The organism is Brevibacterium sp. BDJS002, assembly GCF_028201555.1.
GTDB lineage: Bacteria > Actinomycetota > Actinomycetes > Actinomycetales > Brevibacteriaceae > Brevibacterium > Brevibacterium aurantiacum.
Genome location: NZ_CP116392.1, coordinates 3446671 through 3560911 on the forward strand (window position 1 = coordinate 3446671; position 114241 = coordinate 3560911).

The window sequence follows — 114241 nt, forward strand, 5'->3', positions numbered from 1 at the left end:
AAGTTATCGAGGGTCGTGCGCACCCGCAGAAGCACCTTGATGGCGCGTGACCAGTCATTGAGGTTGCGGCGCGGGTTCAGTTTGGCCTTGGACAGGACCGGTTCGACAGACTTGACCAGGTCGGGAATGGTCCGACCGAGACGTTCGGCAACAGTGCGCGCAGCTTCGGCCTCTTCGACAGATTTGAGGTCGGCACCGAACCAGACGGTGTCCTCGACGTCGAGGGTGAAGGCACCCAGTGACGCCAGTTCGCTGAGCTTTCCGCGCAGCGCATCGCGACGGTCATCGCTGGCGCCGAGAAGGTCCTCACCGAACCGGACAGGAGTCTGAGGAGAATCCTCGCCGGAGGTCAGTTCCGCCAGATGCTGCATCGTCTCGTAGACCGACACGTCCCAGGGCTCACGACGACGATGCAGTGAGGACACGTGCTCGTTGAGCGTCTCGCGCTGTTCGTTGAGTTCGTTGAGCAGACCGGACAGGTCCGGGCGCTCGGCTCTCTCGGCCGAACCGATGAGGCCGACGAGCTGCTTCCTGATCGCACCGGTGCCCTGACGGGTGTCGACGGCGAATTCAGAGAGCCCGACCTCACCGAGGCGGGAGGAGAAGTCGTCGAGAGCATCGGCGGTCTGCGCCAGGAAGAGCACGCTCTTGCCGGTGTGGGCCAGGGTTGTGGCGACCGCGACGGCGACCTGTGTGGCACCGGTCCCGGGAGGGGTGTCAACGACGACGGACTGTCCGGAGACTGCGGCGTCGACGACGGCCTGCTGATCACCGTCGACGTCGATGACGAGGAACTCTTCCTGAGGTTTGCGATCAGGAAGTGGTGTGACGGGCTCCTTGAGTGCAGCCGGAACGACCTCGTCCTCGTCGGAGTCAGGTGTCTCTGTACCTGCGGCTGCGTCCTTGTCCAGGCCGGATGCAGTGGCAGCGACCGGCGGCTTGGTGCCTGATTTCTCGGCATCTGCAGTGTCGGCATCGACGGTCGGTTCGGACTTCGCAGTTCCGGTTTTGGCGACATCCTCACGTCCGGAAGCTGTAGGCCCGTGAGCGGTCGCGGAGGCAGCTTCTTTGCCCTGTGCTGCGGCAGACTCAGGTTTCTTGGCCGTGCCTTTGTTCTCGGCCGTGCTCTTGCTTGTGCCCAGGTCTGAGGGGGTGCCGGAATCGCTCTCAGCAGCCTTCGCCGAAGCCTGTTCGTTCGCAGTCTTCTCAGCAGTTGAGCTGGTGGAGGCCGACGGTGTTTTGTCGGATTCGCTGCGGCTCGCCTCGGAGCCGACGGCAGTCGACGTGTCATCGGCGATTGCCACAGTGTCGTCAGCAGGTGTGGCGCCAGCAGACGTGGTGTCGGCAGGTGTGGCGCTGGCAGATTTAGTGTCGCCCGAGGCAACGTCGTCAGCGGAGGTGGTGTCTTCCGGCTTAGCGTCGCCCGACTTGGTATCGACTGGCTGAGTGACGCCAGGCTTGGCGTCCTTCGGTGCCGCAGCCGCAGATGCGGAGGAGCCTGAAGTCTCACCCGCAGTCGCGGTTCCGGTTCGATCCGCTGCAGCCCCTGGCAGGGAGCCGTCCGTGATCGGAACCGTGGGTTGTGAGAACTCATCGTCGTCGGCAGTCGCCGGATCATGCTCAGATGAAGCCTGAGTGTTTCGACTACCCTGCTCGTCGGAGACGGCAGCGTCGCTCTGACGGGTGCCATGCTGGCGTGGGGTCGGTGAGTAGGACGGGCCGCCCAGTGCGCCGCGCACCTCTTCGTCCCCGGCGAGGGCGCGGAGGATCGGGTGCTGAGTGGGCAGATAGTCGGTGGTGAATGGGCTCGCAATGTTGGCGAACGTCGACACCACGAAGCGGTGGTTGATGCGCAGACCGGGCACGGACTGCGCAAGGTCACGGAGGCGATCAAGCGCAGGACCCGGATCGAAGCCGTGTGGTCCGCCCGTGGCATCGACCCATTCGTCAACGGGTACCTCGAGGTCGTAGACCTCAGACAGGTGCTGGACCAAGGCGGGGTTGATCATGATCCCGTCGCCGAGCACGATTTCGAAGTCCTCGACGCGGGAACCGCGGGGAACGAGCGTGACATGACGCATCACGATCGGTGCGTTGAACTTGTACGTGGAGTCCTTCTCCGTCCACGAGGCGAAGCCGATCGCCAGGTGTGCGGCCTGAATTCCGCGTTCGTTATCGAGCTGCTCGGCCTTCGATCGGATCGATTTCGCACGGCGGCGTGCGTCGGCGAGGACTTCGTGGTCACGAACCAGGCTGGAGAGTCGCGTGGCGCGACCGGCCAGGAGCTGGCTAGCCCAGAGGGATGTGCTCCGGAGAGATCGATGCTGCCATCACGCGAGTCCCGGAAATGGAGCATGGTGTCGCGACCGCCCAGATGGGCAGCCTGCTGTTTCCACTCGGCGTAGACATCGTCGAGTTCTGGGAACTGATCGTCAACAACGGAATCTGGCACACTTCGACCCTAACGAGAAACTACACATAATAGGTGCTGGCACACCGTGAAACATCCAGGTTTCTTCTACGCTACACTTGGTGGTCGTGGTTGAAGAAGGCCACATCGCCCCCGTAGCTCAGGGGATAGAGCACCGCTCTCCTAAAGCGGGTGCCGGCAGTTCGAATCTGCCCGGGGGCGCCATCACCACTGCGGATCAGGCCGATTCTCGGCCGCATACCCGCCTTCGATCGCCGCACATTGCGCACCTGCACTCAGGCCCATCGCATGGCATGGTCAATCTGCTTCATCGCATCGCATTCCCGGACCCGCCGCGGCAATCACCCTCACTCATCTGCGCCTGGTAATCGACGATACAGCGATGCCCGCGTGCGCCGTCGCATGTCCGAGTACACCCCTGAACTGCAACGACAATGGCCACCGGCACCCGAATGCCGAGAACATCGTCAACTCAACAAGACAATAATCCTTGCTGCGTCTATGCTATCCAGGTGGGAGCGAGCGACGGCAAACCGCCTTGTGCCAAACCACGCGGAGTCGAAGGCCGATACCACGTGGCGCACCCCAGGAAGGACCAGAACATGCGGCAACTCCGCAGACGACTCCCCGTAGTCGGCACAACGATTGCACTGATCGCCGGGAGCACTCTCCTTTCGTCTCCGGCAATGGCTGCGCCCGAACTCGGCCCCCAGCTCAGCGCATACGAGGGCGAACCAGACTTCACCGGCGTCACCACAAACCCTGAGACTGACAACCAGGGCGGCGTCGACAATGCCACCATGTACGGTGCCTACATTCCATCGTCGGGTGTCCTCTCCGGCAACCGTGTCTGGTGCATCGACCGGGGCCTGAACCAGCCCATGGGCAACGGCTACGACGAAAGTGGAAGATCATCGGTCGAAGCCCCCGAGCTGGCCTATATCCTCGCGAAGTGGGACGAGCCCCGCGACGACCAGGCCGATCAGATGGCTCATGACATGGCAATCGGCGAGCACGTACACAGCTCTGATGAAATAGACCACCGCGATATTCTCGAGGACCGCAGTCTGCAAGAGGTCACCGATGGCATCGGGTGGAACGAGGACTCTCAGAATCTCAAGGACATCGGCGCGGACGCGTTCTACGATGACGTACTTCCCGACGCATACGACCTCTCGGCACTCATGGGCGACGAAGCCGCGAAGTATGCCGGAGACGGCACCTATAAGGCCGACGTCACCATTGACGAGGACTCATCGGCTGCGGTTGTCTCGCTGGTCAACTCCGAGGGCGTCAGCGTTCCCGGATTCCACGGTGAGCTCACTGTCGACGGCGCCAAGCCTGAGACGACGGAAATCACATCCGACACATCGTCGGTCGAGGTGCCCCTCGATTTCACCGACGACGTTCCCGATGTCTCTGTATCAGTGACCTTCTCGGGAATGCCGACTGGTTCTGTCACCCAGTGGAACCCCAAGGACTTCGACGCTGATGGATATGATCGCGCGAGCCTGCAAGCTGTCGTTGAGGGGCAGGAGACAACGGTCCAGGCATCGGATTCCTACCAGGGCCTCTACACCCCGAAGGTATCTTCGCAGGTCTCGGTCGAAGAGATCACTGAGCTCCCGGCCAAGGTCACTGACAAGGTTCGCTTGGAGCACTGTGCACCGGGTGAAACCATCGAAGATGCCAAGGTCGAGGTGTATGCCGAAGACGGAACCATCTCTCAGTCCAAGACTCCTCCCGAGGATGCGGAGCTGATTGAAACCTTCACTCCCGATGTCACCTGCGAGGAAGACGGCACCGTCGACTTCAAGACCGACGAGCTCACACTCGATGCCGACTTCGTGAAGCCCGGCGAGGAGAAGTCTGTGACATTCGTGGCCTCGGCTCCTGCCTCCGAATCGAACGAAGCCTTCTCTCATGATTACGGTGTGCCCTCGGAGACCGTGGAAATCGCCATTCCCGAGGCCGATAAGCCAGACGACAACCCGGTAGTGAAAACCGGTGCGTACGTTGACTCGGCCGACGCCGGACCCAATTGGAACCTCCTCGGCGGCATCGGACTTCTGACCGTGGCCGGAGGACTCATCATCGGTGCACTTCGGCGTCGCATGACGGGCAACTGACGATTCAGTCATGACTCGGTGGCGGCCACTGCTTCGGTGGCCGCCACCGACATATGAAAGGAACCCATGACGGCACGAATATTTCGTGACTGGTGGTCCGTCCCCGCCGCAGTTGTCATCATTGCGCTCATCTGCTCAGGTGCATGGATGCTCACCCATGGCCTCACCGACGAACAGAGCACCGCCGGGAGTCAGGCCGATGTTCAGCTTGAAGAGCCCCCAAGCGAAACCGACGTCGAGGCGATGCAGATCGAAGCCCTCGACGGAGAATTCCAGATCCCTTCTGTCGGACTTGATACCGGGCTGGAGACAATGTCCGAGGTCAACGGTGCGATCAATCCCCCCGGGCTGCGCAATGGCTACGTTGTGCGTAATCACGGCACTCCCGACCACCCCGAACGCGGCACGACCTATGTCGCCATCCACTCCGTACAAGGAGCCGAGTTGCCCGGAAACACACTCATCGATGTCGATGCAGGAGAGCCGACTGTCGAAAAGGGTGAGTCGATCACTCTCCAGGACCGCGACTACACGGTGACCGACTCCTACACCGTTCCCAAGACGGACATCTCCGGTGATGATCGTGTGTGGGCCGATGAACCCGGCCGCCTCGTCATTCTCACGTGCCTGCAGCGCAGCTCCGGTCGATCAGCCGACAACGTCGTCATCGAGGCGATCGCTGACCGGCGATGACCAACCGAGCCGAAAGGCGAGGCAGCGGTCCCAGTATCACAGCCCCGGCTCGGGAACCTCGCCATCGTGTCGACGCTTGTTATGGTCGCGGGTGACGCGGACGACCATCGTCGGGCACTGCGAATACGGCAGAACCGACTGCGAGGTCGAACCTAGGAGCAGTCCCGCAAAGCCGCCACGTCCGCGAGAACCGATGACAAGCACCTCGGCGGTGTCTGAGGCCCGGACGAGCACCTCGGCGGGCTGACCGTCGAAGAGGGTCCAGGTGACGTCGAGGTCTGCGAACTCCTCCTGCAGGCGCTGCTTGGCTACGACGAGCTTGTCGGCTCCTTCATTGACCAGTCGCTCGAGGTCCGCTGTGCTGGGCAGCCATTCCGGGCCGATCACTGTCGTGGTGATGACAGCGACGATGTGCAGCGGCGATCCACGGCGCACAGCCAGTCGAGCAGCCTTCCACAGCGCGGGAGACTCAGCCCCTAGGGAATCGACTCCGACAACGACCTTGCCATCGAAACGCAGCCCCTCGATGGCGTCGACATTGGGGTCGGGCTCTTCGACGACGATGCCGTCCTGGCGGATGGGCCGGGAGGATGTGGGGTGAGCGGTCCTCTCGGCATCTGGCTGCCACGAGGCGGGAACGACCACGGTCGCGCAGGCGGAGTGGGCTGGCAGTGCGCTGGAGACGGTGCCGAGCAGGCGTCCGGCGAATCCGCCGCGTCCGCGTGAGCCGACGACGGCCAGGCTCCCCGATTTCGATTCGTCGATGAGGACACCGGCGGCGTCGCCGATCTCAATGACGGCTTCGACGGGCACACCGGCGGCCTTCACCTCGGCGGCGGCTTCTTTGAGTGTGTTGGTGACTGCCGCACGGATTGAGGTGTCATCGATCGGGACGTAGGAGACGTCGATCGCGGCCGCAGCCACGCTGGGGATCGTGTAGGCACCGACGAGGCGGATCGGCTTGTCCAGAGATTTCGCTTCGCGGATCGCCCATGCCAGTGCATTGCGGCTGGGTGGCGAACCGTCGATGCCGACGATGACGGCGTCGGATTCCCCTGGGGGCGTGGTTTCGGCGTTCTGGGGTCGGTCCTGCTCGTTCATAGCAAGCTCCTCATCTTGAAGCGAACTTCTCTCGCTTCCACCCTAAATCAGAATCGATCGCAGGCCTGGGCCTATGTCACATCGTTATCCGAATTGCGTCTCAGTGCGGACACCACGACGACCAGCTGGAACGATGCCTGTCTCAGGCGGCTTTGGAGAGCTCCAGGAACGGTCGCCACTGCTCGACCGGCTTGTCGATCCCGCGCATCCAGAATTGACCTGTTCGCGGCTCCTGGGGGTGGAAGCTGAGCTTCCACCCGATCTCCGCCAGTGACCTGTTGCCTTTGCGGTTGTTGCATTCGCGGCAGCAGGCGACGAGGTTCTCCCAGCTGTTGACCCCACCGCGGGAGCGGGGAACGACATGGTCGACGGTCGTCGCAGGCTTCGCGCAGTAGGCACAGCGGTGATTGTCGCGCCGGAGCACTCCCCGTCGGGAGAGTGAGACTCGACGGTCATGGGGCGGCCGCACATACCGTGTGAGCAGAATGACCGATGGCTGGTCGAGGTTCAGGTGCTCGGATCTCACTGGAACATCCTCGGCGGCCAGAACCGTCGCCTTGCCCGTCAGCACCAGGACTACGGCCCTGGTGAACGGAACGATCGACAGTGGTTCGTACCCGGCATTCAGCACAAGAGTCTTCATATCCCGCCCCTCATCTTCGTGTGAGTGTGGTTCCGGTCGATCGACACGGGCCCTGGGAACGCAAAAGGCGCTGTGCCGCAGCACAACGCCTTGAAAGAAGGGACAGACACAGATATGTACTCCGCGCCAGAAACTGGAGCGGCTATTCGTACTATTCGACTGTGGCCCATCTGATTCCCCATCACTTACGCCAAACTCAATCTTATTAAGACTAACGCCGACTCTCCCCTGTGACCGAATTCATACCGCTCGCGTCACTGATTCTTTCACTGTCGTTCACTTTTCAGGGCCGTGAGGACCGGTGTCGAGGCTGGCACCACAGGTGCGTTGCGGGAAGTTGATGCAATCGGGTACGCAAAAACTCCCCGTCTGGCTCGAGGACCGTCGAGCCGGGCGGGGAGTTTCTGTGTGTGAACTGGATCAGAGAACGCGGATGAAGGTGACGTTGCCCATCCAGCTGTAGCTGCGCTTCGAGGTGCCTGAACCTGGGGAACCGGCGTCATACATCTGTCCGTCACCGGCGTAGATGCCGATGTGACCTGGGCGCCAGATGAGGTCACCGGGCTTGGCCTCCGACTGGGAGACGACCTGGCCAGCGGCCTTCTGTGCGCCCGAGCTGCGAGGCAGGTTCACGCCGACCTTGCTGTAGACCCACGAGGTGTAACCGGAGCAGTCCCAGCCGCTCTGCGAAGTTCCACCGTAAACATATGGAGTGCCGACGCCCTTGGCAGCCCAGCCCATGACCTGCTCGGCCTTGGAGCCGTCGATCGAGCCGGCATCGTCGGACCCGGAGTCCTTGCTCTCGCTCTTGTCCTTGTCACCGGAATCCGAGGAACCGGCGGTCGGAGCATCAGCGGAGTCATCGTCTGAAGTGTCTTCAGCGGTCTCAACGGGCTTTGGTTCTGGTTTTGGTGCAGCTTTGGCGGTGACGGTCTGGACGTCGGCGCTGAAGGAGGAATCCTGCTTCTTGTCCTTGTCCTGGTCTTCGTCGCCAGCAGTGACGGTCGCCGTCTGGTTCTTGTACTCAACCTGGGTGTGAGCCTCTGACTCGGCGGAGACTGCGACGTTCTCGTCGGCTCCCTGTCCTGCTGCCGGAAGGACGGCTGCGGTGAGCAGTCCACCGCTGGCAGCAACGACGGCTGCACGGCGTCCGAAGACGGCGGAGTTGGCATTCAGGATATCGGTCAGTTCGGTCAATGGTGTCTTGACCTTGGCTTCAGCGGCGCGGCGGCCATGCTGCTTAGTTGCCACGTTTCCCTCTCGTCACCTATTGGAAAGATCCCAACCGCCACTCTCGGTCCTCAGAGATTTCACATCGAGCGTGGCGTGCGGCTCTCGATGCAAAGTCGCCACTTTCGTGAACGACCTCCACAACTGTAACTAATCAGTGACCGATTGTCACGTTTCTGTCACGAACCACGAGGGAAACACCTGAGGTTTTCCATAAAGGTGCAGGTCAGAGGCGTGATTTCCCGATAAATCTTCGTAACATTTGCTCGTTATACGACACGGCCCAGGGAGCGATCTGACGCTCTCTGGGCCGTGTTCGGCGATGCTTTGTAACAAACCGGCCCGAGTCGAGACCTTTGACCGTAACCGGCAACGTTTCGTGACCGTGACCGCGCAGTCTCGTGACCGTGACACCGCAATGCCTCGGCAGCCGGGCTCACATCTCGGCCGGGCTCACTCCCTGGCCAGGTTTACTTCTTATAGGCGAATACGTGCGAGGCGGTATCCAGCGGCAGATCGAGCACGTCCTGCGCACCGGGGACCTGAACAGTGATGTACTCACCGTTGCGTGAGATCTCGACATCACTCTCGGGCAGGACGCCTGCGACCTGGAACTGCTGCAGCAGATGGATGTCGACCTGGAGTGGTTCTGCCAACCAGGCGATCCGAAGCTCCTTCGCTCCGTCGCGAGCCACTGCGGTCGCCAGATCGACGACCTCCGTGCCGTTGTTCAGCTTTCCACCGATCACGTCGAGACCGGGGATCGGATTGCCATACGGGCCCGAGGCGATCTCGGGGAGCAGGGTGACGAGCTTACGTTCGACCTGCTCGCTCATCACGTGTTCCCACCGGCATGCCTCGTCGTGGACGAGTTCCCACTCGAGTCCGACGACGTCGGCGAGGAGTCGTTCTGCCAGCCTGTGCTTGCGCATCACCTCGGTGGCGATACGACGCCCCTCTGCCGTCAGTTCCAGGTGTCGGTCATTGCTCACATGCAGCAGACCGTCGCGTTCCATGCGCGCCACAGTCTGTGAAACGGTGGGACCGGAGTGATCCAAACGTTCAGCGATGCGAGCTCGCAACGGCACGATCGACTGCTCCTCAAGCTCGATGATCGACTTGAGGTACATCTCAGTTGTATCAATGAGGTCGTTCACTTCAGACCAGCCACTCCACTCTTCGTCTTCAGGCCCATTCGACCATTTCAGGCGTTCTCAGCCTCAATCCTATCCCGCGTACACATGATCACGTGCCTTCAAGCAGAGTTGAAGTCCACCGGCTCGTCTGATCCGAGGCCTTCATTCAATGCGTTGCCGCCGGCCTCGCCTGTCGTAGTCACCCTGTCTTCCGGATAACGCTGGCGGCACGACGAATATTTCAGCAAGACCCCGGTCAAGACCCCGCTCGAGACGGAGCCCGGATCAGGGGTAGAGGCGTACCGGACTCCACTCTTCCGCCCGGGAGAGATCTGCAGGTTCGTGGCTGCCGTCGGCACGGCGGAAGACCCACCTGTCATGGAACCGGTTCTTCTGCCCCTGCCAGAACTCGATCTCGAAGACACGGACCCTGAACCCGCCCCAGTGCTCTGGTCGGGGCACGTCCTTGTCCTCATACTCCGCCAGGGCGGCATCGTATTCTGCCTGCATCTGCTCCCGACCGCTGACCGGCCGGGACTGCTTCGAGACGGAGGCTGCGATCTGTGATCCGCGGGGGCGCACGGCGAAGTAGGCGTCGGAGTCCTCGGGGGCGGCCACCTCGGCGAGGCCCCTGATCCTGACCTGCCGTTCCATATCCTGCCAGGGGAAGTTCACGGCCACCCTGGGATCGGCGCGCAGCTGCCGGCCCTTGGCAGAGTCATAGTCGGTGAAGAACATGAAACCGGTTTCGTCGATGCCCTTGAGCAGGACGATCCGCGAGGAAGGACCCCACTCGTCGAGGGTCGAGACCGTCATCGCGTTCGGTTCCCGCACGTGGCCGGCGGCCTCGTCGTACCACTGTCTGAACAGCTCCAGCGGCGAGACCTGGGGATGGTCGAAGGTCGGTGACTCGTAGGACTTCCGCGTCTGCGGCAATCGGTCGACTGGCTCACTCATGCCTTCACTCTACGGCGACCCAGTGACACAACGCTCGCGCAGATACAGACATGGCGATGCCGACTCGCCGAGGCCGACATGACTCAAGATGACGGTGCCGGCCATCGGGCACAGGTAGGTGCGTCGTAGACTGTCGTGCGTGACTGCCACGAATATAGAGATCCCAGACGAACTCCTGCCCGCCGACGGACGCTTCGGCGCCGGTCCGGCCCGCATCCGCAAAGCCCAGATCGAGGCGCTGAATTCTGCCGCCGCCGATGTGCTGGGCACCAGCCACCGCCAGGCACCCGTGAAGAACCTGGTCGGGCGCATCCGCACCGGCCTGGCCGAACTCTTCAACCTGCCCTCCGGCTACGAGGTTGTCCTGGGCAACGGCGGCTCCACCGCCTTCTGGGACGTCGCCGCCTTCGGGCTGGTGCGCGAACGCGCCGCCCACGCGACCTTCGGCGAATTCGGTCAGAAGTTCGCCAAGGCCACTGACGAGGCCCCGCATCTGCAAGATTCCCTCATCCTCAAGGCCGAGCCCGGCACCTCCGCCGTCCCCTCCCCTGCTGCCCTCGCCGAGGCGACAGGCAATTCCGATGTCACGGCCGACGTCTATGCTTGGCCGCACAACGAGACCTCGACCGGTGTGGCCACCACGATCACGCGTCCCGAGGGCATCGACGAGGATTCGCTTGTCGTCATCGACGCCACCTCGGGTGCCGGCGGTCTGCCCGTCGACATCACCGCGACCGACGTCTACTACTTCGCGCCGCAGAAGAACATGGGCTCCGACGGCGGCCTGTGGGTGGCGATCATGTCGCCGAAGGCCATCGCCCGTGCCCAGGAGATCAAGGACTCGGGGCGGTGGATTCCCGCATCGCTGGATCTCGTGACCGCGATCGAGAACTCGCGCAAGGACCAGACCTACAACACTCCTGCTGTGACGACCCTGGTGCTCCTGGCTGAGCAGATCGATTGGATCAACGGCAACGGCGGCCTCGAGTGGGCCACCGCTCGCACCCGTGAGACCTCCGGTTTCGTCTACGACTGGGCCGATGCCGCCGAGGTGGCTCATCCCTTCGTGGAGAACCCTGAGGATCGCTCGTCGGTCGTGACAACCATCGACTTCGACGATTCGGTCGATGCGGCCCTCGTCGCCTCGGTGCTGCGCAACAACGGCATCGTCGACGTCGAGCCCTATCGCAAGCTGGGCCGCAACCAGCTGCGCATCGCGACCTTCGTCTCCGTCGATCCCGAGGACGTCAAGGCGCTGTTGGCCAGCATCGACTTCGTCATCGACGCCCTGGCCTGATACCTCGGGCGGCTTAGGCGCCAGCTAGGTGAGCACCAAGTGGTTCGGCGCCAGCTGCTTCGGCGCCCAATGGTTAGGTGCCGTTCCCGGCAATAGCTTTCAGCACCCCGCACCCGCAGTGTCTCAACACCCCGTTGCAACGAGGCGTTTTAGAGCTGCGAGGGCGGGGTGCTGAACTATCTGTAGGCGAAGCAGCTCACGGGAGGACGTGCGACGACCGGTGCGTGATGCGGTGGAAAGAACCCGCACGAGGCCCCCGTCCCCCGCTCCTCAGCCGAGGAAGTGGATGAGGTTTCCGATGCCGAAGGTGATGGCTGCCAGCAGCGCAAGCAGGAATTCGAGGGCGGTGCCGATGCCGATCGCCTTGAGTGATTCCCAGCTGGAGTCCCAGGCCTCTTTCGCCTCTTTGAGCCGCAGGTATTCGGCGAGGTAGAGCCCGGCGATGAAGCCGATCGGCAGACCGACGACGGGGATCACGAAGAATCCGATGATGCCGAGGAGACCTGCCAGCAGCACGGACTTGTTGGGGACCTTCATCGCCTTGAGTTTCCTGCCCGTGAGCACCAACGAGGCGCTCATACCGGCGGCGACGAAGACAGCGACGATGGCGAAGATGATCCAGGCCATCGGCCCACCGATGACGATGGCCCACACCAGCACGGCGATCGCGATGAGGATGGAACCCGGCAGCACGGGCAAGATGATGCCGAGGCAGCCGACGAGGATCGCCAATCCGACCAGCACCGAGGTGAGAATGTCCGCGTTCACTGTGTGTCCGATCTGTTGCTCATGGGGTTTTCATATTAAGGGACCAAGTTCTGCGCAGCACTCAGGATGGCAGACGCCTGCCGACCTGCCCCTCACGAGGGTCCGGCCCGACCTTCATGAGCGTCCGGCCCGACTCTCATGGCCGTCCGTGATAGCTCACGTGGAGACGGATGCGTGATTTGGGGTCGTAGTGCAGCCGCAGGTTCTTAGCCACAATCATCCACACCAGCCCGACGGCGAAGGCGATGATCCCCGAGGCGGCCCCGACGACCATCGCCATCCGCGGTCCGTACAGGTCGGCGACCCACCCGGCCAGCGGGGCACCGATAGGGGTGCCGCCCATGACGACAGCGGCATAGATCGCCATGACCCGACCGCGGTAGTGCGGTGGGGTCGTCGTCTGCACATAGGCGTTGGCCGAGGTCATCATCGTCAGCGATGCGAAGCCGACCAGCACAAGTGAGGCTGCGAAGACGTAGTAGTTGGGGATCAGGGACGCCGTCCCGACTGCGAGACCGAAACCGCCTGCCGCACCGAAGATGAAGCGCAGCCTCGGCTTCTCCCGCTTCGCCGAGGCCAGCGCCCCGGTCACCGATCCGATCGCCATGACGGAGTTGAGCAGACCGAAGCCGGAGGCGTCCTTGCCGAACTCGATCCGGGCCATCGTGGCGGTGTAGATGTTGAAGTTGAACCCGAAGGTCGCAACGATGAACAGCACCACAAGCACGATCGTCACATCGGGACGTTGGCGCAGGTATTTGAATCCGCCCAAGATCCCACCCGTGCCACGGCGACTCGATGGGTGAAGTCGGGACTGATCCAGCCGAATGAGCACCGTCAGAGTCGCGGCGAACCCGAGCCCGCTGATGAGGAACACCGGCCCGGCACCGATGACCGCGGTGAGGACACCGGCGACGGCGGGACCGATCATGCGGGCACCGTTGAATGATGCGGAGTTCAGACTCACCGCATTGGGGAGCAGCTTCTCACCGACGAGCTCGGAGACGAATGCCTGCCGGGCTGGGTTGTCGAGAGTGGCCAGGATGCCCAGGGCCAGAGCCGTCAGGTAGACGTGCCAGAGTTCGATGGCGTCGGTGATGACGAGCACGAACAGCAACAGGCCCACGGCCCCCAACAGTGTCTGGGTGACCATGAGCAGTCTGCGCTTGGAGAACCTGTCGGCGATCGCTCCCGCGAAGGGGAACATGATGAGCTGTGGGCCCATCTGCAGCGCCATCGTGATACCCAGGGCCGAGGCATTGTTGTTCGTCAGGTAGGTGAGGACGATCCAGTCCTGGGCCGTCCTCTGCATCCACGTTCCGGTGTTCGAGATCAGGGCACCGGCGAACCAATGTCGGTAGTTCGGTTCTGCCAGTGACCGGAACGTGTGGGCCATCGAGTGTGTCAGCCCTCCTGGAACTCGAGTTCGCCGACGGAGTAGTCATCGACGACGGCCTCGGCAGGCTCTGTGCTCTGCTTGCTGACGTCGGTCTCAGAATGGGCTCCGCACCCGAAGTCGAGTGCGACGACCTTGCCGTCGGCCGGGGACCAGCCGTTGGCACAGACGCCGAACTTCTGCCGCAGCGATCCCGCCAATGGCATCAGGTAACCGCAGCTGGAGCAGTGCGCCGAGGCTTTCGCCGCGAACTCGGACTCCGCGCCGGTCTCCGACTCGGCCCACCTGGTGGCCGCCGATGAGATGCCCTCGGTTGAGAGGACCCGACGACGGCCGAGCCCGAACTCAAAATTCGGAATCTCGTCCAGATTGCCGTCAGAGGTCTCTTCGACCTGCTCGAACCCCTGCTGGAGGTTCGGATCGTCTTCAACCTTCGGCAGGGTGTCCCGAGGAGTCAGATCGTCGGGTTCGAGCCGCTGTTCCCAGGGGACCCATTCCGGTGCGACGAGTGAGTCAGGACCGGGCAGCAGTGCGGTCTCGCAGACCGTGACCTTCTTGGCCCGGGGTGCGCGTGCGAGCACTGCGATCCAGCGCCAACCACGGTAGGTCGGGTCGGTGCATGCGAAGTAATGGGTGACCAGGCGAGTGCCCTCGGCCAATGTCCCCAGGTGGTCTCCGACCACGGAGCTGCCGGCCACCTCGGTGATGGCGGAACGAGCGGTATCGATCGCGGCGGCCAGCTGGGTGTCGAGGACGATCTTCTCCGACGTCGCCCGCGGGGCCTTGGCCGGCTTCACCGGCGCAGACGCCTCAGCCTGGGCCGTCGTTTCGGCAACCGACGTCGCCTCTGTGGGCGCAGGGTCGTTCGTCGGCTCGGCACTCTGGCCGGCCATCCAATCACTGAAGAGTGATGACATCAGGACTCCAAATCGTCGGCAATTGCCCGCAGCAGCGAGGCTACCTTGTTCCCGTGGGAAGGATCGGGGTAGCGGCCGTGCTGCAGTCCGTTGTTGAGGTCATCGAGTACTTTGATGACATCTTCAACCATAACCGCCATGTCTTCGGCCGGACGTCGGCGGACCTTCGCAACCTTGGTCGGCCGACAGCAGTCTGGCCTTAAGCACCTGGGCTCCGCGGCGGGAATCGACCACATCGTAGTCGAGGCGGGTGCCCTTGGTGACCTCGGCGTCCTCGGGCAGGACCGAGGAGTGGAGGAAGGCCTGGGAGCCGTCCTCGGCGATGACGAAGCCGAAGCCCTTGTCGACGTCGAACCATTTCACGCGTCCGGTTGGCATGGTGTCCTTTCCTGTTGCTGCTCGTCGTTGGTGTTGCTCGTCGGTGTTGCTGTTCGTACTGGTCAAGCTCGTATTCGGTGATGCTCAGTGGTGCGGCGGCCTCGCTCGACCGTGTCTGTGGCTAAGTCTGCGTCTGTGGCTAAGTCTGCGTCTGTGCCGACGCCTGTATCGGCGCCTGTACCAGTGACCGCGCCAAGACCTGCATCTGACCCAGAGTCCGCGTCGCCGTCTGCGACCGCTCCTGCACTGACGCGATCCGGCATCCGATCCGGGTCAAGCTCCGGAACCTGCTCCGCGCCCGTCCTCGTGCGTGCCATCTCAGTGGTTCAACGTCACGATACTGTGCGAGATTCCGGCCGTGGCCACTCGATTCGCCCGGGACACGAACGCTGACTGCGGCCAACCTCGGCGTGGGTGCCGTCATGGTGGGAAAGTGCCCGACGCTGACTCAACGGCCACCCCGTCTCAGGCGTTCGCCTCAGCGGATGTGCGTGTGCCGTCGGCTGCGCCCGCGGCCGAGTTTCAGCTCTGGCCCACCTCGGTCTGTCTGCGTCTCAGTGCCGCTCTGACCAGGGCCACAGCGACCAAGGCGAAGGCGATCGGGAGGAGGATCATCGGCAGGTATGTCAGCAGGTGCGAGGGGGCGTAGCCCATCCAGGCCTGCCCCAGTACGCCGAGCAGCGCGACCGCTCCGACAATGGCGGCGGCAACGGCCACGACGACGATGGTCGAGTCGACACGCTTGGCTGACAATGCTCGTCCTTTCCGAGATCTGCGAACCTGTTCTGCCCACCTATTGTACCCCTCACGCTAAACTGAACAGCGATGTCAATGACCTTCAGCCAGTGGCTGTCCCACAGTGCCGATACCGACTTCGAGTCCCTCGTCCGGACCCGTCGCGATCTCCTCCAACCAGAGTCCCCGACGATTCCCTCGCTGGCCGCGGCCGCGTCCTCGCGCATCGGCGTCTCCCGGGGCATCGAAGCCCTCAGCGCCACCGAGCTCGACGTCTTCATCGACCTGGCCAAGGCCGCACGCACCACCACGGACATCAACGTGGGTGAGAATCGTCATATCGACGATGCCCTCGCCGAGGTTGTCCTCCCCCGACTGCGCGACCTGGGCCTGGCCTGGCCCTCGGCCGCCCCCAGCGAGACGGCATCGTCGCCGAAGTCCACCTGGCGGATCCAGTCCGAGGCCATCACACTCCTGCCCACCTCGGCGGCCGAATCCGCTCGGGCACTTCCGTGGCAGGCGGGATCGGCCGAGCTCGATTCGAGCACCGAGACCATCCCCACGTCGCTCATCCACAACAGCGAACGAGCCGCCGTGGCAGAGGTCATCTCCTCCCTGCGCGGGCTCGTCGATGAGTTGGCCAGCTCCCCCATCTCCCGTCTGACCAGCGGCGGAATCTCCAAACGCGATGTCACGCGGATCGGGAAGACCATCGATCTGGGACTCGAACAGACGATCACCCTGCTGCTCGCGGCGAAATCGCTCAACCTCATCGGCGTCCTCGATGACCCGCTGGATCCGCAGTGGACGGCCAGCGATGACGCCGCCGATGTCCTCGAAGGAGACAGGGCGCAGCTGTGGGCAGCACTGGTGTCCTCCTGGCTGCGTGAACCTCTCGATGTCACCCAACTGGCGGCAGGGGCCAGCGCCAACGAACGCCTCACCGTCCTCGCCTCGCCGAAGAAGTCCCTGTTCAAGGGGTTCAGCCAGTCGCAGCCGACGATGCCGCTGCTGCGCTTCACCATCCTGGAGATACTCCACGACATCGGGCAGGGATCCTCGCGCTCGGCGCAGTGGATCCACGCGCAGGTCCTGGCCAGGCGACCGCTCATTCCCGCCCATGACTTCGCAATGACGGAGGCGATCCTGCACACCGCCGGCGCCTTCGGTCTGGCGACGACGCCGCTGCAGAACTCTGAGCATTTCGGCCCCAGCAGGTTCGGCGTCCTCCTCGCCGCAGGCCTGGCTTCGGCGATGCGTGCCCAGGCTGCGCAGGATCCTTCGATCGCCCCTGTGAACTTCAGCCTCGAGAGTCTCGAGGTGCCCGGCGATGTCGTCGACGAGGTTCGGGGCGGGCTCGTCGACGAGGTCGACACCGTCCTCATCCAGTCCGATCTCACCGCCGTGGCGACCGGGCCCATCGAACCCAGGGTCCACCATATTCTGCGTAAGTTCGCCGTCGTCGAGGCACGTGGGCAGGGCACCGTGTACCGCATCGACGCCGACACGATCGAGGCGAGCATGCAGACCGGCATCAATGCCGAGGATGCCCTGGCCCAACTCGCAGAGATCAGCGCCGAGGCTCTGCCCTCGACCCTGAACTTCCTCGTCGAGAACACGGCGTCGAAGCTGCGCCGGGTCCAGGTCGCAGGTGCCCGCGCCGTCCTCGTCGTCGATGACCCCGTCGACCTCGACGTCATCCTCTCCGACCAGGCCATGCTGCCGGCCGGTCTGGAACGATTGGCCCCGACCGTGGCGATCGGGCAGCTGGGCCCCGAACGCACCATGCATCTCTTAGAGTCCGCCGAGCACCACGCCATGCTGCACTCGCCCTCGGGTCCGGTGCGCAAACGCAGGGTCATCACGCAGGCCGAGCCGGAGGTGCATCTGCGCAAGCGTGCCCGGGTCACAGATAACCACCTCGACGACTACATCCGCATCCTCCGCTCCCCCGGGGCCCGCGCGGCCCCGGTGAGAAGCACCGACGAACCCCTGGGACACATGGATCGTCTCCGGGAAGCCGCCAGTGCGGGCCAGCAGGTCACGATCACGCTCGCCGACTCCCACGGGAAGGAACGCGTCATCGAGATGCTCCCTGCCACCGTCAACGGCGGCCGCGTGCGGGGCACGGTCAAGACCACCGGCGCCGAGGCGTCCCTGTCGATCGCGCGCATCGTCAGTGTCGATGTGGCCGGTGCTCAATCCGATGGTGCGGAGGAACAATCCTGAGGACACATGCGTTGTGCCCTCGGAAGTCACCTCGGCGTGGGAAGAAGCAGGAACACATATGAACGGTCCGTTGATCGTGCAGTCCGACCGGACTGTGCTGTTGGAGTCGGGGCATCCCCTGGCCGTCGAGGCGGCTGTGGCGATCGCACCCTTCGCGCAGCTGTCGCGGACCCCGGAATACATCCACACGTACACGATCACCCCGCTGGGGCTGTGGAACGCCCGGGCCAGCGGCCATGACGCGGAGTCCGTCGTCGACGTCCTCCTCGAGTTCGCGAAGTACCCGGTGCCTCATGAGCTGCTCGTCGACATCGTCGACATCATGGACCGCTTCGGCGTGCTCACCCTCGTCGACAATCCGATCCACGGACTGACCCTGACCTCGGCAGACACGGATCTGCTCGCCTCGCTCATCACCCAGCCGGACCTGGTGGGCAAGTTCGGCAAAACCCTCGACGCCGAATCCGTCCTCGTCCACCCGTCGGAGCGCGGAGAGCTCAAACATGCGCTGCTGCAGCTGGGCCATCCGGTCTCCGACCATGCCGGCTACGTCGACGGTGAGGCCCACGAGATCGCTTTGTCCGATGACGCCCATGGCGGGCAGTGGCACCTGCGTGACTATCAGAAGGAAGCGATCGACCATTCCCTCAGCGGCGAGTCCGGCGTCGTCGTTCTGCCCTGCGGTGCTGGCAAGACCATCGTCGGAGTGGCCACGATGTCGCGGGTGCAGACGACGACGCTGATCCTCGTGACGAACTCCGTGGCCGCTCGGCAGTGGAAGGACGAAATCCTCGCGCGCACCTCGCTGACCGAGGACGAGGTCGGTGAGTACTCGGGGTCGACGAAGGAGATCCGGCCGATCACCATCGCTACCTATCAGGTGCTGACCACGCGCCGCAAAGGCTCCTACCTGCATCTCGAGCTCCTTGATGCCAAGGATTGGGGTCTGGTCATCTATGACGAGGTCCACCTGCTGCCGGCACCGATCTTCCGTCTGACCGCGAGCCTGCAGGCCAGGCGGCGGCTCGGGCTTACGGCCACCCTGGTCCGTGAGGACGGACGTGAGGACGAGGTGTTCTCCCTCATCGGGCCCAAGCAGTACGAGGTGCCGTGGAAGGAACTCGAGCGCATGGGCTACATCGCCACCGCCTCCTGCCACGAAGTCCGGGTCCGCCTCGACGGAGGAACCCGCACCGCCTATGCCCGTGCCGATGGTGAGGATCGGTACCGGCTGGCTGCGACGTCGGATGCGAAGCTGCCGATCGTGCGTGAGCTCGTCGCCGACCACCCGAAGGCGCAGATCCTCGTCATCGGCCAGTACCTCGATCAGCTCGAAGAGGTCGGGCGCGAACTCGACGCTCCTGTGCTGACCGGTCAGACGCCGGAATCGCAGCGCCAGGAGCTCTTCCGCGACTTCCGGTCCGGCGCGATCCCGGTTCTCGTGGTGTCGAAGGTCGCGAACTTCTCCGTCGACCTGCCGGCGGCCTCCGTGGCGATCCAGGTCTCAGGTGCCTTCGGCTCCCGGCAGGAGGAGGCCCAGCGCCTGGGTCGGATTCTGCGGCCGAAGGAAGACTCCGGATCCGCGACGTTTTACACCGTCGTCGCCGCCGACACCGTCGACGAGCACTTCGCCGCCCAGCGTCGTCGCTTCCTCACCGAGCAGGGCTACAGCTACGACATCGAGGTCCGCTGAGTCAGCCTGCGCCACGTGGCTCAGCACCTGAGCGCCAGGTTGCTGCGGCTCAGACCGAGGCGAGCTCCTCGGACGTGACGACGACCTCGCGGGAAGCGACCCGGCGGGCCAGACGCGCCTCGCCCCATTTGATGAACCCGACGCCGGCGACGATGAAGACACCGCCGAAGAGCTGGATGGGTGCGGGCATCTCGAACAGGATCAGCCAGGCGACGATGACGGAGAAGGGCACCTCGATGAGGTTGACGAAGGAGCCGACCGTGGCACCGATGTAGCGCAGGCCGAGGATGCCGGTGATGTAGGCGCCGACGGTGAAGACGACGATCATCGCCATAGGCAGGATCCACGAAACTTTGTAGCCGCCGAAATCGACATCGGCAGCGACCGCACCGGCCGGCATGACTCCCGTGAAGACGATGAGCGACATCGCCAGGGCCCCGACGCCCATGCCCAACCCGGTCAGTGCAACCGGTGGGACGTTGATGGAGTCCTTCGCCGAGACGAGGAAGTAGCTGGCCAGGCAGACCGCAGCTGCAAGAGCCATGACGACACCGAAGATGCTGATATCGGAGTTACGGAGATTGAGGATGAGGACGAGCCCGATCATCGAGACCACCACACCGATGAAGGTCACCGTCGCCGGACGAGTCCGCGTCCGCGCCCAGATCCAGAAGACGATGAGCATCGGTGCGGTCATCTCGAGCAGCAGCGCCACCGCCACGGTGAGATGCTCGACGGCGACGAAGTAGAAGCCCTGGACACCGGCCATCGACACGAGGCCGTAGGTGAGCACAGTCTTCCAATGCCTGCGCACCTCGTCCCAGCGTCCGCGCAGGGCAATGATGCTGGGCACGAGCAGCAGAACGGCCGATCCGGCCAGTCGGATGAGCACGACCGAGCCCGGGGTCCACCCGATCTCATACATCGTCTTCGCGATCGGTCCCGAGACCGCGAAGAAGAATGCCGAGGCAAGCGTGAGGAGAAACCCCATGACGACGGTACGACTCATTCTTGACCTCCTGAAGTGCATGACTGCTGAAACGATGATGGACGCGCTGGTGGAAATGTGATCCGAGTGCGGTGGGAGTGGGGCACATGCCGGCACCCTCGCCGAGGTGGGGCCCAGTCCCGGAGGACTCTGACGTTGGTCTGCCGCCTGAATCCAGTATTGAACACGCCCGTGAAATGAGTCAAGTGCATTTTGGTCCTTACATCGCTGTGGCAGAATGTGCCCACCATGCCTTTTGCCTATGACATTCGCTCGAATCTCACGATGCTCGTCGACCTCCTCAATACCTCCGGAGCACTCGCCGAGGACGGAGACGAGCTGACGACAACCGCCGGACTCCGCGGATTCGCGGCCCGGCACGACTTCTCGGGCCCCATTCGGGCCACGAAATCCGATGTCGATGAGACGCGTCGCCTGCGGGAAAGATTCGCTCTTGCGCTCGACGCGAGCCTCGACGCTGTGACACCTGCCGAGGTCGCGGCGGGCGAAGAGAGCGTCGTCAATGAGGTCAATCTCACACTCCGCGAGGCCAATGCACTGCCCCTGCTCGTCAAGCACGGGGAATGGGACTGGCACCTGCACGGGGTGGGCGAGTCGGCGAGCCTGGCCGATCGCGTCGCCGCCGACGTCGCACTCGTCCTCATCGACCTCATCCGCAGCGGAGACCTCGACCGTCTCGGCCGCTGCGCCGCCGAGGACTGCGACGCCTACCTGGCCGACTTCAGCCGCAACCGCTCGAAGCGCTTCTGCGATACCGGCAACTGCGCGAACCGCACGCACGTGGCCGCATTCCGCGCCCGGCAGGCAGACTCCTGAGAGATCAGCCCCCTGGAACAACGACCGGAGTCCTAATACGACAGCCGGAGCCCCGCCTCGGCGATGGCCAGCGAGCACGCATCGACATTTCTGTGCAATAGACGTGCGCGAGCACATATAACCCTCAATTTGTGGTGGCGTTCCTGTGAACGCATGCGGCACTTCGGTCCCCACGGGACTTTTCTGAGAGTTTTCAGTGACTCACGTCACATTCGCATTCAGGGAACTGTCAAGCCACTCTCAGAATTGAGCTTCAGACTGGATGCATGACTACAGCAAACGATACCGACATCGAAGCCACACTCCTCGTTGTCGACGATGAGCCCAATATCCGCGAACTCCTCTCGACCAGCCTGCGCTTCGCAGGATTCGACGTCGTCTCGGCTGCCAACGGCGCCGAAGCTCTTCGTCTGGCCGAGCAGACCAACCCCGATCTCCTCGTCCTCGACGTGATGCTGCCGGACATGGACGGCTTCACCGTCACGCGTCGCCTCCGCCAGATCGGCATGAACGCTCCGGTCGTGTTCCTCACCGCCCGTGATGACACCTCGGACAAGATCACCGGCCTGACCGTCGGCGGCGATGACTACGTCACGAAGCCCTTCAGCCTCGAAGAGGTCGTCGCCCGCATCCGTGCCGTGCTGCGTCGGACCCGCAGCCTCGAGGACGAAGAGAACGCCGTCATCATGGCCGGCGATCTCGAACTCGATGACGACACCCACGAGGTGCGTCGCTCGGGAATCCTCATCGATCTCTCCCCCACCGAGTTCAAACTGCTGCGTTACCTCATGCTCAACACCAACCGTGTGCTCTCGAAGTCCCAGATCCTCGACCATGTCTGGGAATACGACTTCGGCGGCGACACCGGAATCGTCGAGTCCTACATCTCCTACCTGCGTCGCAAGATCGATGTCACACCGGAGACTGACGCCGCCGGACACCCTGTCGAGATGGAATGGACGCCGATGATCCAGACCAAGCGCGGTGTGGGTTATATGCTGCGCACACCGGAATCCAAGTAGTCGGACAAGCTCAGGCGCTAGATTACTTACGTGGCAAAAGAATCCCGTCCCACCCGACCCGGCTTCTGGGAAGAATGGTCGCTGACCACCAAGCTGCTGGCCATCATGATGCTGCTCATGCTGCTCGTTCTCTCCGGAACGAGCGCCTGGGTACTCGAGAACCTTCGAGACAGTCTCGTCGAACGCACGGATGAGAGACTCATCAATGCTTCGGAGACGCTTGCCAAGCAGGCCTACCAGGATGTGTTCCAGCCTGCCCAGCTGCAGTCGTCTTCGTCGTCGGACAAGAACGAGTCAGCGGACTCGGACGGCAGCGACGGGTCGGATTCCTCCACCGACACCATCGATTCGAGTTCCTGGGACGAGCTCAAGACTCTGATGCCTGGTGGCTTCTACGTCCAGTTCTATGACACGGACGGCAAGCCGCTCAGCGATCCTGTGGCTCCGGAGCCTGGTAACAGCCCGGTTCTGCCGAAGATCAACGAGTCGAAGGTCTATGCGCAGGGCGGAGAGCCATTCACCGTCCCCGGGACCACCTCGCAGTGGCGCGCTCGGGCGATGAAAGTTCAGAACACGGACGTGCTCGTTTCGATCGCTGTGCCCTTCGACCGCGAGATCGACAACATCAATGAGCGTGCTCGCAATACGATGATCGGCATCGGACTGCTGGCGCTGGCCATGGTGGCAGGAGTCGGATACTGGGCGATCAACAACACCTTCCGGCCGCTGCGCGACATCGAGACGACCGCCTCACGGATCGCCGCCGGTGACCTGAGTCAGAGGGTGCCGACATTCCCCCGCAACACCGAACTCGGTCGTCTGTCGGGCGCACTGAACACGATGTTGGGGCGAATCGAGGACTCCTTCGACGGACAGACGCGGTCGGAGAAGCGCATCCGCCAGTTCGTCTCCGATGCCTCGCACGAACTGCGCACACCACTGGTCACGATCCGCGGCTATGCCGAGCTCTACCGGCAGGGCGCGATCACGAAATCCGATGACATCGGAAATGCCATGGAGCGGATGGAGTCTGAGGCCAAACGTATGGGCGTCCTGGTCGACGACCTCGTAGTGCTGGCCCGTCTCGATGAGCAGCGACCCGCTGAGATCGGTCCAGTCGACCTCCACCGGATCGCCCGCGACGCCGCCGCCGACGCAGCCGCTCAGGCCCCCGACCGTGACATCAGCTTCATCGGACTCGATGGGGAAGACGCCCAGCCGGTGCCGATGATCAGGGGCTCGGAATCGAAGATCCGCCAGGTCGTCGTCAACCTCGCCGGCAACGCTGTCCGCCACACCCCCGAGCACACCGCCATCGAGTTCGCCGTCGGCGTCGTCGGCGGCCGCGCCGAGGCGAGCGCGGAGTCAGCAGAGGCGTCGAACGGTCAGGACACCGAGTCCAAGACCGGTGCCAACAAGACCGGGGCGAACAAGGCTGCGGCCAAGGACAAGTCCCGCGAGCGCGGATTCGTCACCGGCGGCGTACGCATCTTCCGCCGAGGCGACTCGAACGGCAACGATCAGAACGACGCCCAGGCGCCTGCAGGAATCGTGCCGGATATGACAGCGGCCGGGTCGATCACGGTCGACGATTCGCTGCGCGGATTCCCCAACGGACGAGTCAGGATCGAAGTTCGCGATCACGGCGATGGAATCGACCCCGAGGTTGTACCCCGGATCTTCGAGAGGTTCTACCGCCTCGACGTGTCCAGGACTCGCGATACCGGCGGGTCGGGTCTCGGGCTGTCCATCGTCAAGGCGATCGTAGAGAACCACCACGGTGCGATATCAGTGCACCAGACCCCGGGCGGCGGTGCAACGTTCCGCATCGATCTGCCCATCTCAGAAACTGAAGACAGCGCTCCGGACGCACGAAAGGACGAGCGATGAGCAGCAACGACCCTAACAATCAGGGCAACAACTCCGACTACAGGGGCCGGCACGGGGATCAGGATCACCGTACGTTCCCCACCGATGGCTCACGCGAATCCTCAGACAACCCCCGCAGCTCGGCAGCAGGATCCCAAAGCCCTGCAGACAAGTCCCGCCGTTCTGCCGAGGTCCCCCGTACCTTCCCGAACAACACGACTGGCTCGAGTGGTCCTGCGCGGGTCAGTCCTCCGGTCGCGCCATCGTCCCGTTCGAACAGTTCTGAGCAGGGCCAGACACCGTGGCAGGGTCAGGATCCCAGACAACGTCAGGCTCCGTGGCAAGGCCAGGACCCGAGGCGCAGCCAAGAGTCGGATCCCTCCCAGGTGCAGCCGACTCGTGCTCAACCCCCTGTGAACGCGTCGACCGACCACACCGCGCAATCCGGAATTCCCACCCAATCAGGGGCAGCTGGCTATCAAGGCCAACAGGGTTATCAGAATCCTCAGGGGCAGCCAGGCCAGCAGAGTCAGTCGGGACAGCAGGGCCAGCCTCCACAGGGTCCCGGCGCTGGTGCGAACCAGTCGTACGACGGCACCCAGCCCTATGGTGACACTCAGCGCTACGGCAGCACCCAGCGTTATGATCGCGGCCCAGACAACGGCGTCGGCGGTCACTCCGGCTATCCCTATCCCGGAACCGATACAACCCACGGCGCATCACAGGCTGACCCCAATTCCTCCACTGCCACGAATCCCTACGGCACGCCGTATGCGCAGGGAGCCGGGCAGCCCGGGACAGGGTCTGGCCCAGGCGCAGGTACAGCTGCGGTGGGAGCCGGTGCCGGAGCCGCAGCGGGTGCGGGTGCGGGTGCCGCGGGCGCAGCCGCCTACGGTCACATGGGCAGCCAGCAGAATCACGGCGGCTACCCCCAGACCGGTTCCGCAGGCTTCTACTCCGGCCCCGGCGGCCAAGGAGCCCCCGGCGACCCCAACGGACCCAACGGACCCGGTGGCCCCAATGGACCCGGTGGTCCAGGCGGTCCTTACGGTCCTTACGGTCCAGGACCGTACGGAGTCGAAGCACCACCTCGGCGAGAGAAGCGAGGACCGGGCTGGATCGCCACCATCGCGATCGCCGCGGTCGCAGCGCTTCTGGGCGGAGGTGCAGCCTTCGGCGGTAGCTACGCCGTCAACGCTCTCGGCGGCGAGGACTCACGCAAGGTCGCTGATCAGACCATCGAAACCCCGGATTGGACCGAGGTCGCCAAGGACACTTCCCAGAGTGTCGTCTCGATCCAGGTCGGCACAAGTGGACAGGTGCAGGGACTGGGCTCAGGCTCGATCTACGACGACCAGGGTCACGTCATCACGAACAACCACGTGGTGGCTCCTGCCGACACACCCTCCGGCGAGATCGCTGTGACGATGAAGAACGGGGGGACGGTGAAAGCAGAGATCGTCGGCCGCGATCCCTCGACGGATATCGCCGTCATCAAACTCGACCAAGTTCCCAAGGACGCAGGTCCACTCCCCGTCGGTGACTCGAAGAAGATGAAGGTCGGAGATCCGGTGATGGCACTGGGCAATCCGCTGGGTCTTGCGGATTCGGTCACCACCGGCATCGTCTCGGCCCTCGACCGGCCGGTCTCTACGGAGAACATCGGCGAGGACGCGACCTCGCAGGAGAAGGAGATGACGATCACGAACGCCATCCAGACGGATGCGGCGATCAACCCCGGCAACTCCGGCGGTCCGCTGGTCGACGGTGATGGCAACTTCATCGGTGTGAATTCCGCTGCGGCTTCGCTGAGCCAAGCCGGCGAAGGAGGCCAGTCAGGATCGATCGGCATCGGGTTCGCCATCCCCTCCTCGCAGGCCGTGATGATTGCCGACCAGCTCATCTCCAGCGGCAAGGCACTGCATCCGTTCCTCGGGATCACGCTGACGGACGGACAGATCAACAGCGGCGGAGCTACCCAGGGCAGCGCGAAAGTGCAGTCTGTGCAGTCCGGGTCACCGGCAGACAAGGCGGGTTTCAAGGACGGCGATGACATCGTGGCCGTGGGCGGAACCAAGGTCAACAATGCCATCGCTCTGCGTGCACTCGTCCGTGCGCAGCCGACGAACACCCCCGTCGACTTCACGGTCGTGCGCGGCGGTCAGGAACAGACGCTGAAGACGACATTGGTCCTGAAGTGATGACATTGATCCCGCAGTAGAGAATCCGTCGGACTTGAGTGCAGAACGCTGTGGATGACGATCTCACTCGGGTGCGTTGAGGGTGTGGACAGCCAAGCGCTATCCACACCCTCTTTCTCTGGGCTTCTGCCTGCGCAGGGCAACCGCGATGCTTAAGTGCCTATCCCGGCGCTTCGTCCCGAGCTCCGGTGTCCCATCGTTAGGAGAAGTCATGAGTTTCGAAGTCGATGCCGAGCGCGTATCGTCCGCTGCCACCGCCACAGCAGGCACCTCCCGCACCCTTGTCGCGGAATCAAACACGATGCTGAGGAATCTTTTGGCCTTGCAGGAGTGTTGGAAGGGTAGTGCGGCACAGAATTTTCAGACGGTCATCAATGAGTGGGAAGGCGCACAGAAGCAGCTGCTCGAATCGTTGACCTCGATCCACGGAGCCCTGAACACCGCAGCTGCGCAGTACTCGGAGGTGGAGGCAGCGAATTCTCGGCTCTTCGCTCCGTGAGCGTCGAGTCATCGACATCAGCCGGCGGCACAGGTCACCGGCACCCGTCGGCGGCTCGAGTCACAGGCACACTGTGACTGCCGAATCCCACCCGGATCGTCTGTTCGAGTTTTCTGTCCGCGTCTGGCAAATTGTCAGCCTTTGTTAGTAGGCTGATAGCGATAGTTCGCGGCGGTGCTGGACGGGTTTCTCCAGGTTCGGAGACGATCGGTCTGCAGCGTCGGGTCAAGACCAATGCAGGAGTCGACTACGGATGAGCATCTTCCAAAGGATCGCGGCGATCTTTGGCGCCAAGGCCAACAAGGCACTGGACAAAGCCGAGAACCCCAATGAAACCCTCGATTATTCATATCAGAAGCAGCTTGAGCTGCTGCAGAAGGTACGCCGCGGTGTTGCCGATGTCGCCACCAGCCGCAAGCGCCTCGAACTGCAGATGACCCAGCTCGAACAGCAGCAGACCAAGCTCAGCGGTCAGGCCCAGAAAGCCATGGAGGTCGGCCGCGAGGACCTCGCACGTGAGGCCCTGACCCGGAAGTCGGGCCTGGACCAGCAGATCACCGATCTGCAGGGACAGCACGAAGGGCTGCAGGGCGAAGAGCAGAAGCTGACTCTGGCATCACAGCGGCTGCAGGCCAAGGTCGATGCCTTCCGCACACGGAAGGAAACGATCAAGGCCACGTACAACGCGGCAGAGGCACAGTCGAAGATCGGCGAAGCCTTCTCGGGCATTTCCGAAGAACTCGGCGACGTCGGACTCGCCGTGCAGCGTGCCGAGGACAAGACCGCTTCGCTCCAGGCACGTGCCGGTGCCGTCGATGAACTGATCGCTTCGGGTGCCCTCGAAGATGTCACCGGTTCCTCGAAGGACGACATCAGCTCGCAGCTCGATGCGCTCTCGAGCGAGAACGACGTCGAGATGGAGCTCAACCGGATGCGTGAGTCCCTGCCGGCTTCGTCGAACAAGCAGCAGCAGTCGCTTGAAGGCGAGGACAAGCAATGATCATCCGCATCATGGGCGAGGGCCAGTACGACGTCGCAGACGTCGACCAGGACCTGTTGCAGAAGTATGACAACCAGGTCGAAGACGCCGTCAACGTCGGCAATGAAGAAGCCGCCAAGAACGCTCTGCAGTCCCTCCACGACTACGTCGTCGGTCACGGCAAGCCCGTCTCCGATGACTATTTGGGTTCGAGCGAGGCCGTCGTACCGTTCGTTGATGCGACCTTGCAGGAGATCACGGAGCTCCTCACCGGTGAAGGCTTCATCCCGGATCCGACCTGATCCGCACTGCTCGATCCACATAGTTTGATATCGCTGACTCCGGCCCGCTGCCTTCACCCGAGGTTGTGGGCCGGAGCTGACTTACCCAGAGAGGACCCACGATGAAGAATCGCTTCGTCAAGGACAACGGACTCACCATGCGCATGGGGTGGACGATATTCCTCAATGGACTCATCTATGTGATCCTCATCCTCGCCATCTGGTGGATGCTCGGCGGCAGCACCGGTGGCGTGATCATTGCGGTCCTCATCAGCGCCGGCGCGTTCTTCTTCCAGTGGTATTTCTCCGACAAGATCGCGATGAAGGCGATGGGTGCACGGGAGGTCTCCCCAGAGGAGGCCCCAGAGCTGCACACCATGGTCGACCGGCTCTGTCAGCTCGCCGATTCGACCAAACCGCGCGTCGCGGTGTCGAACTCAGCCATTCCCAATGCTTTCGCCACCGGCCGTTCGCCGGAGCGCTCGGTTGTGTGTGTGACACGCGGCCTGCTCGAAAAACTCGACCGTGATGAGGTCGAGGTCGTCCTCGCTCACGAACTCTCCCACGTCGCCCACCGCGATGTCACCGTCATGACCGTCGCGGGAGTCACCGGTGTCGTGGCCGCGCTGATGATGCGCGCCGGCTACTACATGAGCTTCGGTCGCTCGAACAACAACAACGGCGGCGTTCCCGTCCAGCTGCTGTTCGTCCTTGTCGGAGCCGTCGTCTACGGCCTCTCATTCCTCCTCATCCGCAGCCTCTCGCGTTACCGCGAACTGGCCGCAGACAGAGCAGCCGCGATCCTCACCGGTGCGCCCTCGACCTTGGCCTCTGCACTGACCAAGCTCAGCGGAGATATGAGCAAGATCCCCGAGAAGGATCTGCGGGCTTCCTCTTCCGCCAATCACTTGGCGCTCATTCCCGCTGCCAGCGGCAAGGCCGCCGTCACGCAGCTCTTCTCCACTCACCCTTCCCTCGACAAGCGCCTGGAACAGCTCGCAAAGATCTCCGGGCAGCTCTCACAGCAGCAGTGACGATCACTGTGCTGACCTCAACCGCACCGACCGACATCCACTAGGAGTTTCATGGGTTTCTTCGACGCGCTGTTGGGCCGTTCCAAACCGAAGCGGGCCAACCTCGACGACCTCTTCGCACTTCCTCCCGCCGCTCTGACGCTCGAAGCCGCGACCGGCTTCAAACCCACCGGCGTCGGGGCCGTGGCGTTCCGACAGGTCGAGGGTGCGGCATTTCAGACCGCTGAGTCCGAGAGCATCGCCCTCATCAGCTCCGACCCGGCCGCGAACGTGTCACAGCGCAACGACGGTTTCGGCTACACCTGGCAGGTCGTCTCCGACACCGACGCCGAGGTGGTCAACCTCGTGACCAATCTGCACGCCGTGAACTCGGCTCTGGTCAGCCAGGGCTTCGACACGATGCTGTTGTGCTCAACCGTCTACTTTGCCAACCCGGATGGGCGCCGCCTGGCGCTTGTCTACCAGTACAAGCGCGGCACGTTCTATCCGTTCGCGCAGTCGGGCCCCAAGCAGCGCGACAACCCTCTGGAGATTCAGATCCGCGGTGTGCTGGCCAACGAACTCCCGTTCGAAGAAGACACGTCGCGGTGGTCGGCGCTGTGGGACGCACCGGGCCTCAACGACTCACCTGAGTCGAACGCACAGCGCTGAGCCCCGAGCGCCCTCGAGATCAGCCAATAGGAATCAGACAAGGCAGAAGGGACGTCCCCGCGGGGACGTCCCTTCTGCCTTGTCAGTACCAGTTCAGAGACCGCTGAAACGCTGGTCCCTGTGTCCTAGTCGGTTGCAGTGACCTCTTCGGTTGAGACCTGGATGACTTCGCCCAGGGCTTCGACCGTGTCTCCGGGACGGATCGTGGCACCTCGGCGAGTTTCGACCTCACCGTTGACCACAACTTCACCGTCGGCGATCATGTCTTTGGCCATCGCGCCGTGTTCGGCGACACCGTGGAGTTTGAGCAGCTGACCGAGTTTGATCGAATCGCCGCGAATCTCGATCGTCTCCATCAGAAGATATCTCCCAGATCGAATCCGTCGCCGCCGAAGAGACCGCCGCCATCGCCGCCGTCGCCTCCACCGAAGAATCCGCCGCCGTCTCCGCCAGCATCGCCGCCTCCGGCGTCACCACCGGTCGCGTCACCGCCGACGTTGCCGTCCCAGCCACCGCCGCCCATGCCACCGAACATCATCGACCCCATGAGCACACCGGGCAGAAGTCCGGAGCCTGCATAGGAGTTGAAGTATCCACGGTTGTATTCGGCGTAGGCCGGGCCTGCTTCCCAATAGGCACGGCGAGTGTGTCCGTCACCGGTCACGACCTTGCGCACCGCAGGTTCGGCACCCACGGCCACGCGCTCGGCGTCGGCTGCACAGACGGGAACTGGTCGCAGCTGTCCACCGGCGGGTGCCCAGTCGATGTCCTCGACCGAGGGGCCGTGCTGCGGGTTGAAGAAGCATGGTGGGCGGCGTACGGGAAGCGGCTTTCCGTCAACGCGGGCCCGCAAGCACTTGGCGGCGTAGCGACCGTCTTCGAGAGCCTCGGTGACATGGCGGATGTCAGAGGGCTCGTCGACGTTGTCGAGCGTCTCCTTCGCCACATCGTAGGAATCCAGTGCCTGTTTGTAATCCTGCGAACCGCCGGTGTCGAGTTCGACTCCGGCAGTGAGGATATCGAGTTCGGCGACTTCCTCGCCGAAGGACGTGACGTCTTCTTCAGCGGTCTTCGTCACCTGACGGAGCTCAGCGTCGGCGAGCTCCTTCTTTCGGTGCTTTTCCTTGCGGTAGCTCACGAAGAAAATGGTGCCGAGCACCACGAGTATTATCAGGAATACTGCTCCCACGATCTATGCCTCCCAGCAAAACGAGTCACTCCACAGTATGCCGGACGAGTCTGACAAGCGACTGAACCGAACCCTTGTATCCGCTCAGTTGGCAGGCCCAAATCCTGGGTCCTTGACCGGCATCCCTCGCGGCGTCCATCTCACTCATGCCAGGTGGCTGAGACCTTTGACGAGGGTCGCAGTTCCACCGCCGAGGGCGAGGATGATCATAGCGATTCGCGCAGTCGAGGATTCGATCTTCTTCGACAGCCAGTCACCGCCGACCAGCCCGGCGACGAGCACCGCTGCGATCCCGATCCAGGTCGGTGCCGCCAACTGCGGCCAGGAGCCGTGATCGAACACGGCCTTGAAGATGACCGCCGAGGTGGTCCCCACGACGAGGAACGGCTGCAGAGTGGCGGCGAACTTCCGCTGTTCCCATCTCGTCAGCACAGCATAGGCACTGACGGCCGGCCCGCCTGCCCCGGCAGCGGCCGACATCGTTCCGGAGAGGAATCCGGTAGTGAATTTGGTGCCGAAGTTCGCCGGCATCGTCTTACCGATCCGGCCGATGATCATGGAGCTGATGAGGGAGACGATGATGAGCAGTCCGATGAGAATCTGCAGAGGTGGGGCCGGAAGAGCCGCAGCCAGGAGAGCGCCCGGGACCGTGCCGACCACGGCACCCAGCGACAGCTTCCAGAACGAGCCCCACTCAACCTCGCGGAAAGTGCGAACGAAGACGGTGCCGCTGGCGACGATGCCGCAGATGTTGACGAGCACGACACCGGAGAACGGGTCGAGCAGAAGCACGAGGAACGGCCCACTGACCAGGCCGAATCCCATACCCGTGACCCGCTGAGATACTGCCCCGAGGAACACCGCGAACAGGATGAGCACAATGACGGGTTCCATTTGCTCAATTCTAGTTCAAGGCTCATATCTGGGCGGGGTTACAGTAAGAGTCATGAATGCCTCGCCCCTGTGGTCCCGATTCAGCGCTGATCCCCGCGCTTACGGACAGGTGCGCGCTTCTGACGCTGATCGCGCTGTCGTGACCGATGTGCTGTCCGAGGCGTATGCGCTGGGTCAGATCGATGCGGAGGAATTCGATGAACGCAGTGAGGCAGCCAACCGTCTGAAGACTTTGGGAGAGGTGCCCGAGCTCGTGCAGGACCTCATCATCGCCGAGGCGGGCGAGGTCGAACCCGGAGAACTCGACGATTCCGCTCGCGCCCAGGCTCTGGCCCGGTTGGATGGCGATCGTGTCCCGATCACTCCTGAGCAGATCGATGCCGCCGCGCAGAAGTACTACCGGGACCGAGTCCGGAACGCACTGTTGGGCATGTTCGCCGGTCCTGCCGGCATCACTCTCGCAATCTGGGCCTTCACCTCATTTGCGTCGGGCGGGCTCATCTTCTTCTGGCCGATCTTCATCATCCTGCCGATGCTCTTCGGCGCGATCTCACAGATCTCCAACAAGGAGAGCCTCATCCGCAACCGGAAGCGCGAGCTGACGAAGCGGGCCAGAGCGCACCTCGGCGATGCTGAAGCCAAACGCGAGCTCGAAGAGCGCAGGAACGACGGTGACGATGACGAGGACCCCGAGGACACGTTCGGCCACGGGCTGCAGCCACCTCACCCTCTGGCTCCGCCCTTCTCACCGGGACGAGACTCACCACATGATGAGATGCGCCGACGACGCGAAGAGCGTCGCCGCAGACGCCGAAACCCCTGGGACTGAAGCACAAACAAACGTCCGCTGGCAGGGCAGCGCACCCGTCAGGACAGCACTCCCGTCAGGGCTGGAAGACCCGGATCTGAGCGAATTCCTCGGCCTTGTTGGTGCGGAACCAGAAGGTGTGTGAGAAGTGCAAGATGTCCTCACCATCGCTCGATTTCTCCCACTGCCCCCATGCCGCGGCGGCCTTGCCGTGGGTGATGGCGGCCTCGAGATGACCGGCCACGGGATTCGAGGCTGCCAGCCCCAGCAGAGCGGCGAGGACCTCATCACGACCAGTGCTGGTCGCGACTCCCCCGTTGCCGACGATCTGGAGGATGCAGTCCTCATCGACCACCTCGGCGAGGGCTTCCCTGTCACCGTTGAACAGGTTCTCCTCGAACCGGGCCACGAACATGTTCTTCGGACTGTTTCCACACGATTCTGTGCCAGTGAAGTTCATACCGGCCAGGCTACGGCACGTCTCTCGAACCGAAAAGAGCCGTGCCGGCACCCTTTCGGGTACCGGCACGGCTCTTCGAGCGAGAAGGGCTGATCAGAAGCCCATGCCGCCCATTCCGTCCATACCGGCAGCAGCTGCGTCAGCACCTGGTGCAGCCTTTTCAGGCTTGTCGGCGACAACCGACTCGGTGGTCAGGAACAGACCGGCGATCGAGGCGGCGTTCTGCAGAGCAGAGCGGGTCACCTTGACCGGGTCGTTGATGCCAGCGGCCAACAGGTCCTCGTACTCACCGGTTGCGGCGTTGAGGCCGAATCCGGGCTCGAGGTTGGCGACCTTATCGGCAACCACACCGGCTTCGAGGCCGGCGTTGGTGGCGATCTGCTTCAGCGGAGCTTCGATGGCAACCTTGACGATGTTGGCACCGGTTGCTTCGTCACCCTCGAGTGCGAGGTTGGCGAAGGCAGTCTTGCCCGCCTGGATGAGCGAGACGCCGCCACCGGCGACGATTCCCTCTTCCACAGCAGCCTTGGCGTTGCGCACTGCATCTTCGATGCGGTGCTTGGTTTCCTTGAGCTCGACCTCGGTCGCGGCTCCGGCCTTGATGACTGCAACGCCGCCGGCCAGCTTGGCCAGACGTTCCTGCAGCTTCTCGCGGTCGTAGTCCGAATCCGAGTTCTCGATCTCGGCACGGATCTGTGCGACCCGGCCTGCGATCTCCTCGGCGTCTCCGGCACCTTCGACGATGGTGGTCTCGTCCTTGGTGATGACAACCTTGCGGGCGGTGCCCAGCAGTTCGGTGGTCACGTTGTCGAGCTTGAGCCCGACTTCCTCGGACACGACCTGACCACCGGTGAGGATGGCGATGTCGGCCAACTGAGCCTTGCGGCGGTCTCCGAAGCCAGGAGCCTTGACGGCCACGGACTTGAAGGTGCCACGGATCTTGTTCAACACGAGAACCGCAAGAGCTTCGCCCTCGACGTCTTCAGCGATGATGAACAGCGGCTTGTTGGACTGCTGAACCTTCTCAAGGACGGGCAGCAGATCCTTCACGTTCGAGATCTTGGAGTTGACGATGAGGATGTAGGGATCCTCGAGGACAGCTTCCTGGCGATCTGTGTCGGTCACGAAGTAACCGGAGATGTAGCCCTTGTCGAAGCGCATACCCTCGGTCAGTTCGAGCTCGAGTCCGAATGTGTTGGACTCTTCGACGGTGACGACGCCTTCCTTGCCGACCTTGTCGATGGCCTCGGCGATCAGTTCACCGATAGCAGGATCTCCAGCGGAGATACCGGCGGTAGCGGCGATCTGTTCCTTGGTCTCGATGTCGATGGCGTTCTCAAGCAGCACACCGGTGACGGCTTCAACAGCCTTCTCGATGCCGCGCTTGAGGCTGAGTGGGTCAGCACCGGCTGCCACGTTGCGCAGGCCTTCGCGGACGAGAGCCTGAGCAAGAACTGTAGCTGTGGTGGTGCCGTCGCCTGCGACGTCGTCAGTCTTCTTGGCGACTTCCTTGACGAGCTCAGCGCCGATCTTCTCGTAGGGATCCTCGAGTTCGATCTCCTTGGCAATGGAGACACCATCGTTGGTGATGGTGGGAGCGCCCCACTGCTTTTCGAGCACGACATTGCGGCCACGGGGTCCAAGGGTTACCTTGACCGCGTCCGCAAGCTGGTTGAGACCTGCTTCGAGTCCCCGACGAGCTTCTTCGTCGAATGCAATCATCTTTGCCATAGTGGCTTAGATCCTCCCTGATGGAGTGGAGTGGGATTCCAGAGCAGTCGTCAACGCCCGCGACGGCAGAGAGTGGGTCCGCATGTTCCATTCCACATATGGACCACGCTCTCGAGACAACTGATGAGAAACCCAGTGGTTTTCACCAGTACTAGATTTAGCACTCTCCCCATGCGAGTGCAAATATTGCGCGTTCCCGGGGCCTTCGAATCGGGTGGATTCCGCGGGATTACGCGGTTCGGCCCAGCGCGAAACTTCAGTGCCGTCCACTGCGTGGACCGCTGTGCGCCAGACAACTGAAAAGCGCCAAGCAGTTGCCTGCTTGGCGCTTTCCCCGCTCGGAGGGATTCGGGCTCTCACCGTCTTCCCGCCGCAGCGGATCAAAAGACTTTACGTACGTGAGTCTCAGAGGAGGGTGACGGATTCCGCCTGAGGACCCTTTTGTCCTTCTCCAACTTCGAACTCAACCTGCTGGCCCTCTTCGAGAGCGCGGTAGCCGTCCATCTGGATTGCGCTCCAGTGAACGAACACGTCCTGGTTGTTGCCTTCCAGGGTGATGAATCCGTAGCCCTTTTCGGCGTTGAACCATTTGACGGTACCTTGTGCCATTACTTCTCCATACAGTGCAGTGTCATTGACATTCCGTCACCCCATTGCGACCGGTCTGGCCGCGCCGCGGACAACGGAAGCTAGTAAAACTCAACCGACCCCGCGATTTCTCTCATTGACCTCTAGAGAATGATCTCGGTGAAGCACGAATAGAACACAAGGGCAGTGCTTGCCTAGCTGATGCAACTCTACCCCAGCGCCGCACAGGTCCTCCGGCCGCTCAACACTGTTACCAATTCGTTATCAAGGTGTTTTCGACGGCGTCATTTCCGGTACGAAACCTTCGTCGATCACTGACTTCACCGGCGTGAATGAGAAATGCGCTGCTGGAAACAACAACGAGCTGGCGCGTGGGCCTCAGCCGTTGTTGTCGGTAGCCCCGGCCGAGCCGGAATCTGCGCCGCCTTCGGCCGAATCTCCCTCGCCGGAGCCGCCTTCGCTGGGCTTGGGTCCGCGCTCGGCGATGTCGGAGCAGATGACGACGGTGATGTCGGCGTCGAAGTCCGTCGAGGCTTCCGTGGCCTCGATTCCGAGTGCGTCGGCGACCATCTTCGCCTGAGATTTATTCGACTCGTCCGAGTAGTAGACCGTGGAGACGCTCAGCCCGGTCGAATAGTTGCCGACCTGGCCGATGCCCCAGCCCTTCTCCTCCACTGCTTCGGAGAACTTCTTCGCAACTCCGGAGACTCCCGAACCATTGAGTACGTCAACTTTGAGGTCCGAATCGGCGACGCTGACTTCGCTTTCACTCGGCGATGGGCTCGCCGAGGCGGTCTTATCGGATCCGGAGTCGGCAACGTTGTCCTCGGGGTCCTTCATCGAAGACGTGATGATGTTGATGGCCGCGACGACGAGCAGAACGGCAACGAGTGCGAGGATGATGACCAGCGCGATGGCACCGACGTTCGATTGCGCCGAGGAGTCCTGTCGATGGGCTCCACTGCGTCGTCCGGGTTCGATCTCGTCGAATTCGTCAGTCATGTCTACCTCGAGACGCGGGCTTGTGCACGTTCGCTCTGCCGCGTAGTGCGGATGCGACGCAGGCGTTTGACCAGCATAGGGTCACTGGCAAGTGCGGCAGGGTTGTCGAGCAGGGAATTGAGGATCTGGAAGTAGCTGGTGGCAGACATGTCGAACCGCTCACGGATCGCGTGATCCTTGGCTCCACCGTACTTCCACCACCGCCGCTCGAACTCCAAAACGGACACCTCGAGCTCACTCAGTTCGGGGGCGCCTTGGTTCTGCGGCATAGAGGTTGTGCTCCTTCGAGAAGAATCGTTGCTTCTATATTATCGCCCGGAGGACAGGACTGAAATTCCCGGCGCGCCGTCGCTGCCCTGCGGGCGCGGATTCATGCGTCTCTCGGCGCCTTCTTCCGGCACCTTCCACCTCCGGGGGATCTCCTGGTTACCCCGTGGGAAGCAGCCGACCCACCCTGCTGCAGGCGGCTCACCACAGTGGGTGAACCGGCCGCAGCCGAGTGGGTCGACAGTGCTGCTGCGACGGTCCTTGGCGGATCGCCGGTCAGATTCGGGCTGCTCAGATATGTGCTGGTCAGCGGATGCGGATGTTGACCTGCTTGATCTGGGTGAAGCCTTCGAGCATGCCTTCGAGCGAGGCCTCGCGGCCGAAGCCTGAGGTCTTCATGCCGCCGTAGGACTGTCCGGCGAGCTGTCCGCCGCCCTGGTTGACCTGGACCCAGCCGGACTCGATCCGGTTGGCCATGGTCAGTGCGGCATCGACGTTCCTTGTGAAGACGAAGGCAGCGAGACCGAACTCACTGTCATTGGCCATGTCGATGACCTCGTCGACGTCCTTCCAGGGAATGACCGAGAGGACGGGTCCGAAGATCTCCTCCTGGCTGGTCTGCCATTCGTTCTTGGCCTTGGAGAAGATGACCGGTGCGTGGTAGAAACCGGGTTCGCCGACCTCGAGTGAGTCCGAACCGTCGTAGGCGATCTCGACGCCGTCCATCGACTTGCCCATCTCGATGTAGTCCGAGACCTGGTTGTACTGCTTCTCGTTGATGATGCAGCCGATGTCTGAATCCTCGTTGCGAGGGTCACCGACCTTCATCTTCGACACTGCGTCGACGAGCTTGCCCAGGAAGTCATCGTAGATGTCCTCGTGCAGGAACAGACGCGAACCCATCGTGCAGGACTGACCCTGGCGTGCGAAGCGGGTCGACAGCAGCACCTGCTGGAGAGTGTCGTCGTCGTTCGAATCGGGGAAGACGATGTTGGGGCTCTTGCCGCCGAGTTCCATCGAGGAGTGAGCGAGGCGTCCGCCTGCCAGTTCAGCGACGTGGCGGCCGACGTTCGTCGAACCGGTGAACGAGACCTTGTCGACGTCGGGGTGGACGTTGAGCGCTTCACCGATGACCGAGCCCTTGCCGGTGACGACGTTGAGGACGCCGGCCGGCAGGATGTCGGCAAGCAGTTCAGCCATCTTCAGAACCGTCAGCGGTGCATCCTCGGCGCATTTGAGGACGATCGTGTTGCCCGCGGCAAGTGCGGCCGGGGTCTTGAAGGCTGCGATCATCAGCGGTGAGTTCCACGGCAGGATTCCCGCGACGACGCCGAGCGGCACGCGCTTCGTGTACTGCAGCTGTCCGTCGCCGGCCGGCAGGGTGTTGCCCTTGACCTCGCCGGCGACTCCGCCCATGTAGCGGAACAGGTCGGCCAGGATGATCGTCTCCGGGCGTGCCTGCGTCCGGATGGCGTTGCCGGTGTCTATCGCTGTCAGCTGGGCCAGCTCCTCGGAGCCGGCTTCGAGTGCGTCCGCGCAGCGGATGAGCATCTTCTGGCGTTCCTTGAACGGAAGCGCAGCCCATTCGGGGAAGGCCTTCCGGGCGGCCTTGACGGCGCGGTCGGCGTCTTCTTCCTTGCCATTGGCCACAGTGGCGATCACGACGTTGCGATCGATGGGGGTGATGACGTCTTTCCTGTCACCGTCGGCAGCCTCGACCCATTCTCCGCCGATGAACATCTTCCAGTTCGTGGCCTCGGGAAATTGCGACATTGTGATCCTTTCACCTACATAGCTCTCCGCTGAACTCTCTCCGACGAGCATATCGCCTGCCCCCATCCGAAAAGAATGGCGGAGCAGTAGGCGATGATGCACACCTCGTCTGCGTTGCGTGCACATCGGCACCCACCTTCGCACCATCGGTAGAATCGCGGCCATGACGTCCACCGCTGAGCTCACGAAGATCATGTCCCCCGACTGGGCCGCCGCACTGTCCGACCAGGCCGAACGCATCCACGCCATGGGCGATTTCCTGCGTGAGGAGATCGCCGCCGGGCGCAGCTACCTGCCCAGCGGTGACAAGGTGTTCCGTGCCTTTGCCGATCCCCTCGCCGAGGTGAAGGTGCTCATCGTCGGACAGGATCCCTATCCGACGCCCGGACATGCGATCGGTCTGTCCTTCGCCGTCGATCCCGATGTGCGCCCACTCCCCCGGTCACTGAAGAACATCTACAAGGAGATCGAGGCGGACCTGGGCATCGAACCAGCCGCCCATGGTGATCTGCAGGCCTGGTCGCGGCAGGGGGTCATGCTGCTCAACAGGGTGCTCACGGTGTCCACGGGCGAACCTGCATCCCACCGCAGACGCGGCTGGGAGGCCATCACCGAAGCCGCGATCGCGACACTCGTCGACCGAGATCAGCCGCTTGTGGCAATACTGTGGGGCCGGGATGCGAGGAACCTCGCCCCCATGCTGCAATCGGGTCGCTCCGAGGTCGCCATCATCGAATCCGCGCACCCCTCACCATTGTCTGCCAGCAGGGGCTTCTTCGGTTCCCAGCCGTTCTCCCGTACGAATGAGCTGCTCGAGCAGAAGGGCCTCGCGCCCATCGACTGGGGCCTCCCGGCCCAGAACTGACTCCTCCCGCCCCAGAACTGATTCCGCAGCCCCAGGTTTGCGTCCTCAGTCTCGGGGCTCGACCGTGTCCAGGGTGATCGTCGATTCGTTCGATCGCGCGGATTCGGCGGTCTTCTCCACGGCATCGGCCTTGAGGTTCTTCAGCGGCCTGGCCAGGTAGCTGCCGAGCACGGCGCCGACAGCCAGTGCCGCATTGGCCAGGATCGCGGTGAACAGCGAGGACAGTCCCACCGCGAAGGACGTCGTCTCCGATTCGGCAACGATCTGATAGACGGCGGTGAAGATCGACAGGCCCTGCAGCAGTGTGTAGATCGCGGGAATCATCAGCACGATGGCGGGTGCGCCCAGACGCAGGGACAGCGGTCGCGCCAGGAATCCTGTCACGGTCGCCGCCAACAGACTGGCCAGGACATTGTCGATGGCCAGTATCGTCAGCGCCGTCATCGTGATGTAGGAGGCGAGGCCGACGAACGCGGCGGGCAGGATGAACCGCCTCGTGGACTGCATGCCGATGACGCCGGCCATGGCCACGACAGCCGCGGCCACCATCGACACGATTGCTGAGATGACGTGGACACTGGTCTTCGGGACTAAGACTTCGATCGCATCGAGTCCGATCGCTTCGCCCGTCACGACCCCCAGGGCAATGCCCGAGACGATGCCAGCCAGGGTCAGGACCACCCCCACCATGCGCCCGGCGGCGGTCAGCGGAAAGTTCGTCAGGGCATCTTGGACCGAGGAATACAGTGATTGTGTGGGCAGCAGCAGGACGATGCCGGCGGCTACCAGGTATTGCGGCGATTCGATGATGCCGAAGTTGCCGGCCACCATCGCCACCAGGGTCGCGATCGCCGCCTGCAGTGCGGTGATGAAGAAGCTCGGCAGGGCGGTGCGGCCGATCATCCTGCCGACCTGACTGATCATGATCGACATGACGATGCCGAGACCGGCAGCAATCGCTCCGCCGCCCAACAGCACGACCAGGCTGCCGACCATCATTCCCCAGGCACCGGTGACGAACCATTCCTGATAGGGACGGCGCTGGTACCGGATGGCGTCGAGGCGACTCCGGGCATCGTTGAATCCCAGATTGCCCGCGACCAGATCGGTGACGAGCTTATGCACGGAGCCGAGCTTCGCGAAGTGGATGGATTCGCCCCGGTTGACGCGCATGACGGTCATGAGACGACCGTCGGACGTCGAATAGTGCACGGTGAGGGTGTTCGAAGTCAGATCCACTTGGGCAGTCGTGAGTCCGAAGGCGGCGCAGGCCGCGATGACGGAGACCTCGATGTCGGAGGTTCCGGCCCCGGCGCGCATCATGATCGCCGCAATGTCGGCGGCGAGGTCGAGGACCATTCTGGCCTCGTCCTCGTTGGGCTCGCTGGCCTGCACCGGAGCCTTGTACGGACTGCCTTTGAGGGCGGTGACGATGGGCACCGGTTGGGTGTTGACCGAGGTGCCGGACACGAGCCTGGCCACGGTGCGCCTGGCCACGCGCTGAGCAATCCGCTGGGAGGCGCCCTTGTGTTCGGCCTTGGGTTTGGATTTGGCCGTCGTCGTCTTCGGTGAACTCACACCCGCGGGGCTGTCCTCATCGGACTTCAGTTGACCGGTCGGTGCCTCGCGCAGCTCCTGGAGCCGCTGCTGACGGGAGAGTTCGAGCAGTTCCTGCAGTGCCGAGGATCCGGCTTCGGCCTTATTCGTCCCGTGTTCAGGTCCGGACGACGACTGTGCGTCGACCGGTACCTCGGCGGTGGGTGCTTCTTCAGTGTTGTCGTTCGTCACGGCTCACTGATGAGAGTCGGGCCGAATGGGTCCGCAACATCGGCGGTGCCTGCGGCGGCGTCGAATTCGTAGACCTTGCGGCCGGTCACGAACACCTGATCGGCGCGGGAGTTCAGGTCCAGCGGGTCACCGGACCAGATGACGAGGTCGGCGTCGCGGCCGGGAGCCAGCGAACCCAGACGATCCTCGAGGCCGAAGATCGCGGCGGGGTTGATGGTCAGCGCTTCGAGCGCGACGACGGGATCGAGGCCTTCCTTGACTGCCAGGGAGGCTTCGTGGATGAGGAAGTTGATCGGGATGACCGGATGGTCGGTGGTCAGTGCGATGCGCACCCCGGCCTTGGCCAGTGCGCCCGCGGTTGCCAGGGACCTGTCGCGCAGCTCGACCTTCGACCGGCTGGTCATCAGCGGTCCGAGGATGACGTCGATGCCCTTGTCGGCGATGTAGTCAGCGATCTTGTGGCCCTCGGTGCCGTGGTTGATGACGAGACGGTAGCCGAACTCCTCCGACAGGCGGATGGCCGTGGCGATGTCATCGGCGCGGTGGCAGTGCTGGTCGAAGGCGAGCTTGCCCTCGAGGACATCCGCCAAGGTCTCCTTGACGAGATCACGTTCGAAGGGAGTGCCCTCCGACCCGGCGTGGGCGCGCTTGGCCAGGTAGTTCTGGGCATCGACGAAGGCATCTCGGAGGATCTTCGCGGTTCCCATGCGGGTCGATGGGGTGACGTTCTTCTCGCCGTAGACGCGCTTCGGGTTCTCTCCCAGGGCCGACTTCACGGACAGGTCCTGGGTCACGAGCATCTCGTCGACGATCCGTCCCCAAGTCTTCACGAAGGCGGTGCGCCCGCCGATCGGATTGCCGGATCCGGGCTTGATCAGCGCCGAGGTGACGCCTCCTCGCAGGGCGTCCTTGAATCCGATCTCGGACGGGTCGATGCCGTCGAGGGCACGCACGCCGGCACCGTTGGGGTCGGTCATCTCGTTCGTATCGTCACCGGACCAGCCTTCACCATCCTCATGGACGCCGAGGTGGCCGTGGGCTTCGATGAATCCCGGCAGCACCCAGCGTTGCCCGGCATCGATGAGCTCAGTGTCGGCCGGCAGATCCGCAGCGGTGACGGTGCCGGATTCCACTGAGGTGATCGTGCCGTTGGAGACCCGGATCGTGCCGGAATCGATTGGTTCGACACGTTGCCCCTTGGCATCTGCGATGGGCAGAATCCGAGCATTCGTGATGGCGAAATCAGTGATCTCGGGAACCGGAATCGAACGATACATTGTGCTCCTCTTGCAGTTGCCGTCAACGATGAGATCCGTCTCGAATCGAGTCTACGCCAGGCGATCAGCACAGGTCATGACGCGGGGCCACCAGAATCTGTCGCAGTCCCGGCTGATTCCGACAAGGCCGATTCAGTATAGTTCGGAGTCAGAGAATCAATGAGAGAAGGACCCCAATGCTCCAGACCATCACCTCGTATGTCGCCATCGGCGATTCGTTCAGTGAAGGGCTCATGGACCACAATCCGAGCGCAGACGATCGCTACCTGGGGTGGGCCGACCGCCTTGCTGACAAGCTCGTCGACTCCCCCGCAGGCAGCCCCGAACTCACCTACGCCAACCTCGCCATCCGTGGGCGTCTCATTGACCGGATCATAGAAGAGCAGGTGCCCAAGGCACTTGACCTCAAACCCGACCTGGTCAGTTTCTGCGCCGGGGGCAATGACTGTCTGCGCCCGAAAGCCGATATCGATGACCTGGCCGACCAGTTCGAACGTGCCGTCATCGCCTTTCGCGAGGCCGGCATCGAGGTGCTCATGTGCAACGGCTTCGACACCGAGATCGCCTCACCCCTGATCCGCGCCGTGCGCCCGCGCGTGGGCATCTACAACGCGCACCTGTGGTCGATTGCGCAGCGACATGGCTGCCATATGACTGACGTCTGGGGGCTGCGGCAGCTCTACGCTGGCGACATGTGGGCCGATGACAGAATTCACCTCTCACCCAAGGGCCATGAGCTCGTGGCCAGTCAGGCCCTGGCCACGCTGGAAAGCGGGCATTCCCTGCCGGTGACCGGCTTCGCTATGCCGGCTCGACCGACGCGTCCGATTCGGGCGGCCATGAGCGAAGAGTCCAAGTGGGCACGCGAATACCTCGGCCCCTGGGTCGGCCGACGCCTGCGCGGGCAGTCCTCCGGCGACAAGCTGGATGCGAAGATTCCTGAACTCACCCGAGTGCGCAAACCAGAATGAGCCAGAGCGATCGTTTCGCGGCACTAGGTGCCGCCGGTTCGGCGCTGGACTCGCAGCGGGACTTCTTCCGATGTGATTACGGGCCTGAGGCCGATCAGTTCCTCGAGGTCCACGGCGACCCGAGCACCGCCTCGGCGACGGTGTTCTTCGTCCACGGCGGCTACTTCCGTGAGCGCACGGACCTCGCCCATGCCAGGCCCATGGCCGCGGCCCTCGCCGAGGCGGGGGTGCTGTGCGTACTCATCGAATACCGGCGCGTAGGCGGGCAGCCCAACTGCTCCGCCGACGTCACCGCCGCCCTCACCTTTGCATACGACTCGTTGTCGGACTGGGGCGTCAATGATCGGGCACGGCGCAGTCTCACTGTGACCGGTCATTCGGCCGGAGGGTGCCTGGTGCTGGCGTGGGCGAGCCACCTCCTTACGGACGGGCCCGAGTTCCGACTGCGGCCCTTGGCCCCGGTCACGGACCTGTTCCGGGAGGTCGAGGACGGTTTGGGTGAGGGGGCTGTGCTCGACTACATGGGCGCGAGACCGGAGCAGGATCTGGCACCGTACCTGCGGGAGGATCCGCGCTCGAGGGCGGTACTCATTCCCGCGCGGGCGGATCTGCTCATCGTCCACGGGGACCGTGATGAGACGGTCGACGTCGCATTCTCTCGGACGTTCCCGGCACGGCTGTCCGTCGCCGAGGGCGCCGATCACGCCGATCTCGTCGACCCCGATTCGCCCTATTTCCCGCTTGTGCTTAAGACCCTGCTGAACTGATCTCACGACTCTGCTGAGCTGATCTCCCGGACGTGGGCACGGGCAGGCTCCGCCTGGGTGCGGCGCAGCTGTGCGAAGAGTTCCACGCTTCTCATCCCGGGCCAGTCCGAGGGCAGGGCGCTGGGTGGAAGGCCCGGATCGACGTAGGGGATCGCCTTCCACTCGTCGACGCAGTGCAGCCACAGAACGAACGCCTCACGCGGTTCGAGAGACGACTTCGGCGCTGAGTTCTCTGGCAGTGGGGCTGAGTTCTCCGACAGTGGCGCAGCGTGTTCGTACCGGCGAAGGAATTCGGTGTGCCTGGCAGCCAGGGTGTCCAGCTGCCACCATTTCGCCGCCGCTTGAGCGAAGGGTTCAGCGGTCAGGGGTGTCTGCGTGATGAAGATCGTCGCCCGGTCTCGCACGTCAAGGCCGACCAGGGCGTCCTCGACTTCGGCGCGCAGATGCCCGGGCGCAATCCACAGCCCGTCGGTGACCGCTCCGAATCCCAACCCCATCAGTGTTCGACGCAGCTGCACCCGCTTCGACCGGTCCACCTCGGGCAGGGAGTAGGACACCAGGCACCAGGGCTCGTCATCTCTCTGACCACGGTAGGTAAAGATCCTCCGATCCCCGCGTTCAAGTCCGGACACGGCCGCCGAGTCCAAACGATATCCGGCTACTGCCTCCCGCTTGTCCGGAATGAGCAGTCCCTTGCCCTTGAGTCTCGACACGGCGCTGCGAGTTGAGGAGTTCGAGACCCCGGCGGTGGCGAGAAGATCGAGCAGGGCAGCGACTCGGATCCAACCGCCCAGGTCACGCAGGTGAAGACCGACGAAGGTCCGCAGCAAAGAGGTGGGGCTGCCGGAGGTGTGATCGAGATCGACGATCGGTCTCAGAGCCCCGGACAGCCTGAAGCGGAACCATGACCGCCCGTAGAGTTCTTCGCGCGCGCCGTGCCCGGACCCGTCGCTGTGCCGGGTCCGTTCTCGATGCCGGTGCGGATGTCGAAGAGCTCCGGGAAGAAGGTGAGATCGAGTGCCTTCTGCAGGAAGCCAACACCGCTCGAACCGCCTGTTCCTCGCTTCATGCCGATGATGCGCAGCACCGTGCGCATGTGGCGGTAGCGCCAGAACTGGAAGTTCTCCTCGAGGTCGACGAGCTCCTCGCAGCTTTCGTACTCCTGCCAGTACTTTTCGGGGTTCTCGTAGATGATCCGGAAAGTGTCGAGAAGTTCCTCATCGAAGGTGTGCGCCACGGACACGTCTCTGTCCAGCAGTCGTTGCGGCACCGGGAGTCCGCGGCGGGCAAGGGCACGGAGGAATTCGTCGTAGACGCTGGGCTCGTTGAGGTATTTCTCGAGCTGTGCGCGGGCCTCGGGTTCACCGTCGAAGACCTGCAGCATGCCGGCGTTCTTGTTCCCGAGCAGGAACTCCACGGCCCGGTACTGCCAGGACTGGAATCCCGAAGACTTGCCGAGTTCGTCGCGGAACCCGACGTATTCGCTCGGCGTCAGGGTTGCGAGGACCGACCACTGCTCGGTCAGGGTCTTCTGAATGTGCTTGACGCGGGCAATGCGCTTGAGTGCCAGCGGGAGCTGGTCATCGGCGATGAGACGTCGGGCATCGACGAGCTCATGGATGACCAGCTTGAACCACAGCTCCGTGGTCTGGTGCTGGATGATGAACAGCAGCTCGTCGTGATGAACAGGGTCGCTGACAGGATGTTGGGCGTCGAGCAATCGGTCGAGGTGAAGATAGGAACCGTAGGTCATCGTCGACCTCAGATCCGTGTGGATTCCGTCTTCAAGATCCCGCTCGTTGTTCTCCGCCGTGGAGTCGTCATGAGTCATGACAGCCAGTGTATTGCAGTTATCGACCGAGAGGATCAGATACGCAACATCATTCCGTTCCCGGCCTGCGCCGTTCAGGGGCTGCAATCTCCCGGACCTGCTCGACGAGGCTCTTCCACTCCCCCGGCATCTCGGTCTCACCGAAACGCACCAGACCGAAGCGACTCTCGATCGCATAGACGTAACGGTCAGCACCAGCACCAGGTCCAGCACCAATGCCCGCCGCCCCACCATTGGCCTTCACCCCGGCACCGCCATCGACGTGCCCTGCCGAGTCATTCGGCCATGGGAGCTCTGCCACCTTCGGTCCGATGCTCGCCCGGTGCTCGCTCGAATCGATGTCGAGGTCCCAGACCAGCAGAAGCCCGGCGATTCCACCGCTGCGCTCGACTATGAGATGGCCGAATTCGCCGGACGCAGGAGACGAACCTTCCTCACTCACCAGCTGCTCCCGACATTTCCCCGCCCTGCACCGCGAGTCACGCCCACGGCATCCCAGCTCTGGACGAGCGCATCGTGGACGTCGGATCCCTCACCGAACTGGGCGACCGCCTCGGCGATGGTCAGGGCTGCGAAGCCCGCGAAATCGGTGCGAGTGGTGATGTCGTCACCGGTCAGCACGGAGTACCAGACCTGCCCCACGGTCTCCCAGGCCTGGCCGCCGAGGCGGGTGGCAGCGAGCGCAAACGCGCGGTTGGGGATTCCGGAGTTGAGGTGGACCCCACCGTTGTCCGAATCCGTGGTGACGTAGCGGTCCATATGATCAGGCTGGGGATCCTTGCCGAGGACATCGTCGTCGTAGGCGGTGCCCGGCGCAAGCATGGAGCGCAGGGCCTGGCCTGTGACCTCGGGCGTGAAGATGCCGGCTCCGATGAGCCAGGTGGCGTCCCCGGCTTCCTGACCGGAGTCATGCTGTTCAGTCAGGGCACCGAAGACGTCGGCGCAGTGCTCGTTGAGGGCACCGGGCTGCCCGAGGTACTCGAGGTCGGCGGTGTGGCTGATGACGCCGTGGCTGAGTTCGTGGCCGATGATCGACAGCGACCCGGTGAAGCCGGTGAAGACCTCGTCGTCACCGTCGCCGAAGACCATGAGCCGTCCGTCGAAGAAGGCGTTGTCGTAGTCCTGGCCGTAGTGGACGCTGGCGATGAGCGGCATCCCTTTGCCGTCAAGCGAATTGCGCTCGAAGGCCTCGGCGAAGAGCGAATAGGAGGCACCGAGCCCGTCGTAGGCCTCGTTGACCGCCTCGTCGGACACTGCGTCCTCGCCTTCGCTGCGCACGAGGGATCCCGGCAGGGTTTCGGTGCCCTGCGCGTCGTGGATGAGGCGGTTCACCCCGGCGCTGGCGCCGGTGACCTGCGAGTGCATCGCGGCCTCGGAGTCCTGCGCTCCCCCATCGGGCGTGGCCACCGGCGTATAGCGCAGCCCCTCGGCCCGCAGGTTGCGACAGGACTCATCGGAGACCTGACAGCTGCGCGCGGCGCGGGCGGCTCGGGGGAACTTCTCGCCTCCGCGTTCGGCGATCGCATCGAGCAGGTACGGCGGAATGACGTGTCGAAGACTCATATGTCCAGGGTGCCACCTCTGCCCATGCATCGAATAGGAAAATTCGTGCAAACTTTTCCTTGCAAAGACTTCTTTGCAAGCGTATCTTTGCATTATGGCTGACACACCAGATTCCCCGACACCGATCCGAACCCTTGGCCCCGAAGCACTCAAGGGGCTCGCCCATCCGCTGCGCGTCGAGATCTACGACGCGCTGTCCAAGTTCGGACCGCAGACGGCGACCAGCCTGGCCAGCCGGCTCGGCGAATCGACCGGATCAACGAGCTACCACCTGCGTCAGCTCGCCCGCCACAACTTCATCCACCAGGTCGATGGCCCTTCCGGAGGACGAGCGAAGTGGTGGGATCGCTCCCCGGGGGCCATCGATGTCAGTCGGCACACCGCCAAGGAGGATCCCTCCGCTGGTGCCTCGGCCGGCTTCATTCTGCGCGAATGGACCAGAAACGGCACCCGGGCTCTGGAGGACTTCGTCGATGTCCTCAACTCGGATGATCTGCTGCCCGATGTGTGGGCCGATGCCGCGGCGGTCGACACGAGCAACGTGCACGTGACGCCTGCCCAACTGCGGGAGATCAACGATCGGGTTCACAACACGATCGACGCAATCGTCACGGAGTTCCGGGGCCGCAACGACCCCGGCTCCCGTCCCGTGCAGATCCAGTTCAATGCCTTCCCCTTGACCGATGGAGAGGAAACACCATCATGAGCACCCTCATCAGCCCGATCAGACCACCGACCTTCCCACGAGGTCCCGGCAGGATCGTCGAGCGCACGACCACCACCACTCGCGAGATCTTCCTCGACGACCTGCCAGCTACGAAGTCCCGTGCTGGTTCAGCCTCCCCGCACAGCTCCGAGACGGCAGCCGAGCTGCTGACTACCTCATCGGATATGCGACTTCACGGGCTCAATCGGGCCATGGTCCGCCTCGGCGTGTGGCTGATCGAAGCAGGCCGCAGGCACGCGCTTCGCCCGGCAGTTGGCCCAGCAGCCCGCGCGGACGAGATCGCACGCCGGGTCGATGCCGCGAAGGCCCACGATATGAGGCACTTCATCGGCCTCCCGAACTGACCCCGTCCTCAAGTCGAGCCCTCATACGTGACTCACGCTTCCACCTCGGCGCCGATGGACGATTCGATCCCATTCGAGTTCGCCGAGATGGCCCGCAGTGACCGTGTCATGCACCTTGGCCCGGGGAACAGAGGTTTCTACACTGAGATCATGACTGATGCGCCAGGAGACCCCGACCTCAGAGACCGCAGGCTCCTCCTCGTCGAGGACGATCCGACTGTCGCCGAGGTTGCGCGCAATTATCTGCGCAACGCGGGCTTCCTCGTCGATGAGGTCGCCGACGGCTTCCAGGCGCTCGAATCCGTCGCCGAGCTGGTCCCCGACCTCGTCATTCTCGATCGGAAGCTGCCGGGCATCGACGGCACCGAAGTGTGTCGCCGTCTGCGCTCGTTCACTGCGGTCCCGGTGCTCATGCTCACGGCGCTGTCCGCGACGGAGGACCGCATCGATGGTCTCGAGTCCGGCGCCGACGACTATCTCACGAAACCGTTCTCTCCTCGGGAACTCGTCCTGCGAGTCCAGTCGATCCTCAAGCGCACCGTGGACGAGTCGACACCGGAAGCACCGTTTCGCTTGGGCCCCTTCCACCTCGACGTATCCGGACGCCGGGTCAGCCGGAACGGGATCCCACTCGAGGTCTCTGCTCGCGAATTCGACCTGCTCGCATTCTTCCTCAAACACCCTCACCAGGTCTTCGACCGGGAGACCCTGCTGCGCTCCGTCTGGGGGTGGGAGATCGGCGACCCGTCGACGATCACCGTGACCGTGCGCAGGCTGCGGGAGAAGATCGAGGACGATCCCTCCCATGCACAGTTTCTGTCCACGGTCTGGGGCGCCGGCTACCGATTCGATGTCGAGGAGGAGCTACGATGATGCTTCCGCTGCCGGAGATGGCCGCCATCTTCCTCGTCGCGATTGTCTGTTCCGCCGGGATCGGGATCATCGGCGTCGGTGCGCTGTGGCTCAGCCGCCGCCGATCGCTGAGAGCGCGCCTGTCCATCATCGTCGCCACGACCCTGGTCTCAGTCCTCACCGGGATGGTCGCAATCTCCGCGGCGATGTACCTGTCCGAGCACGACCTCTATGTGTTCCTCACCGTGGCCCTCGCCTCCCTGCTCTCGACCATGGTCGTGACCTGGTTCCTCGGTCGGCTCATCGCCCGCGAGTACGAGGACCTGCGGAGCCTCACCGCCGAAATGGGTGAGGGCCATCGCCTCGGTGATCTCAGTGACCCGAAGGATGTCTCGGAGACGGCGCTGCTGCGCGCCGAGCTCGTCGCCACCAGCCGCAAGCTCGCGGACTCCCGCGATGAGGTGGCCGCGCTCGATCGCTCACGACGCGAGCTCATCGCCTGGATCGCCCATGATCTGCGAACTCCGATGGCCGGGCTCAAGGCCATGGCCGAGGCTCTCGAGGACGGGATGATCGAGGATCGGCAGCGCTACTATGCCAAGATCCGAATCCAGATCGATCGACTCTCACGCATGGTCGATGACCTCTTCGCCCTGTCACGGATCCAGTCGGGTGCCCTCGAGCTGGAAACCATCGACGTCAGCCTCTACGACCTCGTCTCGGATGCGGTGTCCGATCTGCGACCGGTCGCCGCGGCCAAGGGCATCGCGGTCCATGAGCGCGGACTCACCGACGTCACTGTGGCCGGTGACCCCCGTGAGCTGACTCGGGTGGTCGAGAATCTGCTCATGAATGCCCTGCAGCATTCGTCCCAGGACACCGAGGTCGTGCTCGAGACGAGCCGAAATGGTGAGGGACAAGCTGTGCTCACCGTCAGCGACACCGGCGGTGGGGTCCCGGCCGAGGCTCTCACCGAGGTCTTCACCACCGGGTGGCGAGGCTCTCCGGCGCGCACTCCCGACGACGATTTGATCACCGGGGACCCGACAGTCAATGGCGGTGGGGTCCTCACCGGCAATGCCGGGCTGGGTCTGGCCATCGTCCGCGGCATCGTCGAGGCGCATTCTGGCACCGTCGGGGTCTCCAACACCGAATCAGGTGCCCGGTTCGAGGTGTGTCTGCCCGCAATCGCCCCTGCCGTCTGAGCGACGGTTCTCCGCCGGTGCGGTCGAGGAAGACGGACACAGCGCCGGACTAGACTGGCCTGGTGCTCAAACCCATTCTGTGGCCGGTCCTCGCGCCGTCGCTTCTCTTCGCCGTCGGCATAGGAGCGATACTTCCGGTCATGGTCCTGGGTGCGCTTCAGCTCGGCTCGAGCGCTTCCTTCGCGGCCGCCATCGTCGGCATCATGGGTGCGGTCTCCCTGGCAGCGACGGTGCCGGCGGGATGCTCATCGACCGCCTCGGCGATTTCCGGGCGATGCTCGTGGCCACGGCCACCGCGGTTGTGGTCCTCGGCGGGATCGTCGCCGCCTTCATCTGGGACTCCCCCGCCTCGCTGATCCTCTACACGGTGGGGCTCATGCTCTTCGCTCCCGTCTCCGATGTGTGGAACCTGGCCCGTCAGGCCGTTGTGGCCGAGGTGATGCCTCCGCAGGATCTGGCGAAGGCGATGACCGCGCTGGGCGGGACTCAGCGGGTGGGCAACCTCGTGGGCCCGATCGTCGGTGCCGGGCTCATGCTCATCTTCCCGCTCTGGTCGGTCTTCGTGCTCTCAGCCCTCGCCGCCGTCGCCGCGATCATCATCATGGCCCTGCCGATCGCCCGCATCCCCGGCTACCCCGACCGCGGATCGGCTGGCACCGAGGCGAGCGCTCATGCGGGTGACGGTGCCGATATTTCGAAGGACCCCACCCTCGCCGAGGAGGTGGCCGGCCATCCGCACAAGCCACCTCGGCCGCGCCTGGAGGTGAGGTGGAAGGCCGTGGTCCTCGTCGGGATCTCGATCATCGCCCTGACCGTGGCCCGATCGGCTCAACCTGTGGTGATCCAGCTCTGGGGCATCGACATCGGCCTCCGAGAATCATCGATCTCCCTGCTCATCGCCTTCGGCGCGGGCCTCGAACTCGTCTTCATGTTCCTCGGCGCATACATCAAGGACCACCTCGGGCGGGTGGCGACCCTGGTGGCCTGCCTGACGATCTTCGGATCCGGATTCGTCGTCATGGTGCTTGTGCCCAGCCTGAGTGGCATGGTCATCGCCGTGGCCATCATGGCCGTGGGCAACGGCCTCGGTGCCGGGGTGAACATGACGATCGGAGCCGACCTGTCACCGGCGATCGGGCGGGCCCGGTTCCTCGGCATCTGGGCGATCTTCTCCAACGGCGGCAAGCTGGGCGGTCCGGCCCTCATCTCACTGGTCATCACCCTCGCCTCACTGCGCTTCGGAATCCTGTTCCCCGGACTCTTCGCCATCCTCGGCGCGGTGTGGGTGCTCATCTGGGCCAAGCAGATCGGCCTGCCCGGTCGAATGCGCCGAGGATAAGCCGAGTCCCGATCCACCCTGAGAATCGGCGAACACCGATTAGGCTGGTGACGACCGGTCCCTGACGGACACAACGTTGGGGAACACCGCTGCCTAAGGAGAGTTGTTCATGGCCGCCCTCGACTTCGGAGCCTATGTTCTGCTGGGCATCGCCGCCGTCCTGTTCCTCCTCCTGCAGTCATGGCTCGCCGCGACCGTTGTCCGCCGCGTCGTCGGCATCCCGACAGGTTGGCCGCGGACCATCGGGGTGGGCCTGGTGTTGAGCGCTGTTATGGCGCTGACCGTGCAGTATCTCTACCGTGCCGGGACGGGACAGAACGCCGGCGGCCTCGAGGTGGCACCCGGTGTCGCACTCCTGCTCCTGCTGCTGGCGACAGGGTGGATCTTCGCTCTGGGTGTCGGCGCACTCGTCGTGATCGAGGCAGCCTTCCCGACAGGCTCGGTGCCCGGCCCACAGTCTCTGTTCTTCGGCTAGAAGGCACGCAGGCGGCGCGGTCGACGCTACGCCGAGGTCATCTCGATCGCGGTGCGCCACGGCCTGGGCTCACAGATCCGCGGCTTCGGCCGGGGTGCTTCCCGTGACCGTTAGGCCAAGACGGCCCGGGCACTGAAGAACTCGCTCTCGGAGGCCGGAGTCACCTTCGTCAAGCTCGGACAGATGCTCTCCACCCGTCGTGATGTGCTGCCTCCCGCCTACGTCCACGAACTGGAGTTGCTGCAGACGCAGGTCTCCCCCGAACCCTGGTCGGTCATCGAACCGGCGATCATCGAGCGCATGGGCAGGCCCTTGAGCGACGTGTTCTCCCGCATCGATGCCACACCCCTGGCCGCAGCCTCGGTGGCGCAGGTCCATGAAGCCACACTGCTCGACGGCACGGATGTCATCGTCAAGGTCCAACGGCCCAAGGCCCTCAACCAGGTCAATCAGGATCTCGACATCATCCTGCGTCTGGCCAGCTGGCTGAACAAGACCACCGTATGGGGTCAGGATCTGGGGATCGAGAAGCTGGCGAAAGGGTTCGCCAATTCCCTCGAGGAGGAGCTGGACTATCGGATCGAGCTCGGCAATATGCGTGCCATCGAGGACAGCCTCCGGCGATCGAGCAAGTTCTCCGTGACCGTGCCCCACAGCTACCCGGAGTTCTCGAGCGAGAGGCTCCTCATCATGGACAAGCTGCCCGGGCGACCGGTGTCCTCGGCGGGGAAGATCCTGGCTGAACTCTCCGATAAGGAGCGAAAAGGGCTGGCCACCACTTTGCTGGGAGCCACACTCGAGCAGATCATCACCGACGGCGTCTTCCACGCGGACCTGCATTCGGGCAACATCTTCATCATGCCCGACGGCGGGTTGGGGCTCCTGGACTTCGGGGCCGTCGGCAGGCTCGACCCGGGAACGCAGACGGCCCTGGGCCTCATGCTCTACTCGATCGACCAGAACGACAGCGCCGGTGCCACGGACTCCATCATCGAACTCCTCGGCCGCCCGGAGAATCTCGACGATCGGGCCGTGGAACGTGCCGTCGGCGAACTGCTCACCCGCTACGGCGGCGGAAGCCAGTCCTATGACGGGCAGAAGCTCTTCGACGACCTGTTCAACCTGGTTCTGGCCCATCGCTTCTCGGTCCCGGCCCCGATCAGCGCTGCTTTCCGGGCACTGGCCTCGGTCGAGGGAGCACTGCTGGTCATCGATCCCACCTTTGACGTGGTCGCCGTTGCCCGCAACGAGGGCAACCGCCTCATGCGCAGCAAGCTGAAGTCGACGAAGATCACCGATGAGCTCCAGCGTCGTGCGATGCAGATCCTGCCGATGATCGACCGCATGCCTCGGCGGATCAACAAGATCACCGAGGACCTCGAGCAGGGCCGTTTCTCGATGAACATGCGCGTGTTGGAGAACCCTTCGGATCGACGGTTCCTCACGAGCCTGTTCCAGCAGCTCATCGTCGCCGTCCTCGCCGGCGCCGCCGTCCTGGGTTCGATCATGCTCATCACCAGCGAGGAGGGACCACTGCTGACCGAAGGCATCCACCTGTACGCATTCTTCGGATTCGTCCTGCTCTTCGGCGGCTTCGTGCTGAGCATGCGCTCCCTCATGCTCGTGTTCAAACGCGGCGTCGACGGTTAGGGCCGCACGCGGCCAACCTCGTCGACTCACACCCTCTCCAGGGCACCTGGTTCTGTATTCTCGCTGGACACAGACGGTATGTTATCGTTTTTCGATACATCGATTAACGATATGAAGCCATTGATTGACGGCACCGAGCTGAGAAGGAGCGCAATGCTCACACAGCACCGGAAGAAGCAGATCAGCACATTCACTGGAGGGATTTTCGCCGCAGGTGTCGCTGTCGCCGGAGTCGACATCTTCCGACCGCTGTTCACCCTCCTCAAGGACAAGCAGATCACCATGCGTCTGCAGGACAGCGAGGCTCATGAGCCGATATCGGAGTCGGTGCATGTCGCCGACACCAACCTGACCGTCCTCATCGACGCATCAGCGGTCTCGACCTGGCCCATCATCACCTATGGAATTGCGGTCGCATTGACGATCATCGGCTTCATCGCCCTCATCATCGGATACGCCGCGTTCATCGCCTCATCCGGCGCAGACGCAGTCGCCTCGAACCGCTGGCCGTTGACGATCCTGATCTCCGGATTGGTCTCTCTCGTCGGCGGGCTCGGAGGCGGCTGGCTGACCGGCTGGATGCAGAGCTATATCGCCTCCGGTCAGGGTCTGACGTATTACGGATATGCACTCAACGAGCAGTCGACGCTCTTCATCACCGTCCTCGCAAGTGCCGTGCTCACGCTCCTCGGGCTCACAGTCTCACACACCCGCGAACTCGAAGAGGAGACGTCGGGCCTGGTCTGAGCACGGCTGCCTTGACGATAGTCAGAGCACATGAGAAGACCCCGCGTTCTGCACTGCTGTGGAGAACGCGGGGTCTTCTCAATGAGCGCCCTGCTGCTTTCTGGTCAGGTGGCGGGGACCTCGAACTCAGAGCTGAATTCGGGGACCTTCTTGTCCTCGCCGAGCACCTTCGCCTCGGGACGAAGGTAGGTCCCTTTGAGCACGTCGGCTGTTTCACTCACGTAGATCGGAACGTAGCCCGTGTGCTCTCCATCGCGGCGCGGCGCGAGGTCGAAATACTCAAAACCGGCATCCTTGAGTTCGTCTTTGGCACTCGATGCGTAGTTGGCCTCTTCGCCGGCGCTGTCGAGGTAGAAGTCCGATGCGCTGATGGTGCCACCGTAGCTGTCGCCCGGTTCCACCTTCACCTCGATGTAGACCATCTCCCCATCTGGGTTGTCGGCGGCTTCGTAGTACTCCGTGGGGTTGTTGCGGACTGCGGACACGATGGTGATGACGTCCCCGGTCTCCTCATCGGTGAACTCTGTGCCGATCTCCACCTCGGTGCCCTCGGCCTTGTCGCTCATGCCTTCGGCCTCGTCCGTCTCTGTGGTCTCAGCCGCTGTCTCGTCCGTGGTCTCCTCTGCGGGCTCTTCGGCTTCGAGGGCTTCGCCCTGCGATTGGCTGGGTGCTGCGTCTTCGGGGGCTTCATCCGCCGCTGTGTCATTGCTGCCGCAGGCTGACAGTGCCAATACGGCGGCAAAGGCCAAGGCGGAGGTCTGGGTGAGGATTCGGGCTGAGTGGCGTCCGGTGCGGTTCATCGGTTTCCCTTTCGACATGATGGGCGCTGCATGAGCTGCGTGATTGATGACTCATTGGCCCTGACAAGGAAAGACTCTATGGCCGATGACCCGGGCGCAGGTGATGATCACAGCACACCGCGTAGCAGATCTGACACAACTGGCCGTCGCACATGTGTGGAGCACCCGTGACGGGTGGGGCGCATGCGTGGCGGCCACGCACCATGGCAGAAAAGAACCGGGCCAGACAGTTCACTGTCTGGCCCGGTTACGTGGAGCCCCCCATCGGACTCGAACCGATGACCTTCGCTTTACAAGTCCTCTACTTGTAGGCATAAGCGGTGCCGCAAGGGTTGCACGGGGTGTTCCCGACGTACTGAGCGGCGACGAACGCGAGCGGAGGGGTCACATACGGGTCACGCGCACGGGTGCCGAGCAGGACGTCATTATGGCCCATGGTGTTAGGCGCGAGAGCAGTCGGACCACGCTGGAAATTCCGCGCCGAGCCATGGGGCGCCTTTTCGGAACTCTGCCACATGTGAGAAACGCTCTACTGAACGGTAGGGCGTTTTTCGTGTGCGGTCGCCGGGTGGGGTGCGGCGGGGTGCGCGGACGGGAGCGAAGCGGAGTCCGCGCGGGGCCCCGTCGCGGGGTCCCGCCTGGCGACCGCAGCGCGCGGAGCGCGCCTTGAGTCAGTAAGGAAAGTTCTCACAGATTTTGAATTACACTTCCCCTCCCACTGCACCTCGTCGGGGTGCAACCACACTCCGAGCGTGCTCACCCGCCGGTCATGCAGACGGACGTAGATCGCGGCACCTAGGTCCAGCCGTGTTGCTTCCCCGTCGAGCCATTCTTCACCGGTCGTGTCGAGACGTGAAGTGATTCTCCCAGCATACGAATTTCAGTTCCGCGATCACTTTGGTTGAGCTCCCTCTGCGCAAGCTGGGCCCATCCTCCCCTATTTCTTTTCTGCTTCCACCAGTACGCCCTCAAGCTGAGGAGCTTCGGCGCCCCTCTCGGGATTGCGTTCTTCAGGTCGTCGAGGGTTCTCATGATATTCATTGATTTATGTCCGCCTAGACTGACGATATTGGCCAAATCATAGGAGTACTCGGGGCTTGCATGGTTGAGGTGGCGAACCGGTGGCGGCAGGATTCGATCGCGGATTCGTCATGAGATAAGGGTTGGATGAAGGTTCCGTGCGGGGGCGACGGGTTCGGACTTCGACATGAATTTTTTCGGGAGTGCAGAGATTTGGATTTGTTGTCCCCTATTGGTGGCAGCTAGAGAGATGATGAACAATTTCGTCGGCGATTGCACGCATTCCGGACTCATTAGGATGGTACGACCCGGAGGTGGTTTCTACTTCGGGTTTGAACTCGAATACCCAAGGCGTGCTGGTGCCGAGACCATGGTCGCGGCTTACTTTCGAGGCCACAAGCAGATCTGCCCCAGATCGGTCTGCTGCCAAGCGGAAAGCAGTAGCAAGGGCTGTTTGGATATCGGCGAATGTCTTCGTCTGCTCAGGGGCGAACGGTAGAACGTCCTGCATTGCGGAGTCAGCGGGGATGATCGTCAGATAGTCGATTAGAAGGGTACGGGCGTTGGGTGCTCGGTCCCGGACCGCGGAAACGATGCGTGTCAATCCACTCACAACAGCTTCGATGGAGTCGTCGTCCGGCGAGGGGATCCCAGCGGTGAACTCCTGGCCCATCATCTGTGTGAGGGGACTGTCCGGGGCATTCATCGACCAGGAGGTGAAGAGCATTGAACCGAGGAAGTGGAGGTCGTTACCGCCAGCGGTGATGGTCACGATATCCGCATTCGCGGGGACACCTTGGATCTGAGGTGCAAACTGGGCACCGGTGGCCGTGAGCTGCGTTTCCTCAAGAATGGTCGAGGTGGTCGCTCCCGACACTGTGAGATCGATCAGATTTGCGCCCAGGCGTTCAGCGGCGATATGCGCGTAGTTGCGTTTCGAGCGCATCGCATCTGGGTCAGCGACGGGTTCGATTGTTGGACCAGCTGCAAACGAGCTTCCCAACGCAACGAAGGTAAGTTTTTCAGGCATGGGTCGATGCTCTCTGTCGAAAGGCAAATGAGTGAGTCACCAGCAATGATCTGTCTTGCTACTGGGGTTATAGGTATTCCCATCACCCCAGTACGTGCTCATAGACAGTGCTATCGGGTGTGTTTGGCGATGAAGGCTCGTTGTGAGGCCGCATGATCTTCGTCTTCGGGGCTCTGGCCCCCGAATCCTCCGTGCGGCATCGCCTCGAAGACATGGAGCTCTGCTTCCACCCCAGCCGCGAGAAGTTTGCGATGCATCCGCACTGTGTTCGACAGAAACAGATCTCTCGTGCCGCTCTGGAGGAACGTGGGAGGGAAGCCGGAGAGGTCACCGAAGATCGGTGAAAGGTATGGATCAGTCAGATCCGCACCATCTGCGTAGAGATCATTCACCACTGCAAGACTGCTGAGAACATTGTCGACCCCGTCGAGGATGGTAAACGTGTCGCCTGCCTCGGTCAGGTCGATTTCCGGGGTGTTGAGAATGAGAGCAGCAGGCAGCGGCAGACCTTCGTCCTTTGCTCGCAGGATCAGTGCAGCGGCGAGGTTGCCTCCGGCAGAACCACCTCCGACGATGATTCGTCGTGGGTCACGTGTGCCAAGCAGGTGACGATATACAGCTATGACATCGTCGAGGGCCGCCGGGTAGGGGTCTACGGGCGGCATTCGGTAATCGACGCCCCAGGTCACCTGGTTGGAGGACAATGCCGCCATCGCAGTCATCGCTCGACAGGCACCTCCGCCGCCCATGAGCAGGCCACCACCGTGGAGGTTGAGATAGACCAGTTCGTCCGGGTCCTCATCAAGGCCGTCAGGCCTGGCAACAAAGACAGTTACGTTGTCAATCATCACGGTGTCTATAGAGACAGGCAGTTCGTGACCGAGAAACTGCTGAGCGATGAATTCGTTGCTCTGGTTAACGAGATCGATCCACGCTTCGGTGTCACTGGAGTCAGGGTACTGAGTTGCCGGAGAACGAAATTCAAGCCACTTCTGAGCCTGTGGGCTCACAGTAGGGGGTGCAGGATATGCGTCATCAGTCATGAGGGACTGCCTTTCGTGTGGTCTAGAGACTTCTCAAGGGCTGGCGCGAACCCACGGGTATAAAATGCGCCATTAGCGCTGATCTCAGGTGAGGGAAGCAGCGAAATTCGGATCTGTTCGCACTGCACCGACTACTCCGCCATCGACAAGCAGGTCGGTGCCGGTGACGAAGGATGCTTCACGGCCGAGAAGAAATGCGGTTGCGGCCGCGATATCCGCGGGAGTGCCGACTCGGCCCGTTCCAGATATACCGATCATGGCCTGCATTGCCTGGCCGTTTTCTCCTGAGAGCTCCTGCTGCCCCATGGCAGTCGAGATGATTCCAGGGCTGATGGAGTTGATGCGCGCACCTGCGGCTCCCCATGAACGGCTTGCTGCCTGTACGCGGAGTTGATTGGCTTTCTTGGCCAGCCCGTATGCATTCGCGGCGTCCCCGACCGAGTCTTCAGAAAGGAACGGGAGATCCAGGAGTTCATCAGTAGGGGTGGTTGCCAACGCAAATTCCTGCTCGGCCGGCAGCGGTGGCCTCATGTGGCCAGCCATGCTGGAGATGACGACGCCGGCGCCACCTGCGCTCATGGCGGTGGAAAATTCTTCGAGCACGAGTGCGACACCCAGCAGATCGACTCGCAAGATCGCTTCAACCGGTGCCTGAACTGGGGAGAGGCCTGCTGTGTGAACCAGCTGGACAATCGGCCCGAGCGTTTGTGTTCTGTTCGCCAGAGCACGCACTGAGTCGCGGGACGAGACGTCGACGGCGACTCCTGTCGCGTCGAATCCGTCAGCCCGCAGGGCTTCTGCCTTCTTGCCGGCCAGTTCCTCGTTGAAGTCGGCCAGGATGATGGCACTGCCCGCGCCCTGCCTCCTCGCGATTGCCTCTCCCATCGCGCCCACACCAATGATGACGACCACTTGTTTCGTTGACATCCTGCGTCCTTTCAAAGCGAGACACTTTGTCTTCTTTCTGTTTCACAACAGTACTCCTCAGGCGGGGCAGTTGGAACGGGTTCACTAGAAGCTACGAAGATCTTCAGCGTTCTTTCAAGATAAAGCGAGACACTTGGTCTCGGATTGCTCGTGAGTCCACGCGAGCGATCACTACGTTGAGAAGGAGTAATGAAGATGAACCATAGATTGACTGGCAAAGTGGCCTTGGTGACCGGGGCCGGCAATGGTGTGGGTAAGGAAATTGCCCTGTCTTTGGCAAGGCATGGTGCGAAAGTAGTCGTCAACGATCTCGGGACAAGCGAGCAGGCCAACGGCACAGCGAAGGGGGCCGCTGACCATGTTGTTGAGGAAATCCAGCGCGCCGGCGGCCAGGCCACGGCCAGTTATGATTCCGTGGCGACTTCGGCTGGCGTGGAAAATGCTGTCGAAATAGCCATGGAGCAGTACGGGCCAGTCGATATCGTCATTGCCTGCGCGGGTGCTTTGTTCCCCGGAGACCTCACCGCTACCGACGAGCAGTGGCAACGGTTCGTCGACCTGTTCTTGGCCCAGAAGTTCTACCTTGCGCGTGCGACTGTACCGGGGATGGCCGAGCGCGGATGGGGCCGATTCATCACCGTCACATCTGAAGGAGCACGAGGAACTCTCGGAAATCCGATCTTCGCCGGTGCCATGGGCGGGGTAATCTCCCTGACCAAGGCGCTTGCCAACGACTATGCGAATACGGGAGTAACCGCGAACAGTTTCGCCCCTGGCGCAGCTACACGCTTGTACCGTGCCACCATTGGCGATTGGGAGAAGAAGCACGCGGCGGGTGAGATCTCAGACGAAATGTGGCAGGCCATCAAGATTGGGCCAGGGCCCGCCAGTTACGTGGCACCGATGGTTACGTGGCTGGCAACAGATGCTGCGGCTGAGACAACCGGAGAGGTCTTTTCGGTAGGTGGAGGCCGTGTATCAAAGTGGTCTTCTTATGACGAAATCAAAACGATCTATCGCGGGGACCACCAGAATGTCCCTGAGTGGACACTGGAAGAACTGGACCAGTTGGTACCGACTCAGTTGTCCTGATCGACGCTCGTGAAAGTCGCGGGAGTTCCGATTCCCTTGCAAAAGCATGGAAGATAGTGACATGGCAAATGGACGACCGGGGCGGGCGCGTAGCGAGAAATCGAGACTGGCTATCCTGGAGGCAACGCGTGATGAGCTCGTCGAGCGCGGCTACGACAAATTCTCCATCGACCGGGTCGCGGCGACAGCGGGTGTCGGCAAACAGACAATCTATCGGTGGTACCCGACGAAAAGTGCGCTCATCGCGGAAGGCATGCTCCACGGCAATCTGTCGCCGACGATCCCGGTAGCTCATTCAGGCGACATCCGCAGAGACATCACCGCCTGGATGAGCGACTTCGCCACTGCAACAACGAAGCCTGACAACTCGGCGCTGCTGAGGGCAACCGCTTCCGCAGCTGCCGAGAACGAGGTCGTCGCTGCACGATATGAAGATCAAGTCACCGGGAAGACGCGCGCGACCCTAGTCTCCCGTTTCCAAGAAGCGATCGAGGCTGGGGAGCTGCGAGAGAATGCTCCAGTTCACGCAGCCGTGGAGGCACTGCTCGGCGCGGTGGTCATGCGGGTGATTTCTCGTCAGAATATTGACCGATCGGCTATCGCCGAACTGATCAATCTTGTGCTTGTCGGCTTAGGTGCCGATCAGTAAGACGAGAAATCACCCGATGAATGTCAATCAATCGTCTGCGAATTACTCATTGCAGTTCGTCAACTGCGTGTGACTCTGGGAGTGATCGTGATCGGTGCGTTGTGAGGAATCAGGCAAGATGGTGAGACAGATGCCGTCTCAGAAATGTGTCGAATCCCTAGTCACCGATGACCGTTCGTGACAAGCTTCCCGAGATCCTACAGTTGCATCCCATTGGCTTCCGAAATCTCCCGTTACATTGCCCTCAGATCAGTGCAAATGGCTACGAGACTTTTGAGATGATTTAGGCATGTGGGATTCAAGTCAGGCCTCAGAGCTGGTGCGGTGTTGCGAGAACATGGGTCGTCGGTGGCAGCACATTTCGGCCGTGGGCCGATTGGCTGATCGCCTGGCCCGAGAGGTTGGCTTACCTGAGGATGTGCGGGCCGCTGCTTGGCTGCATGATGTGGGCTATGCGCCGGAACTGGCATCAACTGGTTTTCACCCGCTGGACGGAGCGGCATATCTGCTTCGGCTCGGTGCCCCGCAAGAAGTGGTGGGCCTCGTCGCGTGGCATACTGGCGCCGCTTGGGAGGCATCGGAACGAGGATATTCCCAGCAGCTTGCCGAGATGCCGACCCCTGAACCGCAGTGGCTCGACGTGGTGACGTTCATCGACCTAGTCACCGGGCCCGACGGTTCCGTGACGACACCACAGCGGCGAATCGAAGAAATCTTGAGCCGTTACGACGCCTCGCACGCCGTTCACAGAGCAGTGCAAGGCTCGGCTCCCGAACTTCTCGCCTCGGCAGCTCGAGCTCGTGCTTTGTTGGGCCTAACCGATGAATGGCCGATCCCTGCTGAGAGCATGAGTGAGTCTTAATTGCATGGACGGGTGTAAGTTCAGTTCTTTGACTTGCTCCGGTGTCAGCCACTCGACCTTGTCGCTTTCGTCGCTCGTTCGGCGTTCTCCTCCGACGAGCTTTGCAAGAAAGGCGATGGAAAACTGCTGGCGCACTTCTCCGTCGTCGTAGGACATGTCAAGCACCGGGTTTCGTAGAGGCTCCTTTTCTTGGTTTCCTAAGCAGCCGCGGGTTCAATCGCGGACTGGTTGATCCATTCCGAATGGACCTCGAACGGCGGGCGGTAGTCAATCGCTGAATGCAACCGTGTCTGGTTGTACCAGGCCACCCACTTCGACGTCTCCGCCATCACCTCGATCAACCCCGACCACACCTTCCGGTCAATCAACTCTGCCTTGTAGACCGAGTTCAGAGCCTCGGCCATGGCATTGTCGTACGAGTCTCCACGTGACCCCACCGACGCCACGACCTCGGATTCCGCCAGGGTCTCGCCGTAGCGAATCGATCGGAATTGAACGCCGCGGTCGCTGTGGTGGACAAGCCCGGAGACATCTTCACCACCCCTATATTTCGCCGCCAGAGCCATCGTCAGAGCGTCCCTGGCCAGAGACTCCCGCATATGGTTCGTCACCTGCCAGCCGACGATCTCCCGGTGGAACACATCAAGGATGAACGTCGTGTACACCCACCCAGCAGACGTCGGAACATAGGTGATGTCAGCGACCCATAGACAATTGGGTGCCGGTGCTGCGAACTCACGCTCGACAAGATCATCCGGACACTCCTCAGCCCTAGCCGAAGCCGTCTTCGGACGCTTCCGCTTCCGCCGGATCCCGTCGATGCCCAACTGGCGCATCAACCGCTCCACCGTGCACCGAGCAACATGCCCGAACCGATCGGTGTACTCGCGGTTGATCGCCTTCCACATCTTCCGCACCCCGTAGCAGGAGTAGTTCGCCTCATAGACGTCCTGGATCACCACCATCAGCGCCTGATCCCGACGGGCCCTAGCCGATGGCTGACGCTTCTTGAACGCGTAATACGAGCTCACAGCAATCCGTGCCGCCGTCCTCTTCAGGGCGCGCACGATTGGCTCGACTCCGAACTCGTCGCGATGATCGTCGATGAAGGTGACGATTACTTTGATGGGCGGTCGAGCTCCGCCGCGAAGAAAGCCGAGGCACGGCGAAGAATCTCGTTTGCCCGTTTCGATTCAGCCAACTCAGCCCGCAACCTACGGTTCTCAGCCTCAAGATCAACGGAGTCCGCCGGCGTCGCTGTGCCCGAGTCTTTGTGCTTACGCACCCACACCCGCAGCGCTTCCTTGCTCACCCCGAGCTCTTTGGCTACACGGGCAATCGCTCCGTTTGCGGTGTTCGGATCCGCTTGAGCATGGATGACGAGCTCGACGGCACGAGCCTTGAGCTCGTCGGTGTACTTCACTGGCATGAGAGAATCTCCTTCTTCCAATCTCCCTGCCTCTATTATCCCCGGGGCGATTCAACTGACGGAAGGAAATGGTGATGGATAAGTACATGACGAGCGCAGAGGTCGCACGATGGTTGCGAGTCGACAAGTCGACCTTGAGCCGGTGGCGGCTAGCGGGCACCGGCCCACGAGTCAGGTGGCTGTCTCCGTCGATACCTCGGTACGCGCGTGCAGACGTGGAGGCCTGGTTGACCGAGGTGGCGGTATGAGCGTCGATAAAGCTGCCATCTGGACGTTTCCGGGCGAGGCTGAAGCGGGGTCAGGAAGTTGTCTCGACTAGGACGTTTGCCCGGAAGAAGGAAGCGTTGGCATGGGAGGCTGCCGAACGGGTGAAACTTGCCGGCGGTTTCGATCCGAGACTTGGAAAGATGACGAAGGTGGCTACCGCAGTCGACGCCTTCCTGTCTGATCGCGAAGGCCGAGTTGCTGCATCCACAGTGGCCACGGATCGTCGGTTCCTCAAGGTTCTGCCCGTCAGTATCGCGCGCTCTCCGATAGAGGCGTTGACACATTCCGAGATTGAGCAGTACGTGCATCGGCTGCAAGTGTCAGCCGGGACGAAGAAGCGAGCAGTCATCTCGCTGTCGGCGTTCTTTGGATGGGCGATACAGAGGGGGTATCGAATAGATAACCCAGCTCGCGGAATCCAAATTGCTGGCGAAGTACCAGTGCATGCAGCAACAATGGCGACCTGGGCTGAGGTCGAACTATTCGCCTCGAAGATAACGAATCCAGGCTACCGACTCTACGTGCGAGTGATGGCCTACACGGGGTTACGACCGGGAGAGATGAGGTCGCTGCGCGTTGGCGACGTTGCTGGTGGAAGGCTGCGCGTGATGAGATCGCATCCCGAAGGCCACACAGAGAAGGACGTCAAAAACCATCAGGCTCGGTTTGTTCCCATGGCATCATCAGTTCGCGAAGATCTAGAACGCTACATTGCGGGGCGATCTCCTCGTGACCGAGTGTTCACGGCACCCGGCGGCGGCTTGATCGCTTTGCGCAATCTACGCCGAGAAGTGCGTTGGTCAACAATTGCCCCAGAGATGCGGCTCTACGACCTTCGGCATGTGGCTGTGTCCGAGTGGGTGCGCTCAGGTGTGCCGCTGGCAACCGTACGCAACTGGGCAGGTCACTCGTCGCTGTCGGTCACATCGCGCTATACACACGTCGCCGGTAGCGAGGACGGGGCGGCTCTCGAACTAGTAAATGGACGGGCCGGTGTCACACACGGGTCACGCGAAACCGAAAACTCAAATAAAAAGCTGGCATAGCGTGTGTTTGCCCAGGTCAAACATGGAGCCCCCCATCGGACTCGAACCGATGACCTTCGCTTTACAAGAGCGGTGCTCTACCAACTGAGCTAGGGAGGCGTGGCGGCGAAACGATGCCGTCTGCGCCTACACGATAGTAGTCCATTCACCTTCGCGGCGACAAAACGGACGCGAGGGTAACTTCACCGTACGGACTTCACGTCCGGGCATCGGCCGACTGCCACCTCGGCGGCGGTCGACCGATGCTGATGGACGAAGTCAGCCCTTGAACTCGCCGGTGGCCTTGAGGATCTCCAAGGTCAGCGCCTGCGGGTCGCTGGTCTTGTCGGTCTGCTTGCCGTTGATGAGCACCCACGGAGTGGCTTCCACTCCGCTGTCGAGGGCCTCCTTCGACGACTTCTCAACGAAGTCCTTGAACGACTGGTCCGTGACGCAGCTCTCGACGGTCTGCTCAGGGTCGGAGGTGAGCTTCTTCGAGGTGTCGACACCGGCTTCTTCGGCGACCTTGAGCAGTTCCTCATCGGTGCGGCCATTGCCCTGCTCTTCGGGCTGCTGAGCATACATCGCGGGGAAGAAGTCCCTGACGGTTTCAGGCTGGGAGTCGACGACGCAGGCCGCGAGGTTGGCGGCACGGGTCGAATACTCATTGCCGCTGGACATCCGGTCGAGGATCGACACCGGCTTGTACTCAAGCACGATCGAACCTTCGTCGGCCAGCTTCTCCAGAGTCGGAGTGTTGGCTTCTTCGAACGCCTTGCAGCCTGGGCACTGGAAGTCGAGGTAGACGGTCACGGTCGCGGCGTTTTTCTTGGCACCGGCTTCGGCAGGGGTCGGCAGATCTGACTCTTCACCGTCGGGCAGCTGCTTCGGCTGCACCACTTCGCCGTCCTTGGCCATGCTGACACCGTTGGCGACGTAGTTGGCCGGGGTGATGCCCGGTTTGCTCTGCTGGAAGATGAGAACACCGACGACCGCGGCCACAACGACCACGACGACGCCGATCCCCACGTAGAGGATGGTCTTGGCGGTCTTCTCCTTCTTGGCCTGAGCCGCTGCGATCTGACGCGCGTTCTCACGTGCTTGGTTCCGCCGATTGTCACCGGAATTGTTCTTCGCCATTGTTCCTCACGTTGCGATCGTCTGACGTCGGCCCGGCCTCGGACCGTGGGGAATCGGGTCGATATACGAGTCCCGACCGTCCCACCTTACCCAAACAGGTGGTGGCCCGACTCCCAGTGAAATTCAAGAATCAACTACACCGGGTCCGGAAGATAGGTGAAAGGGTTCGACGTCAGCGGCCACCAGGACACCCCGGATCCGGACTGAACAGCCATGATGCCGATGATGATGAGAAGCGCGATCGCCGACAGTGCGATGAGCCTGCCCAGGTGGTTGCGTGTCACCCCGGAGACCATGAGCCGTGATCCGTAGCGCAGGCTGCCCGCGCCCGGACCCAGCCACAGCACGAGGGCACCCGCGGCACCGGCGGCCCACACCGACCACTGCTCCGAGTATCCGCTGGGCACGATTCCCGCGATGTCGAGTCGGGTCAGCACGAGCATCGCGATACCCGCGATCGCCGGCAGGATGAGAGTCGCGATCGAGGTCAGCACCGAAGCGAGGATCGCGGCCGGCGCCGAGGCGAGTGAGCGCAGAACTCCTCCGCCGTCGGTTCCGCGTTCGAACCGGTGCTTCTGGGCCTTGCGGTCCAATCGTGTGCCGGTGCGGGCGATGATCGACCACAGGAACACGAGGAGTGTCACGAGCAGCGGGCCCAGCGGCATGATCGCGATGGCCAGCAGGATGAGGCCGAAGACCACCCACCCGCCGGTCCGGACGTCCGATAGGTCATCGGCGCCCAGCCGTAGCCGGGCTGACCTGGCTGACCGGGTCGACTCTGCTGTCCGCCTTGGACTCCTGTGCCGTTGGAATCGGGCCGGGCAGTCCCCTGACCAGCCGGTGGTCCGGCGAGTCCATACCCTGCCCCGCCGAGGTTGGTCCCGGCCATCGCTGAACCGGGAGCGGCCTGGATCCCGCCGTTGGGGTTGCGCACGGGGGGTGCCGTGCCCCGGTTCATCGGACCTGGTGCCATGGTGGGCGGGTTCCCCTGCCCACCGGGCATCATCCCGGAGCGGGCCTGCGGCTGCTGGCCCTGCATCGGCTGGCCGTGCACTGGCTGGCCCTGCAACGGTTGGGCCTGCGGACGCTGGCCTTGCCCTGGCTGGCCGTGTGGGGAGTAACCCGGCTGTGGGTATCCCTGCGGGTTCGTCCCGCCGGGACCCGACCCCGGGTAGCCGCCACGGGGTGAGCCATGGCCGGTTGCACCATAGCCTGAACCGTCAAATCCGGCAGCACCGTAGCCCGCGGCTGCGCCCGCTGCGGCACCACCGGCGGCAGCACCTGCAGCACCAAAAGCGGCAGCTCCGCCATAGCCTGACCCATTGCCTCCACCGCCGTCGACTGCAGGCATCCGCGCCGTGCCCGTCGGGGATGCCTGGTTCGAGGCCCCGGCTGCGGGTCCGGATCCCAGCTGCGGTTCGCGTCCGGATTCGATGTCGACGAGGGCATCGAGGATCATCTGGCCGCTCGGCCTGCGTTCGGGCTTCGGGTCGAGGCAGGCCGCGATGAGGGGAACGAAGTTGCGGGGCGCATTGTCGAGGTCGAATTTGCCCATGGCCACTCGCCCCAGCACCGCCTCGAGAGGCCCCGAACCGTAGGGATTGCGGCCGGTGGCGGCGTAGGCCATGGTCGCGGCCCACCCCCACCAGTCGGTCTTCTCACTTGAGGTCTTGCCATCGGCGATCTCCGGTGACAGGTAGCCGGGTGTTCCCATCACGAGGCCGGTCGCGGTCACTCGCACTTCGTCGGCGACCTGGGCGATGCCGAAGTCGATGACCATCGGTTCGCCGTCCATGATCATGACGTTCGCTGGTTTGAGGTCGCGGTGGATGACACCGGATTCGTGCACGGCGTTGAGGGCATCGAGGAGGGCGTGGCCGAAATGGACAAGCTCATCCTCGGCGAAGGGACCGTGGTCCCTGACATCGTCGGACAGCGTCTGCCCGTCGACGAACTCGGTGATGATGAAGGGCTGAGAGGATTCGAGCTCCGCGTCGAGCACCTCGGCGATTCGGGGATGTTTGATCCTCCGCAACGTCCTGACCTCGCGTCCGAGGCGTTTGCGAGCGGTCTCATCATTGGCGATGTGAGGGTGGAGAACCTTGACGGCGACAGGGTTGTTTCCGCCGTCGACACCGAGGTAGACGACACCCATGCCGCCCGAGCCGAGCTCCTCGATGAGGCGGTAGCCTCCCAGATCCTGATCCATCACCCTCCCAAGCGTAGTCGAGCGAGTACAGTTCGTTCCAAGGACCGACACAGGAGGAGGCGCAGATGAACACCGTCAACTCTGCCGAAACCACTACCGCATCTCCGTATGGCGACAGCGATTTCGTTGTTGTCGCAAACCGACTGCCCGTGGACCGGGACCCAGCCGAGACAAGCCAAGGATGGCGTACCTCACCTGGGGGTTTGGTCACTGCCGTGGCTCCGGTGATGAAGTCTCAGGAGGGTGCGTGGATCGGCTGGACCGGGGTGCCCGATGTTGATTTCGACCCGTTCACCATCGACGGCATGCATCTGGTTCCCGTCACCCTCACGAGTGAGGATGTCCTCAAATATTATGAAGGATTCTCCAATGCAACTCTCTGGCCTCTCTATCACGATGTGATCGTTCCTCCCGAGTTCCACCGCACCTGGTGGGACTCGTATGTGCGAGTCAATGAGCGCTTCGCGGCCAAGGTCGCCGAGGTGGCTGCTGAGGGTGCAACCGTCTGGGTCCATGACTATCAGCTCCAGCTGGTTCCGCAGCTGGTGCGACGGATGCGACCGGACCTGGCGATCGGGTTCTTCAACCACATTCCCTTCCCGCCGTTCGAGCTCTTCGCCCAGCTGCCCTGGCGCGACGAGATCCTGCGCGGCCTCCTCGGCGCGGACCTCGTCGGATTCCAGCGTCCGGCCGATGCCGCGAACTTCCGACGTGCTGTGCGTGGGCGTCTCAACTTCACGACGAAGGGCTCAACCGTCAACGTCCCGGCAGGTGATTTCCTGCCGGAGCACATCGTGCGCGCCGAGGCCTTCCCCATCTCCATCGACACCCCGTACCTCGAGGAGCTGGCGCGTGATCCGAAGATCATCGAGCGAGCCCGGCAGATCCGCGAAGAGGTCGGCAATCCGAAGGTCATCATGCTCGGCGTCGACCGGATGGACTACACGAAGGGCATCCGGCACCGTCTCAAGGCGTTCGGGGAGCTGCTGGCCGAGGGCAAGCTCGACGTCGAGGATGTCGTCCTGATCCAGATCGCGACCCCGTCGCGGGAGCGGCTCGAACAGTACAAGATCATCCGTCACGACGTGGAGCTGGCGGTCGGGCGGATCAACGGCGAGCAGGCCGAAGTCGGGTCCATCGCCGTCCACTACCTCCACCATTCCTATCCGCGCGATGAGATGACGGCGTTCTTCCTCGCCGCCGACGTCATGCTCGTGACCGCCCTGCGCGACGGGATGAACCTCGTGGCCAAAGAGTATGTGGCCTGCCGCAGACGTGACGACGGGGCTCTCGTGCTCTCCGAGTTCACCGGTGCCGCCGACCAGCTCAAGAGTGCTGTGATGGTCAACCCGCACGACATCGGCGACCTCAAGGCCGGCATCCTCGACGCCGTGCAGATGGATGAGAAGACGCGTTCACGGCGGATGAGGCAGATGCGCAAGAAGATCGCTACGGACACCGTGAGCATCTGGTCGAAGAAGTTCCTCGCCGAACTCGAGGCCATTCACACGAACCCGGAGGCGATCATCCCCGACCGTCCCGCCGCCCTGCCCGAGCGGTCGACGACGGCCTCGGATCGCGTCACCTCCACCGTTACACATGCACCTGGTGAGGATCGTCAGTGACAGCGGATTCGTCACCACAGTCGACTCCCGAATACACTCCGTCGGATGCCCTCGACCTTGGGCAGCTCACCGGCGCCGATTCGGCTCTCATCGCTCTCGACTTCGACGGTGTCCTCGCCCCGCTGCAGGACAATCCCGAGCTGTCCCGGATGCTCCCGGAGTCGGCGCAGGCGATCGCTGGCCTCAGCATCCTGCCCGCGACCCGGGTGGCTCTGGTCTCTGGACGCGACGTCACCACCCTGCGTCGGCTTGCCGACCCGCCTGTCGGCGTGTGGCTGGTGGGTTCGCACGGCGCCGAGGTGGAGCTGGGCTCCTCGTCTGTCCCCGAGGTGTCGATGACGTCACCTGAGGTCAGCACCGAGGAACAGCAGATGCTCACCGCCATCGACGCCCACATCGAGTCCTTCGAACTCGACCTGTCCGCGGGGTCAGGCTCGGAGGTACGGTCGGGCTCGGACATACAGACTGGGTCGGACATGCGGACAGGTTCAGACACCGAGGTGAGGGTGGAGCGGAAGCCGTTCTCACGCACGGTGCACACGCGCGGCCTCGACGAGGAATTCGCCTCCGCACTGCACGCCCATGTCATCGCCGTGCAGGCCGAATATCCTGGGATCCGCGTTATCGAGGGTCACGACATCACCGAGCTTGCGGTGAAGACTGCGACGAAGGGTGATGGACTGCGATCCCTCATCGCCGCCGGGTCACCCTCGGCGGTCCTCTACCTCGGCGATGATGTGACCGACGAGGATGCCTTCGCCGAGCTCGAGAACCTGACCACGAGCCTGAGCATCAAGGTCGGACCCGCCCCGACTCGCGCACCCTGGCGAATCACGGACCCCGACGCGGTCGCCGAGCTTCTCACCCGTCTGGCGAACGAGCGCCGCGCGCAGGTGGCACACCTGCCACGGGCCTGACGAAGCCTCGGCTCAGGCTCCATCTCATCGGCGAAGCACACGCTGTCAGCGTCGTTGCGGGGGCACTGCACTGGCGCGCAGGACAAGGTCCGGGGTCACCGAATAGTCGATGGCCACCTCGGCGCCGGGATCGGCCATCATCGCTCTGACCTCGTTGAGCGCGGACACCGCGATCGCCTCCCAGTCGTAGCTGACCTGCGACAGCGGCGGGGCGATGACATCGGCATCGGGCATGTCCCCGACCGTGAGCAGGGACAGATCGCGGGGGACGTCGAGGCGAGCGCGGCCGGCGGCCTCGAGGATGCCGAAGGACAGCGAGGGTGCACAGGCGATGACGGCCGAACACTGCTGGCCCAGCAGCTCCTCGGCTGCGGCGACGCCGGCCATGGTGCCGCCGGCAGCTTCGACGACGGGGGCCTGATCACGGGTGGCGGGAATGTGGAGGACCTGGGCGATGGACTTGCGGAACCCGGCGATGCGCACGGCTGCGGCGGAGTCACGCAGCACGACGAGCCCGATCCGACGGTGGCCCAGGTGGACTAGGTGCTGCACGGCGGTCGCGATTCCGTCCGTGGCGTCGAGGACGATGCGGGAGATGCCGTCCGAGTGCCGAGCGTTGGAGACTCTGATCTGCGGCAGGTCACGCTCGGCCAGTTTCGCCGCCAGCTCACCGGCCGCTCCCCCGCCGAGGACGATCGCACCCTGCACATGCGGCTTGCTCCCGTGCGGGCCCAGCAGCGATTCGGCTAGGGCATCGGCGCGTTCAACGGCAGCCTCCACGTGTACGGCCGCGATTCCTTGTGCGAAGACTTTGCTGGTCAGAAGCTCGAAGAGGCGGGCATAGGGGTCAACGTTCCCGGGCGCCACGGTGGGTCTGACCAGGGCGATCATCTGCCTGGCCGGTGTCTCCCGGGTGCCCGAATCCACGCCGAGGATGGCCAAGGCCCGCCTGACCTTGGCCAGGGAACCGGCGGAGACCGAGTCGGGGTTGCGCAGTGCTCGCGAGGCCGTCGCCTTCGACACTCCTGCCGCGTCGGCGATGGTGTCGAGCCCGACGTGTTTGTGTTCAGCAGGCTCGGGAGTGCTGGACGGTGGGTTGGCTGCCGAGTTCACTGTCGCGCCGCCGTCGTTGAGGCTCGGGCCAAGAGCCGGGGCCGGAACACCGGTGGGACCGATTGGAGGTCATCGCCGGAGATCTTCAGCGTCGACAGTGTCGCGGTGACGAGTGCCTGCGAGAGTCCCTCGACGTCGATGCCCAGGACTGTGGCCGGCGGACCGGTGAACTTCATCGTCGGCGAGTCACCGAAGCCCACGATCGACATGTCGCGTGGGACCTGCAGGTGCCGGTTGCGCAGACCATGCAGAGCCCCGTGCAGCTGCAGTGCCGACTGCACGATCACGGCGGTGCAGGTCGCATCCTTGAGATCGAGGACGGCACGCGAACCACCGGAGAAGGACTTCGGAACCTGTGCGATCCAGTCATCGAGCCTGACCCCGAAATTGCGTGCGGGATGTTCGGCCCGGAAGCGTCTGATCAGCTGGACCGCCAGTTCACCGCTGTCGTTGCAGATGAGACCGATGCGGCGGTGACCGATGGCTTGGAGATGTTCGAAGGCCGTCGTCATTCCCCCGCCGAGGTCGAGGCGGGCGGCGATGATGTCGCCGCTGACATCATCGGAGTCCACCGCCGACTGTTCGTCGACGCGGATGCAGGGGATATCGGTGTGCAGGCTCGTCAGGGTCGGCGTCACGAGAGCAACGGCACCGGCATCGACGGCGACCTCAAGCGGGGTCGTCTCGGTTTCGACGGGAGGTCGGGTGATGAGCAGGCCGTGTTCCTGCAGTGCTGTGGCCACGCGGGTGCAGACCTGAACCTGCCAGTATTCGGGGTTCCCGGGTGCGCTGACGGCGACCAAGCGCCTCGGCGCCTCATGCAGGAGGGTGGAGCGGGAGTATCCCAGCGCATCCATCGCCTCGAGCACTCTGGCTCGGGTCTCCTCGGCGACGGCACCGCGCTTGCCGAGGACACGGGAGACGGTCGCCAAGGACACGCCTGCCCGGGCGGCGACGTCGTCAAGCTTGACCTTCATACCGGGAAGTCTATCGGGGTCAGCCTGCCCGGCGACCACCTCGGCGATCTGGGCCGCATCGAGCTCCGCCGGCTCAGAATTCGCGTCTCCCACCCATGCGACACGCCGTTCTCACAAACTATCTTGTCACTCTGAGGGCCTGCCCGTCGGGCTGTCAGGATGTGTTGAGCAATCGTGAGATCCGCGGTTTCTCACCCAGCTTTCGCCCAGGTGTGCGCCCGCGCGCTGGCACAGTGCTGAGAATCACTCTACGCATTGTCGAATTGACTGTCACCGGGCGCAGTCGACGGCTTAGGATGAGGATGACTGAGCATCCCCGCCAGGTCACCGACGACCAGCTGCTCACGAATCTTTTAGGAGGAAACATGTCAACAGTGTCGTTGAATGGCCTCAGTCACGCCTACGAGAACACGGTGTCCCCTTCGGTTCACCCCTTCAACCTCTTCATCGACGACGGAGAGTTCCTCGTCCTCTACGGACCGTCCGGGTCCGGCAAGTCAACCATCCTGCGCATGCTCCACGGCCTCGAAGCCCCCAAGACGGGCACGATCCTCATTGACGGAAACGATGTCACCCATGCTGCGGTCAACGATCGCGACGTCACCCTCGCTCTTGAGAGCTACGCCCTCTACCCGCACATGAGCGTGCGCGACAACCTCGGATTCGCCCTCCGCGTCGATGGTCTCCCCGCCGAGGAGATCCGGGACCGTGTGGAGTCCGTGACCTCGAAGATCGGGCTGCGTGACATCCTCGACGATGTGCCCGGCGACCTCTCCGCCCTGCAGCGCCAGACGATCGCCCTGGCCCGGGCCGTGGTCCGTCAGCCCAAGGTCCTCATCATGGACGAACCGGTCGTCAACCTCGTCCCCGAGCACCAGGCCGACACCCTGCGCCTGGTCAAGGACCTGCAGCAGGAGTTCGGGCTGACCACCCTCTATGCCACAGCGAATCTCGAGGACGCAAAGGTCCTCGGCGACCGCATCGCCTTCCTCGACCATGGGCGTCTGATCGGGGTGGAGAAACCTGAAGTCGCCGAGGCGCTCGTCGCCTCGATCGCGGACGTGGACTCCTGATCGGTGCCCGAGACCACAGCACCGCAGATCCATGCGGTCCACAGTGCCGATCATGATGCGATAGCACAGCTGCCCTGGCATCTTCCGCTCGGTGACTGGCCCCATGACTTCCTCGGCGGGCTGCCCCGTGGAATCTCCCGCCACGTCGTGCGCTTCGTCGAAATCGGCGAGGAGGTCCTCGCGATCAAGGAGACCGACGACCGTCGGGCGCTGCGCGAATTCGACATCCTCGGCGTGCTCGGGAATCTGGCCGTGCCCACGGTCGAACCGCGCGCCTATGTGACCAACCGCAGCACCACCTCGGCGAAGGAGCTGCCCGGAGCGCTGCTGACGGCCTATCTGGACTTCTCACTGCCCTACCGCGCCCTGTTCTCGCGGTCCCTGGCCGAGGACACGACCGGGCGCCTCGTCGATGCCCTGGCCGTCCTCCTCGCCCGACTCCACCTCGTGGGCTTCTATTGGGGCGATGTGTCGCTGTCGAACACCCTGTTCCGGCGCGATGCCGATGCCTATGCCGCCTACGTCGTCGATGCGGAGACCGGTGAGCTCCACGATCAGCTCTCCGACGGTCAGCGGCAGATGGATCTGCGGATCGCAAAGACGAACATCGCCGGTGACTTCCTCGACCTGCAGGCCGCGGGCCTCATCGATCCCGAGGTCGACCCCCTGGCCGCCGGGGAGCGCCTGCTCGAGGCCTACAACGGGCTGTGGGCCGAGCTGACCCGGGTCGAGGAGTTCTCCGTCAACGAACGCTGGCGCATCGACGAACGCATCCGCCGCCTCAACGACCTGGGCTTCGACCTGGGTGAGCTCACCGTGACCACCGACCTCGACGGCGTCAGCCTGCTGGTCGAGCCGAAGGTCGTCGAACCCAACCACCACTCGCGCAGGCTCCTGCGCCTGACCGGCATCGGCGCCAACGAGAACCAGGCGCGGACCATGCTCAACGACCTCGACTCCCATCGCAGCGCCCCCGGCTTCACCGGCGGAGCCCATGGCTCGGGAGAACTGCCCGTCGAACTCGGCGAGGAAGAGGCCGCCCGACATTGGCTCAACGAGGTCTACAAACCCCTCATCGCCGCCATCCCGGAGAACCTCACGCACAAGTTAGAACCGGGACAGATCTTCTACGAGTTCGTCGAACACCGGCGTGTGATGTCCCGGGCCAGGCAACGCGACATCCCGACGATGGAGGCGATCGCCTACTTCATCGTCGACTACCTCTCCAACCTCCCCGACGAAGCGCTCTACGTCGACAGCCAGAAGTTCTGAGCCTCCGGCTGGCCGGGATACGGGCGTAGCGGGCCTTGGTCGGGATTCCATTACGTGGAACGTGGACCCGGCAGCCGCCTCGGCGGGCATATCTTTGAGATCACCAGGATCGCCGTCCACGATGACCACCATCGTGGCCGTCCACACGATCAGAACCCCGGAAGGACCTCCGATGTCGCAAGTCCCACAAGTTTCAGCACCGGCGAAGCAGAACTCCATGCCGAATAATGAGAACAACCCCTCGATTCCCGCGCTCTTCGACCTCAGCGGCCGCACCGCCGTCGTCGTCGGTGCCGGATCCGGACTGGGTCAGGCGAGTGCGATCGGACTCGCCGATGCCGGTGCTCATGTCGTCGTCGCCGACCTCAACCTCGACGGCGCCGAGGAGACAGTGCGCATCATCAGCCAACGCCAGGGAGATGCGGGCAGCACAGGCAAGGGCGGGCACAGCGTCGCCGCCTCGCCGGGAGCCGAAGCCGCCCGCGTGGACATCACCGACACCGAGTCGGTCAACGCCCTCGTCGCAGCTCACCCGGAAGCGCAGGTCCTCGTCATCACCCCGGGCGCGAACGTGCGCAAACGACTGCTGTCGACGACCGATGAGGAGTTCGACCGGGTCATCGACATCAATCTCAAGGGCACCTACCGTCTCATGCGCGGGTTCGGTGCCGAGATGGCCGAGCGCGGACGCGGCTCCATCGTCACCTATTCCTCGTTCCGTGCGCTGGCGATCGAACCAGGCCAGGGTCTCTACGCCGCAGCCAAGGCCGGGGTCGTGCAGCTGACGAAGACGTTGGCCAGCGAGCTGGGCCCCAAGGGTGTGCGCGTCAACGCGATCCTGCCAGGGCCCTTCGACACTCCCCTGACTCAGCAGATCAAGGCCGATGAGGAATGGTGGAACGCCTACGCGGAGAAGACAGCTCTGGGCCGGTGGGGCCAGCTGCACGAGATCGCCGGGCCGGTGCTCTTCCTCGCTTCCGACGCCTCGACCTACGTCACGGGACATTCGCAGCTCGTCGACGGCGGCTGGATGGCTCAGGACGGTCGCTTCTCCCCGCGGCTGTAAGTCTCCGGTCGTACGCAGTCGCGGCGGTCGTACGCAGTCGCGTGCGACGGTCGTGACTGCTCGTGCAAGAATATTCGCATGACCGCTCGAGACAACGTGCCCTCCCCTACAGCGACCGAACGAACTCGGCTGAGCAATCAGCTGGTGCGTCGCAAGTCGATCACCAGCATGATCGAGGACACCCAGGATGCGTCCACGGGTGGTCTGCGTAGAACCTTCGGCGTCTTCCAGCTGACGATGATCAGCGTCGGTGCCACCTTGGGCACGGGCATCCTCGTCATCCTCGGCGAGGCTGTGCCGATCGCCGGCCCCGCCGTCTGGTTGGCCTTCATCCTGGCCGGAATCACGGCCCTGCTCTCCGCAGTCAGCTATGCGGAGATGGCGGGCATGGTTCCTGTATCGGGGTCGAGCTATTCGTATTCCTATGCGACCCTCGGCGAGGGTGTGGCCTGGGTCTGCGGGTGGTGCCTGGTCCTCGAGTATGCGGTTTCTGTGGCGGCTGTGGCCGTCGGTGCCGCCGACTACGTCAATGAGACGCTGCGGATCTTCGGCCTGGAGCTGCCCGCGTCATTGTCGGCCGGTCCCGGCATCGCCGAGAGTCCCGGCGGAGTCATCAACCTCTCGGCTCTCATCGTCGTCCTCCTCGCCACGGTCCTGCTCATGCGCGGGGCCAAGGAGTCCGGCATCGTCAACACGATCATCGTGTTCGTCAAGCTCGGCATCCTCGTCTTCTTCGCCATCGTCGCGTTCACCGCGTTCAAGGCCGGCAACTTCGAACCGTTGCTGCCCATGGGAGCTGCCGGGGTCACCGCCGCAGCATCGAGTGTGTTCTTCTCCTACATCGGCTTCGACGCGGCCTCGACCGCCGGTGAAGAGGCGAAGAACCCGAAACGGGACCTGCCGCGGGCGATCATCCTCTCGATGGTCATCGTCACCACCATGTACGTGCTCGTCGCCGTGGCTGCGATCGGTGCACGGCAGTGGCAGTGGTTCGAGACCGCGAAGGCTCCCCTGGTCCAGATCGTCCACGAGCTCACGCAGTCCAACCTTGCGGTCTTCATCTTCGCGGCCTCCGCAGTCCTCGCGATCCTCTCGGTCGTCATCACCGTCCTCTACGGACAGTCACGGATCCTGCTCACCATGTCCCGCGACGGTATGGTCCCGCGTGTCTTCGGCATCGTCTCCCCGCGGACCGGCACTCCCCTGGTGGGCACGCTCGTCACCGGTGTCCTGGTGGCGATCACTGCGGCGCTGATTCCGCTTGGCGAGCTGGCGAATGCCACGAGCATCGGCACGCTCTTCGCCTTCTGCCTCGTCAACATCGCCGTCATCTACCTGCGTGTGAAGCGTCCGGACCTGCCGCGCTCATTCAAGGTGCCCTTCGGCCCGGTCATTCCGATCCTCGGCTCGCTGGCGTGTGCGTTCCTCATGGTCAACCTCGGCGGAACCACCTGGATCGTCTTCGGCCTGTGGATGGTCGTCGGGTTCGTTGTCTACCTCACCTACAGCCGCCGCCACTCCCGCGTCGGCGCCCTCAGCGACAGCGACTACCGCGCGAGCATGGACGCCTGAGCCGCGATACGGTTCGCTCAACCTCCCGATGTCACAAAACCTCCCCGGCGCCGGGCACTTTTAGTGACGTCGGGGAGGTTCAGTTCGGGCTGGTCGCTGTCAGCCGCGGCGGGTGCGGGCGACTTCGTAGAGGGAGACGGCCGCAGCGATTCCCGCGTTGAGGGACTCCGTGGTCGCAGCGATCGGGATCGAGACGATCTGGTCGCACTTGTCGGCGATGAGACGCGAGATGCCCTTGCCCTCGGAGCCGACGACGATGCACAGCGGGTCGCGGCTGAAGGTCAGCTCCGGCAGCTCGACCTCACCGTCCATGTCGAGTCCGACGACGAAGACGTTCTGTTTCTTGAGCTCGTCGATGGCGCGCGCCAGGTTGACGACGTGGGCGACCTTGATGCGGGCGGCCGCACCGGCGGAGGTCTTCCACGCGGCGGCGGTCATCGAAGCGGCACGACGTTCGGGGATGATGACCCCGTGCCCGCCGAAGGCAGCCGCCGAGCGCACGATGGCGCCGAGGTTCCTCGGGTCCGTGATGCCGTCGAGGGCAACGAGCAGCGGAGCCTCGGCCCGGTCGGCTGCGACCTCGAGCAGGTCACGGGGCTCGGCGTAGTCATACGGCGGGATCTGTAGGGCGATGCCCTGGTGGATCGCGTCATCGGTGAGCCGGTCGAGGTCGGGCTTGCTCGCCTCGAGCATCGAGATGCCGCGCTTGGTGGCCAGGGTGATGGCCTCACGGACACGGTCATCGGAGTCGATGCGACCGGCGACGTACATCGCGGTTGCCGGAACGTCCTCGCGCAGAGCCTCGAGCACCGAGTTGCGCCCGGCGACCATGTTCGGACCGTTCTCCTTCTTGCGGCGCCTGGCCTGGTTGGCGCTGGAGGCCTTCTTGGCCGCTGCCGTCTTGTGCGCCTTGTGATAGACGCGGTCCTCGGCCTTGGGCGTGGGGCCGCGGCCCTGCAGGCTGCGCTTGTTCTTGCCGCCGGAGCCCTTGGTCGGGCCCTTCTTCGAGCCGCCGGAGCGTGGGTTGGAAGCCATGTGATTCCTTAAGAGTCGTAGGTGGTGGCGAACCGGAGTCCGTCACCGGGAGAGATTTTCTGAGCGAAGTGCGGTGGGTCAGCTGTCTTTGACGTGGTAGCGGTAGCCGTCGGCCGTGTCCTCGATGACGATTCCGGCAGATGCCAGACTGTCCCGGATCGCATCGGCGGTGGCGAAGTCCTTCTCCGCCTTCGCCGCAGCCCTCTGTGAGGCGAGCGCATCGACGAGGGAATCCAGCGCCGTTTCCACCGTCGCATTCGTTCCTGACTTAGCCCATGCCTCGGCGCTGGGATTGACTCCCAGGATATCGAGCATGAGCTCCACCTCGGCGACGATCTGCGTGAGCTGGCTCCGATCCTGACCGGAGTCGAGGAGCTTCGCACCCTCGGTGACCGTCGCGAAGACCACGGACAGCGCACGGGGCACGCCGAGGTCGTCGTCGAGCGCCGCTGCGAACTCCGCGGGCACGTCGACGCCGCGAGTGCTGTAGCCGTCGCTGACTTCGGGAAGTGCGGGAGCATCCTCGCCGAGAGTCTGCCGGGCACGCTGCAGGAAGTTCGCCAGGCGGTCGAGGGATGCGGTCTGCCGATCAATCGCTTCAGCCGAGTAACCGAGGACTGACCGGTAGCTGGCACCGGTGAGGAAATAGCGCACGGCCAGCGGGCTGTAGCGGTCGAAGAGCTCGGAGGCGAAGACCGAGTTGCCCAGCGACTTCGACATCTTGTCTCCGCCGACGTTGAGCAGCCCCGAATGCATCCAGATGTTGGCGAACCGGTCGCCGACCGCACGCGACTGGGCCAGCTCGTTCTCGTGATGAGGGAAGCGCAGATCCAGTCCGCCGCCGTGGATGTCGAAATTCTCGCCGAGGTATTTCGTCGACATGGCCGAGCACTCGATGTGCCAGCCCGGTCGGCCGCGACCCCAGGGAGCCGGCCACGAGGCGGTGTCCGGTTCACCGGGCTTGTGCGCCTTCCACAGCGCGAAGTCCCTGGCATCCTTCTTGCCCCGCATGTCCGCATCGTTCGCGGGCTCCATGTCGTCGAGCCGCTGATTGGTCAGCTCGCCGTAGTCGGCCCACGAGGCGGCCGCGAAGTACACGTCGCCGCTGCTGTCCAGAGCCTCGTAGGCATACCCCGCTGTAATGAGTCGATCAATGAGTTCGATCATCTCGGTGATGTGCCCGGTGGCGCGGGGTTCGTAGCTGGGCGGCAGAATGTCGAGCGCGTCATAGGCCTGAGTGAAGGCCCGCTCATATTTGAAGGCGTGGGCGAACCAGGGTCGACCCTCCTCGGCGGACTTCGACAGGATCTTGTCGTCGATGTCCGTGACATTGCGGACGAGCGTGACGCTGTAGCCGCGATACATCAGCCAGCGCCGCAGCACGTCGAAGACCGAGGCGGAGCGCAGATGACCGATGTGGGGTTCGCCCTGCACCGTGGCACCACAGAGGTAAATACCCACGTGCCCGGCATTGACGGGGCGTAGGTCTTCGGTCGTGCGGCTGGCGAAGTTATACAGAGCGATAGTCACGCACCCAAGTCTACCGGGGACGGGCGGTGTGTTGCCGCCTGTGCGAACATCAGGGTGTAAGGACGACTATGAGGTGTCCAACATTTGATACGCGACTGTTACTCAGCTCACGTGACTTGCGGCACGTTTCACAGGTCCTTCCCATTATGCTGGTGGACGGTCAACGAAACCGCTCCAGATCCACCACGAGGCGAACTCTCAGAAGCGGTACGCTAGCTTGCCGACGGCACGGTCACAGCAGACTGCCCCATCGGCATCAGCCTCACAACAATGCGGTTGGACAGAAAGGACATCATGTCTTCCACCAAAGCACCCCAGAGGGAGGTCTTCGCCACCCGCGGCGCGTTCATCTTCGCAGCCATCGGCTCGGCAGTCGGCCTCGGAAACATCTGGCGCTTCCCCTACATCACATACGACAACGGCGGCGGCGCCTTCATCATCCCCTACCTCGTCGCACTGCTGACAGCCGGCATTCCGCTGCTGTTCTTCGACTACGCAATGGGCCACCGATCCCGCGGCTCCGCGCCCCTGGCATTCCGGATGGCGTCGAAGGTCGCCGAGCCCATCGGCTGGTTCCAGACCGGTGTGGCCTTCTTCATCGGCATCTACTATGCAGCGATCATCGGCTGGGCCGGCTGCTATATGTTCTTCTCGCTCAATCAGGCGTGGGGCGATGACGCAACCGGGTTCTTCACCGAGACGTTCCTCCATGCGGCCGACCCGGGCATCTCGTTCGAGTTCGTCCCCGGCATCCTGATCCCGATCATCCTCGTGTGGATCGCCACGCTGGGAATCCTCCTGGCGGGTGTGCAGAACGGCATCGCGCGGTTCTCGAAGATCTTCATCCCGCTGCTGGTCGTCCTGTTCCTCGCGCTCGTCGTGCGGGCACTGTTCCTGCCGGGTGCCTTCGACGGCATCAACGCCCTGTTCACCCCGGACTTCGCGGCGCTGACAGATCCGGCAGTATGGATCGCGGCCTACGGGCAGATCTTCTTCTCCCTGTCGATCGCCTTCGGCATCATGATCACCTACGCCTCCTACCTGAAGCGCAAGACGAACCTGACCGGCGCCGGCCTCGTCGTCGGCTTCTCGAACTCCGCGTTCGAGATCCTCGCCGGAATCGGCGTCTTCGCTGCACTCGGCTTCATGGCCGCAGCCCAGGGCACGCAGGTCTCCGAGGTCGCCGACAGCGGCATCGGACTCGCGTTCATGGCGTTCCCGACACTGATCTCGGAGATGCCCGGAGGTGCACTGTTCGGCTTCGCCTTCTTCGCCTGCCTCGTGTTCGCGGGTCTGACGTCGATCATCTCGATCGTGCAGGTCCCGATCCAGGCAGTGCGAGAGAAGTTCGGCCTCGGCGACAAGGCGTCGACCTGGCTCGTCGGTGGAATCATGGCGGTCATCTCTATCCTGCTCATGCCCACCGTCACCGGCCTCTACGTCCTCGACACGATCGATGCCTGGGCCAACAACATCGGCATCGTCGGCGGTGCCGTCGTCGCGCTCATCTCCATCGGCTGGATCGCCCGCAGGCTGCCTGTGCTGCGGGATCACCTCAACGCGATCTCGAGCTTCAAGGTGGGCTGGTTCTGGATGATCATCCTCGGCGGTCTCACGACCATCGTGCTCATCTACATGCTCATCACGCAGATCATCACCTACTCGACCGAGGGCTATGAAGAGTATCCAGCCGTTCTCACAGGCACCTTCGGTTGGGGCATGATCGGACTGCTGATCATCGCCTCGATCATCCTGACCCTGATCAAATGGCCCCAGAAGACACTCGATGCCGCCGAAGAAGCCGTCGCTGATTCCGTGGCCGAAGAGAATCGCAGAAACATCACTCACGGAGGAGAAAACTGATGGGCACCTCAGCAATCGTCATGATGGTCATCGCCATGGTCACCGTGTGGGGCGGCCTCATCGCCGCGATCATGCACTTGCGCAAACACCCGGACGAGGAGTGAGCACCGCCGAAAGGCAGTGATCTCACACTGACGATCCGATAGCTCGGAGGCGGTTCGACACCTGGTGAAAGGAGTCGAGCCGCCTCCTTTGCTCTGCCTGCCTGCTGACCTGAATTCTCATTCGGTGAGCACATTGGTCGTGAGCGCCATGCCTGGTTAGGGTGGGGGCTGTACGAACTCATCGTCGGGCGAACTCAGCCGTTGACAACGCATTGAGCACACCGCCCAGAGCACTAGGAGACGCAATGCCACAGACTGTCAAAGGTGTCATCTCCCGCAGCAAGGGGGCGCCGGTCGAACTCACCGACATCGTCATCCCCGATCCGGGTCCAGGCGAGGTCATCGTCGATGTGAAGTCGTGCGGCGTCTGCCACACGGACTTCCACTATCGCGAGGGCGGAATCAGCGACGACTACCCGTTCCTGCTCGGCCACGAATCAGCCGGCACGGTCTCAGAGATCGGTGAAGGCGTCACCGACGTCGAGGTGGGCGACTTCGTCATCCTCAACTGGCGTGCGATCTGCGGCGAGTGCCGGGCCTGCAAGCGCGGGGAACCCTGGTACTGCTTCGACACACACAATGCCTCCCAGAAGATGACGCTGCCCGACGGCACCGAGCTCGAAGCCGCTCTGGGCATCGGCTCCTTCGCAGAGAAGACCCTGGTCGCGGCCGGACAGTGCACGAAGGTCCCCGAAGCCGACCCCGCTGTCGTGGGTCTGCTGGGCTGCGGCGTCATGGCCGGAATCGGTGCCGCCATCAACACGGGAGAGGTCACCCGCGGCAAGTCCGTGGCCGTCATCGGCTGCGGCGGCGTTGGCTGCTCAGCCATCGCCGGTTCCGCGCTGGCCGGTGCCGGCACGATCATCGCCCTCGACCTCGATGACACGAAGCTCGAGTGGGCCAAGGATCTCGGTGCCACGCACACGGTCAACACCCGCGGCAAGAGCGAGGACGAGGTCGTTCAGGCGATCCAGGAACTCACCGGCGGCTTCGGCGTCGATGTCGCCATCGACGCCGTCGGTCGTCCCGAAACCTGGCGTCAGGCCTTCTACGGTCGCGATCTCGCGGGCACCGTGGTGCTCGTGGGCGTGCCGACTCCGGAGATGGAGCTCAGCGTGCCGCTGCTCGACGTCTTCGGCCGAGGCGGACGCCTGAAGTCCTCCTGGTACGGTGACTGCCTGCCGGAGCGGGACTTCCCGATGCTCGTCGACCTCTATCAGCAGGGCCGTGTGCCCTTGGAGAAGTTCGTGTCCGAGCGCATCGGACTCGGCGACGTGGAGGAGGCCTTCGAGAAGATGAGCCAAGGCAAGGTACTGCGATCGGTGGTGGAACTCTGATGACGGCAATCGAGCATCTGGTCACATCCGGAACGTTCTCGCTCGACGGCGGAACCTGGGATGTCGACAACAACGTCTGGATCATCGGCGACGACTCCGAAGTCATCGTCATCGACCCCGCGCATGACGTCAATGCCATCGCGGAGAAGGTCGGGGCGCGTGAGGTCAAAGCGATCCTGCTGACCCACGGTCACGACGACCATGTGGGAGTCGTGCGCGACTTCGCACATCGCGTGGGCAACCCGCCCGTCCACCTCAATCCCGAGGACCATATCCTCTGGGACATGACCTACGAGGGCTACCGGCCCGATGCGGAGATCTCCGACGGCGACACCTGGCACGTCGCCGGGGTCAGGATCAAGGCACTGCACACGCCGGGCCACTCCCCCGGTTCGACCTGCTTCTTCATCGAAACAGGACTGCCGATCCCAGCCTCGGCCGGTGCCGGCAGTGCCGTCGGGCCTGTCCTCTTCTCCGGGGACACACTGTTCAACGGCGGTCCGGGAGCCACCGGACGTTCCCATTCGAGCTTCGACACGATCATCGCCTCGATCAGGGACGTCCTGTTCAAGCTCCCCGACGCCACCATCGTCCTCACCGGACATGGTGAGCCGACCTCGATCGGCGCCGAAGCGCCGTCGTTGGACGATTGGATCAAACGCGGAGAGTGAGAGCCGCACACCAGTGAGAGTCGGAAACCTCTGACTCGCCGAGGTGGCGCCTGAGTTTCCCGGTTGAAGATGCCGTGGTCGCAGATCTGCGACCACGGCATCTCTTCGTTTGGGGTCGGAGGTTAGAATCATCTGGTGCCTGAATCTCAATCACCGCTGCCGCCCGAACCCGCAGATGCATCATCAGCTGCACCGACGCCTGATGTTGCGGGAGGCGGAGCCGGCCTCAAAGTCGGAATGAAGCCGCGCCACCTTGTCATGATGAGCCTCGGATCAGCGATCGGAGCTGGCCTCTTCGTCGGCTCCGGTGCCGGCGTCCAGGCCGCAGGACCAGCCGTCCTCATCTCCTATGTGGTCGCCGGACTCATCGTCATCTTCGTCATGCGCGCCCTCGGCGAGCTGGTGGCCGCTGATCCGAATCCGGGAGCCTTCTCCCACTACGCGGGCCGTGCCATGGGCCCTGCCGCCGCATTCGCCGTCGGCGCACTGTGGTGGGTCCAACTCTGCCTCGTCGTCGCAGCCGAGGCCACGGCCGCAGCCCAGATTGCGGCCAGCTATGTGCCGTCGATTCCGCAATGGGTCATCGCACTGGCCATCATGGTCATCTTCACCGCGATCAACCTCACCACCTCGGGCAGCTTCGGGGAGTTCGAGTTCTGGTTCTCCCTCATCAAGGTCGCCTTCGTCGCACTGTTCCTCGTCCTCGGGGCCGCGTACCTCTTCGGCTGGACTCCGGCAGAACCACCGACAGCGGTCTTCTCCGACGGCTTCATGCCCATGGGTCTCCCAGGAGTCGCGGCCGGGCTCCTCGTCGTGGCCTTCGCCTTCGGCGGCATCGAGATCGTGGCAGTCGCCGCGGCCGAAACCGCGAACCCGCGCCGCAGCGTGACTCAGGCGATCAAGACCATCGTGTGGCGCATCCTGTTCCTCTACATCGGTTCCGTAGCGATCATCGTCTTGGTCCTCGACTGGAAGGACGAGCGGCTGAGTGAGTCGCCGTTCGTCGCCGTCCTCGATACCGCGGGGCTTCCCTTCTTCGCTTCCCTCCTGGCAGCGGTCATCGTCATCGCGTTGCTGTCGTCGATGAACGCGAATATCTACGGCGCCTCCAGAATGGCCTTCTCCATGTCCGAGCGGAAGATGCTGCCGGCAGGTCTGAGCCGCACGACCAAACGCGGCGTTCCGATGGTTGCGGTGCTGGCCACCTCGGCGTTCGGGTTCGTGGCAGTGGGATTGAACTACTTCTGGGCCGCCGAGGTCCTCGGGGTGCTGCTCAACATCGTGGGGTCCACGCTCATCGTCACCTGGGTCGCGACCCTGGTCTCCCAGATCATCATCCGCCGCCGTGCCGAGGCCGCAGGCAAGGAGCTGCCGTTGAAGATGTGGTTCTTCCCCTGGCTGTCCTATGCGACGTTGGCAGGCATCGCCGTGATCATCATCCTCGGTCTGACCGTGGAGTCCGTGCGCATCCAGATCATCGGCACCCTGGTCTTCACCGCAGCGCTCTACGGCATCGGCTACCTGGTCACGCGCAAGCGCAGGGCCTGAGCCAGTTCGCCCAGAGCGGGAGCTGCGTCCCGGTTGGGGTTTCGCTGCGAGTCTCGTCGTGCTGCACGTCGGGCCATCTGACCGGCCCACCCGTTGAGCATGTCGAGGGTCTGCCCCTCATGGCGGGCGAAATGTCGGCCCGCATACTCGCCGACGTCGATGGGTACGAACAGCTCCAGTGCGTCGAGGACGAGCCCGGCTCCTCGTGCCGACATCGGTATCCGCACACCGGTGACGGCATGTACGGCCTCGGCGGATGCCTGAGTGGGCCTCCGCAGGTGCGTTCTCAGCGCAGTCCAACTGCCCTCGCGCACACTCAGTTCCGCGACGTAGGGAATGAATACTGCCGGTGGAGCGGAGAGCAGAGCGGCCGGAACAGCCACGATGAGGCCTCCACCGAGTTCACGCCGTAGGCGCCGCACGGCGTCCCGACAGCCGCTGGCCATGAACACGGGCATCGCGGGCGGCTGCCAGTAGCGGACGTTGCGGCCAGTTGTCCTCTCCGACAGGAGTGCTGGCGAGAAGACGAGGATCTCGGAATCCGGGAACATCGACACTGCGATATCTCGGTCCCCGTCGACCTGGCTGGTGATCGCAATGATGCTCGGCCGAATCCCGGAAATAGAGGCTGCAACCGGCTCGTCGAGGTCCCCTGGCCGTGTGGTCAGTACGACAAGATCCCACGAACTTGAACTCACCGTGGCCCAATCGACCACGGAGACCCGGCGCACGGTCTCTCGCCCATTGGAGCCCACTCGTCGTGGGTATGCGGCCTCTCGCAAGCGGACAGTGTCTCGCGTTGGTGCGGAACTTTGCGGGCGCACAGTGTCTTGCAGGCGCACAGTGTCTGGCGAGTTCAGAGCCTCAGAACCCGGGTTCGCCGAACGTGAGACCACAACCGTCTCGTGGCGTCTGCCGAACAGTGCTGCGGCTGCGGCGCCGATCGCCCCGGCACCCTGGAACACGACCTTCATGCCGTGCTCACCGCTGAGTCGGTGCCGGTGCTGGTGTCGCGGTCGGTGCCGGCTCGGATGTCGCAGCCTCGCCGCTTGCAGCTGGGTAGACGAGAGCGTTCGCGATCGCCGCGACTCCTTCGCCCCTGCCGGTCAGTCCGAGCGCATCGGTCGTTGTTCCTGACACTGACACCTCGGCGCCGGCTGCCGCAGATAGTGCTCGTTGAGCGTCGTCGCGCCTGGTGCCGATCTTCGGGCGGTTGCCGATGACTTGGACTGAGATATTGCCGATCTCGAAGCCCGCCGCGCGGACCTGGCGTGCAGCCTCGGCGAGGAGGGTGGCCCCGGAAGCGCCGGCGAATTCGGGTCGATCGACACCGAAATGCAGTCCCAGATCACCGATCCCCGCAGCGGAGAACAGAGCATCACAGCACGCATGAGCGGCGACATCGGAATCGGAGTGCCCCTCGAGCCCGCGTTCTCCGGGCCAATGCAGCCCCGCGACCCAGAGTTCACGCGCGGGATCCTCGGAGTAGGCGTGCACGTCCACACCGATACCGGTACGCGGAATCACCACTGTCATCGTCGCTCTCCTTGTTCGCTCTCTGCCTTGTCCGATGCCTCGCTCGCCGCGCTCATCGTGTCGTCTCGACCTGCCACCTCGGCACTCCGCTTGGTTTCCTCAGCGTCTCGCATCGTCGCGATGTGCTCACCAAGTACAAGATCGAGCGGATACGTGATCTTCAAGGCCTCTTCGTCTCCGTCAACAGCAACGACATCGACGCCGAGGCGCTCGACGAGTCCCGCATCATCGGTCGCGGCGACAGCCCCGGGCCCCGAGGAGGCGAGATCCTCTTCGTATTTGTCATGTGCACGGCGCAGGGTGCTTGCAGTGAAACCCTGCGGCGTTTGGACCCGGCGCAAGCGCGAACGATCAAGATCGCCGTGGAGGACCTCAACAGTCGGTAACTCCTGGTCGCTCTCGGCACTGGATTCGACCACAAGTTGCCGACCGTTTGCCTCTGGCCGCGGTTCAGGCGCCGAGGGTCCGTCGTTCACGGCGGTACCGCGATCCGACTTCACCGCGGGTCGAGTCTCGGCGCGGCGAACGGTGTCGGTCATCGGCAGGACCGGGACGACCGCCTCGGCGCCGGCACGGACTGCTGCGACCACGCGTCGGAAGACCTCAGGCGGGGTCAACGCGCGGGCTGCATCGTGGACGAGAACGACGTCTGCGGCACCAGCGGATTTCAAGGCTAATTGCACAGATTCGATTCGATCATTTCCACCTGCTACAACTGTGATTGAAATGTCGGAATGATCAGTTCCGGAATCCGTCAGCGTCGATTCTGCAATTGAATCGATTTCACTGCGAGCACGCATTAAAAACTCCTCGGGAGCAGCGACCACAATTGTGGAAGCAACTCCCGAGGAGATGATCGTCTCAAGACTGCGAGCCAGAAGGCTCTTCCCGTTCAGCCGAACGAGGGCCTTCGGGTCTGCACTGCCCAAGCGCGATCCCGACCCTGCGGCCGGAACGATGACGCAGGTACTCAGGACGCGAGCACTTCGTCCAGAATGGCCTCGGCCTCGGATTCCTCTTTCTTCTCGGCCAATGCGAGTTCGGAAACGAGGATCTGCCGAGCCTTGGACAACATGCGCTTCTCACCAGTCGACAGGCCGCGGTCCTGCTCGCGACGCCACAGGTCACGAACGACTTCGGCAACCTTGATCACGTCACCGGACTGCAGCTTCTCAAGATTCGCCTTGTAGCGACGAGACCAGTTGGTGGGCTCCTCAACGAATTCGGCGCGGAGGACGTTGAAGACCTTCTCGACACCTTCTTCACCGACGACATCTCGCACGCCGACGAGATCGCAGTTTTCCGCGGGAACCTCGATGACTAGATCACCATGGGCGACCTGGAGCTTGAGGTACAGTTTCTCCTCACCTTTGATGGTTCGTTTTTTGATATCTTGGATTGTCGCTGCACCGTGATGTGGATAGACAACTGTGTCGCCGACCTCGAAACTCATATTCTCTTCAAACCCCTTTCGCGGACCTCCAGTTTACCATGAGGCGCGCCACAGAAATCGTTCAGGGTAGGGAATCTTCATGCTAGGCTCCGCTGCGCGTCGTCACGTCCAGCACCTCATCACGGGCAATGCTGAGAACTCAGGGCTGAAACTATTTCACCTGGGCTGGGCACTGTCATCCTCCAGGTCCGCACTCCCCCACTCGATCTCACCCGCTCGATCTCCGTTGTCTCCCGCTCGATCTCGCTCGGAGGCATTCCGGGTTCTACGGCCGGTCAAAAACCGGGTAGTATACAGATTGATCTTGTATTGCCACTTCAAGGAGCAAAATGAAACGGCACAACCGCGCGGCACTCGCAGTTGCCGCACTCGCTCTCATCATTCCCGTCAGCGGATGTGCAAGCATGCTGTCACCTCACCAGACTGCCGAGTATCACTACAACGCCGGTGACGGTGCGTGGGGTTCGGTCGGAGACGTCGAGGTGCGCGGAATGATGCTCATCATGGACGAGTCCGGCGAGGGCCCGGCCCAGCTGTTCTACACGCTCATCAACAAGGGCGATTCGACTGCTTCGGTGTCCCTGGAAGTCGGCGAGAAGACGCAGAAGGAGTCGGTCAAGGCCGGCGAGACCTACGTTCAGGACCCAGAGAGCTCGGCGGCGACGTCAACGAAGCCGGTCATTGTGGACGGCCTCAAGGCCAAGCCCGGCGATCTGGCCGATGTCACCGTCAAGGTCGGCGACGATGAGAAGACGATCCGGACCCAGGTCCTGTCGAACTCCTTGCCGCAGTACGAAGAGTACGTTCCCAGCGAAAAGCCCTCGGAATCACCCAGCGAGGATGCGTCCCAGCCCAGTGGCGATGCATCTCAGTCCGGTGAACAGGGCGAGTCTGCAGTTGGAGTCAACGGCTGAGCACAGCCGCACGAGAGCTGAGTACAAGAAAAGGAGCCGCCCATGTGGGCGGCTCCTTTCTTGTCTGTCGGGTGGAGTCTGCGGGTGATCAGGCTTCGAACTTGTAGCCGAGCCCACGCACCGTGGTGAGCAGGCGCGGTTCCGAAGGGTTCTGCTCGACCTTGGCGCGCAGGCGCTTGACGTGAACATCGAGGGTCTTCGTGTCCCCCACGTAGTCCTCTCCCCAGATCCGATCGATGAGCTGACCACGCGTCATCACTCGACCCGAGTTGCGGATGAGGATCTCGAGGAGTTCGAACTCCTTGAGCGGCATCGAGAGCTCTTCGCCGCGAACGCTCACGACGTGGCGTTCGACGTCGATGCGGACTCCCCCGGCCTCGAGCACCGACTCGTCGTCGAAGCCCTCCGACTCGACATTGCGTCGCAGCACCGCACGGACCCTGGCCAGCAGTTCACGTGAGGAGTACGGCTTGGTCACGTAGTCGTCGGCGCCGAGCTCGAGTCCCACCACCTTGTCGATCTCCGAGTCTTTGGCGGTGAGCATGATGATCGGCACACTGGACTTCACGCGCAGTTCTCGGCACACCTCGGTGCCGGAGACTCCCGGCAGCATGAGGTCGAGCAGGACGAGGTCGGCACCGTTGCGGTCGAACTCTGCAAGAGCCTTCAAACCGTCATCGGCAACAGTCACCTCATAACCTTCTTTACCGAGCAGGTACGAGAGTGGGTCCGAGAACGAATCTTCGTCCTCGACAAGCAGAATTCGAGTCACGTCTTGAGCTTCCTTTGTTCGCTTCCGGTTTTCAGAACCTGGGTTGTCTCATTCTCCACTGTGCTGACACCCTTGTCACCGTCAACGTCATTGTCACCGTCTTTTTCAGCGTCTTCGTCAACGTCTCTGTTGCCGTGAGCGTCGTGTTCGGTGACGTCATCGGCTCCAGCAGCGCTGCCAGCTCCGGCTTCCGCCTGTGCCGAGTGTTCGAGGAGGACCCCATCCGGCGCCGAGGAGGATGCTTCGTCGTCGGTGACCGTCCCTGCCAGCGGCAGCACGATCGTAAACGTCGAGCCCTTGCCGAGTCGGCTCCAGACCTTCACCTCGCCGCCGTGAGTGGCGATGATGTGCTTGACGATGCTCAGCCCCAAACCGGTGCCGCCGGTGATGCGCGAACGTGCCGGATCGACGCGGTAGAACCGTTCGAAGACTCGCTCCGTGTCCTGGGTGGAGAGCCCGATGCCCTGGTCGGTCACGGAGATCTCAACGCGTTCGTCGACGAGTTCGACCCCGACTCCGATGCGGGTCCCGTCGGGTGAGTAGTTGATGGCATTGTCGATGAGGTTGCGCACCGCATTGACGAGAAGTTCGTAGTTGCCTTCGATGAGCATCCGGCCAGGAGGCGAGACCTCGATGTGGATGTTCTTGCCTTCGGCGCGCGTGCGGGCACGGTCAGCGGCATCATCGACCACCTCGGCGGCGGAGATCTTCTCCGTCGCAGACGGGGCCGTGTGGTCCTGCACCCGGGAGAGGTCGATGATCTCCTGCACCAGCTGGGTCAGGCGCTTCGACTCGCGCTGCATGCGTCCGCCGAAGCGTTCGACAGCCTGCGGGTCATCGGAGAAGTCGGTGACCGCCTCGGCCAGGAGCGCCATAGCACCGATGGGGGTCTTGAGCTCGTGGGAGACGTTGGCGACGAAGTCACGGCGAACGGCATCGACGCGCTTGGACTCGGTCTGGTCGTCGCAGAGGACGAGTACGAAGTTCGTGCCCAAGGGGGCCACTCGAGCGTGGAGGAAGCGCAGGACCGAGTCCGTCTGCTCACGTTTCTGTTCGAGTTCGATCTCTTCGATGAGGCCACGGGAGCGCACACGTTCAACCATCCGCAGCATCTCAGGGGAGGCGAGGGAATGCCCTCTGACCAGACCGAAAGTATAGGCGGCCGGGGAGGCTTTGACGACGTCGTCTCCGGCGTCGAGGACGATCGCGGCCGAGGGAAGCACGGCCAGAACCTCGGCGATGCCCTCCGGCAGGTCATCCTCTGAATGCAGATCGGCAGCATCACGGGAGCGTTCGCTGAAACGAAACGCCAGAATTCCCGCTATGCCAAGTCCCAGACCGACGATGCCGGTCAGGACCGCTACGATCAAGAGGTCCACGTCATCAAGCTTATGCGCAGTCTGCTTCACGGGTGCACCGAATCGGCCCCAGAGCGCCGCTTTTGCCGAGGAATTCACCTACACGCCAGACAACGTTCACCCAATCGTGTCAAGCTGGCACAGTGTGCCTGTCCTGACCGGACAGCTGTCCGCCCCGGGACACCATGAGGCACGTCAGCCTCACCAGAGATCCACGAGATTAAGGAACCGTTGTCAATGCGCGAAGTCTTCAGAAATGAGCTGGACGACCTGGCCACGCAGCTGGTCGACATGTCCATCAAGGTACACGAGGCGATGCGCCTGGCGAACCAGGCCCTGCGCAGCAACGACCTGGAGCTGGCCGAAAAGGTCATCGAAGCCGACGCCGTCATCGACCACATGCAGTACGCCCTCGACCAGCAGGCCGCTGAGATGCTGGCCCTGCAGGCACCCGTCGCCGCTGACCTGCGCGCGGTCATCGGCTCCCTGCGGATGTCCGCCTCCCTCGAGCGCATGGGCGACCTGGCTCGCCACATCGCCCAGCAGGTGCGCATCCGCTACCCCGAGTCCGCGATCCCCGATCACTTCTCCGACACGTTCACCCGGATGGGCGAATCAGGAGAGAAGATCGCCGAGGCGACCGAGAACCTGCTGTCGAACCCCGGCCTGACAGCCGTGCCCACGATCAACGCGATCGACGAAGAGCTCGACGAACTGCACCTGAGCATCTTCGCCAAGCTCGCCGAGGCACCTGCCGGTTCGCTGGCGCCTCGTCACATCGCCGACGTGACCCTGCTCTCGCGCTACTACGAGCGCTTCGGTGACCACGCGGTGTCCGTGTCCCAGAAGGTCGAATACCTGCTCACCGGCAACTGGGAACCGTACCTGTCGAAGAAGTGACATACGCCTGAAACAGGTGTGAGACATCTGAACCTGATGTGAGACTCTGCATCAGGTGTGAGACCTCGAATCAGCCCGAGGCCGACGAATGTTCGGCCTCGGGCTTTTCGCTCGCGATGACCTTCCGTGATCGCTGCTTCGATCCCGTGATGCTGCGCGCAATCGTCTTGAGCACTCCGGTTGTGACCGCGACGCCGAGGAGCAGGAGCACACCCCCGATGAGCTCGGGCACTGTGGGACGGTCGCCGAGGACGAGCCAGGCAGAGAGCACACCGACCAGCGGGACGAGCAGCGAGAACGGTGCGACCTGCGATGCCGGGAAGCGGGCGAGCAACGAATTCCAGATGACATAGCCGATGAGAGATGCGCACCCGGCGGTGTAGACGATCGAGGCCACGACACCCCAGGTCGGGTGCGCGAGGGCATGGGCCACCTCGGCGGGGCCATCGACGAGAAGCGAGAGCACGAACAGCGGAACCGGCACGACAAGTGCCGACCACACGGTCATCTGCACGCCGTTGGTCCCTTCCTTCACACCGCGGGCGATGACATTGCCGATCGCCCACGACAGGGAGGCGCCGAGGGCGACGAGGAAGGCTGCGATCGGGACCGAGGCCTGCAGGCTCAGCCCGATGACGCCCAGCCCTGAGAGGCCGATGAGGATGCCGATGATCTGACGCCGATTCGGGAACTCGCGCAGTGCGAGCGCGGCGACGAGGACGGTGAATGCCGCCTGGATCTGGATGACGATCGAGGTCAGACCGGCCGGGAGACCGAGGAACATCGATGTGTAGAGCAGACCGAACTGGCCCGCGGACATGAACACCCCGATGAGCAGGATGCGGCGGAAGTCCCCGCGTGGGAACTTCACGAAGAAGATCGCCGGGAACACCACGAGGGTGAAGCGAGCGGCGACGAGGAGCAGCGGCGGCCAGTCCCGCAGCCCGAAGTCGATGAAGATGAAGTTGACGCCCCAGAGGACGACGACGAGCAGGGCGAGCATGTAGTGGACGGGACGCATGCTTCAAGGATCCCAGCCACTGCATCAAATTTCCATTGAATATAAATGCGCGGTTTCGTTAAAATAATTTGATGATCGACACTCTCGCTCTGCGCACGCTCGTTGCTCTCGACTCGGCCGGATCCGTCACGGCGACTGCCGACGCGCTCGGCTACACCTCGGCGGCCATCAGCCATCAGCTGCAGAAGCTCTCGCGCTACCTCGGGGCACCGGTGACCGAGCGCACCGGACGTGGGATCGCACTGACCCCGATGGGTCGTGAGCTCAGCCGTCGCGGTGCCGAGCTGCTCCAGGATCTCGAAAGCCTCGAGACCGACGCCAGGGCACGGTCGGGCGAACCTCGGGGTCGAATCACGGTGGGCGGATTCTCGACCGGCATCCGCGGGGTGCTGGTGCCGTCCCTGCCGCTGCTCAAGGACACCGCGCCGGAGCTGACGATCACCAACATCGAGGAAGAGCCCGATGAGCTCATCGACATGGTCACGGCCGGTCGGATCGACGCCTCACTCATCTTCGACTGGCGGGAGGCGCCTCCCCAGCTGCCTTCGACGCTCAAATCCGAGCTCATCACGGTCGACCGGGCCGACATCGTCATGCACCGTGACCACCATCTGGCCTCACGTGATCGGGTGAGTCGCCAGGACCTCCTCGGCGAGGTATTCGTCTCGGCACCGCGCAACGGCGTGTGCCACCGCTGGCTCACCGCACTCTTCGACCCGCTCAACACCGAACCGCGGATCGAGTACTGGGCGATGGAGTACGACACCCAGATCGAGTTCGTCCGGGCCGTCGGGGCGCTTGCGCTGGTGCCGCGGCTGGGTCGACCGCATCTGCCCGACGACGTCACCGTCGTCGAGCTCGATGATCCGAGCATCGCCCGTTGGATCTACCTCGTCTGGCGGGCCTCGATGAGCGCCTCCCCGGCGATCGCCCTCCTCCTTGAGCAGATGAGGGCGGTCGCCGAGGTGGCGGCCGGCGAGGTTGCGGCCGGCGAAGTCGCGTAAGTGAGGGCCTGAGCCTCAGCGGCCCTGGTTGGCGACCTGACCGATCGCGGCCTCGGCGGCAGCGGAATCGAGGTAGGTGCCGCCGGGCTTGACCGGGGTGAAGTCCTCAGTCAGCTCGTAGTGCAGCGGGATTCCGGTGGGAATGTTGAGGCCGGTGATATCGGCATCGGAGATCCCGTCGAGGTGCTTGACGAGGGCACGCAGCGAATTGCCGTGGGCGACGACGAGCACGGTGCGTCCGACGGTGAGTTCGGGGACGAGCCGGTCGTACCAGTAGGGCAGGAGCCGATCGATGACATCGGCCAGGCACTCCGTACGAGGCAGGGAATCGCCGAGGTTGGCGTAGCGGGGATCTCCGGCCTGTGAGAATTCGGAGGCATCGCCGAGAGCTGGCGGCGGGGTGTCGAAGGAGCGGCGCCAGGTCATGAACTGCTCCTCGCCGAACTCCTCGCGAATCTCCTTCTTGTTCTTGCCCTGCAGCGCACCATAGTGGCGTTCGTTCAGCCGCCAGCTGCGATGGACGTCGAGCCAGGACAGGTCGGCGGCCTCGAGCGCCAGGTTCGAGGTGAGGATGGCCCGCTTGAGACGGGAGGTGTACACGACGTCAGGGATGAGCTCGGCCTCGCGCAGGAGCTCTCCGGCGCGCTGGCCCTCTGCGCGGCCCTTGTCGGTCAGGGTCACATCGACCCAACCGGTGAACAGATTCTTCTGGTTCCATTCGCTCTCGCCGTGGCGCAGCAGGATGAGGTTATGCGTCATGGCACCATTTTTGCACGACCGCACACGCGAGCACAGACGCGCCCACGGAATGAGCCTGCGGACGGGTCCTTGGGTGAGCCTGCGGGTGAGTCCTGGGTAGGCCCGCATGAGCCCTCGAGACGCTTCTCACTATTCGGCACACCGTCTTGCATCCCGAAATGCACGGCTAGCCTGAGCTCATGTCCGACTCATCCACGCCGCCAGCAGGGTCACCGCAGACCCCGAACCCGCACTCACACTCCGGGCAGACATCGCCGTCTCCCGCCCAGCAGCCGAAAGCTGATCGCAGTTCGATCATCGCCGTCACAGCGCTGCCGGTCCTCGTCGTCATCGCGGGAGTCCTCGGATTCCTCACCCCCGACACGTTCACGCCCCTGGCACCCACCATCACGTGGAGCCTCGGCGTCGTCATGTTCTTCATGGGGCTGACCCTGACCCTGCCGGACTTCGCCCGCATCGCCAAGAAACCGTGGATCGCCGCCCTCGGCGTCGTCACGCAGTTCATCGCCATGCCACTGCTCGGCCTCCTCGTCGTCACCCTGTTCAACCTTCCGGCCGAGATCGCCGTCGGCGTCATCCTCGTCGGCTGTGCACCCGGCGGCACTGCATCGAACGTGGTGACCTATCTGGCCAAGGGCGACACCGCACTGTCCGTGTCGATCACGACGCTCTCAACCCTGCTCGCTCCGGTGCTGACTCCCCTGCTGACCCTGTGGCTGGCCGGCTCCTATATGGATGTGCCCTTCTGGTCGATGCTCGTCTCGATCTGCCAGACAGTTCTCGTGCCCGTCATCGTCGGCGTCCTAGTGCGGGTCGTGGCCTCGAAGCTCGTCGATAAGATCTCACCCGTGCTGCCGTGGCTGGCATCGGTCGCCGTCGCCTACATCGTCGCCATCGTCGTCGCCGGATCCGCCGATTCCATCGCCTCGGCCGGACTCCTCGTCCTCCTCGCCGTCATCACCCACAACGTTCTGGGACTGGGCATCGGCTACGGTGTCGCGGCCGCCTGCCGCCTCGATACACCGACCAGACGCGCCCTGTCCTTCGAGGTCGGCCTGCAGAACTCCGGTCTCGCCTCGACCCTGGCCACCACGTACTTCTCCCCCTTGGCCGCACTCCCCGGAGCCGTGTTCAGCGTCTGGCACAACGTCTCCGGCGCACTCCTGGCCTCGCTGTTCGCACGTCGGCCCTACTCCAAACCGCCGCGTGAGCAGCTCGCTCAGGACGCTCGCGCACAAGAGTCAGTGCGATGACCGAGTCTGCGACTCCGGCGGGCTTCTCCGCTTTCGTCGAGGAGACGATCTCCCTCGCGGACAGGAAGTTCCTGGTTCGTCGCGCGACCGAAACAGACGTGCCACAGTTGGTGTCTCTGCTTCGCGATGACGCTCTCGGAGCCGGTCGCGAGGGGTCGGGGTCCAATGAGGCTGCCGGCTACCAGCACGCCTTCGGTCTCATCGACTCCGACCCCAATCAGCTTCTGGTCGCAGTCGACGAGGTCACCGACAGTTCCGAGGTCACCGACAGCGCCGACAGTGCCGCGGAACCTCGCGCGGACGGACAGTCACAGCCTTCGCGAACGGCGTCGACTGCTCTCGTGGGCACTCTGCAGCTGACCTTGATCCCGAGCCTGTCACGGCGAGGTTCGACACGGCTGCAGATCGAAGCAGTGAGGATCGGCCCGGCCGCGCAGGGGCTTGGTCTGGGCACTGCCGTCTTCGACTGGGCCCATGACTGCGGACGTCGATTCGGGGCCTCGCTGGCTCAGCTGACGACCGACAAATCGCGTGCGGATGCGCAGCGGTTCTATGCTCGTCTCGGCTACGAAGCCAGTCACGAAGGACTCAAACTGGATCTGAGCTGAGGCTCACATCCACTTCACGCCGTCGACCTCGGCCTCGTGGATGCGGTGAGCGATCATCTGCGACAACAGGTCGGTGGGGATCTCACGATCGTAATAGAGCTTGATCGACCCTTTTCCGGTGTCGAAGTCGCCGAGCTGATCGGCGAAGGCCTCTTTGGTGCTGGGGGTGAACACGAAGTTCGCGTGTTTGGCATAGCCGGCGAATGCGAAGAGGATCGTGTCCAGCGAATAGGCAGGGTTCCCCCATTTGGTGCCCTCCTCCGCGGTGGGCGCAGCACTGCGGCTGAGGTCACGGAGGCGGGCCAGAAAGCCTCTCTTGTACTCATCGTCGCACCCGGCGATGTAGTCGTCGACGTTCATGTCTGCTCCAGGAATTCATTGTCGTCCCCGCTGAGGACGTCTGCGAAGGCAGCGAGATTGCGCGTCGACTCCCCGCGACTGATCCGCCATGCCCATTCCTTCTTCATTCCGGTGCGGAAGCCGATGAGCAGGAGCTCGTTGAATGAGGAGTCGGCGGTCGCCAGGATCGCTCCGAGCAGCGAGTCGAGCTCCCCCAGCAGTCGGTCCCGGGGGACACTGGCTCCCAGGTAGACGTCGCCGAGAGCATCGATGCCGAAGGACACGGGCCCCGGCTTCAGGTTCTTCATCAGCAGCCACCGGTTGAACTCCTCGGAGTTCTCGTCCGGATGACGAATGACGAACGCCTGCAGCTGCACCGTTCGCGCTGCGATCGTGATCGACACGGTCGTCTTCAGCTTCTTCTCCCCGGGCAGGACCACGGCGATCTGTGAGTCTTCAACGGCGTCGACCTCGACCTCGTTCTCGTGGGCCCATTGCCTCACCCCGGCCAAGATCGTCTCGGTGTCGTTCGTCGATTCAGTGTCGCTCGTCATCTCGTGTCCTTCCGTCTGCGACTCAACGACCGGCTCAGCAAGTGCGCCCGACGAGACTCGCCGGGGCCGGCTCTTCAACGGTCGTCATGGTTGTGTGCAGCACCTGGTCCGGCACCTCGAGTGCTCCGAGCACCGCCGCTGCCGTGGCAGCCCAGTCGAATCGAGCCGAGCGCTCGGCGGCGTGGGCGGCGAGCTCGCTGCGCACATCGTCATCGAGGAGCATCCGCTCAAGCGCCATCGCCCAGTGCCTGGGGTTGTGGTCGGCGATGAGGACACCGGAGTATTCGTGTTCGACGATGTCGGGCAGACCTCCCACCGCCGAGGCGATGGCGGGCAGTCCCGATACTGAGGCCTCGGCGGCGACCAGTCCGAATGATTCGCTGCGCGAGGGGACGAGGAGAACGTCCGCGGCACGGTAGTAGGTGACGAGCTCGTGTGCCGGAACAGGGCGTCGCACCTCGACGCTGGGTTCGGCGGCGATCGCGGTATTCAGCGTGCGCAGGTAGGGCGTGGATCCGGTCGGAGCCTCCTGGCCCGAGACTGCGCCGAGGAGGATCCCTCGTGTCCGCGCGGCCAGGTGCGGGTTGTTCTCGCGCAGCCCCGAGATCGCGTCGACGACGATATCAGTGCCCTTGATGAACTGCATGCGCCCCACATAGAGGACGATGAATTCGTCCGGGTCGAGGCCCAGGTGGGTTCTGGCTTCGGCACGATCTCCGGGGGAGAACAGTTCGTGATCGACGCCAGGTCTGGCCACCACGACGGACTCCGCATCGGCGCCGAGTTCGTGGATGAGGTCGCGACGCTCTGCCGGAGTGTTGGCCACAAGCAGGTCCACCGCCGAGGCGATCCTCTCCTCTGCCTCAAGACGTTGAGGTCGCTCGTGGCTGGTTTCAGAGTCGCGGTTCTTGACCGCGCCGATCGTGTGCATGCTCACGACGATCCGCGGACGCTCACCGGAGCCGAGGTCCTTGGCGTGCAGGTCTTGGGCGCGCAGTTCCTGGGCGCGCAGGGCTGCCTCGGCGGAGATCCAATAGTGGGCCCAGATCAGATCCGCCGAGGTGAAGGTCGGCTGAGCGAGGAGGAGCAGCGAAAGTTCGTCGATGGCGTCGGCAAGCTCGTCCTTGCTCGCAGCCTCGATCGGCAGCTGATGAAGACGGACGTTCTCAGCGATCTGGAGTGTGTCGAGGCAACCGTCGATATCCTCGACCTCGTCGAAGCTGTCCTGGTTCCCGCTGTTCCCCAGCCCATCGATGCCGCTCGGGTCAGCAGTGAAGACGTCGACGATGTGGCCGGCGGCCGCCAGGGCGCGCACCGACTGGTCGACGTAGACGTTCATGCCACCGGCATCGCCCTGGCCCGGCTGAGCCGCGGGCGAGGTGTGGAGGGAGAGAACGGAGATGCGCACGGTGCCAGTTTAGCCAAAGAACTCGCCGAGGATCCGGCGAACTTCGTGGCGACCACGCCACAGGATCGAACCCGCCGGCAGGACTTCCAGACGGGAGTCGGGAATCGCGGCAACAACCGCCTCGGCGACCTCGACCGGATGTGCAGGGTCATCGTCGTGGGTGAGCACGAGCACCTCCCCGGGGAAACGCGCCAGAGTGCCCAGCGGATCGTCGCCCGAGCTCGCGTCGACGGCGATCTCGAGCGCCAGGCCGAGCCCGTCCGACATGTCTGTGTTCACGAGGTTCTCGGCCTTCGTCTTTGTCCAGGCGCGGGCCGGCAGGAGCTCGGCCACCTCGGCGGGCTCTCGCGAGAGCATGAGGTCGGTGATGGATTCGACGTCACCGGCGGCGGACAGCTCGCGCAGTTTCTCCAGGTGAGCACGGTTGGTCTCGGCCACCTCGGCGGAGAATCCGGTGAATGAGGCCGGGAGCACGAGGGCGACCTTCTCCAGGTTCTGGGTCACCGGATGGCCCGTGCTCAGCAGCCGGAGAAGCCCACCGGCGGACATCGAGACCCCGAGGGCCTGAGTCGCCGAGGTGGATGTCAGTGCCTGCGCCAGCACCTCGGCGATTTGGCCGTAGTTCCACCCTGGACCCGGTGATGGGCGGCCGCCGTGGCCGGGGAGGTGAAGGAAGTGCTTGGTTCCGGTGATGCCGGTGCCGAATGGTCGGGTGTCGCGGATCGCGCCGGCGAATCCGTGGCCGAACAGTGTGTGGGGCTCACCGTTGCCGAAGGTGGCGATGAAGTCGGTTTCGGGGCCCGGGAGGTTGAGGTCCTGTGTCATCGATGCGTGCTCGTCGCCGGCTCAGCGCCAGTTCTTCCGAGTCTGTTTGCGATTGCGCGGGTCGATGGCCTTGATCTTCGGGCGGACGTCGGTGAGGTAGACGATGCCTGCGACGAGAGCGATGAGGTTGAGGAAGATGATGCGCATTCCCATCGGCGGCAGTGCGATGAGCGCGAGCGCGAGACCAACGCCGAGGAGGATGACCCAGAACTTCTTGCTCTGCTTGTCGACGGCGCGGTAGTTCTCGTCCTTGTAGCGGAGGCAGTCGATGAACGCCCACAGCTGGAGGCCGAAGGCGGCGACAGACAAGGCGAGAAAGATGATCTGCTGAAAGCCAGCAATTATTTCCATGCATCCACCCTAGCAATCACAGTCGTCGCCGGCACTGCGTCGGCATGGATCCTGGGCGAATCCCCACCGACGAGTCACCCTCCGCACATGAACCGGGCCGCCTCCGGCACTGGGTTGGACTCGGCTGCGCTGGACAGGGACTCACAGGATTCCGGTCAGGCGGATGCCCGCGCACACCGCCATGCCCACCAGCACGCAGATGAGCATCGGCACCCGCAGGATCGAGGCGAGGACTCCCACCCCGACGCCGATGAGCCGTGCGGGATCCGCGAGATCCTGGCCATCGAAGATCGCCGTCGTGGCGAAGACAGCACCGATGAGAACGACCGTCGCCCGATCCATCCACTTCGTCACCGTCGCCGTCGCGTCGCCCTCCTGCTCTGTCGCAGCGTCACCCGGGCCCTCCCCCGCAGGGCCATCCGGCGCTGAGGTGTCCGGTCCGGTGTCACCCGCCCCCGCCGAGGTGGTCGTGAGCTGTCGACGCCTGCCCTTGGTGGCGATGGCCGCACCGAGCTTCACACCGGCGAAGCGCATTGCGTAGGTTCCGATGCTCAGCGCGGCGAGCGCAATGAGGAAGCTGACCGGGCTCATCGACGCCCCTCCCGAGAGTTGGGCCCAGCGACACCGTCGCGATCAACCTGGGGTGGTTCTTGACCTGCAGGGCTTGGGGCTGGTTCTTCACCTGCGGCGCTCGGGGAGGAGTCACCTCGGCGCTTCCTGATGGCGGTTCGGATCAGCCACCCGGCGGCCACGAACACGAATACAGACAGAGAAGTCACGGCCCCGAGCCCGAGCGGCAGGATCGGCGTCAGGAGGACGGCGACGAGGATGCCTGCGACCGTCAGCGTCAGTGTCGACTTGTTCTTCAGATCGCCGCGGATGAGGCAGAAGAGGATGATCGGGAAGGCCGCGTCGAGGCCGAGGAGATCGGCATCGATGACATTGCCGAGCCACTGCCCGACCATGGCCCCGCTCGGCCACATCAGCGCGATGGCAGCCCCCATGAGCAGGAAGGCGTGCCACCGAGCTCGGTCGGAGTTGACCGTTCGCGATACGGCGATCGATTCGTCATTGATCCAGTGCGCGGCGATGAGCGCGCGCCAGTCCTGCGGAAAGAACGGTCCGACTGCCACGCCGAATGCGAAGTTCCGTGAGTTGACCAGCAGCCCTGCCAGCACCGCCAGTATCGGGGCGCCGCCTGCAGCGATCACTCCGACGAAGGTGAACTCGGCGGCGCCACCGAGAGCGAACATTGCCAGCAGCAGCGTCTGCCACCAGGGGAATCCGGATACCGCGGAGATGGCCCCGTAGGACAGGGCGACGGCGGTGATCGTGATCGTGACGATCGCGACATCACGATAGGTCGAGCCCGGAAGTACCCGATCGATCGTGCGAAATACAGAACTCATGTTCTATATACTGCACATTGGCTTCTCGTTCGTCAACCAGAACGCCCTGTCGCTATAGTGAACCCATGAGCTCTCAACCACGCGAACAGATCGCAGCCGCCATCAAGCGCGAGCGACTGCGGGCCGACCTCTCACTCTCCGAAGTCGCGCGCCGGGCGGGGATCGGGAAGTCGACCATGTCCGGGCTCGAGGCGGGCACCGGCAACCCCAGCGTCGAGACGATGTGGGCCCTGGCGGCAGCGCTCGACATCCCCTTGGCCAGACTGCTCGATCCTCCGCAGCATGAGGTTGCCCTCGTCCATGCCAAGGACCTGCCCAGCCTGCCGTCGAACACTGCGAACTACGCGGCGACTCTGCTCTCGGCATCTCCGGCCAACGCCCGACGCGATGTCTATTTCATTCAGGCCGAACCGGGCCAGCCTCGAGACTCACAGCCCCACCCGATCGGCACCGTGGAGCATGTGATCCTCGGGCAGGGCGCGGCTCGCATCGAGGTGCTCGGGAACTCCTACGAGCTGCACGTCGGCGACTATCTCACCTACCCCGGCGACCAGCCGCACAAGTTCACGGCACTCAAGCCTGAGACCACTGTGGTGTTCATCGTCGAGAGCCGCTGAGAGCCGCTGAGCTCTGGAATCACTCCAGTCGTTCGAGGCTCACTCCGCAGGCGGTTCGTCCGTGTCTCGCGTGTCTTCGCTCAATGATGGGAGGCGACTCTGGGCGGCGTCGTTGGTCAGCCCGCAGGCTTCGAGGAGGTCGACAGCGACCGGGCGCAGCAGCAGCACAAGGGACTCGTCGTGGATGTCCCAGCTCGCCTCTGCGCGTGGGTCCAGACTGGAGGCAGCCTCGGCCAGCGCCGCTTCCGCCAGAGCCCGATCAGTGCCTCGGCGCAGTGCGACCTCGAGCTTCTTCGATCCTTCCGACAGCGAGCCCACATAGCCGGCGATGATCGGCTTCTCGATTCCGAATTCGGTGATGCCCACGACTCGGCGCGCGATGACTCGAATGGTCCTCATGGCGCGATCGGAATGGGTGTGAGCACGGGACAGCCTGGTCACCTCGGCGGCATGACGCCTGCCTCTGGCGTTGATCTTCGCCGCTTCCTTCGAGATCTTGAGCGACGAGCCCCAGGAGTCGATGATGTCCTGAGTCTCACGGGCCCGGGTCAGCGCCCGCTTGGCCAGCGCGACGTCGGAGTCCTGCAGTGCCCTAGACATCATCTGGAGGATTGCACTGATCTCGTCGAGCATGCTCGCGGCCAGACCGCGCGGGACCTTGCGGGCATCGCGCGGGAGGATCAGGGCAAGGAGGATTGCGCACACCGAGCCGGTGAGGGCATCGAGGGTGCGCGGGAACGGCAGGGTCGCGGCTGTGGCGGGAACCACGACGACGTAGACGGACTGAACGGCGATCTGAGTGATGAAGATGCCGCCGGAATTGAGCATCGTGCCGATGAAGAGACCGATGGCCAGGGTCACCGTGAGCTGCCAGATCCCGGTGCCGTAGACGCTGACGAGGAGCTCACCGACGAGCACGCCGAAGGTCGCACCGAAGCCGATCTCCATGGCCCGCCGCAGACGACGATCCGCGACTGGACCGATGCCGACGGCAGAGGCGACGGCCGCCAGGAACGGATAGGGGTGGCCGAGCACATAGACACAGAATGCGTAGGCGGCGGTGGCTGCGATCGGGATCTGGATCAGCTGCCCTGCGTTGGCCTGTACACGCTTGAGACCCATCCGAGAGCGATGCACCAGAGTGTTGAAGGCGCGCTGGGGCAGTTCTCTGACCTCGGACTTCGCCATCAGACTCCCTTCGTGCTCGCCTTCGCTGTACCCAGCGTACCGGAATTGTGACATGCTAAAGTCTGTGCGCCGAGGAGGCTATGAATGACAACCAACCTGACCCGAGATGAAGCGCAGAGCCGCACTCAAGTGCTCGATGTCTCGACTTACACCGTCGACATCGACGTCAGCAATGCTGAGACCGGAGCTCCGACGTACCTCTCCCGTACCGTCGTCGAGTTCACCGCCCGAACCGAGTGCCGCACATTCATCGACCTGATCGCAGATACGGTCACATTCGCCGAGATCAATGATGAGATCCTCGACCCCGCCGAGGTGTTCGACGGCGCGCGCGTGGGAGTGCCCATCCGCACGGGGAAGAACATCCTGACGATCGAGGCGCAGGCCTACTACTCCACCTCGGGCGAGGGGCTGCACCGCTTCACCGACCCTGCCGACGGCAAGGTCTATCTCTACACCCAGTACGAACCGACCGATGCCCGCCGCGTGTTCGCGAACTTCGACCAGCCGGACCTCAAGGCCGAGTTCATCTTCAATGTGACGGCTCCCGAGCACTTCCAGGTTCTCTCGAACCGGCCCGAGACGAGTCGCGGGCCGAGCCAGGAGAAGAGCCAGGAGCCGGTCGACTCGGACTCCCCCGCGATCACTCACCATTTCGCTCCGACGCTGCGGCAGTCGAGTTACATCACCTGCATCACGGCGGGCCCCTATGAAGGTGCGACGGATGAGTGGACGGACCCCACGACGGGCGAGACCATCGCGCTGGGTGCATGGACGCGCGCCAGCCTCGTCGACCATCTCGATGCCTCCGACATCTTCTCGATCACGAAGGCCGGGCTGGACTTCTTCAGTTCCGAATTCGACTACCCCTACCCGTGGGGCAAGTACGACCAGATCTTCGTTCCGGAGTACAACCTCGGCGCCATGGAGAATCCGGGCCTGGTCACGTTCACCGACAGCCTGATCTTCCGGGACAAGGTCACCGACGCGAACTACGAGTCGCGGGCCAACGTCATCCTCCACGAGATGGCGCACATGTGGTTCGGCGACCTGGTGACCATGAAGTGGTGGGACGATCTGTGGCTCAAGGAGTCCTTCGCCGACTACATGGGCGGGCTGGCGCTGGCCGAGGCGACCCGCTTCACCGACGGCTGGGTGACCTTCGCGCTGCGTCGGAAGGCGTGGGCGTACACACAGGATCTGTACCCGACCACGCACCCGATCGTCGCCGACATTCCCGACGTCGAGGCCGCAAAGCTCAACTTCGACGGCATCACGTATGCCAAGGGCGCCTCCGTCCTCAAGCAGCTCGTCGCCTTCGTCGGTCGGGAGGCGTTCTTCGCCGGTTCGCGTCTCTACTTCAAGCGCTTCGACTTCCGCAATACCGAGCTTGCCGACTTCCTCGAATGCCTCGCCGAGGTGGCCCCTGACCGGGACATCGCCACCTGGGCCAGCGCATGGTTGGGTACCTCAGGAGTATCAGAGCTGTCCCTGGAGCTGACGACTGGGAGCTCCGAAGCGGTGCGGAGCAAAGCGAGCACCGGTACGTATGTGAGCGGCAGCGCCAGTGGCAGTGGCAGTGGCAGTGCCGGTGGTGCTGGCAGTGCCGGTGGTGCTGGCAGTGCCGGTGGTGCTGGCAGTCCCGGCGGTGCCGCGGCATCCGCAAAGCGCTCCGGACGGGAGAACATCACCAGTGCGAAGATCACACAGGCCGATTCGGCTCGTGGGGCCGAACTGCTGCGCCCGCACACGCTCGAAATCGCCACGCTGGGGCGCTCGGGACGCAAGCTGGTCCCCCTTGACACCTTCTCCTTCGACTTCTCCACTGAATCCGCCGAGGTGGAGCAGCTCGTTGGGCGCACCCTCGGCGATATCACGCTGGTGAACTATGCCGATCACGACTATGCGCGCGTGCGCTTGGATCAGGCCTCGACGGAGGCCGCGATCAGGTCGGTGTCCCGGATCGCCGATCCGCTTTCGCGGGCGCTGGTCTGGTCGGCCTTGGACAACGCCGTTCGCGACGGCCTCCTCCCCGTGCAGCGATACCTCACGGCCTATGCCCGAAGCCTGGGCAAGGAGAGCCATGCCGGCATCATGGCTGGGTTGAGCCAGACGGCCCTGACCTGTCTGGATCAGTGGGTTTCGGAGAGGAACTTCGAGACCGCAATCTCAGGCTTGCTGGGTGCTGCACTCGACGCGTTGGCCACGGCACGCGCCGGCTCGGATGCTCAGCTGCATCTGGCGAATCTGGTTCTCGCTCTCACGTCTCGCACTGCGCGCTGCTTCGAGGGGAGTGCCGCGATCGCGATGGGCCGCAGCTTCGCGTCGCAGATCCTCGCAGTGCCCGTCGGCGAGGAGATCGATCGCCTCACCCCGGGTGCACCCGCTGAGCAGAGAACCACTCCCAACGGCACGAGCCAGAGTGAGGCTGGAACTGCTGGAGCTGAGTCTGCCGATGCTGGATCTGGTGGTGCTGGATCTGCTGCTCCGGACCACGCGGCGGCGTCAATGCCGTTCAGGGGCCTGATCAACGATCATGCCCTGCGCTGGAATGCACTGACTGCACTCGTGTGTCTGGGATGGGCTGACCAGACCGACATCGCCCGAGAGAACCAGTCTGATCCCAGCTCATCGGGTCGCCTCCATGCGGAGACCGCCAGCGCCGCCATGCCTTTGCCGATCGTGAAGATCCGCGCCTGGGAGGTCATCAACGAAGCGGCCGCGCTGAGCAACGACGTGCTCTCAGCAATCATCTCCGGCTTCGTGGCACCCACATCGATGCCGCTCATTGAAAACTACGTCGATGAGTACTTCTCGCTGCTTGCGACGTTCTGGTCCGATAATTCGATCGAGATCGCCCGGCGCCTCGTGCTTGGCCTCTACCCTCGCTGGTCTATTGACGAAGAGAGGGTGGTCGAGAAGACCGATGCCTGGCTGGCAGAACACGGCGACGCCCCAGCAGCGCTTCGTCGCCTGCTCATCGAACGACGCGACGATCTCGCTCGGGCGATCTACCTCAAGTCGACCCAGAGTTCACGCCACTGACAGTGCTCTGACCTGGTCTGATTCAGGACAACAAGCGCGAAGGCCGATTCCCCGAATGAAACGGGGAATCGGCCTTCGCTTTGTGTTCATAGCTCAGCTTCAGGCTCAGATGATTCGGCGAGCTCCGGAGAACTCATTGCCGGTGTCCCACGACTTCCAGTCGGTGACGTAGACGTCTTTCGACGCGTTGGGCGAATGAATCATCTTGCCGTCGCCGACGTACATTCCGACGTGGTGGACGGTTCCCGAGCTGGTCGAGAAGAACAGCAGGTCGCCGGCCTTGAGGTCACCCTCGGCGACCTTCTTTCCGGTTGTCGCCTGCTCACCCGAGTCGCGGGGGATGTCGATGCCGTGTGCTCGGTAGATGCTGTACGTGAAGCCTGAGCAGTCGAAGCCATAGGGCGAGACGCCGGCCCACAGGTAGCGCAGCCCGTCGAACTTCTTCGCGGTCTCGACGAGGTCATCGCCGCTGGGCTTCTCCGGTTTGCCGTCGGTGTCGTAGACGTCAACATCGCTGACGTCGATCCACGCTGCGCCGCCGCCTGGGAGCGCCACGCGCACATCGTCGACGTCTTGAGCGATGAGAGGAAGGTCGACGTTGAAGGTGATCTCTGCACCGGTGTCCTTGGTGAACTCGATGCCTTCGAGTTCACTCTTCTTCTTGGTGACGACCGCACGAGGCTGGTCGTCCTTCAAATCGCCGAACCGATCGTTTTCCACCAGCTGCTTCTTCGGCACCCAGCCGGGGTACCCCTTCTTGTTCTTGGAGGTCGACTGGTCTTTGACCGCGACCTGGGCCCAAGCACCCTTGGTTTTGAGGACAGTGACTTCGGAACCGTAGGCGGCCTGGGTCTCGACTTTGCCGGTCAAGCCGCGCCGCACCTCGGCGTCCTTGAGATTCTTGTTCCACTTGTCGAGGTCGACAGGATGTCCCAGGGCAGGCTTGTCGACCTTACGGGGTGCTTTCGCATCGGTCCACAGAGTTGCGACAGTGACATCGACGTAGGCTGTTTCGCCCTTTTCGATCTTGCCGTCAGTGACCCGCTCAAGCTCTTGGCCCGGGACGACTGCAGCTTCCAAATCGGTCGCGGATTCTTCATCGGTCGACGTCAGGTTGCTCGACAGCGCAGGAGCTCCTGCGCCAAATACCAGTCCGAGCCCAAGTGCCGCCGAAACAGCAATTTTGGTACGCATTATTTCTCTTTCGGTCTGCGGGTGTCACTCCCGCGTGGGGGAAGTCTCCGAAGGTCATTCGGTATGCGTGCTCCGCAGCCCATGGCACCGACCGGTATCGAAATCTGTGGTCGACATCGATCGAACCCATGCGCATCGAAGCGCCGCACAGTGCCAATATTACTGCCCGCTCGGAAGCGAACGGCAACGTCGACACTGTGGCAGGATATCGCGATGCCAGCTTGAAAAGAAGTGCACTTGTCCGAATCGATACAGAGATGAGACTTCCAACAAGCACAATGAGCTGAAGGCGGCGTCCTCAGATCGAGTCGCTGCCTTCAGCTCATCATGATGGTGTTGAGCTCAGCTCACTTTGCTGTCTCTCAGTTGAGGAACTCGGCCGCCAACAGCTCGAGCGATTGAATTCGAGCGGCGTCTTGACGGAGGTCTTCGCCTTCCATCGCTCCTGCAACGGGCTGGATCATGATCTCGTCGACCTCGAACCGGCTGGCAAGTTCTTCAAGCTGGGCCTTGGCAGATGCAGCGTCGCCGATGATCCAGTTCTCGGACATATCTTCGCCGACCATGCGCTCCTGTTCGGTCCTGACCGAGCGCACGTCGTCGCCGGCCAGCCGCAAGGGCTCCATTCGCCCACCGGTCCGCAGGCGAGACATCTGCAGCAGGAAAGGCTCCGAACGCAGCTGTGCCTCTTCCTCGGTCGGCGAGACCACGGCGTTGACGGTGACGAACGTCTGCGGTTTGTCGCCGTATGCACCTGGAGTGAAGTTGTCACGGTAGATCTTCATCCCGGTGGTGGCACCTGCGGCGAAGTGATTGGCGAAGACGTAGGGCATGCCGAGCTGTGCGGCCAGTCGGGCCGAGTAGCCGGATGACCCGAGCAGCCATGGCAGCGGCTGTGTTCCCGGTACCGCAGCGGGTGTCGCGTGTAGGACGTGCTCGCGGCCACCGTGGAGTGGAATGCGCAGCCCTTCGGGTTTCATCAGGCTCAGTGTGTCGATGACGTGCTGGGGGAATTGTTCGACGGGGTCGACCGTGTTTCCTTCCCGATCAACCATGCGTCCTTCGCCGAGGTGGCCCCTCATCGCTGCGGAGGTGATCGGGTCTGTGCCTGGGGCCCGACCTATGCCCAGATCGATGCGGTCACCGTAGACCGCAGAGAGGAGCGAGAAGAGTTCAGCGACTGCCAGCGGAGCGTGGTTGGGCAGCATCACACCGCCGGATCCGAGGCGGATGCGTTCGGTTCCCTGCCCGAGGTACATGAGCTCGGCGCCCGGCATCGTTGAGGCGATCGATGGCATGTTGTGGTGTTCGGCAACCCAATAGCGGGTGAAGCCCAGTTTGTCCGCGGACTGAACCAGCTCGTGGGAGGCTGCAAAAGAATCTGAGGTGCTCTGTCCGACACGGACCGGCACGAGGTCAAGAATAGAAAGCTCCATGCTGATGGCAACAGCCACCTCATCGGGTTCATTCCGCTTTGCCCGCAGGACCTACGGCACACCGCTCCCCTGCATCAAGCAAACCGCACTAATCGAAGAGAGTATCTGTGATCTCTTTCGCGATGAACCGTGCGTGCAGAATCGGGGTTCTGGCTGGATCAATCGATGCTGGTGGCACCCATGCAGGGCGTCCGTCCTTCAGCATTATGGTGTGCCAGTCCGATTCGTCGATCAGATGGTGGTGCGACCCGCATGCCAGTGTCAGATTATTGACATCGGTCTTACCCTCTTGCGACCACGGAACTATATGGTGAGCGTCGCACCACCCAGGTGGAGTGTCGCAACCGGGAAATGTACAGCCCTGGTCTCTGCTGGAAATGATTGCCAACTGCTTCGAGGTGGCGAATCGTCGTTCTGTCGCAAGTTCCATGCTCTTCGTCTTCTCACTCATGAGGTGGAAGAACACCGAACCGTTCAGCCCTTCATAGGAGGCCGTCTGCATCGGAAAGGGTGCTTCTGCGTCGGTGGCTGCGCGACCGGACTGCTTTGCGAGGTCCTCGGCTTTCGCTGTGACCACGAGCGCGAAGGGCGCACCCGCCATCACTCGTTTCATTTCGATTCGGCCGATCATTGTCGCGAATCGTTCGTAGATCCTGTTCTTCACGCTCGGCTGTCGGCCGGCCATCGCCACAGTGGAGCCGTCTTCTCTCACGCCATATCCACGCGGTACGTCACCGGAGCCGGCGCCGCCTGCTGTCTCTGAATCTCCCAGCCCGTCAGCGGTTTGGTTGTCGAAACCGAATTCCAGAGAAGGGTCAAGCGCGTCCGCACGATCACCGTGCAGCACTTGAGCGTATACGTCGACCACTTCCTGATCTGCTGCCGAAATGGCTTCCGCTGAGGTAGTGGCGTCCGCTGCGGCTGCGTCCGTATCCGCGTCCGCACCTGTGCCAGCTTCGCTCTGCTGAGCCGTTGCTGAGGTCGCTTCGCCGTCGACTTTGATGCGCGAGGTGAGGTGTCCGCTCATGATTCCGCCAGTGACTGCGTCCAGGACTCCTTTGAGGGCCCAAGTTCCGTCTTTTCGCTGGCGCAGGCTGACTGAGAAGTCATCACGTCTCGGCGCTTCGTCAGGCAGTTCACCATCGGGGTCGAGCCATCCGAGAATTTCGTTGAATAGCTGCTGTATGTCCTTCACACGCACCGAGTGTGCCTTTTCGACCAAGATTCGTTCCGCTTCCAGACGGTCTTCCTGACCGATCCGAAGCGGAAGGTGCCTCAGGCACCCGATGATCGCGCTGGCCTGGGTCGCTGAGAGCAACCCCTTCTGCAGTGCTTCAGAAACTATGGGAAACACCGGTGCGATCGGATCGCCGCTGAAACTGACCTGGTCTCCCAGTTTTTCTGCCAACTCTGATCTCCGGTAGGCCTCTCGTTCCGAGAGGTTGAGACGATTCTGAACCAGCGCCTTCGTCGTCTTTGCACCGTAGTCTCGGGGAGTTCCCACTCGCTCGAACACGGAAAGTGTCACGACTGAGAGTGATTCGACCAGTCGGTTGACGGTCTCCAACCCGTCCATCACTGTGATCGCTTCGTCAGGGCCCAATGGTCGGTTGCACGAATGGAGATCGCCGACGAGTGTTTGCAGACCTTGGATGCTGCTGACGACTTCGGGAGCGATGCGCGCCAAGTCCGACCAGGCGTGCTTATCCAGAAGAGGATGCTCCGATTCGAGACCAGTGTCGGATGCGTGCACACTCTCGGTGCCGATGGCACCGGCTTGTCCTGTACTGTCTCGGACGTCCTGAGGTTTTGGCTCACCGTGGGTTTCTTCGCCATCCAGGGATGTTGCCCAGTCGTCGTCTTCGCTGGTGCCTGTTCCGCCTTCGCCGTCACTGCGCTCGGCCCCCTCGTCCTTCCTGTGCATCCACGCTTCTTTTTCGGCGTCGATCTCTGCCGCACGCCTTTTGAGTTCGGCTCTCGCATCCGGATCATCAGCACTCGCCTGCCACGGGTTCCGACCAACCCAACGCTCCCGCAGCTCATCCTCTGATGACTCGACAGCGCTGGTGGGAGCACCGGGCTCAACTGACTCCGTGGAGTCCGCGGATGCACCGGGCTCGTCAGGCGCGGCGGGTTCTGTGAGTGTGTCGTTCTCTGTCGGCTCGGAGGATTCGAGTGGATGCTCGGCATCGGCAAACTCGAAATCATCTGGGGGTGGAGTGGCCACTTCGTCGAAGCGATCAGCCAGTGGGTGACCAGCGAGGTCAAAACCTGCTTCGCGCAGAAGTTCTCGATACGTGCGAGTCTCGTGGCTCTCTTCAGCGGTGTTCTCTTCGGCCGTGCTCTCGCCAACGGGCGCAGCAGATGAGGCGGGGTCGTCACGCCTGTTCTGCTTATCGCGCTTGCGGTTGGGGGTGAGAGTCATGATCTCGAAATCCGTTCGTCAACTGCCTTGTTGTCCGCTTGATTCCAATTTTACGCGCATCACTAGCATAGTGTCTATAGTTTTGTTCGATTTTTTAAAGCTTATTGCCGTGGTGTTCGATCTAGTTCTAACTTGAGATCTCGTCAGATATCGAATCGGCCCATTTCAGACCACTCGTCGTTGTCTGTGTCGCTCAGCGGAACAACCCCACACCTCGGCGTATTCACCCTGCACCACGCTCTAGTTCAGAGGCAGTGATCGGTTCTATTTTGCCAATCCGGCAAAATTGCTTGCGCCACTGACGCACTTCAGATCAGACTTCTGAGGTACCCGAATCCTTGCCCCACAGCAGAAGGACCGCCATGTCAGACCCTCTCGTCACTGATACTCCCCAAAACCAACAGCACCTCCAGAATCTAAAGGGCCCCCAGAATCAACAGCACCCACAAGTCCAACAGAATCCCCATGACCGTCAGGACCCGAATACTCTCATCGCCGAGGTGGCCGTGATCGGTGGTGGCGCCGGTGGTCTGGCCGCGTCGATCGTTTTGGCTCGGTCATTGCGCAGTGTCGTCGTCATCGACGCAGGCTCGCCACGCAATGCGCCGAGCGCGCACGCGCACAACGTCCTCGGCCAAGAAGGAATCAATCCCCTCGAGCTCGTGGCCAAGGGACGTCGAGAGGCTGAGGAATATGGCGTCCGGTTCGTCGACGCCACAGTCGTCAGTGCTGAGCACACGCAGCAAGTGACCCAGGAATCCGAGGCAGTGGGCTTCATCCTCGAGACTTCGTTCGGTGTCTCCATCGAGGCGAAGCGAGTCGTCATCGCGACCGGCCTCACCGATGTGCTTCCCGATATCCCCGGGCTCTCGGACGGGTGGGGCGAAACCGTCATTCACTGCCCCTATTGCCACGGCTATGAGGTGCGTGGGGAGCGTATCGGCGTCATCGGCACAACCGCCATGTCCTATCACCAGGCCATGCTGTTCTCCCAGCTCAGCGACCGCGTCACCTTCATACGCCACGATGCTCCGGAACCCGATGAGGCACAGACGAGAATGCTCGAATCGCTCGACATCACCTACGTCGATGCGGCCGTCGAAGCGGTAGTACGCACCGACAGCGGAACCGACGTCACGCTACGCAGCCACACCTCGAGCGCCGCACCGCGAGGCAATGAGGCTGGGGCGACTGCAGAGAACGAGACCATGACCGTCGGGGCGTTAGCCGTAGGCCCCTACTTCCGCGCGAACAGCGAAATCTACGAACAGCTCGGCGGAACCGTCGCCGACCATCCGTCGGGCATGGGCTCATCCATTCCCGCCGAGGCGACCGGAGCCACCGATGTGCCCGGCGTCTGGGCGGTGGGAAACAGCGCCGACATCTCGGCCATGGTGGTGGCGAGCGCGACCAGCGGTGTCCTGGTCGGTGCGCAGATCAACGCCGAGTTCATCATGAGTTCAGTCCCC

At 63.2% G+C, this 114241-nt stretch carries 109 protein-coding genes, 2 tRNA genes, 1 pseudogene and 1 other annotated feature (2 of these 113 running past the window's edge); of the genes and pseudogenes, 51 read left to right on the forward strand and 61 right to left on the reverse strand.

What is annotated here, in order from left to right; all coding sequences use genetic code 11:
* On the reverse strand, nt 1-2282 hold the 5' end (the start) of the coding sequence (locus tag PGC08_RS16000; protein ID WP_333937929.1) for a DUF4011 domain-containing protein. 2722 nt of this gene lie to the left of the window's left edge; only the first 2282 of its 5004 coding nucleotides appear in the window; its start codon is at nt 2280-2282; its stop codon lies off the left edge, out of view.
* Between the two features lie 277 nt (nt 2283-2559).
* Here PGC08_RS16000 and PGC08_RS16005 point away from each other — a divergent pair.
* The 3 genes from PGC08_RS16005 to PGC08_RS16015 all read left to right on the forward strand — a co-directional run bounded on the left by PGC08_RS16005 (nt 2560) and on the right by PGC08_RS16015 (nt 5253).
* A tRNA-Arg gene (locus tag PGC08_RS16005) sits at nt 2560-2635 on the forward strand.
* 482 nt (nt 2636-3117) lie between these two features.
* Nucleotides 3118-4560, forward strand: coding sequence for a hypothetical protein (locus PGC08_RS16010; RefSeq protein ID WP_271708872.1), 1443 nt, complete (start codon nt 3118-3120; stop codon nt 4558-4560).
* Between the two features lie 66 nt (nt 4561-4626).
* Nucleotides 4627-5253 carry a class F sortase gene (locus PGC08_RS16015; RefSeq protein WP_271708873.1) on the forward strand — a complete coding sequence of 209 codons (627 nt, stop codon included), beginning with the start codon at nt 4627-4629 and terminating at the stop codon, nt 5251-5253.
* A 36-nt stretch (nt 5254-5289) separates the two neighbouring features.
* On the opposite strand, the gene PGC08_RS16020 is transcribed toward PGC08_RS16015, so the two are convergent.
* From PGC08_RS16020 to pdxH, 5 genes are all read right to left on the reverse strand, one after another.
* Complete coding sequence (locus PGC08_RS16020) at nt 5290-6354, reverse strand: universal stress protein (protein WP_271708874.1); 1065 nt, start codon at nt 6352-6354, stop codon at nt 5290-5292.
* Between the two features lie 142 nt (nt 6355-6496).
* Nucleotides 6497-6997 carry an HNH endonuclease gene (locus tag PGC08_RS16025; RefSeq protein WP_009881905.1) on the reverse strand — a complete coding sequence of 167 codons (501 nt, stop codon included), beginning with the start codon at nt 6995-6997 and terminating at the stop codon, nt 6497-6499.
* 420 nt (nt 6998-7417) lie between these two features.
* Entirely contained in the window at nt 7418-8248 is an 831-nt protein-coding gene (locus PGC08_RS16030) for a C40 family peptidase (RefSeq protein ID WP_271708875.1), read from the reverse strand.
* Nucleotides 8249-8697: 449 nt separating this feature from the next.
* Nucleotides 8698-9384 carry a metal-dependent transcriptional regulator gene (locus PGC08_RS16035; RefSeq protein WP_009881903.1) on the reverse strand — a complete coding sequence of 229 codons (687 nt, stop codon included), beginning with the start codon at nt 9382-9384 and terminating at the stop codon, nt 8698-8700.
* Nucleotides 9385-9648: 264 nt separating this feature from the next.
* Nucleotides 9649-10320, reverse strand: coding sequence for a pyridoxamine 5'-phosphate oxidase (gene pdxH / locus PGC08_RS16040; protein WP_096168168.1), 672 nt, complete (start codon nt 10318-10320; stop codon nt 9649-9651).
* A 139-nt stretch (nt 10321-10459) separates the two neighbouring features.
* Between pdxH and serC the strand changes: the two genes are divergently transcribed.
* Complete coding sequence (serC, locus tag PGC08_RS16045) at nt 10460-11617, forward strand: phosphoserine transaminase (RefSeq protein WP_009881901.1); 1158 nt, start codon at nt 10460-10462, stop codon at nt 11615-11617.
* 270 nt (nt 11618-11887) lie between these two features.
* Here the strand turns inward: serC and PGC08_RS16050 are convergent, their stop codons facing one another.
* The 5 genes and pseudogenes from PGC08_RS16050 to PGC08_RS16070 form a co-directional block, all read right to left on the reverse strand.
* Entirely contained in the window at nt 11888-12385 is a 498-nt protein-coding gene (locus tag PGC08_RS16050) for a DUF456 domain-containing protein (protein WP_069600847.1), read from the reverse strand.
* A 136-nt stretch (nt 12386-12521) separates the two neighbouring features.
* Nucleotides 12522-13781: an MFS transporter gene (locus tag PGC08_RS16055; RefSeq protein WP_271708876.1), complete on the reverse strand. Its 1260-nt coding sequence runs from the start codon at nt 13779-13781 to the stop codon at nt 12522-12524.
* A gap of 8 nt (nt 13782-13789) precedes the next feature.
* Nucleotides 13790-14698, reverse strand: coding sequence for a DUF3027 domain-containing protein (locus PGC08_RS16060; RefSeq protein WP_009881898.1), 909 nt, complete (start codon nt 14696-14698; stop codon nt 13790-13792).
* Nucleotides 14698-15076: pseudogene (locus PGC08_RS16065) on the reverse strand (cold-shock protein). The gene PGC08_RS16060 and the pseudogene PGC08_RS16065 overlap by 1 nt, the downstream one beginning before the upstream one ends.
* Nucleotides 15077-15598: 522 nt before the next feature.
* Complete coding sequence (locus PGC08_RS16070; protein ID WP_009881896.1) at nt 15599-15829, reverse strand: hypothetical protein; 231 nt, start codon at nt 15827-15829, stop codon at nt 15599-15601.
* A 72-nt stretch (nt 15830-15901) separates the two neighbouring features.
* On the opposite strand from PGC08_RS16070, the gene PGC08_RS16075 reads away from it, so the two are divergent.
* On the forward strand, nt 15902-18040 hold the full coding sequence (locus tag PGC08_RS16075) for a helicase-associated domain-containing protein (protein ID WP_240513706.1): 2139 nt from the start codon (nt 15902-15904) through the stop codon (nt 18038-18040).
* 58 nt (nt 18041-18098) lie between these two features.
* On the forward strand, nt 18099-19733 hold the full coding sequence (locus tag PGC08_RS16080) for a DNA repair helicase XPB (RefSeq protein ID WP_009881894.1): 1635 nt from the start codon (nt 18099-18101) through the stop codon (nt 19731-19733).
* Nucleotides 19734-19782: 49 nt separating this feature from the next.
* On the opposite strand, the gene PGC08_RS16085 is transcribed toward PGC08_RS16080, so the two are convergent.
* Complete coding sequence (locus tag PGC08_RS16085; protein WP_271708877.1) at nt 19783-20742, reverse strand: EamA family transporter; 960 nt, start codon at nt 20740-20742, stop codon at nt 19783-19785.
* 228 nt (nt 20743-20970) lie between these two features.
* On the opposite strand from PGC08_RS16085, the gene PGC08_RS16090 reads away from it, so the two are divergent.
* The 9 genes from PGC08_RS16090 (at nt 20971) to pspAB (ending at nt 30094) form a co-directional block, all read left to right on the forward strand.
* Nucleotides 20971-21558 (forward strand): CGNR zinc finger domain-containing protein, encoded by a 588-nt coding sequence (locus PGC08_RS16090; RefSeq protein ID WP_096157541.1) that lies wholly within the window; start codon nt 20971-20973, stop codon nt 21556-21558.
* A gap of 266 nt (nt 21559-21824) precedes the next feature.
* Nucleotides 21825-22580, forward strand: coding sequence for a response regulator transcription factor (locus tag PGC08_RS16095; protein ID WP_009881891.1), 756 nt, complete (start codon nt 21825-21827; stop codon nt 22578-22580).
* 30 nt (nt 22581-22610) lie between these two features.
* Entirely contained in the window at nt 22611-24470 is a 1860-nt protein-coding gene (locus PGC08_RS16100; protein ID WP_271708878.1) for a sensor histidine kinase, read from the forward strand.
* Nucleotides 24467-26650: a S1C family serine protease gene (locus tag PGC08_RS16105; RefSeq protein WP_271708879.1), complete on the forward strand. Its 2184-nt coding sequence runs from the start codon at nt 24467-24469 to the stop codon at nt 26648-26650. Before PGC08_RS16100 ends, PGC08_RS16105 begins: the two co-directional genes overlap by 4 nt.
* A 211-nt stretch (nt 26651-26861) precedes the next feature.
* Nucleotides 26862-27149 carry a WXG100 family type VII secretion target gene (locus PGC08_RS16110; RefSeq protein WP_009881886.1) on the forward strand — a complete coding sequence of 96 codons (288 nt, stop codon included), beginning with the start codon at nt 26862-26864 and terminating at the stop codon, nt 27147-27149.
* A gap of 253 nt (nt 27150-27402) precedes the next feature.
* On the forward strand, nt 27403-28149 hold the full coding sequence (locus tag PGC08_RS16115; RefSeq protein WP_009881885.1) for a PspA/IM30 family protein: 747 nt from the start codon (nt 27403-27405) through the stop codon (nt 28147-28149).
* On the forward strand, nt 28146-28430 hold the full coding sequence (gene pspAA, locus PGC08_RS16120; protein ID WP_009881884.1) for a PspA-associated protein PspAA: 285 nt from the start codon (nt 28146-28148) through the stop codon (nt 28428-28430). The genes PGC08_RS16115 and pspAA overlap by 4 nt, the downstream gene beginning before the upstream one ends.
* Before the next feature lie 101 nt (nt 28431-28531).
* Nucleotides 28532-29443 carry a zinc metalloprotease HtpX gene (gene htpX / locus PGC08_RS16125; RefSeq protein WP_009881883.1) on the forward strand — a complete coding sequence of 304 codons (912 nt, stop codon included), beginning with the start codon at nt 28532-28534 and terminating at the stop codon, nt 29441-29443.
* 51 nt (nt 29444-29494) lie between these two features.
* Nucleotides 29495-30094, forward strand: a complete 600-nt coding sequence (gene pspAB / locus PGC08_RS16130) for a PspA-associated protein PspAB (protein ID WP_009881882.1) — start codon at nt 29495-29497, stop codon at nt 30092-30094.
* Nucleotides 30095-30219: 125 nt separating this feature from the next.
* On the opposite strand, the gene PGC08_RS16135 is transcribed toward pspAB, so the two are convergent.
* The 3 genes from PGC08_RS16135 to PGC08_RS16145 all read right to left on the reverse strand — a co-directional run bounded on the left by PGC08_RS16135 (nt 30220) and on the right by PGC08_RS16145 (nt 32177).
* Nucleotides 30220-30450, reverse strand: a complete 231-nt coding sequence (locus tag PGC08_RS16135; protein ID WP_009881881.1) for an RNA-binding S4 domain-containing protein — start codon at nt 30448-30450, stop codon at nt 30220-30222.
* Nucleotides 30450-31253 carry a hypothetical protein gene (locus PGC08_RS16140; RefSeq protein ID WP_240516205.1) on the reverse strand — a complete coding sequence of 268 codons (804 nt, stop codon included), beginning with the start codon at nt 31251-31253 and terminating at the stop codon, nt 30450-30452. The genes PGC08_RS16135 and PGC08_RS16140 overlap by 1 nt, the downstream gene beginning before the upstream one ends.
* 174 nt (nt 31254-31427) lie before the next feature.
* Nucleotides 31428-32177, reverse strand: a complete 750-nt coding sequence (locus tag PGC08_RS16145) for a TSUP family transporter (protein WP_009881878.1) — start codon at nt 32175-32177, stop codon at nt 31428-31430.
* A gap of 52 nt (nt 32178-32229) precedes the next feature.
* Between PGC08_RS16145 and PGC08_RS16150 the strand changes: the two genes are divergently transcribed.
* Complete coding sequence (locus tag PGC08_RS16150) at nt 32230-33006, forward strand: DUF1707 SHOCT-like domain-containing protein (protein ID WP_096146341.1); 777 nt, start codon at nt 32230-32232, stop codon at nt 33004-33006.
* A 55-nt stretch (nt 33007-33061) separates the two neighbouring features.
* On the opposite strand, the gene PGC08_RS16155 is transcribed toward PGC08_RS16150, so the two are convergent.
* From PGC08_RS16155 to PGC08_RS16180, 6 genes are all read right to left on the reverse strand, one after another.
* Nucleotides 33062-33445, reverse strand: coding sequence for a hypothetical protein (locus PGC08_RS16155; RefSeq protein ID WP_069600858.1), 384 nt, complete (start codon nt 33443-33445; stop codon nt 33062-33064).
* Nucleotides 33446-33538: 93 nt separating this feature from the next.
* A complete protein-coding gene (gene groL, locus PGC08_RS16160; protein WP_009881875.1) occupies nt 33539-35176 on the reverse strand; it encodes a chaperonin GroEL in 1638 nt (545 codons plus the stop codon).
* A 405-nt stretch (nt 35177-35581) separates the two neighbouring features.
* Nucleotides 35582-35785, reverse strand: a complete 204-nt coding sequence (locus PGC08_RS16165; RefSeq protein WP_009881874.1) for a cold-shock protein — start codon at nt 35783-35785, stop codon at nt 35582-35584.
* Between the two features lie 357 nt (nt 35786-36142).
* Nucleotides 36143-36766, reverse strand: coding sequence for a LytR C-terminal domain-containing protein (locus PGC08_RS16170; RefSeq protein ID WP_271708880.1), 624 nt, complete (start codon nt 36764-36766; stop codon nt 36143-36145).
* A 2-nt stretch (nt 36767-36768) separates the two neighbouring features.
* Entirely contained in the window at nt 36769-37035 is a 267-nt protein-coding gene (locus tag PGC08_RS16175; protein WP_009881872.1) for a DUF3263 domain-containing protein, read from the reverse strand.
* Between the two features lie 304 nt (nt 37036-37339).
* The gene (locus PGC08_RS16180; RefSeq protein WP_101556488.1) at nt 37340-38806 is read right to left on the reverse strand and encodes an aldehyde dehydrogenase family protein; all 1467 of its coding nucleotides are present in this window, start codon (nt 38804-38806) and stop codon (nt 37340-37342) included.
* Between the two features lie 163 nt (nt 38807-38969).
* Here PGC08_RS16180 and PGC08_RS16185 point away from each other — a divergent pair, with 163 nt between their 5' ends.
* Nucleotides 38970-39671, forward strand: a complete 702-nt coding sequence (locus tag PGC08_RS16185; RefSeq protein ID WP_271708881.1) for a uracil-DNA glycosylase — start codon at nt 38970-38972, stop codon at nt 39669-39671.
* Between the two features lie 45 nt (nt 39672-39716).
* Here the strand turns inward: PGC08_RS16185 and PGC08_RS16190 are convergent, their stop codons facing one another.
* Both PGC08_RS16190 and PGC08_RS16195 read right to left on the reverse strand, forming a co-directional pair.
* On the reverse strand, nt 39717-41459 hold the full coding sequence (locus tag PGC08_RS16190; protein WP_271708882.1) for a threonine/serine ThrE exporter family protein: 1743 nt from the start codon (nt 41457-41459) through the stop codon (nt 39717-39719).
* A complete protein-coding gene (locus PGC08_RS16195; protein WP_009881867.1) occupies nt 41456-42736 on the reverse strand; it encodes an amidohydrolase in 1281 nt (426 codons plus the stop codon). The genes PGC08_RS16190 and PGC08_RS16195 overlap by 4 nt, the downstream gene beginning before the upstream one ends.
* Before the next feature lie 176 nt (nt 42737-42912).
* Here PGC08_RS16195 and PGC08_RS16200 point away from each other — a divergent pair, with 176 nt between their 5' ends.
* Entirely contained in the window at nt 42913-43707 is a 795-nt protein-coding gene (locus PGC08_RS16200) for an SGNH/GDSL hydrolase family protein (RefSeq protein WP_009881866.1), read from the forward strand.
* A complete protein-coding gene (locus PGC08_RS16205; protein WP_271708883.1) occupies nt 43704-44474 on the forward strand; it encodes an alpha/beta hydrolase in 771 nt (256 codons plus the stop codon). Before PGC08_RS16200 ends, PGC08_RS16205 begins: the two co-directional genes overlap by 4 nt.
* A gap of 2 nt (nt 44475-44476) precedes the next feature.
* Here PGC08_RS16205 and PGC08_RS16210 read toward each other — a convergent pair whose 3' ends face one another.
* From PGC08_RS16210 to PGC08_RS16225, 4 genes are read right to left on the reverse strand one after another with little or no spacing between them, the layout of a single operon-like run.
* Nucleotides 44477-45304: a PaaX family transcriptional regulator gene (locus PGC08_RS16210; protein WP_009881864.1), complete on the reverse strand. Its 828-nt coding sequence runs from the start codon at nt 45302-45304 to the stop codon at nt 44477-44479.
* 44 nt (nt 45305-45348) lie between these two features.
* Nucleotides 45349-46305 (reverse strand): tryptophan 2,3-dioxygenase, encoded by a 957-nt coding sequence (locus tag PGC08_RS16215; RefSeq protein ID WP_127363227.1) that lies wholly within the window; start codon nt 46303-46305, stop codon nt 45349-45351.
* A 49-nt stretch (nt 46306-46354) separates the two neighbouring features.
* Nucleotides 46355-46747 (reverse strand): hypothetical protein, encoded by a 393-nt coding sequence (locus tag PGC08_RS16220; RefSeq protein ID WP_096146339.1) that lies wholly within the window; start codon nt 46745-46747, stop codon nt 46355-46357.
* Nucleotides 46744-47868: a M4 family metallopeptidase gene (locus tag PGC08_RS16225; RefSeq protein WP_271708884.1), complete on the reverse strand. Its 1125-nt coding sequence runs from the start codon at nt 47866-47868 to the stop codon at nt 46744-46746. The genes PGC08_RS16220 and PGC08_RS16225 overlap by 4 nt, the downstream gene beginning before the upstream one ends.
* A gap of 94 nt (nt 47869-47962) precedes the next feature.
* Here PGC08_RS16225 and PGC08_RS16230 point away from each other — a divergent pair, with 94 nt between their 5' ends.
* From PGC08_RS16230 to PGC08_RS16265, 8 genes are all read left to right on the forward strand, one after another.
* The gene (locus tag PGC08_RS16230; protein WP_009881861.1) at nt 47963-48574 is read left to right on the forward strand and encodes an ArsR/SmtB family transcription factor; all 612 of its coding nucleotides are present in this window, start codon (nt 47963-47965) and stop codon (nt 48572-48574) included.
* A complete protein-coding gene (locus PGC08_RS16235) occupies nt 48571-48939 on the forward strand; it encodes a hypothetical protein (protein ID WP_009881860.1) in 369 nt (122 codons plus the stop codon). Before PGC08_RS16230 ends, PGC08_RS16235 begins: the two co-directional genes overlap by 4 nt.
* 150 nt (nt 48940-49089) lie before the next feature.
* Nucleotides 49090-49812 carry a response regulator transcription factor gene (locus PGC08_RS16240; protein WP_035278265.1) on the forward strand — a complete coding sequence of 241 codons (723 nt, stop codon included), beginning with the start codon at nt 49090-49092 and terminating at the stop codon, nt 49810-49812.
* A complete protein-coding gene (locus PGC08_RS16245; RefSeq protein ID WP_271708885.1) occupies nt 49809-50996 on the forward strand; it encodes a sensor histidine kinase in 1188 nt (395 codons plus the stop codon). Before PGC08_RS16240 ends, PGC08_RS16245 begins: the two co-directional genes overlap by 4 nt.
* A gap of 241 nt (nt 50997-51237) precedes the next feature.
* Nucleotides 51238-52335: an MFS transporter gene (locus PGC08_RS16250; protein WP_271708886.1), complete on the forward strand. Its 1098-nt coding sequence runs from the start codon at nt 51238-51240 to the stop codon at nt 52333-52335.
* A 109-nt stretch (nt 52336-52444) separates the two neighbouring features.
* Nucleotides 52445-52810: a hypothetical protein gene (locus tag PGC08_RS16255; RefSeq protein ID WP_271708887.1), complete on the forward strand. Its 366-nt coding sequence runs from the start codon at nt 52445-52447 to the stop codon at nt 52808-52810.
* A gap of 183 nt (nt 52811-52993) precedes the next feature.
* Nucleotides 52994-54460, forward strand: coding sequence for an ABC1 kinase family protein (locus PGC08_RS16260; protein WP_271708888.1), 1467 nt, complete (start codon nt 52994-52996; stop codon nt 54458-54460).
* Between the two features lie 153 nt (nt 54461-54613).
* Nucleotides 54614-55207, forward strand: coding sequence for a hypothetical protein (locus PGC08_RS16265; RefSeq protein WP_009881854.1), 594 nt, complete (start codon nt 54614-54616; stop codon nt 55205-55207).
* A 104-nt stretch (nt 55208-55311) separates the two neighbouring features.
* Here the strand turns inward: PGC08_RS16265 and PGC08_RS16270 are convergent, their stop codons facing one another.
* From PGC08_RS16270 to PGC08_RS16285, 4 genes are all read right to left on the reverse strand, one after another.
* The gene (locus tag PGC08_RS16270; protein ID WP_226825621.1) at nt 55312-56025 is read right to left on the reverse strand and encodes a hypothetical protein; all 714 of its coding nucleotides are present in this window, start codon (nt 56023-56025) and stop codon (nt 55312-55314) included.
* A 1231-nt stretch (nt 56026-57256) separates the two neighbouring features.
* Nucleotides 57257-58084 (reverse strand): SGNH/GDSL hydrolase family protein, encoded by an 828-nt coding sequence (locus PGC08_RS16275; protein ID WP_271708889.1) that lies wholly within the window; start codon nt 58082-58084, stop codon nt 57257-57259.
* An 83-nt stretch (nt 58085-58167) separates the two neighbouring features.
* Complete coding sequence (locus PGC08_RS16280) at nt 58168-58905, reverse strand: alpha/beta hydrolase (RefSeq protein ID WP_271708890.1); 738 nt, start codon at nt 58903-58905, stop codon at nt 58168-58170.
* A gap of 279 nt (nt 58906-59184) precedes the next feature.
* Nucleotides 59185-60027 (reverse strand): SDR family oxidoreductase, encoded by an 843-nt coding sequence (locus PGC08_RS16285; protein WP_271708891.1) that lies wholly within the window; start codon nt 60025-60027, stop codon nt 59185-59187.
* Nucleotides 60028-60216: 189 nt separating this feature from the next.
* Between PGC08_RS16285 and PGC08_RS16290 the strand changes: the two genes are divergently transcribed.
* From PGC08_RS16290 to PGC08_RS16300, 3 genes are all read left to right on the forward strand, one after another.
* The gene (locus PGC08_RS16290; RefSeq protein ID WP_271708892.1) at nt 60217-61119 is read left to right on the forward strand and encodes an SDR family NAD(P)-dependent oxidoreductase; all 903 of its coding nucleotides are present in this window, start codon (nt 60217-60219) and stop codon (nt 61117-61119) included.
* A 61-nt stretch (nt 61120-61180) separates the two neighbouring features.
* Nucleotides 61181-61768: a TetR/AcrR family transcriptional regulator gene (locus tag PGC08_RS16295; protein WP_271708893.1), complete on the forward strand. Its 588-nt coding sequence runs from the start codon at nt 61181-61183 to the stop codon at nt 61766-61768.
* Between the two features lie 337 nt (nt 61769-62105).
* On the forward strand, nt 62106-62630 hold the full coding sequence (locus PGC08_RS16300) for an HD domain-containing protein (protein WP_271710080.1): 525 nt from the start codon (nt 62106-62108) through the stop codon (nt 62628-62630).
* On the opposite strand, the gene PGC08_RS16305 is transcribed toward PGC08_RS16300, so the two are convergent.
* The 3 genes from PGC08_RS16305 to PGC08_RS16315 form a co-directional block, all read right to left on the reverse strand.
* The gene (locus PGC08_RS16305) at nt 62583-62786 is read right to left on the reverse strand and encodes an NUDIX hydrolase (protein ID WP_271710092.1); all 204 of its coding nucleotides are present in this window, start codon (nt 62784-62786) and stop codon (nt 62583-62585) included. The two genes, PGC08_RS16300 and PGC08_RS16305, sit on opposite strands and share 48 nt — an antisense overlap.
* Before the next feature lie 41 nt (nt 62787-62827).
* Nucleotides 62828-63823, reverse strand: coding sequence for an IS3 family transposase (locus PGC08_RS16310; protein ID WP_125178023.1), 996 nt, complete (start codon nt 63821-63823; stop codon nt 62828-62830).
* Nucleotides 63659-63787: a sequence feature (AL1L pseudoknot), on the reverse strand. Its footprint overlaps the gene before it by 129 nt.
* A complete protein-coding gene (locus PGC08_RS16315; protein ID WP_009883477.1) occupies nt 63748-64059 on the reverse strand; it encodes a transposase in 312 nt (103 codons plus the stop codon). The genes PGC08_RS16310 and PGC08_RS16315 overlap by 76 nt, the downstream gene beginning before the upstream one ends.
* 86 nt (nt 64060-64145) lie before the next feature.
* Here PGC08_RS16315 and PGC08_RS16320 point away from each other — a divergent pair, with 86 nt between their 5' ends.
* On the forward strand, nt 64146-64307 hold the full coding sequence (locus tag PGC08_RS16320) for a helix-turn-helix transcriptional regulator (protein ID WP_271708894.1): 162 nt from the start codon (nt 64146-64148) through the stop codon (nt 64305-64307).
* A 96-nt stretch (nt 64308-64403) separates the two neighbouring features.
* Nucleotides 64404-65372, forward strand: coding sequence for a tyrosine-type recombinase/integrase (locus PGC08_RS16325; protein ID WP_271708895.1), 969 nt, complete (start codon nt 64404-64406; stop codon nt 65370-65372).
* Between the two features lie 23 nt (nt 65373-65395).
* On the opposite strand, the gene PGC08_RS16330 is transcribed toward PGC08_RS16325, so the two are convergent.
* The 4 genes from PGC08_RS16330 to PGC08_RS16345 form a co-directional block, all read right to left on the reverse strand.
* A tRNA-Thr gene (locus tag PGC08_RS16330) sits at nt 65396-65471 on the reverse strand.
* 159 nt (nt 65472-65630) lie between these two features.
* On the reverse strand, nt 65631-66491 hold the full coding sequence (locus PGC08_RS16335) for a DsbA family protein (RefSeq protein ID WP_271708896.1): 861 nt from the start codon (nt 66489-66491) through the stop codon (nt 65631-65633).
* Between the two features lie 134 nt (nt 66492-66625).
* Nucleotides 66626-67192: a hypothetical protein gene (locus PGC08_RS16340; RefSeq protein WP_271708897.1), complete on the reverse strand. Its 567-nt coding sequence runs from the start codon at nt 67190-67192 to the stop codon at nt 66626-66628.
* Entirely contained in the window at nt 67132-68700 is a 1569-nt protein-coding gene (locus tag PGC08_RS16345) for a serine/threonine-protein kinase (protein ID WP_271708898.1), read from the reverse strand. Before PGC08_RS16345 ends, PGC08_RS16340 begins: the two co-directional genes overlap by 61 nt.
* A gap of 65 nt (nt 68701-68765) precedes the next feature.
* Here PGC08_RS16345 and PGC08_RS16350 point away from each other — a divergent pair, with 65 nt between their 5' ends.
* Together PGC08_RS16350 and PGC08_RS16355 are read left to right on the forward strand one after the other, a co-directional pair.
* Nucleotides 68766-70325 carry an alpha,alpha-trehalose-phosphate synthase (UDP-forming) gene (locus tag PGC08_RS16350; RefSeq protein ID WP_096159730.1) on the forward strand — a complete coding sequence of 520 codons (1560 nt, stop codon included), beginning with the start codon at nt 68766-68768 and terminating at the stop codon, nt 70323-70325.
* Nucleotides 70322-71242: a trehalose-phosphatase gene (locus PGC08_RS16355; protein WP_009884469.1), complete on the forward strand. Its 921-nt coding sequence runs from the start codon at nt 70322-70324 to the stop codon at nt 71240-71242. The genes PGC08_RS16350 and PGC08_RS16355 overlap by 4 nt, the downstream gene beginning before the upstream one ends.
* A gap of 45 nt (nt 71243-71287) precedes the next feature.
* Here PGC08_RS16355 and PGC08_RS16360 read toward each other — a convergent pair whose 3' ends face one another.
* Nucleotides 71288-72355 (reverse strand): LacI family DNA-binding transcriptional regulator, encoded by a 1068-nt coding sequence (locus tag PGC08_RS16360; protein WP_271708899.1) that lies wholly within the window; start codon nt 72353-72355, stop codon nt 71288-71290.
* Nucleotides 72352-73425 carry a LacI family DNA-binding transcriptional regulator gene (locus tag PGC08_RS16365; protein WP_009884467.1) on the reverse strand — a complete coding sequence of 358 codons (1074 nt, stop codon included), beginning with the start codon at nt 73423-73425 and terminating at the stop codon, nt 72352-72354. Before PGC08_RS16365 ends, PGC08_RS16360 begins: the two co-directional genes overlap by 4 nt.
* Nucleotides 73426-73634: 209 nt before the next feature.
* On the opposite strand from PGC08_RS16365, the gene PGC08_RS16370 reads away from it, so the two are divergent.
* The 4 genes from PGC08_RS16370 (at nt 73635) to PGC08_RS16385 (ending at nt 78315) form a co-directional block, all read left to right on the forward strand.
* On the forward strand, nt 73635-74405 hold the full coding sequence (locus tag PGC08_RS16370) for an ABC transporter ATP-binding protein (RefSeq protein ID WP_271708900.1): 771 nt from the start codon (nt 73635-73637) through the stop codon (nt 74403-74405).
* A gap of 3 nt (nt 74406-74408) precedes the next feature.
* Nucleotides 74409-75677 carry a DUF4032 domain-containing protein gene (locus tag PGC08_RS16375; RefSeq protein ID WP_096159734.1) on the forward strand — a complete coding sequence of 423 codons (1269 nt, stop codon included), beginning with the start codon at nt 74409-74411 and terminating at the stop codon, nt 75675-75677.
* 172 nt (nt 75678-75849) lie between these two features.
* Nucleotides 75850-76743, forward strand: coding sequence for an SDR family NAD(P)-dependent oxidoreductase (locus tag PGC08_RS16380; RefSeq protein WP_271708901.1), 894 nt, complete (start codon nt 75850-75852; stop codon nt 76741-76743).
* Nucleotides 76744-76821: 78 nt separating this feature from the next.
* Nucleotides 76822-78315: an amino acid permease gene (locus tag PGC08_RS16385; RefSeq protein WP_271708902.1), complete on the forward strand. Its 1494-nt coding sequence runs from the start codon at nt 76822-76824 to the stop codon at nt 78313-78315.
* A 99-nt stretch (nt 78316-78414) separates the two neighbouring features.
* Here the strand turns inward: PGC08_RS16385 and rlmB are convergent, their stop codons facing one another.
* Entirely contained in the window at nt 78415-79350 is a 936-nt protein-coding gene (rlmB, locus tag PGC08_RS16390; RefSeq protein ID WP_271708903.1) for a 23S rRNA (guanosine(2251)-2'-O)-methyltransferase RlmB, read from the reverse strand.
* Between the two features lie 78 nt (nt 79351-79428).
* Nucleotides 79429-80880, reverse strand: coding sequence for a cysteine--tRNA ligase (gene cysS, locus PGC08_RS16395; RefSeq protein ID WP_271708904.1), 1452 nt, complete (start codon nt 80878-80880; stop codon nt 79429-79431).
* A gap of 294 nt (nt 80881-81174) precedes the next feature.
* Here cysS and PGC08_RS16400 point away from each other — a divergent pair, with 294 nt between their 5' ends.
* From PGC08_RS16400 to PGC08_RS16420, 5 genes are all read left to right on the forward strand, one after another.
* Nucleotides 81175-82743 (forward strand): sodium-dependent transporter, encoded by a 1569-nt coding sequence (locus PGC08_RS16400; RefSeq protein ID WP_271708905.1) that lies wholly within the window; start codon nt 81175-81177, stop codon nt 82741-82743.
* Complete coding sequence (locus PGC08_RS16405) at nt 82743-82847, forward strand: methionine/alanine import family NSS transporter small subunit (protein WP_009884457.1); 105 nt, start codon at nt 82743-82745, stop codon at nt 82845-82847. Before PGC08_RS16400 ends, PGC08_RS16405 begins: the two co-directional genes overlap by 1 nt.
* 245 nt (nt 82848-83092) lie before the next feature.
* Nucleotides 83093-84184 carry an S-(hydroxymethyl)mycothiol dehydrogenase gene (locus tag PGC08_RS16410; RefSeq protein WP_096168188.1) on the forward strand — a complete coding sequence of 364 codons (1092 nt, stop codon included), beginning with the start codon at nt 83093-83095 and terminating at the stop codon, nt 84182-84184.
* Nucleotides 84184-84855, forward strand: a complete 672-nt coding sequence (locus PGC08_RS16415) for an MBL fold metallo-hydrolase (RefSeq protein ID WP_069600874.1) — start codon at nt 84184-84186, stop codon at nt 84853-84855. Before PGC08_RS16410 ends, PGC08_RS16415 begins: the two co-directional genes overlap by 1 nt.
* A gap of 237 nt (nt 84856-85092) precedes the next feature.
* Complete coding sequence (locus PGC08_RS16420; protein ID WP_096157555.1) at nt 85093-86403, forward strand: amino acid permease; 1311 nt, start codon at nt 85093-85095, stop codon at nt 86401-86403.
* On the opposite strand, the gene PGC08_RS16425 is transcribed toward PGC08_RS16420, so the two are convergent.
* The 4 genes from PGC08_RS16425 to PGC08_RS16440 are packed head-to-tail and all read right to left on the reverse strand — an operon-like array spanning nt 86373 to nt 89392.
* Nucleotides 86373-87377 (reverse strand): hypothetical protein, encoded by a 1005-nt coding sequence (locus tag PGC08_RS16425; protein ID WP_271708906.1) that lies wholly within the window; start codon nt 87375-87377, stop codon nt 86373-86375. The genes PGC08_RS16420 and PGC08_RS16425 overlap by 31 nt on opposite strands.
* A gap of 7 nt (nt 87378-87384) precedes the next feature.
* Nucleotides 87385-87939, reverse strand: a complete 555-nt coding sequence (gene ispF, locus PGC08_RS16430; protein ID WP_271708907.1) for a 2-C-methyl-D-erythritol 2,4-cyclodiphosphate synthase — start codon at nt 87937-87939, stop codon at nt 87385-87387.
* On the reverse strand, nt 87936-88868 hold the full coding sequence (locus tag PGC08_RS16435; RefSeq protein ID WP_236850508.1) for a 2-C-methyl-D-erythritol 4-phosphate cytidylyltransferase: 933 nt from the start codon (nt 88866-88868) through the stop codon (nt 87936-87938). Before PGC08_RS16435 ends, ispF begins: the two co-directional genes overlap by 4 nt.
* A gap of 41 nt (nt 88869-88909) precedes the next feature.
* Complete coding sequence (locus PGC08_RS16440; RefSeq protein ID WP_009883639.1) at nt 88910-89392, reverse strand: CarD family transcriptional regulator; 483 nt, start codon at nt 89390-89392, stop codon at nt 88910-88912.
* Nucleotides 89393-89721: 329 nt separating this feature from the next.
* On the opposite strand from PGC08_RS16440, the gene PGC08_RS16445 reads away from it, so the two are divergent.
* Nucleotides 89722-90306, forward strand: coding sequence for a hypothetical protein (locus tag PGC08_RS16445; protein ID WP_069600878.1), 585 nt, complete (start codon nt 89722-89724; stop codon nt 90304-90306).
* 88 nt (nt 90307-90394) lie between these two features.
* Here PGC08_RS16445 and PGC08_RS16450 read toward each other — a convergent pair whose 3' ends face one another.
* Complete coding sequence (locus PGC08_RS16450) at nt 90395-91078, reverse strand: response regulator transcription factor (RefSeq protein WP_009883641.1); 684 nt, start codon at nt 91076-91078, stop codon at nt 90395-90397.
* Nucleotides 91075-92457: a sensor histidine kinase gene (locus PGC08_RS16455; protein ID WP_236850509.1), complete on the reverse strand. Its 1383-nt coding sequence runs from the start codon at nt 92455-92457 to the stop codon at nt 91075-91077. Before PGC08_RS16455 ends, PGC08_RS16450 begins: the two co-directional genes overlap by 4 nt.
* A gap of 216 nt (nt 92458-92673) precedes the next feature.
* Here PGC08_RS16455 and phoU point away from each other — a divergent pair, with 216 nt between their 5' ends.
* Nucleotides 92674-93336, forward strand: coding sequence for a phosphate signaling complex protein PhoU (phoU, locus tag PGC08_RS16460; protein WP_009883643.1), 663 nt, complete (start codon nt 92674-92676; stop codon nt 93334-93336).
* Between the two features lie 70 nt (nt 93337-93406).
* On the opposite strand, the gene PGC08_RS16465 is transcribed toward phoU, so the two are convergent.
* Complete coding sequence (locus tag PGC08_RS16465) at nt 93407-94357, reverse strand: EamA family transporter (RefSeq protein ID WP_009883644.1); 951 nt, start codon at nt 94355-94357, stop codon at nt 93407-93409.
* A gap of 71 nt (nt 94358-94428) precedes the next feature.
* Here PGC08_RS16465 and PGC08_RS16470 point away from each other — a divergent pair, with 71 nt between their 5' ends.
* Entirely contained in the window at nt 94429-95361 is a 933-nt protein-coding gene (locus PGC08_RS16470) for a LysR family transcriptional regulator (protein ID WP_101556498.1), read from the forward strand.
* A gap of 15 nt (nt 95362-95376) precedes the next feature.
* Here the strand turns inward: PGC08_RS16470 and PGC08_RS16475 are convergent, their stop codons facing one another.
* Nucleotides 95377-96120, reverse strand: a complete 744-nt coding sequence (locus PGC08_RS16475) for a phosphoglyceromutase (RefSeq protein WP_271708908.1) — start codon at nt 96118-96120, stop codon at nt 95377-95379.
* 179 nt (nt 96121-96299) lie between these two features.
* On the opposite strand from PGC08_RS16475, the gene PGC08_RS16480 reads away from it, so the two are divergent.
* Together PGC08_RS16480 and PGC08_RS16485 are read left to right on the forward strand one after the other, a co-directional pair.
* Entirely contained in the window at nt 96300-97373 is a 1074-nt protein-coding gene (locus PGC08_RS16480; RefSeq protein WP_271708909.1) for a bile acid:sodium symporter family protein, read from the forward strand.
* Nucleotides 97370-97981, forward strand: coding sequence for a GNAT family N-acetyltransferase (locus PGC08_RS16485; protein WP_009883648.1), 612 nt, complete (start codon nt 97370-97372; stop codon nt 97979-97981). The genes PGC08_RS16480 and PGC08_RS16485 overlap by 4 nt, the downstream gene beginning before the upstream one ends.
* A 3-nt stretch (nt 97982-97984) precedes the next feature.
* Here the strand turns inward: PGC08_RS16485 and PGC08_RS16490 are convergent, their stop codons facing one another.
* From PGC08_RS16490 to PGC08_RS16520, 7 genes are all read right to left on the reverse strand, one after another.
* Nucleotides 97985-98341, reverse strand: a complete 357-nt coding sequence (locus tag PGC08_RS16490) for an iron chaperone (protein ID WP_069600882.1) — start codon at nt 98339-98341, stop codon at nt 97985-97987.
* Nucleotides 98338-98874 carry a YbjN domain-containing protein gene (locus PGC08_RS16495; RefSeq protein ID WP_009883650.1) on the reverse strand — a complete coding sequence of 179 codons (537 nt, stop codon included), beginning with the start codon at nt 98872-98874 and terminating at the stop codon, nt 98338-98340. The genes PGC08_RS16490 and PGC08_RS16495 overlap by 4 nt, the downstream gene beginning before the upstream one ends.
* 34 nt (nt 98875-98908) lie before the next feature.
* The gene (locus PGC08_RS16500; RefSeq protein WP_271708910.1) at nt 98909-100282 is read right to left on the reverse strand and encodes a glycosyltransferase; all 1374 of its coding nucleotides are present in this window, start codon (nt 100280-100282) and stop codon (nt 98909-98911) included.
* Nucleotides 100283-100291: 9 nt separating this feature from the next.
* Nucleotides 100292-101107: an alpha/beta fold hydrolase gene (locus PGC08_RS16505; protein ID WP_009883652.1), complete on the reverse strand. Its 816-nt coding sequence runs from the start codon at nt 101105-101107 to the stop codon at nt 100292-100294.
* Between the two features lie 21 nt (nt 101108-101128).
* Nucleotides 101129-101458, reverse strand: coding sequence for a DUF2516 family protein (locus tag PGC08_RS16510; protein WP_069600885.1), 330 nt, complete (start codon nt 101456-101458; stop codon nt 101129-101131).
* Between the two features lie 141 nt (nt 101459-101599).
* A complete protein-coding gene (locus tag PGC08_RS16515; RefSeq protein WP_271708911.1) occupies nt 101600-102049 on the reverse strand; it encodes an AzlD domain-containing protein in 450 nt (149 codons plus the stop codon).
* Nucleotides 102046-102867 carry an AzlC family ABC transporter permease gene (locus tag PGC08_RS16520; protein WP_009883655.1) on the reverse strand — a complete coding sequence of 274 codons (822 nt, stop codon included), beginning with the start codon at nt 102865-102867 and terminating at the stop codon, nt 102046-102048. Before PGC08_RS16520 ends, PGC08_RS16515 begins: the two co-directional genes overlap by 4 nt.
* 65 nt (nt 102868-102932) lie before the next feature.
* On the opposite strand from PGC08_RS16520, the gene PGC08_RS16525 reads away from it, so the two are divergent.
* Complete coding sequence (locus PGC08_RS16525) at nt 102933-103484, forward strand: helix-turn-helix domain-containing protein (protein WP_009883656.1); 552 nt, start codon at nt 102933-102935, stop codon at nt 103482-103484.
* A 39-nt stretch (nt 103485-103523) separates the two neighbouring features.
* On the opposite strand, the gene PGC08_RS16530 is transcribed toward PGC08_RS16525, so the two are convergent.
* The gene (locus PGC08_RS16530) at nt 103524-104726 is read right to left on the reverse strand and encodes an FUSC family protein (protein ID WP_271708912.1); all 1203 of its coding nucleotides are present in this window, start codon (nt 104724-104726) and stop codon (nt 103524-103526) included.
* 30 nt (nt 104727-104756) lie between these two features.
* Here PGC08_RS16530 and pepN point away from each other — a divergent pair, with 30 nt between their 5' ends.
* A complete protein-coding gene (gene pepN / locus PGC08_RS16535; RefSeq protein WP_271708913.1) occupies nt 104757-107717 on the forward strand; it encodes an aminopeptidase N in 2961 nt (986 codons plus the stop codon).
* A gap of 105 nt (nt 107718-107822) precedes the next feature.
* Here pepN and PGC08_RS16540 read toward each other — a convergent pair whose 3' ends face one another.
* From PGC08_RS16540 to PGC08_RS16550, 3 genes are all read right to left on the reverse strand, one after another.
* The gene (locus tag PGC08_RS16540; RefSeq protein ID WP_009883659.1) at nt 107823-108911 is read right to left on the reverse strand and encodes a C40 family peptidase; all 1089 of its coding nucleotides are present in this window, start codon (nt 108909-108911) and stop codon (nt 107823-107825) included.
* Between the two features lie 362 nt (nt 108912-109273).
* Nucleotides 109274-110365: an LLM class flavin-dependent oxidoreductase gene (locus PGC08_RS16545; protein WP_009883660.1), complete on the reverse strand. Its 1092-nt coding sequence runs from the start codon at nt 110363-110365 to the stop codon at nt 109274-109276.
* 70 nt (nt 110366-110435) lie between these two features.
* On the reverse strand, nt 110436-112772 hold the full coding sequence (locus PGC08_RS16550; RefSeq protein WP_271708914.1) for an HNH endonuclease signature motif containing protein: 2337 nt from the start codon (nt 112770-112772) through the stop codon (nt 110436-110438).
* Nucleotides 112773-113272: 500 nt separating this feature from the next.
* On the opposite strand from PGC08_RS16550, the gene PGC08_RS16555 reads away from it, so the two are divergent.
* A protein-coding gene (locus PGC08_RS16555; RefSeq protein WP_271708915.1) for an NAD(P)/FAD-dependent oxidoreductase crosses the window boundary here: on the forward strand, nt 113273-114241 show its 5' portion. The gene runs 6 nt beyond the window's last position; only the first 969 of its 975 coding nucleotides appear in the window; its start codon is at nt 113273-113275; its stop codon lies beyond the right edge, outside the window.

Bases quoted from the DNA above. Each gene is read 5' to 3' on its own strand.
- PGC08_RS16010 (WP_271708872.1), top strand. From the start codon at position 3,118: ATGGCTGCGCCCGAACTCGGCCCCCAGCTCAGCGCATACGAGGGCGAA.
- PGC08_RS16480 (WP_271708909.1), top strand. From the start codon at position 96,300: ATGTCCGACTCATCCACGCCGCCAGCAGGGTCACCGCAGACCCCGAAC.
- PGC08_RS16115 (WP_009881885.1), top strand. From the start codon at position 27,403: ATGAGCATCTTCCAAAGGATCGCGGCGATCTTTGGCGCCAAGGCCAAC.
- pdxH (WP_096168168.1), bottom strand. From the start codon at position 10,320: ATGAGTGAGCCAGTCGACCGATTGCCGCAGACGCGGAAGTCCTACGAG.
- PGC08_RS16025 (WP_009881905.1), bottom strand. From the start codon at position 6,997: ATGAAGACTCTTGTGCTGAATGCCGGGTACGAACCACTGTCGATCGTT.
- PGC08_RS16205 (WP_271708883.1), top strand. From the start codon at position 43,704: ATGAGCCAGAGCGATCGTTTCGCGGCACTAGGTGCCGCCGGTTCGGCG.
- pspAB (WP_009881882.1), top strand. From the start codon at position 29,495: ATGGGTTTCTTCGACGCGCTGTTGGGCCGTTCCAAACCGAAGCGGGCC.
- PGC08_RS16165 (WP_009881874.1), bottom strand. From the start codon at position 35,785: ATGGCACAAGGTACCGTCAAATGGTTCAACGCCGAAAAGGGCTACGGA.
- PGC08_RS16280 (WP_271708890.1), bottom strand. From the start codon at position 58,905: ATGATTGACAACGTAACTGTCTTTGTTGCCAGGCCTGACGGCCTTGAT.
- PGC08_RS16245 (WP_271708885.1), top strand. From the start codon at position 49,809: ATGATGCTTCCGCTGCCGGAGATGGCCGCCATCTTCCTCGTCGCGATT.
- PGC08_RS16445 (WP_069600878.1), top strand. From the start codon at position 89,722: ATGAAACGGCACAACCGCGCGGCACTCGCAGTTGCCGCACTCGCTCTC.
- phoU (WP_009883643.1), top strand. From the start codon at position 92,674: ATGCGCGAAGTCTTCAGAAATGAGCTGGACGACCTGGCCACGCAGCTG.
- PGC08_RS16135 (WP_009881881.1), bottom strand. From the start codon at position 30,450: ATGGAGACGATCGAGATTCGCGGCGATTCGATCAAACTCGGTCAGCTG.
- PGC08_RS16410 (WP_096168188.1), top strand. From the start codon at position 83,093: ATGCCACAGACTGTCAAAGGTGTCATCTCCCGCAGCAAGGGGGCGCCG.
- PGC08_RS16015 (WP_271708873.1), top strand. From the start codon at position 4,627: ATGACGGCACGAATATTTCGTGACTGGTGGTCCGTCCCCGCCGCAGTT.
- PGC08_RS16520 (WP_009883655.1), bottom strand. From the start codon at position 102,867: ATGAGTTCTGTATTTCGCACGATCGATCGGGTACTTCCGGGCTCGACC.
- PGC08_RS16270 (WP_226825621.1), bottom strand. From the start codon at position 56,025: ATGTCGAAAGGGAAACCGATGAACCGCACCGGACGCCACTCAGCCCGA.
- PGC08_RS16265 (WP_009881854.1), top strand. From the start codon at position 54,614: ATGCTCACACAGCACCGGAAGAAGCAGATCAGCACATTCACTGGAGGG.
- PGC08_RS16235 (WP_009881860.1), top strand. From the start codon at position 48,571: ATGAGCACCCTCATCAGCCCGATCAGACCACCGACCTTCCCACGAGGT.
- PGC08_RS16145 (WP_009881878.1), bottom strand. From the start codon at position 32,177: ATGGAACCCGTCATTGTGCTCATCCTGTTCGCGGTGTTCCTCGGGGCA.
- pspAA (WP_009881884.1), top strand. From the start codon at position 28,146: ATGATCATCCGCATCATGGGCGAGGGCCAGTACGACGTCGCAGACGTC.
- groL (WP_009881875.1), bottom strand. From the start codon at position 35,176: ATGGCAAAGATGATTGCATTCGACGAAGAAGCTCGTCGGGGACTCGAA.
- PGC08_RS16540 (WP_009883659.1), bottom strand. From the start codon at position 108,911: ATGCGTACCAAAATTGCTGTTTCGGCGGCACTTGGGCTCGGACTGGTA.
- PGC08_RS16305 (WP_271710092.1), bottom strand. From the start codon at position 62,786: ATGTCCTACGACGACGGAGAAGTGCGCCAGCAGTTTTCCATCGCCTTT.
- PGC08_RS16485 (WP_009883648.1), top strand. From the start codon at position 97,370: ATGACCGAGTCTGCGACTCCGGCGGGCTTCTCCGCTTTCGTCGAGGAG.
- PGC08_RS16470 (WP_101556498.1), top strand. From the start codon at position 94,429: ATGATCGACACTCTCGCTCTGCGCACGCTCGTTGCTCTCGACTCGGCC.
- PGC08_RS16400 (WP_271708905.1), top strand. From the start codon at position 81,175: ATGTCTTCCACCAAAGCACCCCAGAGGGAGGTCTTCGCCACCCGCGGC.
- PGC08_RS16295 (WP_271708893.1), top strand. From the start codon at position 61,181: ATGGCAAATGGACGACCGGGGCGGGCGCGTAGCGAGAAATCGAGACTG.
- PGC08_RS16085 (WP_271708877.1), bottom strand. From the start codon at position 20,742: ATGAGTCGTACCGTCGTCATGGGGTTTCTCCTCACGCTTGCCTCGGCA.
- PGC08_RS16155 (WP_069600858.1), bottom strand. From the start codon at position 33,445: ATGAACTTCACTGGCACAGAATCGTGTGGAAACAGTCCGAAGAACATG.
- PGC08_RS16180 (WP_101556488.1), bottom strand. From the start codon at position 38,806: ATGTCGCAATTTCCCGAGGCCACGAACTGGAAGATGTTCATCGGCGGA.
- PGC08_RS16550 (WP_271708914.1), bottom strand. From the start codon at position 112,772: ATGACTCTCACCCCCAACCGCAAGCGCGATAAGCAGAACAGGCGTGAC.
- PGC08_RS16215 (WP_127363227.1), bottom strand. From the start codon at position 46,305: ATGACTCATGACGACTCCACGGCGGAGAACAACGAGCGGGATCTTGAA.
- PGC08_RS16345 (WP_271708898.1), bottom strand. From the start codon at position 68,700: ATGGATCAGGATCTGGGAGGCTACCGCCTCATCGAGGAGCTCGGCTCG.
- PGC08_RS16255 (WP_271708887.1), top strand. From the start codon at position 52,445: ATGGCCGCCCTCGACTTCGGAGCCTATGTTCTGCTGGGCATCGCCGCC.
- PGC08_RS16350 (WP_096159730.1), top strand. From the start codon at position 68,766: ATGAACACCGTCAACTCTGCCGAAACCACTACCGCATCTCCGTATGGC.
- PGC08_RS16170 (WP_271708880.1), bottom strand. From the start codon at position 36,766: ATGACTGACGAATTCGACGAGATCGAACCCGGACGACGCAGTGGAGCC.
- PGC08_RS16185 (WP_271708881.1), top strand. From the start codon at position 38,970: ATGACGTCCACCGCTGAGCTCACGAAGATCATGTCCCCCGACTGGGCC.
- PGC08_RS16510 (WP_069600885.1), bottom strand. From the start codon at position 101,458: ATGGAAATAATTGCTGGCTTTCAGCAGATCATCTTTCTCGCCTTGTCT.
- PGC08_RS16020 (WP_271708874.1), bottom strand. From the start codon at position 6,354: ATGAACGAGCAGGACCGACCCCAGAACGCCGAAACCACGCCCCCAGGG.
- PGC08_RS16315 (WP_009883477.1), bottom strand. From the start codon at position 64,059: ATGCCAGTGAAGTACACCGACGAGCTCAAGGCTCGTGCCGTCGAGCTC.
- PGC08_RS16105 (WP_271708879.1), top strand. From the start codon at position 24,467: ATGAGCAGCAACGACCCTAACAATCAGGGCAACAACTCCGACTACAGG.
- PGC08_RS16415 (WP_069600874.1), top strand. From the start codon at position 84,184: ATGACGGCAATCGAGCATCTGGTCACATCCGGAACGTTCTCGCTCGAC.
- PGC08_RS16370 (WP_271708900.1), top strand. From the start codon at position 73,635: ATGACTGAGCATCCCCGCCAGGTCACCGACGACCAGCTGCTCACGAAT.
- PGC08_RS16495 (WP_009883650.1), bottom strand. From the start codon at position 98,874: ATGACGAGCGACACTGAATCGACGAACGACACCGAGACGATCTTGGCC.
- PGC08_RS16055 (WP_271708876.1), bottom strand. From the start codon at position 13,781: ATGGCCCACACGTTCCGGTCACTGGCAGAACCGAACTACCGACATTGG.
- PGC08_RS16110 (WP_009881886.1), top strand. From the start codon at position 26,862: ATGAGTTTCGAAGTCGATGCCGAGCGCGTATCGTCCGCTGCCACCGCC.
- pepN (WP_271708913.1), top strand. From the start codon at position 104,757: ATGACAACCAACCTGACCCGAGATGAAGCGCAGAGCCGCACTCAAGTG.
- PGC08_RS16515 (WP_271708911.1), bottom strand. From the start codon at position 102,049: ATGAGCCCGGTCAGCTTCCTCATTGCGCTCGCCGCGCTGAGCATCGGA.
- PGC08_RS16095 (WP_009881891.1), top strand. From the start codon at position 21,825: ATGACTACAGCAAACGATACCGACATCGAAGCCACACTCCTCGTTGTC.
- PGC08_RS16380 (WP_271708901.1), top strand. From the start codon at position 75,850: ATGTCGCAAGTCCCACAAGTTTCAGCACCGGCGAAGCAGAACTCCATG.
- PGC08_RS16240 (WP_035278265.1), top strand. From the start codon at position 49,090: ATGACTGATGCGCCAGGAGACCCCGACCTCAGAGACCGCAGGCTCCTC.
- PGC08_RS16200 (WP_009881866.1), top strand. From the start codon at position 42,913: ATGCTCCAGACCATCACCTCGTATGTCGCCATCGGCGATTCGTTCAGT.
- PGC08_RS16195 (WP_009881867.1), bottom strand. From the start codon at position 42,736: ATGTATCGTTCGATTCCGGTTCCCGAGATCACTGATTTCGCCATCACG.
- PGC08_RS16250 (WP_271708886.1), top strand. From the start codon at position 51,238: ATGCTCATCGACCGCCTCGGCGATTTCCGGGCGATGCTCGTGGCCACG.
- PGC08_RS16405 (WP_009884457.1), top strand. From the start codon at position 82,743: ATGGGCACCTCAGCAATCGTCATGATGGTCATCGCCATGGTCACCGTG.
- PGC08_RS16465 (WP_009883644.1), bottom strand. From the start codon at position 94,357: ATGCGTCCCGTCCACTACATGCTCGCCCTGCTCGTCGTCGTCCTCTGG.
- PGC08_RS16075 (WP_240513706.1), top strand. From the start codon at position 15,902: ATGTCAATGACCTTCAGCCAGTGGCTGTCCCACAGTGCCGATACCGAC.
- PGC08_RS16150 (WP_096146341.1), top strand. From the start codon at position 32,230: ATGAATGCCTCGCCCCTGTGGTCCCGATTCAGCGCTGATCCCCGCGCT.
- PGC08_RS16525 (WP_009883656.1), top strand. From the start codon at position 102,933: ATGAGCTCTCAACCACGCGAACAGATCGCAGCCGCCATCAAGCGCGAG.
- PGC08_RS16420 (WP_096157555.1), top strand. From the start codon at position 85,093: ATGAAGCCGCGCCACCTTGTCATGATGAGCCTCGGATCAGCGATCGGA.
- PGC08_RS16320 (WP_271708894.1), top strand. From the start codon at position 64,146: ATGACGAGCGCAGAGGTCGCACGATGGTTGCGAGTCGACAAGTCGACC.
- PGC08_RS16300 (WP_271710080.1), top strand. From the start codon at position 62,106: ATGGGTCGTCGGTGGCAGCACATTTCGGCCGTGGGCCGATTGGCTGAT.
- PGC08_RS16385 (WP_271708902.1), top strand. From the start codon at position 76,822: ATGACCGCTCGAGACAACGTGCCCTCCCCTACAGCGACCGAACGAACT.
- PGC08_RS16090 (WP_096157541.1), top strand. From the start codon at position 20,971: ATGCCTTTTGCCTATGACATTCGCTCGAATCTCACGATGCTCGTCGAC.
- PGC08_RS16425 (WP_271708906.1), bottom strand. From the start codon at position 87,377: ATGAAGGTCGTGTTCCAGGGTGCCGGGGCGATCGGCGCCGCAGCCGCA.
- PGC08_RS16080 (WP_009881894.1), top strand. From the start codon at position 18,099: ATGAACGGTCCGTTGATCGTGCAGTCCGACCGGACTGTGCTGTTGGAG.
- PGC08_RS16335 (WP_271708896.1), bottom strand. From the start codon at position 66,491: ATGGCGAAGAACAATTCCGGTGACAATCGGCGGAACCAAGCACGTGAG.
- PGC08_RS16440 (WP_009883639.1), bottom strand. From the start codon at position 89,392: ATGAGTTTCGAGGTCGGCGACACAGTTGTCTATCCACATCACGGTGCA.
- PGC08_RS16225 (WP_271708884.1), bottom strand. From the start codon at position 47,868: ATGAGTCTTCGACACGTCATTCCGCCGTACCTGCTCGATGCGATCGCC.
- htpX (WP_009881883.1), top strand. From the start codon at position 28,532: ATGAAGAATCGCTTCGTCAAGGACAACGGACTCACCATGCGCATGGGG.
- PGC08_RS16260 (WP_271708888.1), top strand. From the start codon at position 52,994: ATGCTCTCCACCCGTCGTGATGTGCTGCCTCCCGCCTACGTCCACGAA.
- ispF (WP_271708907.1), bottom strand. From the start codon at position 87,939: ATGACAGTGGTGATTCCGCGTACCGGTATCGGTGTGGACGTGCACGCC.
- PGC08_RS16285 (WP_271708891.1), bottom strand. From the start codon at position 60,027: ATGTCAACGAAACAAGTGGTCGTCATCATTGGTGTGGGCGCGATGGGA.
- PGC08_RS16475 (WP_271708908.1), bottom strand. From the start codon at position 96,120: ATGACGCATAACCTCATCCTGCTGCGCCACGGCGAGAGCGAATGGAAC.
- PGC08_RS16290 (WP_271708892.1), top strand. From the start codon at position 60,217: ATGAAGATGAACCATAGATTGACTGGCAAAGTGGCCTTGGTGACCGGG.
- PGC08_RS16175 (WP_009881872.1), bottom strand. From the start codon at position 37,035: ATGCCGCAGAACCAAGGCGCCCCCGAACTGAGTGAGCTCGAGGTGTCC.
- PGC08_RS16060 (WP_009881898.1), bottom strand. From the start codon at position 14,698: ATGTCATCACTCTTCAGTGATTGGATGGCCGGCCAGAGTGCCGAGCCG.
- PGC08_RS16230 (WP_009881861.1), top strand. From the start codon at position 47,963: ATGGCTGACACACCAGATTCCCCGACACCGATCCGAACCCTTGGCCCC.
- PGC08_RS16490 (WP_069600882.1), bottom strand. From the start codon at position 98,341: ATGAACGTCGACGACTACATCGCCGGGTGCGACGATGAGTACAAGAGA.
- rlmB (WP_271708903.1), bottom strand. From the start codon at position 79,350: ATGGCTTCCAACCCACGCTCCGGCGGCTCGAAGAAGGGCCCGACCAAG.
- PGC08_RS16530 (WP_271708912.1), bottom strand. From the start codon at position 104,726: ATGTCACAATTCCGGTACGCTGGGTACAGCGAAGGCGAGCACGAAGGG.
- PGC08_RS16505 (WP_009883652.1), bottom strand. From the start codon at position 101,107: ATGACACAGGACCTCAACCTCCCGGGCCCCGAAACCGACTTCATCGCC.